This window comes from Tabrizicola sp., from assembly GCF_016792905.1.
Classification (GTDB): domain Bacteria; phylum Pseudomonadota; class Alphaproteobacteria; order Rhodobacterales; family Rhodobacteraceae; genus Tabrizicola.
Window position 1 is genome coordinate 1 of sequence record NZ_JAEULP010000088.1, and the last position, 110362, is coordinate 110362.

Annotated in this window: 116 protein-coding genes (1 of these 116 cut by a window edge); 37 read left to right on the plus strand and 79 right to left on the minus strand. The window is 66.6% G+C overall.

The genetic code is table 11. From position 1 onward, the window contains the following. The 22 genes from nuoN to JNL31_RS17915 all read right to left on the minus strand — a co-directional run. A partial coding sequence (nuoN, locus tag JNL31_RS17810) for an NADH-quinone oxidoreductase subunit NuoN (protein WP_294976253.1) occupies positions 1-1321 on the minus strand: 1321 nt, incomplete at its 3' end. Further along, the gene (locus JNL31_RS17815) at positions 1318-2865 is read right to left on the minus strand and encodes an NADH-quinone oxidoreductase subunit M (protein WP_294976254.1); all 1548 of its coding nucleotides are present in this window, start codon (positions 2863-2865) and stop codon (positions 1318-1320) included. The genes JNL31_RS17815 and nuoN, both read right to left, overlap by 4 nt. Positions 2866-2878: 13 nt before the next feature. Then, positions 2879-5251 carry an NADH-quinone oxidoreductase subunit L gene (nuoL, locus tag JNL31_RS17820; protein WP_294976257.1) on the minus strand — a complete coding sequence of 791 codons (2373 nt, stop codon included), beginning with the start codon at positions 5249-5251 and terminating at the stop codon, positions 2879-2881. Then, on the minus strand, positions 5251-5427 hold the full coding sequence (locus tag JNL31_RS17825) for a hypothetical protein (RefSeq protein ID WP_294976260.1): 177 nt from the start codon (positions 5425-5427) through the stop codon (positions 5251-5253). Before JNL31_RS17825 ends, nuoL begins: the two co-directional genes overlap by 1 nt. 3 nt (positions 5428-5430) lie before the next feature. Further along, complete coding sequence (nuoK, locus tag JNL31_RS17830; RefSeq protein ID WP_197642188.1) at positions 5431-5736, minus strand: NADH-quinone oxidoreductase subunit NuoK; 306 nt, start codon at positions 5734-5736, stop codon at positions 5431-5433. Between the two features lie 109 nt (positions 5737-5845). Continuing rightward, positions 5846-6454 carry an NADH-quinone oxidoreductase subunit J gene (locus tag JNL31_RS17835; RefSeq protein ID WP_294976263.1) on the minus strand — a complete coding sequence of 203 codons (609 nt, stop codon included), beginning with the start codon at positions 6452-6454 and terminating at the stop codon, positions 5846-5848. Further along, positions 6451-6864, minus strand: a complete 414-nt coding sequence (locus JNL31_RS17840) for a carboxymuconolactone decarboxylase family protein (protein ID WP_294976265.1) — start codon at positions 6862-6864, stop codon at positions 6451-6453. The genes JNL31_RS17835 and JNL31_RS17840 overlap by 4 nt, the downstream gene beginning before the upstream one ends. Before the next feature lie 4 nt (positions 6865-6868). Beyond that, entirely contained in the window at positions 6869-7363 is a 495-nt protein-coding gene (gene nuoI, locus JNL31_RS17845) for an NADH-quinone oxidoreductase subunit NuoI (RefSeq protein ID WP_294976268.1), read from the minus strand. A gap of 2 nt (positions 7364-7365) precedes the next feature. Further along, complete coding sequence (nuoH, locus tag JNL31_RS17850; RefSeq protein WP_294976271.1) at positions 7366-8403, minus strand: NADH-quinone oxidoreductase subunit NuoH; 1038 nt, start codon at positions 8401-8403, stop codon at positions 7366-7368. A gap of 26 nt (positions 8404-8429) precedes the next feature. Next, positions 8430-8837, minus strand: a complete 408-nt coding sequence (locus tag JNL31_RS17855) for a hypothetical protein (protein ID WP_294976274.1) — start codon at positions 8835-8837, stop codon at positions 8430-8432. Position 8838: 1 nt separating this feature from the next. Beyond that, positions 8839-10860, minus strand: coding sequence for an NADH-quinone oxidoreductase subunit NuoG (gene nuoG / locus JNL31_RS17860; protein ID WP_294976276.1), 2022 nt, complete (start codon positions 10858-10860; stop codon positions 8839-8841). A gap of 193 nt (positions 10861-11053) precedes the next feature. Then, the gene (locus tag JNL31_RS17865) at positions 11054-11461 is read right to left on the minus strand and encodes a DUF5333 domain-containing protein (RefSeq protein ID WP_294976279.1); all 408 of its coding nucleotides are present in this window, start codon (positions 11459-11461) and stop codon (positions 11054-11056) included. A gap of 107 nt (positions 11462-11568) precedes the next feature. Beyond that, a complete protein-coding gene (locus JNL31_RS17870) occupies positions 11569-11808 on the minus strand; it encodes a hypothetical protein (protein ID WP_294976282.1) in 240 nt (79 codons plus the stop codon). 5 nt (positions 11809-11813) lie between these two features. Then, a complete protein-coding gene (gene nuoF / locus JNL31_RS17875) occupies positions 11814-13109 on the minus strand; it encodes an NADH-quinone oxidoreductase subunit NuoF (protein WP_294976285.1) in 1296 nt (431 codons plus the stop codon). Positions 13110-13119: 10 nt separating this feature from the next. Beyond that, positions 13120-13347, minus strand: a complete 228-nt coding sequence (locus tag JNL31_RS17880) for a DUF5337 domain-containing protein (protein ID WP_294976289.1) — start codon at positions 13345-13347, stop codon at positions 13120-13122. A gap of 5 nt (positions 13348-13352) precedes the next feature. Next, positions 13353-14285: a hypothetical protein gene (locus JNL31_RS17885; protein ID WP_294976291.1), complete on the minus strand. Its 933-nt coding sequence runs from the start codon at positions 14283-14285 to the stop codon at positions 13353-13355. 52 nt (positions 14286-14337) lie between these two features. Beyond that, the gene (locus JNL31_RS17890; RefSeq protein ID WP_294976294.1) at positions 14338-15513 is read right to left on the minus strand and encodes an NADH-quinone oxidoreductase subunit E; all 1176 of its coding nucleotides are present in this window, start codon (positions 15511-15513) and stop codon (positions 14338-14340) included. Further along, on the minus strand, positions 15513-16028 hold the full coding sequence (locus JNL31_RS17895; RefSeq protein ID WP_294976296.1) for a hypothetical protein: 516 nt from the start codon (positions 16026-16028) through the stop codon (positions 15513-15515). Before JNL31_RS17895 ends, JNL31_RS17890 begins: the two co-directional genes overlap by 1 nt. Next, the gene (locus JNL31_RS17900) at positions 16025-17269 is read right to left on the minus strand and encodes an NADH-quinone oxidoreductase subunit D (RefSeq protein ID WP_294976299.1); all 1245 of its coding nucleotides are present in this window, start codon (positions 17267-17269) and stop codon (positions 16025-16027) included. The genes JNL31_RS17895 and JNL31_RS17900 overlap by 4 nt, the downstream gene beginning before the upstream one ends. After that, a complete protein-coding gene (locus tag JNL31_RS17905) occupies positions 17266-17871 on the minus strand; it encodes an NADH-quinone oxidoreductase subunit C (RefSeq protein ID WP_294976302.1) in 606 nt (201 codons plus the stop codon). Before JNL31_RS17905 ends, JNL31_RS17900 begins: the two co-directional genes overlap by 4 nt. Positions 17872-17875: 4 nt before the next feature. Then, on the minus strand, positions 17876-18427 hold the full coding sequence (locus JNL31_RS17910; RefSeq protein ID WP_294976740.1) for an NADH-quinone oxidoreductase subunit B family protein: 552 nt from the start codon (positions 18425-18427) through the stop codon (positions 17876-17878). A 53-nt stretch (positions 18428-18480) separates the two neighbouring features. Next, positions 18481-18846 carry an NADH-quinone oxidoreductase subunit A gene (locus JNL31_RS17915; RefSeq protein ID WP_294976305.1) on the minus strand — a complete coding sequence of 122 codons (366 nt, stop codon included), beginning with the start codon at positions 18844-18846 and terminating at the stop codon, positions 18481-18483. Positions 18847-19087: 241 nt separating this feature from the next. Here JNL31_RS17915 and JNL31_RS17920 point away from each other — a divergent pair, with 241 nt between their 5' ends. Further along, positions 19088-19495 (plus strand): hypothetical protein, encoded by a 408-nt coding sequence (locus JNL31_RS17920; protein WP_294976307.1) that lies wholly within the window; start codon positions 19088-19090, stop codon positions 19493-19495. An 8-nt stretch (positions 19496-19503) separates the two neighbouring features. On the opposite strand, the gene JNL31_RS17925 is transcribed toward JNL31_RS17920, so the two are convergent. From JNL31_RS17925 to JNL31_RS17940, 4 genes are all read right to left on the minus strand, one after another. Continuing rightward, positions 19504-20022: a thermonuclease family protein gene (locus tag JNL31_RS17925; RefSeq protein WP_294976310.1), complete on the minus strand. Its 519-nt coding sequence runs from the start codon at positions 20020-20022 to the stop codon at positions 19504-19506. Beyond that, positions 20022-21254, minus strand: a complete 1233-nt coding sequence (locus JNL31_RS17930; RefSeq protein WP_294976313.1) for an aminotransferase class I/II-fold pyridoxal phosphate-dependent enzyme — start codon at positions 21252-21254, stop codon at positions 20022-20024. Before JNL31_RS17930 ends, JNL31_RS17925 begins: the two co-directional genes overlap by 1 nt. After that, positions 21251-22501 (minus strand): TCR/Tet family MFS transporter, encoded by a 1251-nt coding sequence (locus JNL31_RS17935; protein ID WP_294976316.1) that lies wholly within the window; start codon positions 22499-22501, stop codon positions 21251-21253. Before JNL31_RS17935 ends, JNL31_RS17930 begins: the two co-directional genes overlap by 4 nt. Positions 22502-23062: 561 nt before the next feature. After that, entirely contained in the window at positions 23063-23713 is a 651-nt protein-coding gene (locus tag JNL31_RS17940) for an HAD-IA family hydrolase (RefSeq protein WP_294976318.1), read from the minus strand. Between the two features lie 94 nt (positions 23714-23807). On the opposite strand from JNL31_RS17940, the gene glmU reads away from it, so the two are divergent. Genes glmU through JNL31_RS17955 form a run of 3 tightly spaced genes read left to right on the plus strand, consistent with a single transcriptional unit; the run spans position 23808 to position 27660 of the window. Next, positions 23808-25160, plus strand: coding sequence for a bifunctional UDP-N-acetylglucosamine diphosphorylase/glucosamine-1-phosphate N-acetyltransferase GlmU (gene glmU / locus JNL31_RS17945; RefSeq protein WP_294976321.1), 1353 nt, complete (start codon positions 23808-23810; stop codon positions 25158-25160). A gap of 2 nt (positions 25161-25162) precedes the next feature. Next, entirely contained in the window at positions 25163-26980 is a 1818-nt protein-coding gene (gene glmS / locus JNL31_RS17950) for a glutamine--fructose-6-phosphate transaminase (isomerizing) (RefSeq protein ID WP_294976323.1), read from the plus strand. Then, a complete protein-coding gene (locus JNL31_RS17955) occupies positions 26980-27660 on the plus strand; it encodes a DNA alkylation repair protein (RefSeq protein WP_294976743.1) in 681 nt (226 codons plus the stop codon). The genes glmS and JNL31_RS17955 overlap by 1 nt, the downstream gene beginning before the upstream one ends. Before the next feature lie 56 nt (positions 27661-27716). Here the strand turns inward: JNL31_RS17955 and JNL31_RS17960 are convergent, their stop codons facing one another. Both JNL31_RS17960 and JNL31_RS17965 read right to left on the minus strand, forming a co-directional pair. Further along, entirely contained in the window at positions 27717-29552 is a 1836-nt protein-coding gene (locus JNL31_RS17960; protein ID WP_294976324.1) for a beta-N-acetylhexosaminidase, read from the minus strand. Next, on the minus strand, positions 29549-30310 hold the full coding sequence (locus JNL31_RS17965) for a GntR family transcriptional regulator (protein ID WP_294976326.1): 762 nt from the start codon (positions 30308-30310) through the stop codon (positions 29549-29551). The genes JNL31_RS17960 and JNL31_RS17965 overlap by 4 nt, the downstream gene beginning before the upstream one ends. A gap of 231 nt (positions 30311-30541) precedes the next feature. Here JNL31_RS17965 and JNL31_RS17970 point away from each other — a divergent pair, with 231 nt between their 5' ends. From JNL31_RS17970 to nagA, 10 genes are all read left to right on the plus strand, one after another. After that, a complete protein-coding gene (locus tag JNL31_RS17970; RefSeq protein WP_294976329.1) occupies positions 30542-31468 on the plus strand; it encodes a carbohydrate ABC transporter permease in 927 nt (308 codons plus the stop codon). Positions 31469-31483: 15 nt separating this feature from the next. Continuing rightward, on the plus strand, positions 31484-32329 hold the full coding sequence (locus JNL31_RS17975; RefSeq protein WP_294976331.1) for a carbohydrate ABC transporter permease: 846 nt from the start codon (positions 31484-31486) through the stop codon (positions 32327-32329). Positions 32330-32361: 32 nt separating this feature from the next. After that, positions 32362-33570: a sugar ABC transporter substrate-binding protein gene (locus JNL31_RS17980; RefSeq protein WP_294976334.1), complete on the plus strand. Its 1209-nt coding sequence runs from the start codon at positions 32362-32364 to the stop codon at positions 33568-33570. A 79-nt stretch (positions 33571-33649) separates the two neighbouring features. Next, a complete protein-coding gene (gene ugpC, locus JNL31_RS17985) occupies positions 33650-34747 on the plus strand; it encodes a sn-glycerol-3-phosphate ABC transporter ATP-binding protein UgpC (protein ID WP_294976337.1) in 1098 nt (365 codons plus the stop codon). 15 nt (positions 34748-34762) lie between these two features. Further along, complete coding sequence (locus JNL31_RS17990) at positions 34763-35905, plus strand: Gfo/Idh/MocA family oxidoreductase (RefSeq protein WP_294976339.1); 1143 nt, start codon at positions 34763-34765, stop codon at positions 35903-35905. Positions 35906-36125: 220 nt separating this feature from the next. Beyond that, on the plus strand, positions 36126-37133 hold the full coding sequence (locus JNL31_RS17995) for an SIS domain-containing protein (protein WP_294976342.1): 1008 nt from the start codon (positions 36126-36128) through the stop codon (positions 37131-37133). Positions 37134-37332: 199 nt separating this feature from the next. Further along, positions 37333-38406 (plus strand): SIS domain-containing protein, encoded by a 1074-nt coding sequence (locus tag JNL31_RS18000; RefSeq protein ID WP_294976344.1) that lies wholly within the window; start codon positions 37333-37335, stop codon positions 38404-38406. Continuing rightward, entirely contained in the window at positions 38403-39311 is a 909-nt protein-coding gene (locus JNL31_RS18005; RefSeq protein ID WP_294976347.1) for an ROK family protein, read from the plus strand. The genes JNL31_RS18000 and JNL31_RS18005 overlap by 4 nt, the downstream gene beginning before the upstream one ends. Beyond that, a complete protein-coding gene (locus JNL31_RS18010; RefSeq protein ID WP_294976350.1) occupies positions 39304-40572 on the plus strand; it encodes a class II D-tagatose-bisphosphate aldolase, non-catalytic subunit in 1269 nt (422 codons plus the stop codon). The genes JNL31_RS18005 and JNL31_RS18010 overlap by 8 nt, the downstream gene beginning before the upstream one ends. Next, positions 40569-41729, plus strand: a complete 1161-nt coding sequence (gene nagA, locus JNL31_RS18015; RefSeq protein WP_294976352.1) for an N-acetylglucosamine-6-phosphate deacetylase — start codon at positions 40569-40571, stop codon at positions 41727-41729. The genes JNL31_RS18010 and nagA overlap by 4 nt, the downstream gene beginning before the upstream one ends. A 191-nt stretch (positions 41730-41920) precedes the next feature. Here nagA and JNL31_RS18020 read toward each other — a convergent pair whose 3' ends face one another. Further along, positions 41921-42394 (minus strand): hypothetical protein, encoded by a 474-nt coding sequence (locus tag JNL31_RS18020; RefSeq protein WP_294976354.1) that lies wholly within the window; start codon positions 42392-42394, stop codon positions 41921-41923. An 86-nt stretch (positions 42395-42480) separates the two neighbouring features. Here JNL31_RS18020 and moaA point away from each other — a divergent pair, with 86 nt between their 5' ends. Further along, the gene (gene moaA / locus JNL31_RS18025; RefSeq protein ID WP_294976357.1) at positions 42481-43482 is read left to right on the plus strand and encodes a GTP 3',8-cyclase MoaA; all 1002 of its coding nucleotides are present in this window, start codon (positions 42481-42483) and stop codon (positions 43480-43482) included. A gap of 67 nt (positions 43483-43549) precedes the next feature. On the opposite strand, the gene JNL31_RS18030 is transcribed toward moaA, so the two are convergent. Then, entirely contained in the window at positions 43550-43708 is a 159-nt protein-coding gene (locus JNL31_RS18030) for a hemin uptake protein HemP (protein WP_294976360.1), read from the minus strand. Next, the gene (locus JNL31_RS18035; RefSeq protein WP_294976363.1) at positions 43705-43827 is read right to left on the minus strand and encodes a hypothetical protein; all 123 of its coding nucleotides are present in this window, start codon (positions 43825-43827) and stop codon (positions 43705-43707) included. Before JNL31_RS18035 ends, JNL31_RS18030 begins: the two co-directional genes overlap by 4 nt. Before the next feature lie 157 nt (positions 43828-43984). Between JNL31_RS18035 and JNL31_RS18040 the strand changes: the two genes are divergently transcribed. Further along, the gene (locus tag JNL31_RS18040) at positions 43985-45010 is read left to right on the plus strand and encodes a phosphotransferase (RefSeq protein WP_294976366.1); all 1026 of its coding nucleotides are present in this window, start codon (positions 43985-43987) and stop codon (positions 45008-45010) included. Then, the gene (locus JNL31_RS18045) at positions 45007-46320 is read left to right on the plus strand and encodes an aminotransferase class III-fold pyridoxal phosphate-dependent enzyme (protein WP_294976368.1); all 1314 of its coding nucleotides are present in this window, start codon (positions 45007-45009) and stop codon (positions 46318-46320) included. Before JNL31_RS18040 ends, JNL31_RS18045 begins: the two co-directional genes overlap by 4 nt. Before the next feature lie 317 nt (positions 46321-46637). On the opposite strand, the gene phoB is transcribed toward JNL31_RS18045, so the two are convergent. The 5 genes from phoB to JNL31_RS18070 all read right to left on the minus strand — a co-directional run bounded on the left by phoB (position 46638) and on the right by JNL31_RS18070 (position 50302). Beyond that, positions 46638-47330: a phosphate regulon transcriptional regulator PhoB gene (gene phoB / locus JNL31_RS18050; protein ID WP_294976370.1), complete on the minus strand. Its 693-nt coding sequence runs from the start codon at positions 47328-47330 to the stop codon at positions 46638-46640. A 2-nt stretch (positions 47331-47332) separates the two neighbouring features. After that, positions 47333-48034, minus strand: coding sequence for a phosphate signaling complex protein PhoU (phoU, locus tag JNL31_RS18055; RefSeq protein ID WP_294976373.1), 702 nt, complete (start codon positions 48032-48034; stop codon positions 47333-47335). Positions 48035-48044: 10 nt separating this feature from the next. Further along, complete coding sequence (gene pstB, locus JNL31_RS18060; protein ID WP_294976376.1) at positions 48045-48842, minus strand: phosphate ABC transporter ATP-binding protein PstB; 798 nt, start codon at positions 48840-48842, stop codon at positions 48045-48047. An 84-nt stretch (positions 48843-48926) separates the two neighbouring features. Then, entirely contained in the window at positions 48927-49847 is a 921-nt protein-coding gene (rbsK, locus tag JNL31_RS18065; protein WP_294976378.1) for a ribokinase, read from the minus strand. 2 nt (positions 49848-49849) lie between these two features. After that, on the minus strand, positions 49850-50302 hold the full coding sequence (locus JNL31_RS18070; RefSeq protein ID WP_294976381.1) for an RbsD/FucU family protein: 453 nt from the start codon (positions 50300-50302) through the stop codon (positions 49850-49852). A 132-nt stretch (positions 50303-50434) separates the two neighbouring features. Between JNL31_RS18070 and JNL31_RS18075 the strand changes: the two genes are divergently transcribed. Continuing rightward, the gene (locus JNL31_RS18075) at positions 50435-51241 is read left to right on the plus strand and encodes an alpha/beta hydrolase (protein WP_294976383.1); all 807 of its coding nucleotides are present in this window, start codon (positions 50435-50437) and stop codon (positions 51239-51241) included. Between the two features lie 145 nt (positions 51242-51386). On the opposite strand, the gene JNL31_RS18080 is transcribed toward JNL31_RS18075, so the two are convergent. The 4 genes from JNL31_RS18080 to JNL31_RS18095 all read right to left on the minus strand — a co-directional run bounded on the left by JNL31_RS18080 (position 51387) and on the right by JNL31_RS18095 (position 55592). After that, a complete protein-coding gene (locus tag JNL31_RS18080) occupies positions 51387-52253 on the minus strand; it encodes an ABC transporter permease (protein WP_294976385.1) in 867 nt (288 codons plus the stop codon). Further along, positions 52250-53185, minus strand: a complete 936-nt coding sequence (locus tag JNL31_RS18085; protein ID WP_294976388.1) for an ABC transporter permease — start codon at positions 53183-53185, stop codon at positions 52250-52252. The genes JNL31_RS18080 and JNL31_RS18085 overlap by 4 nt, the downstream gene beginning before the upstream one ends. Before the next feature lie 4 nt (positions 53186-53189). Beyond that, positions 53190-54272: an ABC transporter ATP-binding protein gene (locus tag JNL31_RS18090; RefSeq protein ID WP_294976392.1), complete on the minus strand. Its 1083-nt coding sequence runs from the start codon at positions 54270-54272 to the stop codon at positions 53190-53192. 192 nt (positions 54273-54464) lie between these two features. Further along, positions 54465-55592 (minus strand): extracellular solute-binding protein, encoded by a 1128-nt coding sequence (locus tag JNL31_RS18095; protein ID WP_294976395.1) that lies wholly within the window; start codon positions 55590-55592, stop codon positions 54465-54467. 399 nt (positions 55593-55991) lie between these two features. Between JNL31_RS18095 and JNL31_RS18100 the strand changes: the two genes are divergently transcribed. The 7 genes from JNL31_RS18100 to JNL31_RS18130 all read left to right on the plus strand — a co-directional run bounded on the left by JNL31_RS18100 (position 55992) and on the right by JNL31_RS18130 (position 63240). Then, entirely contained in the window at positions 55992-57014 is a 1023-nt protein-coding gene (locus tag JNL31_RS18100) for a substrate-binding domain-containing protein (RefSeq protein ID WP_294976397.1), read from the plus strand. Between the two features lie 206 nt (positions 57015-57220). Continuing rightward, on the plus strand, positions 57221-58423 hold the full coding sequence (locus JNL31_RS18105) for an ABC transporter substrate-binding protein (RefSeq protein WP_294976400.1): 1203 nt from the start codon (positions 57221-57223) through the stop codon (positions 58421-58423). 109 nt (positions 58424-58532) lie between these two features. Further along, complete coding sequence (locus tag JNL31_RS18110; protein ID WP_294976402.1) at positions 58533-59498, plus strand: carbohydrate ABC transporter permease; 966 nt, start codon at positions 58533-58535, stop codon at positions 59496-59498. Then, positions 59495-60328, plus strand: coding sequence for a carbohydrate ABC transporter permease (locus JNL31_RS18115; RefSeq protein ID WP_294976405.1), 834 nt, complete (start codon positions 59495-59497; stop codon positions 60326-60328). The genes JNL31_RS18110 and JNL31_RS18115 overlap by 4 nt, the downstream gene beginning before the upstream one ends. A gap of 6 nt (positions 60329-60334) precedes the next feature. Continuing rightward, positions 60335-61336: an ABC transporter ATP-binding protein gene (locus tag JNL31_RS18120; protein WP_294976408.1), complete on the plus strand. Its 1002-nt coding sequence runs from the start codon at positions 60335-60337 to the stop codon at positions 61334-61336. A 63-nt stretch (positions 61337-61399) separates the two neighbouring features. Beyond that, positions 61400-62185, plus strand: coding sequence for a ThuA domain-containing protein (locus JNL31_RS18125; protein WP_294976411.1), 786 nt, complete (start codon positions 61400-61402; stop codon positions 62183-62185). Beyond that, positions 62185-63240 carry a Gfo/Idh/MocA family oxidoreductase gene (locus tag JNL31_RS18130; protein ID WP_294976414.1) on the plus strand — a complete coding sequence of 352 codons (1056 nt, stop codon included), beginning with the start codon at positions 62185-62187 and terminating at the stop codon, positions 63238-63240. Before JNL31_RS18125 ends, JNL31_RS18130 begins: the two co-directional genes overlap by 1 nt. Before the next feature lie 76 nt (positions 63241-63316). On the opposite strand, the gene JNL31_RS18135 is transcribed toward JNL31_RS18130, so the two are convergent. From JNL31_RS18135 to JNL31_RS18210, 16 genes are all read right to left on the minus strand, one after another. Further along, positions 63317-63937, minus strand: a complete 621-nt coding sequence (locus tag JNL31_RS18135; protein WP_294976416.1) for a hypothetical protein — start codon at positions 63935-63937, stop codon at positions 63317-63319. A gap of 12 nt (positions 63938-63949) precedes the next feature. Continuing rightward, the gene (murD, locus tag JNL31_RS18140) at positions 63950-65353 is read right to left on the minus strand and encodes a UDP-N-acetylmuramoyl-L-alanine--D-glutamate ligase (protein WP_294976419.1); all 1404 of its coding nucleotides are present in this window, start codon (positions 65351-65353) and stop codon (positions 63950-63952) included. A 127-nt stretch (positions 65354-65480) separates the two neighbouring features. Then, the gene (locus JNL31_RS18145) at positions 65481-65759 is read right to left on the minus strand and encodes an HdeA/HdeB family chaperone (protein ID WP_294976422.1); all 279 of its coding nucleotides are present in this window, start codon (positions 65757-65759) and stop codon (positions 65481-65483) included. Positions 65760-65911: 152 nt separating this feature from the next. Further along, on the minus strand, positions 65912-66994 hold the full coding sequence (gene mraY, locus JNL31_RS18150; protein WP_294976423.1) for a phospho-N-acetylmuramoyl-pentapeptide-transferase: 1083 nt from the start codon (positions 66992-66994) through the stop codon (positions 65912-65914). Next, a complete protein-coding gene (gene murF / locus JNL31_RS18155) occupies positions 66995-68437 on the minus strand; it encodes a UDP-N-acetylmuramoyl-tripeptide--D-alanyl-D-alanine ligase (RefSeq protein ID WP_294976427.1) in 1443 nt (480 codons plus the stop codon). Between the two features lie 169 nt (positions 68438-68606). Continuing rightward, the gene (locus JNL31_RS18160) at positions 68607-70088 is read right to left on the minus strand and encodes a UDP-N-acetylmuramoyl-L-alanyl-D-glutamate--2,6-diaminopimelate ligase (protein ID WP_294976430.1); all 1482 of its coding nucleotides are present in this window, start codon (positions 70086-70088) and stop codon (positions 68607-68609) included. A gap of 25 nt (positions 70089-70113) precedes the next feature. Further along, positions 70114-71904, minus strand: coding sequence for a penicillin-binding protein 2 (locus tag JNL31_RS18165; RefSeq protein WP_294976432.1), 1791 nt, complete (start codon positions 71902-71904; stop codon positions 70114-70116). Position 71905: 1 nt separating this feature from the next. Further along, positions 71906-72268 carry a cell division protein FtsL gene (locus JNL31_RS18170; protein WP_294976435.1) on the minus strand — a complete coding sequence of 121 codons (363 nt, stop codon included), beginning with the start codon at positions 72266-72268 and terminating at the stop codon, positions 71906-71908. Then, the gene (gene rsmH / locus JNL31_RS18175; protein WP_294976438.1) at positions 72269-73276 is read right to left on the minus strand and encodes a 16S rRNA (cytosine(1402)-N(4))-methyltransferase RsmH; all 1008 of its coding nucleotides are present in this window, start codon (positions 73274-73276) and stop codon (positions 72269-72271) included. A 4-nt stretch (positions 73277-73280) separates the two neighbouring features. Next, the gene (locus JNL31_RS18180; protein WP_294976441.1) at positions 73281-73784 is read right to left on the minus strand and encodes a division/cell wall cluster transcriptional repressor MraZ; all 504 of its coding nucleotides are present in this window, start codon (positions 73782-73784) and stop codon (positions 73281-73283) included. Between the two features lie 635 nt (positions 73785-74419). Continuing rightward, positions 74420-75034 carry a TetR/AcrR family transcriptional regulator gene (locus tag JNL31_RS18185; protein ID WP_294976444.1) on the minus strand — a complete coding sequence of 205 codons (615 nt, stop codon included), beginning with the start codon at positions 75032-75034 and terminating at the stop codon, positions 74420-74422. 34 nt (positions 75035-75068) lie between these two features. After that, positions 75069-75932: an alpha/beta hydrolase gene (locus tag JNL31_RS18190; protein ID WP_294976447.1), complete on the minus strand. Its 864-nt coding sequence runs from the start codon at positions 75930-75932 to the stop codon at positions 75069-75071. A gap of 91 nt (positions 75933-76023) precedes the next feature. Next, positions 76024-76476 (minus strand): VOC family protein, encoded by a 453-nt coding sequence (locus JNL31_RS18195; protein WP_294976450.1) that lies wholly within the window; start codon positions 76474-76476, stop codon positions 76024-76026. A 15-nt stretch (positions 76477-76491) separates the two neighbouring features. Then, positions 76492-77091 carry a dihydrofolate reductase family protein gene (locus JNL31_RS18200; RefSeq protein ID WP_294976453.1) on the minus strand — a complete coding sequence of 200 codons (600 nt, stop codon included), beginning with the start codon at positions 77089-77091 and terminating at the stop codon, positions 76492-76494. 11 nt (positions 77092-77102) lie between these two features. Further along, entirely contained in the window at positions 77103-77576 is a 474-nt protein-coding gene (locus JNL31_RS18205) for a VOC family protein (protein WP_294976454.1), read from the minus strand. 159 nt (positions 77577-77735) lie between these two features. Then, positions 77736-78809, minus strand: a complete 1074-nt coding sequence (locus JNL31_RS18210) for an Mrp/NBP35 family ATP-binding protein (RefSeq protein WP_294976457.1) — start codon at positions 78807-78809, stop codon at positions 77736-77738. A gap of 248 nt (positions 78810-79057) precedes the next feature. Here JNL31_RS18210 and JNL31_RS18215 point away from each other — a divergent pair, with 248 nt between their 5' ends. The 3 genes from JNL31_RS18215 to JNL31_RS18225 all read left to right on the plus strand — a co-directional run bounded on the left by JNL31_RS18215 (position 79058) and on the right by JNL31_RS18225 (position 81888). Then, positions 79058-79273: a DUF1127 domain-containing protein gene (locus JNL31_RS18215; RefSeq protein WP_294976460.1), complete on the plus strand. Its 216-nt coding sequence runs from the start codon at positions 79058-79060 to the stop codon at positions 79271-79273. A 716-nt stretch (positions 79274-79989) separates the two neighbouring features. Beyond that, a complete protein-coding gene (locus tag JNL31_RS18220) occupies positions 79990-81138 on the plus strand; it encodes a benzoate/H(+) symporter BenE family transporter (protein WP_294976462.1) in 1149 nt (382 codons plus the stop codon). 84 nt (positions 81139-81222) lie between these two features. Further along, a complete protein-coding gene (locus JNL31_RS18225) occupies positions 81223-81888 on the plus strand; it encodes an SH3 domain-containing protein (protein ID WP_294976465.1) in 666 nt (221 codons plus the stop codon). A 124-nt stretch (positions 81889-82012) separates the two neighbouring features. On the opposite strand, the gene JNL31_RS18230 is transcribed toward JNL31_RS18225, so the two are convergent. Continuing rightward, on the minus strand, positions 82013-82651 hold the full coding sequence (locus tag JNL31_RS18230; RefSeq protein WP_294976468.1) for a TorF family putative porin: 639 nt from the start codon (positions 82649-82651) through the stop codon (positions 82013-82015). A gap of 34 nt (positions 82652-82685) precedes the next feature. Further along, complete coding sequence (locus JNL31_RS18235) at positions 82686-83252, minus strand: hypothetical protein (protein ID WP_294976471.1); 567 nt, start codon at positions 83250-83252, stop codon at positions 82686-82688. 159 nt (positions 83253-83411) lie between these two features. Here JNL31_RS18235 and JNL31_RS18240 point away from each other — a divergent pair, with 159 nt between their 5' ends. The 5 genes from JNL31_RS18240 (at position 83412) to JNL31_RS18260 (ending at position 87562) form a co-directional block, all read left to right on the plus strand. Next, a complete protein-coding gene (locus JNL31_RS18240) occupies positions 83412-84137 on the plus strand; it encodes a hypothetical protein (RefSeq protein ID WP_294976473.1) in 726 nt (241 codons plus the stop codon). Positions 84138-84431: 294 nt separating this feature from the next. After that, positions 84432-85304 carry an S-methyl-5'-thioadenosine phosphorylase gene (locus JNL31_RS18245; protein ID WP_294976477.1) on the plus strand — a complete coding sequence of 291 codons (873 nt, stop codon included), beginning with the start codon at positions 84432-84434 and terminating at the stop codon, positions 85302-85304. Beyond that, a complete protein-coding gene (locus JNL31_RS18250; RefSeq protein WP_294976480.1) occupies positions 85301-86554 on the plus strand; it encodes an SDR family oxidoreductase in 1254 nt (417 codons plus the stop codon). The genes JNL31_RS18245 and JNL31_RS18250 overlap by 4 nt, the downstream gene beginning before the upstream one ends. Next, positions 86554-87021, plus strand: coding sequence for a DUF2269 domain-containing protein (locus JNL31_RS18255; RefSeq protein ID WP_294976482.1), 468 nt, complete (start codon positions 86554-86556; stop codon positions 87019-87021). The genes JNL31_RS18250 and JNL31_RS18255 overlap by 1 nt, the downstream gene beginning before the upstream one ends. A gap of 7 nt (positions 87022-87028) precedes the next feature. Next, positions 87029-87562 (plus strand): adenine phosphoribosyltransferase, encoded by a 534-nt coding sequence (locus tag JNL31_RS18260; protein WP_294976486.1) that lies wholly within the window; start codon positions 87029-87031, stop codon positions 87560-87562. 257 nt (positions 87563-87819) lie between these two features. On the opposite strand, the gene JNL31_RS18265 is transcribed toward JNL31_RS18260, so the two are convergent. The 12 genes from JNL31_RS18265 to coxB all read right to left on the minus strand — a co-directional run bounded on the left by JNL31_RS18265 (position 87820) and on the right by coxB (position 98321). Further along, positions 87820-89229, minus strand: a complete 1410-nt coding sequence (locus JNL31_RS18265) for an FAD-binding oxidoreductase (protein ID WP_294976489.1) — start codon at positions 89227-89229, stop codon at positions 87820-87822. A gap of 45 nt (positions 89230-89274) precedes the next feature. Beyond that, entirely contained in the window at positions 89275-90075 is an 801-nt protein-coding gene (locus JNL31_RS18270) for an MBL fold metallo-hydrolase (protein WP_294976492.1), read from the minus strand. 78 nt (positions 90076-90153) lie between these two features. Next, positions 90154-90675 carry a DUF1697 domain-containing protein gene (locus JNL31_RS18275; protein WP_294976494.1) on the minus strand — a complete coding sequence of 174 codons (522 nt, stop codon included), beginning with the start codon at positions 90673-90675 and terminating at the stop codon, positions 90154-90156. Between the two features lie 172 nt (positions 90676-90847). After that, entirely contained in the window at positions 90848-91432 is a 585-nt protein-coding gene (locus tag JNL31_RS18280) for a GNAT family protein (RefSeq protein WP_294976497.1), read from the minus strand. Beyond that, entirely contained in the window at positions 91432-92688 is a 1257-nt protein-coding gene (locus JNL31_RS18285; RefSeq protein WP_294976500.1) for a pitrilysin family protein, read from the minus strand. Before JNL31_RS18285 ends, JNL31_RS18280 begins: the two co-directional genes overlap by 1 nt. Beyond that, on the minus strand, positions 92688-94073 hold the full coding sequence (gene thrC / locus JNL31_RS18290) for a threonine synthase (protein WP_294976502.1): 1386 nt from the start codon (positions 94071-94073) through the stop codon (positions 92688-92690). Before thrC ends, JNL31_RS18285 begins: the two co-directional genes overlap by 1 nt. 11 nt (positions 94074-94084) lie before the next feature. Then, positions 94085-94753: an SURF1 family protein gene (locus JNL31_RS18295; protein WP_366928955.1), complete on the minus strand. Its 669-nt coding sequence runs from the start codon at positions 94751-94753 to the stop codon at positions 94085-94087. A 67-nt stretch (positions 94754-94820) separates the two neighbouring features. Then, positions 94821-95624 (minus strand): cytochrome c oxidase subunit 3, encoded by an 804-nt coding sequence (locus tag JNL31_RS18300; protein ID WP_294976504.1) that lies wholly within the window; start codon positions 95622-95624, stop codon positions 94821-94823. 27 nt (positions 95625-95651) lie between these two features. Beyond that, the gene (locus JNL31_RS18305) at positions 95652-96245 is read right to left on the minus strand and encodes a cytochrome c oxidase assembly protein (RefSeq protein ID WP_294976506.1); all 594 of its coding nucleotides are present in this window, start codon (positions 96243-96245) and stop codon (positions 95652-95654) included. Continuing rightward, positions 96242-96433 carry a hypothetical protein gene (locus tag JNL31_RS18310; RefSeq protein ID WP_294976509.1) on the minus strand — a complete coding sequence of 64 codons (192 nt, stop codon included), beginning with the start codon at positions 96431-96433 and terminating at the stop codon, positions 96242-96244. Before JNL31_RS18310 ends, JNL31_RS18305 begins: the two co-directional genes overlap by 4 nt. A gap of 1 nt (position 96434) precedes the next feature. After that, a complete protein-coding gene (cyoE, locus tag JNL31_RS18315; protein WP_294976512.1) occupies positions 96435-97379 on the minus strand; it encodes a heme o synthase in 945 nt (314 codons plus the stop codon). Positions 97380-97451: 72 nt separating this feature from the next. Next, complete coding sequence (gene coxB / locus JNL31_RS18320; RefSeq protein WP_294976748.1) at positions 97452-98321, minus strand: cytochrome c oxidase subunit II; 870 nt, start codon at positions 98319-98321, stop codon at positions 97452-97454. A 216-nt stretch (positions 98322-98537) separates the two neighbouring features. Here coxB and JNL31_RS18325 point away from each other — a divergent pair, with 216 nt between their 5' ends. Both JNL31_RS18325 and tldD read left to right on the plus strand, forming a co-directional pair. Further along, positions 98538-99347 (plus strand): alpha/beta hydrolase, encoded by an 810-nt coding sequence (locus tag JNL31_RS18325; protein ID WP_294976514.1) that lies wholly within the window; start codon positions 98538-98540, stop codon positions 99345-99347. Between the two features lie 55 nt (positions 99348-99402). Next, entirely contained in the window at positions 99403-100824 is a 1422-nt protein-coding gene (tldD, locus tag JNL31_RS18330) for a metalloprotease TldD (RefSeq protein WP_294976517.1), read from the plus strand. Positions 100825-100892: 68 nt separating this feature from the next. Here tldD and JNL31_RS18335 read toward each other — a convergent pair whose 3' ends face one another. After that, positions 100893-101354 carry an MmcB family DNA repair protein gene (locus JNL31_RS18335; RefSeq protein ID WP_294976520.1) on the minus strand — a complete coding sequence of 154 codons (462 nt, stop codon included), beginning with the start codon at positions 101352-101354 and terminating at the stop codon, positions 100893-100895. 366 nt (positions 101355-101720) lie between these two features. After that, positions 101721-102029 carry a hypothetical protein gene (locus JNL31_RS18340; protein WP_294976523.1) on the minus strand — a complete coding sequence of 103 codons (309 nt, stop codon included), beginning with the start codon at positions 102027-102029 and terminating at the stop codon, positions 101721-101723. 189 nt (positions 102030-102218) lie between these two features. Between JNL31_RS18340 and JNL31_RS18345 the strand changes: the two genes are divergently transcribed. Together JNL31_RS18345 and JNL31_RS18350 are read left to right on the plus strand one after the other, a co-directional pair. Further along, positions 102219-102653, plus strand: coding sequence for a host attachment protein (locus JNL31_RS18345; protein WP_294976526.1), 435 nt, complete (start codon positions 102219-102221; stop codon positions 102651-102653). 30 nt (positions 102654-102683) lie between these two features. Then, positions 102684-102968, plus strand: coding sequence for a DUF4389 domain-containing protein (locus JNL31_RS18350; protein ID WP_294976528.1), 285 nt, complete (start codon positions 102684-102686; stop codon positions 102966-102968). Here the strand turns inward: JNL31_RS18350 and JNL31_RS18355 are convergent. The 7 genes from JNL31_RS18355 to JNL31_RS18385 all read right to left on the minus strand — a co-directional run. After that, a complete protein-coding gene (locus JNL31_RS18355; protein WP_294976530.1) occupies positions 102965-104791 on the minus strand; it encodes a M3 family oligoendopeptidase in 1827 nt (608 codons plus the stop codon). The genes JNL31_RS18350 and JNL31_RS18355 overlap by 4 nt on opposite strands. Before the next feature lie 142 nt (positions 104792-104933). After that, entirely contained in the window at positions 104934-105932 is a 999-nt protein-coding gene (locus tag JNL31_RS18360) for a Gfo/Idh/MocA family oxidoreductase (RefSeq protein WP_294976533.1), read from the minus strand. A 46-nt stretch (positions 105933-105978) separates the two neighbouring features. Beyond that, on the minus strand, positions 105979-106599 hold the full coding sequence (locus tag JNL31_RS18365) for a class I SAM-dependent methyltransferase (RefSeq protein ID WP_294976535.1): 621 nt from the start codon (positions 106597-106599) through the stop codon (positions 105979-105981). Between the two features lie 87 nt (positions 106600-106686). Further along, positions 106687-107439, minus strand: a complete 753-nt coding sequence (gene pssA / locus JNL31_RS18370) for a CDP-diacylglycerol--serine O-phosphatidyltransferase (RefSeq protein WP_294976536.1) — start codon at positions 107437-107439, stop codon at positions 106687-106689. Positions 107440-107442: 3 nt separating this feature from the next. Beyond that, positions 107443-108135: a phosphatidylserine decarboxylase gene (locus JNL31_RS18375; RefSeq protein ID WP_294976538.1), complete on the minus strand. Its 693-nt coding sequence runs from the start codon at positions 108133-108135 to the stop codon at positions 107443-107445. Between the two features lie 85 nt (positions 108136-108220). After that, positions 108221-109117: an RNA polymerase sigma factor RpoH gene (rpoH, locus tag JNL31_RS18380; protein ID WP_294976541.1), complete on the minus strand. Its 897-nt coding sequence runs from the start codon at positions 109115-109117 to the stop codon at positions 108221-108223. A 183-nt stretch (positions 109118-109300) separates the two neighbouring features. Continuing rightward, on the minus strand, positions 109301-110362 hold the 3' portion of the coding sequence (locus JNL31_RS18385; RefSeq protein ID WP_294976543.1) for a potassium transporter Kup. 915 nt of this gene lie beyond the right edge of the window; 1062 of the gene's 1977 nt are visible here — the last part of the coding sequence; the start codon falls outside the window, past its right edge — the gene reads right to left on this strand; it ends in the stop codon at positions 109301-109303.

Sequence of the window (110362 nt, forward strand, 5' to 3'; positions counted from 1 at the left end):
CCATGCGGCTGTCGACCGGCTCCTGCTCGGCGCCGAAGTACATGAAATAGACGATGCGCAGGTAATAGAAGGCGCCGATGACCGAAGCCACCGCCCCGGCGACGGCAAGCCAGACCCAGCCCGCATCGACGGCAGCTTTCAGGACATAGAACTTCCCGAAGAAGCCGACCATCGGCGGCACGCCCGCCAGCGAGAACAGGAGGACCAGCATCGCCAGCGCCTTCAGCGGTTCCTTCTTCGCGAACTGGTTCAGCCCCGCAATGTCCGAAACCGGACGCCCGTCGCGTTCCATCGACAGGATGAAGGCGAAGGTGCCGACGTTCATGGTCACATAGATCGCCATGTAGATCAGCGTCGCCTGCACCCCATAGGCGGTGCCGACGCAAAGTCCAATCAGCGCATAGCCCATGTGGGCGATGGAGGAGTAAGCCATCAGCCGCTTGATGTCGCGCTGGCCGATTGCAGCAACCGCGCCAAGGAACATCGAGGCGACCGCCAACCCCGCGAGCACCTGGCCCCATTGGCCCGGGATGCCACCGAACGCATCCTGCACCAGCCGCGCGATCAGCCCCATCGCGGCAACCTTCGGGGCCGTGGCGAAGAAGGCGGTGACGGGGGTGGGCGAGCCTTCGTAGACGTCGGGCGTCCACATGTGGAACGGCACGGCCGAGACCTTGAACGCCAGCCCCGCCAGCATGAACACCAGCCCGAACAGCAGCCCCAGCGGCACGCCATCGTTGAGCGTGGTCAGGATGCCCGCGAACTGCGTCGTCCCGGCATAGCCGTAGACCAGCGAGGCACCGTAGAGCAGCAGGCCCGAGGACAGCGCACCGAGGACAAAATACTTCAGGCCCGCTTCCGAGGATTTGGCGCTGTCGCGCCGCATCGAGGCGACCACGTAGAGCGACAGCGATTGCAGCTCCAGCCCCATGTAGAGCGTGATCAGGTCGGCGGCCGAGACCATGACCATCATGCCGACCACCGCCAGCGTGATCAGGATCGGGTATTCGAAGCGCAGAAGCTCGCGCCGCGTCATGTAGTCCTGGCTCATCACCAGCACGGCAGCGGCGGACAGAAGGATCGTCACCTTGGCGAAGCGCGCGAACGGGTCGTCGGTGAAAAGGCCCGAGAACACCGTCCGCTCCCCCGCGCCCCCAAGGCCGATGTACAGCGCCAGCGCCACGAACAGCCCCGCCGTCGCCCAGACGAGCGTCGCTGCCAGCTTGTCCTTGCCGGTGTAGACTGCGCCGATCAGCGCCAGCATCGCATAGACCGCCAGCACGATCTCGGGGAGGAGGGTCTGGAAATCGGCGGAGGTCATTCCGTGGTTCCTTCGTTCAGGGCCAGGCCGTCCGCCGGTTGGGCGGCATGGTAGTCGGTGACAAGGGCCGAGACGGAGGGCCCGACGATGTCGGTGACAAGGCTCGGGTAGATGCCCAGGATCAGCGTCATGGCGATGAGCGGCGCGAAGATTGCCTTCTCGCGGCGGTCCATGTCGGTGATCGACTTCAGCGCTTCCTTGATCAGGTCGCCGAACACGACCCGGCGGTACAGCCACAAAGCATAGGCCGCCGAGAGGATCACGCCCGAGGTCGCCACGGCGGCAACCCAGGTGTTGACCTGGAAGATGCCCATCAGCGTCAGGAATTCGCCGACGAATCCGCTGGTGCCGGGCAGGCCGACGTTGGCCATGGTGAAGAACATGAACACCAGCGCATAGGCAGGCATCCGGTTCACCAGGCCGCCATAGGCGTCGATGTCCCGCGTGTGCATCCGGTCGTAGATCACGCCGACGGCAAGGAAGAGCGCGCCGGAGATGAAGCCGTGGCTCAGCATCTGGAAGATCGCGCCGTCAACGCCCTGCTGGTTCGCCGCGAAGATCCCCATGGTCACGTAACCCATGTGCGCGACCGACGAATAGGCGATCAGCTTCTTCATGTCGGTCTGCGCCAGCGCCACAAGCGAGGTGTAGACGATGGCGATGGCCGACATCCACAGGACCAAGGGCCCCATGACCTCGGACCCGACCGGGAACATTGGCAGCGAAAAGCGCAGGAAGCCGTAGCCGCCCATCTTCAGAAGCACCGCCGCCAGGATCACCGACCCCGCCGTCGGCGCCTGGACGTGGGCGTCCGGCAGCCAGGTGTGCACCGGCCACATCGGCATCTTCACCGCGAAGCTGGCGAAGAAGGCCAGGAACAGCATGGTCTGCAAGCCGCCGACGACCTGGAAGCCCAGAAGGCTGAACGTCTCATGCCCGAAGTCATGCGCGAGGAGCTTGACCATGTCGGTGGTGCCCGCATCCAGATACATCGCGATCATCGCGACCAGCATCAGGACCGAGCCGAGGAAGGTATAAAGGAAGAACTTGAACGCCGCGTAGATCCGGTCCTTGCCGCCCCAGATGCCGATGATCAGGAACATCGGGATCAGGCCCGCCTCGAAGAACAGGTAGAAGAGCACGAGGTCCAGCGCGCAGAACACGCCCAGCATCAGGCTTTCCAGCACCAGGAAGGCGATCATGTATTCCTTGACACGGCTTTCCACCGCCCAGCAGGACCAGATGGTCAGGGGCATGAGGAACGTCGTCAGCATCACGAACAGGATCGAGATTCCGTCGACGCCCATCTTGTAGCTGAGGCCGAGGATCCAGCTGCGTTCCTCGACGAACTGGAAACCGGTGTTCGACGGATCGAAGCGGAACAGCACGAAGAGCGAGATGACGAAGGTCGCCGAGGTGGTGAAAAGGGCAAGCCATTTCGCCCCCTTGCGCGCCGCCGCGTCGTCGCCCCGCATGAACAAGGCAAGGATCGCCGCCGCAACCAGCGGCAGGAAGGTGATGATCGAGAGAAGCTGGTTTTCCATGTCTACGCGCCCCTTACTTCGCGCCGCCGAACAGCGTCATCCAGGTGACCAGGGCCACGATCCCCAGCACCATCGCGAAGGCGTAGTGGAACAGGTAGCCGGACTGCGCGCGGCCTGCGAGGCGGGTGAAGAAGGGGATGATCCCCATCGCCACCCCGTTCAAGGTGCCGTCGATGACGTCGCCGTCGCCCTTCTTCCACAGGAAGTTGCCCAGCCACTTCGCGGGGCGGACGAAGATCACGTCATACAGCTCATCGAAGTACCACTTGTTCAAAAGGAACAGGTAGAGCGGACGCTGCTGCGTGGCCAGGCGGCGCGGCAGGCTCGGGTCCTTGATGTAGAAGAGCCAGGCGAGGCCAAGCCCGATCAGCATGGCGACGAAGGGCGAGACCTTGACCCAGTCCGGCACCTCATGCGCCGCGTTGATCGCGGTCGTCGGCGGGTGTTCGGCGTGGGCCGCCTTCTCGGCGTCAAGGCGGGTGTCGACCAGGGCCTGCTCTTCCGGGCTGAACGGCAGCATCAGAAGGGCGCCTTTCGGCGCGGCGGCGACTTCGGCCTCGAAGTCCTTGGACAGCTCGACATCGGCTTCCGCCTCGGTCGCGACAGCCTCGGTCCCAGTTGCCGCCGGGGCCGCGTCGGTTCCTTCGGTCGCAACCGCCGTGCCTTCCGCCGGGGCCGCTTCGGTCGCGGCAGGTTCGGTGGGTGCGGCTTCCGTGGCCACCGTCGTGCCCTCGGCAGGGGCGGCCTCGGTCCCGTGCTCGGCAGCGGCGGTTTCGCCGTGCGCCTCGGCGTGGGCGGCGGCTTCCATGCCGAACCAGTCGCGGACGGCGGCTTCCTCGCCGAAGAACACCTTGTACCAGAGCATCCCCGAGAAGACCGCCCCCAGCGCCAGAACTCCCAGCGGGATCAGCATGGTCAGCGGGCTTTCGTGCGGCTCATGGGCGTGGTCGTCATGGCCGTGGGTGTCATGCACCGCACCGTGGTGGTCGTCGTGGCCATGACCATGCCCGTTCCCGTTTGCCCGGCTGGTCCCGAAGAAGGTCAGGAACATCAGGCGCCAGGAGTAGAAGCTGGTCATGCAGGCCGCCGCGACCAGGAGCCAGAAGGCATAGGACGACCCGACCCAGGCGGATTCGATGACCGCGTCCTTCGACAGGAAGCCTGCAAAGCCCCAATGCGTCAGCGGGATGCCGACCCCGGTGATCGCCAGCGTACCGATCATCATCGCCCAGAACGTGTAGGGGATCTTCTTCCGCAGGCCGCCGTAGTTGCGCATGTCCTGTTCATGGTGCGTCGCGGTGATGACCGACCCAGCCCCAAGGAACAGCATCGCCTTGAAGAAGGCATGGGTGAAGAGGTGGAACATGGCGACGGAATAGACCCCCACCCCGGCGGCGACGAACATGTAGCCCAGTTGCGAGCAGGTGGAATAGGCGATCACGCGCTTGATGTCGTTCTGCACCAGGCCGACCGTGGCCGCGAAGAACGCGGTCGTCGCACCAAGGACAGTGATGAACGCCGTCGCCTGCGGGGCATATTCATAGAGCGGCGACATCCGGCAGACCAGGAACACCCCCGCCGTCACCATCGTCGCGGCGTGGATCAGCGCCGAGACCGGCGTCGGGCCCTCCATCGCGTCGGGCAGCCAGGTGTGCAGGATCAGCTGCGCCGATTTCCCCATCGCGCCGATGAAGAGAAGCACGCCCACCAGGTTGGCGGCGTTCCAGTCGGCCCAGAGGAAGGACAGGTTGGTCTCGGCAAGCGTCGGGGCAGCGGCGAAGACGTCGTCGAATTTGATCGAATCCGTCAGGTAGTAAAGCGCGAAGATGCCAAGCGCGAAACCGAAGTCGCCGACCCGGTTGACCACGAAAGCCTTGATCGCGGCGGCGTTGGCCGAGGGCTTGCGGTAGTAGAAGCCGATCAAGAGGTATGAGGCGACACCCACCCCCTCCCAGCCGAAGAACATCTGCGCCAGGTTGTCGGACGTCACCAGCGCCAGCATGGCGAAGGTGAAGAACGACAGGTAGGCGAAGAAGCGCGCCTTGTAGTGCTCGCCCTCGTGCCAGTTCTCGTCATGCGCCATGTAGCCGAAGCTGTAGAGGTGGACGAGCGCCGAGACCGTGTTCACCACCACCAGCATGATCGCCGTCAGCCGGTCCAGCCGGATCGCCCATTCCGTATGCAGCGTCCCGGACACGATCCAGTCGAGGATCGGAACATGCTGCGTCTCGCCGTCGAAGGTCAGGAAGATGTACCAGCTCAGCGCCGCGCCAAGGAACACGAGCGAGGTGGTGATCACCTGCCCGGCCTTCTCGCCGATCAGCCGCCAGCCGAAGCCGCAGATCAGGGCCCCGATCAGCGGAGCGAAGAGGATGATCGTTGCCATTACTCGGTCCTGCCTTGCGTAGCGCCGCAGCGGGTGCTGCCGCAGCGGGTCGATTGGAATTCTTCTGCCATCGCCACGCCGGAGGTCCGGCAGGCCTGGCATTCAAGGTCGAGCGTCCGGCCCTTCACGGCCACGACGCGCATCCCGAACAGGTTCACGTCCCCGACGGCGGCCATGGATCAGCCCTTCATCACGTTCACGTCTTCCACCTCGATGGTGCCGCGGTTGCGGAAGAAGACGACGAGGATGGCAAGGCCGATGGCGGCCTCGGCGGCGGCGACGGTCAGGACGAACATGGTGAAGACCTGGCCCACCAGATCGCCCGAGTATGAGGAGAAGGCGACGAGGTTGATGTTGACCGCCAGCAGCATCAGTTCGATCGACATCAGGATGACGATCACATTCTTCCGGTTGAGGAAGATCCCGAAGATCCCGATGACGAACAGCGCCGCAGCCACCGTCAGGTAATGTTCAAGTCCGATCATCGTTCAGTCCCTCGTGGCCGGTTCGGCCGTTTCGTTCCGTCGCGCCCCGGACTTGATCCGGGGCCTCTATTCCCACCCGAGGCCCCGGATCAAGTCCGGGGCGGGGTCATCACAGCCCCTGCCCCGGCTTGACGTCCTTCAGCTCCATCGCCTTCGCCGGGTCGCGCCACATCTGGGCCAGCACGTTCTGCCGCTTGATGTCCTTCCGATGCCGCAGGGTCAGCAGGATCGCCCCGATCATCGCGACCAGCAGGATCAGGCCCGCCAGCTGGAACAGCAGGAAATAGCGGTCGTAAAGCAGCATCCCCAGCGCGCGGGTATTCTCGATCTCGGTCGGGGCCACCGCCTGCCGCAGCCCTTCCGCCCCGTCGGCCACCTGCCAGACCCCCACACCGATGGCGACCTGCATCAACAGAACCACGCCGATCAGCAGGCCCAGCGGCATCGCGCGGGCCATCTCGCCCTTCAGCGCGGCGAAGTCGATGTCGAGCATCATCACCACGAACAGGAACAGCACCGCCACCGCGCCGACGTAGACGATGACCAGCAGCATCGCCACGAACTCCGCGCCCAGAAGCACGAAGAGGCCGGAGGTGGAGAGGAAGGCGAGGATCAGCCACAGCACCGAATGCACCGGGTTGCGCGAGAGCGTGACCATCAGGCCCGCCGCCACCGTGATCACCGCGAACATGTAGAAGGCAAAGCTGAAGACGGTCATGCGTCTTTCTCCTCAGGCGTTTCGGCGAAGACGGACTGGGCCACTTCCAGCGCCTTCTGCATGGCGGGCACCCCGCCGAACATCGACATCTGCCAGATCACTTCCGCGACCTCGCGCTTGGTGGCCCCGGCGGCCAGCCCGTTCTTGATCGTCATCCGCAGCTGCGGCTCGCCCACCGGCCCCAGCACCGTCAAGGCCGCGATGGTGACGAGGAACCTCGTCCGCGCGTCCAGCCCTTCCGGATTGAAGGTCTTGCCGAACCACATCTCCAAGAGTTCCTTCGGCATCGCCGGGAAGAACTTTTCCAGGGACTTCGGATCGAAATTTTCCATGCCCGGCATGAAGGCAGAGGCCATCTTCTGGCCCTGCTCCATCCAGGCGGAAAACATCTTGGCGAAGTCTTCGGTCATGGGTTCACCGATAGGGTGCGTCGATTTCAAGGTTGCGGGCGATCTCGGCCTCCCAGCGGGCGCCGTTCTCCAGGAGTTTCTCCTTGGTGTAGAACAGCTCTTCCCGGGTCTCGGTCGAGAATTCGAAGTTCGGGCCTTCGACGATGGCATCGACCGGGCAGGCCTCCTGGCAGAAGCCGCAGTAGATGCACTTGGTCATGTCGATGTCATAGCGCGTGGTGCGCCTTGACCCGTCTTCCCGAGGCTCCGCGTCGATGGTGATCGCCTGCGCCGGGCAGACCGCCTCGCAAAGCTTGCAGGCGATGCAGCGTTCCTCGCCGTTCGGATAGCGGCGCAGGGCATGCTCGCCGCGGAAGCGGGGGGAAAGCGGCCCCTTCTCATGCGGGTAGTTCAGCGTCGATTTCGGCGCGAAGAAGTATTTCATCCCCAGGCCGAAGCCCTTGATGAAGTCCATCAGCAGGAAATACTTCGTGGCGCGGGTCCAGTCGATGTTGGACATCATCAGCCTCCAATCGCCCAGCGGGCCCAGAAGCCGCCCAGCACTTCGAATTTCGCGAGGAACGCCACGATCACCACCCAGCCCAGCGACAGGGGCAGGAAGACCTTCCAGCCAATCCGCATCAGCTGGTCGTAGCGGTAGCGGGGGACGATGGCCTTCACCATGGCGAACATGAAGAAGAAGAGCCACATCTTGGCGACCATCCACCACCAGCCATCCGGCAGGAACGGCAGGGGCGAGAGCCAGCCGCCGAAGAACAGGAGCGAAATCAGCGCGCACATCAGGAAGATGGCGATGTATTCGCCGGCCATGAAGAGGAGGTAGGGCGTCGAGGAATATTCCACCATGAACCCGGCCACGAGTTCGGATTCGGCTTCCGGAAGGTCGAAGGGCGGACGGTTGGTTTCGGCCAGTGCCGAGACGAAGAACAAGACCACCATCGGCAGGTGCGGCAGCCAGTACCAGTTGAAAAGGCCCCAGTCGCCCTCCTGCGCCTGCACGATGGAGGAAAAGCTCATGCCGCCGGTGGAGATGATCACCCCGATGATGATCAGGCCCAGCGACACCTCGTAAGAGATCATCTGCGCGGCGGACCGCAAGGACCCGAGGAAGGCGTATTTCGAGTTCGAGGCCCAGCCGCCCATGATCACGCCGTAGACCTCAAGCGAGGACACGGCGAAGACGAAGAGGATCGCCACGTTGATGTTGGCCAGCACCCAGCCGTTGTCGAACGGAATCACCGCCCAGGCGAGGATCGCCAGGACAAAGGACAGCATGGGGGCAAGGAAGAACACCGGGCGGTCCACTCCCGCCGGGACGACGATTTCCTTGACCACATATTTCAGCGCATCCGCCACTGACTGCAGGAGCCCAAACGGCCCCACCACGTTCGGCCCGCGCCGCATCTGCACGGCGGCCCAGATCTTCCGGTCGCCGTAGACGAGGAACAAGAGGCTGATCATCACGAAGGCCACGATCAGAAGCGACTGCGCCGCGATCAGCACCGCCGTTCCGAACCCCGTGGAAAAGAACCCGTCCATGTCAGCCCCTCTTCAAACCGCCCGTTTCAGGACGTTGGTATTCCAAGCTCTTCGCACTCGGTCGCCACCACTTCGGCGTCGATGGTGCGAAGACCTTCCGGCAGGCTGGCCGAGATGAGGTAGACCGCATCCCCGTACCAAGTCCGCCCTTCCTTCCTCACGATGGTCCGCACTTGCCGCGCGAAGCCAAACCCTTGATCCAGCGCATATTGCGCGGCAGCGCAGCGGCCATAGGCCTCGACATCCGTCCGGTCCTTCGCCCCCGTCATCGCGACGCTGAAGCTGACCATCCCGGTGTCGAGCAGGATGGTCGAGACCCCCTGATAGACCGCCGTCTCACCGCGCTCCTCTGGCACCTCTCCGGCGGGCGCGCAAGCCCCCAGCGCCGCTGTCGCGGTGCCAAGGGTGGCGAGCAGGGAGAGGCGTTGTGTCATCTTACTCCGCCGCAATCGGGGCCGCCGCACGAGCCTTTGCCATGGCGGAAAGCTCGGCCATGACAGTCGAGGCGCGCGCAATCGGGTTGGTCAGGTAGAAGTCCTTGATCGCGTTGCGGAAGGTGGCCTTGGCCGGAAGCTTCGCCTCCAGCGGAGCCCAGGCATTCTCCGGCACCTCGTCGATGCGGCCCAGATGCGGGTGCGCCTTGACGATGGCCGACCGCAGCGCTGCCAGCGAATCCCACGGCAGTTGCGCCCCGACTTCCGCCGACAGCGCCCGCAGGATCGCCCAGTTTTCCTTCGCCTCACCCGGGGCAAACCCGGCGCGGAAGGCAAGCTGCGGCCGCCCCTCGGTGTTGACGAACAGCCCGTTCTCTTCGGTATAGGCCGCGCCCGGCAGGATGATGTCGGCCCGGTTCGCGCCCCGGTCGCCGTGGCTGCCCTGGTAGATCACGAACGGCGCATCCGCCCCGTCGCGGCTGATCTCGACCTCGTCCGCGCCCAGGTTGTAGATCACCTGCGCGCCGTCGGTGGCCTTCGGCAGCCCGCCCTCGGTCACGGCGCCCACATCCATCGCGCCGACCCGGCCGGCCGCGGTGTGCAGCACCATGAACTTCGCGCCTGCGCCTTGCGCATAGGCCATCGCCTGGCTCAGCACCGCCTCGCCATCGGCTTCGTTGATCGCACCCTGGCCGATGATGACCAGCGTGTTTTCCTTGGCCGTCACCCGGCCCACCAGTTCCACCAGCGCGGCGCGGTCGGTGCCCATGTGCTTGTAGTCATAGGTCAGGTCGACCTTTTCGCCGAAGAGCCCGATCATCGCGCCATTGGTCCAGGCCTTGCGGATGCGGGCGTTCAGGACCGGAGCCTCAACCCGCGGGTTGGTCCCGATCAGCAGGATCACCTTCGCCGTGTCGATGTCCTCGATCCGCGCCGTGCCGACATAGGCCGAGCGGTTGCCGACGGGAAGCTTCGCCCCGTCGGTGCGGCACTCGACATGGCCGCCCAGCGATTCAACCAGCGTTTTCAAACTGTAAGCGGCCTCGACCGGGGCCAGATCGCCGACCAGACCGGCAACCTTCTTGCCCTTCATCGCGGCGGCGGCCTTCTCCAGCGCCTCGCCCCACGAGGCTTTCCGCAGCTTGCCATTTTCGCGGACATAGGGCGTGTCGAGCCGCTGACGCCGCAACCCGTCCCAGACGAAGCGGGTCTTGTCCGAAATCCACTCCTCGTTCACGCCGTCATGGTTGCGCGGCAGGAAGCGCATGACTTCGCGGCCCTTGGTGTCGATGCGAATGTTCGACCCCAAGGCATCCATCACGTCGATCGACTCGGTCTTGGTCAGTTCCCAGGGCCGCGCCGTAAAGGCATAGGGCTTCGAGGTCAGCGCCCCCACCGGACACAGGTCGATGATGTTGCCTTGCAGGTTGGAATCCAGCGTCATGTTGAGATAGCTGGTGATCTCGCTGTCTTCCCCGCGCCCCGTCTGCCCCATCTGGGTGATCCCGGCGACCTCGGTCGTGAAGCGCACACAGCGGGTGCAGGAGATGCAGCGCGTCATCTTCGTCTCGACCAAGGGGCCGAGGTTCAGGTCTTCCGACGCCCGCTTCGGTTCCCGATACCGCGAGAAGTCCACGCCATAGGCCATCGCCTGATCCTGAAGATCACACTCGCCGCCCTGGTCGCAGATCGGGCAGTCGAGCGGGTGGTTGATCAGGAGGAACTCCATCACCCCTTCCCGCGCCTTCTTCACCATCGGCGAGGTGGTCTTGACCACCGGCGCCTCGCCGTTCGGGCCGGGCCGCAGGTCGCGCACCTGCATCGCGCAGCTTGCCGCGGGTTTCGGCGGGCCACCGACCACCTCGACCAGACACATCCGGCAGTTGCCGGCGATCGACAGCCGTTCATGGTAGCAGAAACGCGGGATCTCCACGCCGGCCGCTTCCGCCGCCTGGATGATGGTCATCGCGCCATCGACCTCGACCTCGATCCCGTCGATGCTGATTTTCTTGAGGTTGGTCATGGCCTTGCTCCGCCGTCCCTTGCGCGCCGCCGTGGGTCCGCCACGCCTGCGCTTCCGTTGTGTGTTTCCAGCCGATCCGATACCCCGTCCGGGGTGGGACCGTGACCCGCCCGCCCTGCCCCGCGCCGGTCGTCGGTGGGGACCGACAGGCGCCCCACGTTCAACTCGGCGAGATGCATGCCGGGCGGGTGGATCATTTCGTCGACCTCAAGAGCGAGCCGATCAGGCTGTCCTTGGCGATCTCTTCCTCGCCGATCGTGCAATAGGCCGCCTCGTTGCCCGGTTCGGCGCCCTTGGCCTTCAGCCATTCGGCAGCCTCGGCCTTGAACTTCTTCTTCTCTTCCTTCGAGGTGACGAATTCCCGCACGACGCCCGCCTCGTAGCCCTGCTTCAGGGCATAGTCCCGCAGGTTGTTCAACTCGCCCAGGGCGCGCAGCTTGCGGGCCTCCATCGTCGGGCAATTGTCGGCGATGGCGTCGCCGATGAAGCCCTGCAACAGCTTGTCGCGGATCACCGGCTCTTCGTTGATCGGCACCAGCGCCAGCGCGGGCGTGGCGGTGACGGCAAGGGTCAGGGCAATGGTCTTGATGGTGCGAAGCATGTTGGCCTCCTTGGCTGCTCGTGCCGTGGAGATGGGGCCAAACCCCCTTGCTATGCCATGACAAAGCCGCGTTATCAGCGGTTTGTGACCGGGGATGACGGCATTCGTCATGCGCAACCCTCCGGGTAGACCCATGCGCCGGTCGCCCGGTCGAAACGGTCATAGATCGAGACGTTGACCTTGCCCCCGCAAGCCGCATCCGCCGCCTTGCGAGCCAGAGCGCCTTCCCACATCTGGAACGGCTGGCCGTTGTTGGTGACGCGCACAGGCTCACGCACGGCAGGAGCGGACGGAGCCGTTCCCACGCAGGCCGCCTGAGCGAGCGTCACAGAAAGGGCCAGCGCCATCCGCATCACTCCGCCGCCATGGCGCCCATGCGCCCGGTGCGCTTGGCCTTGATCCGGTCCTCGATCTCGTCGCGGAAGGCGCGGATCAGGCCCTGGATCGGCCAGGCCGCCGCATCGCCGAGCGCGCAGATCGTGTGGCCCTCGACCTGCTTCGTCACAGACAGCAGCATGTCGATCTCCTCGACCTCCGCCTCGCCCCGGACCAGCCGGTCCATGACCCGCATCATCCAGCCGGTGCCCTCGCGGCAGGGGGTGCACTGGCCGCAGGACTCGTGCTTGTAGAACTTCGACAGCCGCCAGATCGCCTTGATCACGTCGGTCGACTTGTCCATCACGATCACCGCCGCCGTGCCAAGGCCCGAGCGCTGCTCGCGCAGCCAGTCGAAGTCCATGATCGCGTCGTCGCATTGCGCCTGGGTGAGGAGCGGTACGGACGACCCGCCGGGGATCACCGCCTTGATGTTCTTCCAGCCGCCCCGCACCCCGCCGCAATGGCGGTCCAAGAGCTCTTTCAGCGGGATCGACATCGCCTCTTCCACGACGCAGGGCTGCATGACATGGCCCGAGATGCCGAAAAGCTTGGTCCCGGTGTTGTTCGGGCGTCCGAACGAGGCGAACCAGTCCGCCCCCCGGCGCAGGATCGTCGGCACCACCGCAATCGATTCCACGTTGTTCACCGTGGTCGGGCAACCATACAAGCCGGAGCCCGCCGGGAACGGCGGCTTCATACGGGGCATCCCCTTCTTGCCCTCAAGGCTTTCCAGGAGTGCTGTCTCCTCGCCGCAGATATAGGCCCCTGCCCCGTGGTGCAGGTAGAGGTCGAAGTCCCAGCCCGACTTGGCGGCGTTCTTGCCCAGAAGCCCGGCGTCGTAGCATTCGTCGATCGCGGCCTGCAGCGCCTCGCGCTCGCGGATGTATTCGCCCCGGATGTAGATGTAGCAGGTGTTCGCCCCCATCGCGAAGCTGGCGATCAGCGCCCCCTCGATCAGCGTGTGGGGGTCGTGCCGCATGATCTCGCGGTCCTTGCAGGTGCCCGGCTCCGACTCGTCGGCGTTGATCACCAGATAGGACGGGCGGCCATCCGACTGTTTCGGCATGAACGACCACTTGAGACCGGTCGGAAAGCCCGCGCCGCCCCGCCCGCGCAAACCGCTCGCCTTGACCTGCTCGATGATCGTGTCGCGCCCGCGCTTGATGATGTCGGCGGTGCCGTTCCATTGCCCACGCTTCATCGCGCCCTTCAGGCTGCGGTCATGCATCCCGTAGAGGTTGGTGAAAATGCGGTCCTGATCCTTGAGCATCTCGGTCTTCCTAACCCCGGCGTCCGCGCCAGATCTGATACGTCACCAGCATGGCCCAGACGAAGGCCGCGATGGCAGCAAGGTCGAAGAGGAACACGAAGCGCGTCTCCAACCCCAATTGTCCGCCCAGCCACTGGGCCCCCATCCACAGGACCATCGTCGCCGCCAGCACGACAGCCACCCGCCGCACTTGCCGGGCGCGTTCAAGGTCGTTCTGGTCGGGACGGCTCTGCACCATGGGCCTCAGTAGTCGTTGGTCTTGGCACGTTCGCGGAACGCCTCAAGCCCGTCGGTCACGATGATCCTTGCCTGCTCCACCCATTTGTCGCGGGTGATGCGGCCCTTGAAGGTCTTCAACTCGGCGTCGACCAGCGCGACATCGGCCTCGCTCCAGGCGGCGATCTGGTCGAAATGGAAGAAGCCCAGCCCGTTGACCGTCTTCTCCAGTGCCGGGCCGATGCCCTCGATCTCCTTCAGGTCGTCCGCGCGGCCCTTGCGCGGCGCCTTCAGCCGGACGAGGCCCGCAGGCTTCGCCGCCTTTTCAGCCTTGGGCTTCGCGGCCTTCGGCTTCGGCTCCGCCTTGGGCTTCGGCTCCGCCTTCGCCGCCACCGCGGCCTTCTCGGCCTTCGGCTTGGCTCCGGCCTTCGGCTTGGCCTCTGCCTTCGGCTTTGCTGCCGCCCTGGCCTGGGGTTTCGCCGCCTTCATCTCGACGACCGGCGCCATCACCGCGGCAGCTGGAACGGACTCCGCCACCGCGGGCGCGGGTTTCGGCTCCGGCACCGGCTGCGGCGGCAGGATCGGTGCAGGCTCGACCCGTGCCAGCGGCGTCACGACCGAGGACGGGCGTTGCGGCTTCACCGGCTCGGGGCGCACCGGAACCGCAACCGCGCCCGAGGCGCCTTCCGTCCCGCCGACCCGCATCCCGGTATCGGCCGAGGCCGGCACGATCCGGCGCACCCGGCTCGCCTCGGACTCGTCCTCATAGCGGGTCACGGCGGCGGCAACCCGATGCAGCAGCAACAGCACGATCAGCGCGACGGCCAGGGCAAAGACCAGGGAGGGGAACAGATGATAGTGCATCAGCCAACGCAGGACGGCAAACATCACAACACCGGCGAGGCCCACCAGAACCCAGCCGCCCGTACCGATTGTCGTGTCATATTCGTCTCTGCGCATACCGCGTTACTCCCCGTTTACCACCAGCCTATGCCGTTCCGCCCTCTGTTCCCTAAGCCTTCGCTGCCGCTTCCGCCTCGGCGACCGTGCCGCCTGCCGCCAGGATCTTCGCCTGCACCACCCATTTGTCGCGGGTCACGCGGCCCTTGAAACCCTCCAGGTTCTCGTCGACCCAGGCGATTTCCGCCGGGGTCCAGTCCGCGATCTGGTCGAAATGGAAGAAGCCCAGGCTGTTGCACAGGATTTCCAGCTTCGGCCCGATGCCGAGGATCAGCTTCAGATCGTCCGCCTTGCCTTTCCGGGCCGCCTTCAGCGCCTTGGGCTTCTTGCCCGCACCCGCCGGGGCCTTCGCCTCCGGCGTGGCCAGCGGCGTCGCGTTCGGCGCATTGCCATCCGTCTTCGGCTTGCCCTTCGAGGACGCCTTCGCCTCCTGCACCGTGGCGCCCGTCGCATCCGCCGGCACCCCGGCGCCGGGCTTCGGCTCGACCGGCTTGCCCCGCGCGGGCCTGACCGGCGCCGCCACACCCAGCCAGGGGGTCGTCAGCGGCACTTCCGTCCCGTCGATCCGCTTGACCGTGTCCTTGATGTCCACCGCCAGCTGCGCGGACGCATTGTACTGCTTCCGGCCCGATTCAAATTCCTTCAGGCTGGTCAGCCCCCCGATCGGCTCCGCCGCATAGCGCCCGTTCTGCGGCCCCGGCACCGGCACCTCGCCCTTGGCAAAGCGCCCGATCAGCTCGCGCAGCTTGGCACCCGTCAGGTCCTCGTAATAGTCCTTGCCGATCTGCGCCATGGGAGCGTTCGCGCAGGCCCCCATGCACTCGACCTCTTCCCAGCTGAACTTGCCGTCCGCGCTGAGGGTATGCGGGGCGGAGGCGATCAGCTCCTTGGCCACCGCCACCAGATCCTCGGCCCCGCAGATCATGCAGCTGGTCGTGCCGCAGATCTGGATATGCGCGACCGACCCCACCGGCTGCAACTGGAACATGAAGTAGAAGGTCGCCACTTCCAGCGCCCGGATATAGGCCATCCCCAGCATGTCCGCGACATGCTCGATGGCGGGCCGCGAAAGCCAGCCCTCCTGCTCCTGCGCGCGCCACAGAAGCGGGATGATGGCACTGGCCTGACGACCCGCCGGATACTTGGAAATCTGGCCCTTGGCCCAGGCTTCATTCGCCGGGGTGAAGGCGAAAGAGGCGGGCTGGTCTTTGTAGAGGCGGCGAAGCATTACTTGCAGTTCCCGGATTTGAGCGTCATCTCGATCTGTCCAAGTTCAAGCTGGCCATCGGCGGCCATGGCTTCCATCATCGGATTGGCGTTCTCGGGCGTGAAGCCCGCGGCTTCCAGCACCGGTCCGGCTTCGTCATAGGACAGCTTGCAGTCGTGCGCTTCCATCAAGGCCACGAACGCCGCCTGATCCGGACCACCCGACGGGACTGGCTCTGGCGCTGCGTCGGGTGCCTCGGCGGCGCTGTCGGCCACGCAATTTGGCGTCTTCAGTTGCATCCCGTCTTCGACGAAACTGATCTCGCCACTCTCGACCATCTTCGCGATGATGGCATTTGCCACATCGGAATCCAGCTTGCTTTCCTCAAGGATCGCCGGGTCGTTGTAGTCGACAACCAGACAGCCCCGGCTTTCAAGAGCCGCGACAAGCGCTGCGACATCGGCATCGCTCGGAACGACTTCCGCCATCGCCGCCGGGGCCCAGACACCAGCCGCAAGTGCCAGCGCCATCCTCATCTGTCGATCTCCCCGAACACCACGTCCATCGTGCCGATGATGGCGGACACGTCCGCCAGTTGGTGGCCCTTGCAGATGTAGTCCATCGACTGCAAATGCAGGTAGCCCGGCGCCCGGATCTTCGCCCGGTAGGGCTTGTTGGTGCCGTCGGCCACCAGATAGACCCCGAACTCGCCCTTCGGCGCCTCGACGGCGGCATAGACCTCACCGGCGGGAACGTGGAAGCCCTCGGTGTAAAGCTTGAAGTGGTGGATCAGCGCCTCCATCGAGGTCTTCATCTCCGCCCGCTTTGGCGGCGACAGCTTGCCGCGCGCCAGCACGTCGCCCTGCCCCTCCGGCGCCTTCAGCTTGGCCACGGCCTGCCGGATGATGCTGGTCGATTCCCGCATCTCGGCCATCCGGCAGAGATAGCGGTCATAGCAGTCGCCGTTCTTGCCGACCGGGATCTTGAACTCGAACTCGTCGTAGCATTCATAGGGCTGCGCGCGGCGCAGGTCCCAGGCCAGGCCCGACCCGCGCACCATCACGCCGGAATAGCCCCAGTCCTGGATGTCCTTCTCGCTGACGACGCCGATGTCGGCATTGCGCTGCTTGAAGATGCGGTTTTCCGTCAGAAGCCCGTCGATATCGTCCAGCACCTTCGGGAAGGCCGCAGCCCAGGCATCGATGTCGTCGATCAGGCTTGGCGTCAGGTCCTGATGCACGCCACCGGGGCGGAAATAGGCCGCGTGCAGCCGCGCCCCGCTGGCGCGCTCATAGAAGACCATCAGCTTCTCGCGTTCCTCGAAGCCCCAGAGCGGAGGCGTCAGCGCACCCACGTCCATGGCTTGAGTGGTCACGTTCAGAAGATGGTTCAGCACCCGCCCGATCTCGCTGAACAGCACGCGGATCAGGCTGGCACGACGCGGCACCACCGTCCCGGTCAGCCGTTCGATCGCCAGGCACCAGGCATGTTCCTGGTTCATCGGCGCGACATAGTCGAGGCGGTCGAAATAGGGCAGGTTCTGGAGGTAGGTCCGGCTCTCCATCAGCTTCTCGGTGCCGCGATGCAGCAGGCCGATATGCGGATCGCAGCGTTCGACGATCTCGCCGTCCAGCTCCAGCACCAGCCGCAAGACGCCATGCGCCGCCGGGTGCTGCGGCCCGAAGTTGATGTTGAAGTTGCGGATGCGCTGTTCGCCGGTCTCGAAATCCTTCGAGCCGTCGTCATAGGTGTTCACGCGGATGTCGCCGTCCATCATTTTGCACCCGCCTTCTGATCACCCGGAAGGATGTATTCCGCACCCTCCCAGGGAGACATGAAATCGAACTGCCGGTATTCCTGCACCAGCTTGACCGGCTCGTAGACCACGCGCTTCAGCGCCTCGTCATAGCGGACCTCGGTATAGCCCGTGGTCGGAAAGTCCTTGCGCAGCGGATAACCGCGGAAACCGTAGTCGGTCAGGATGCGCCGCAGGTCGGGGTGGCCGCTGAACAGGATGCCGAACATGTCGAACACTTCGCGTTCAAACCAGTTGGCGCTGGGATGGATGGCGATCAGCGACGGCACCATCTCGTCCTCGCGCACCGCAACCTTCACGCGGATGCGCTGGTTCCGGTACATCGACAGGAAGTGGTAGACCAGGTCGAACCGCTGGGCGCGCTCGGGGTGGTCCACGGCGGTAATGTCGACCAGGGTCGAGAACCGGCACGAGGCATCGTCGCGCAAGGATTCGATCAGGGCCTCCAGATGGGCAAGGTTCGCGACCAGCGTCAGCTCGCCAAATGCGACGGTCGACGAAACGACTGCGTCCGCCTGCTTCAGCGCGATGATCCCGGCCAGTTCCTGCAAAGCTTCGGACATGGGATTACCTCACCAAAGTGCCGGTGCGGCGGATTTTCCGCTGCAACTGGAGAATGCCGTAGAGCAGCGCCTCGGCCGTGGGCGGGCAGCCGGGAACGTAGATGTCGACCGGAACGATCCGGTCACAGCCCCGCACCACCGAATAGCTGTAGTGATAGTAGCCGCCGCCATTGGCGCAGGAGCCCATGGAGATCACATAGCGCGGCTCGGGCATCTGGTCGTAGACCTTGCGCAGCGCCGGGGCCATCTTGTTGGTCAGCGTGCCCGCGACGATCATCAGGTCCGACTGCCGGGGCGAGGCGCGCGGCGCCGTCCCGAAGCGTTCCAGGTCATAGCGCGGCATGCTGGTGTGCATCATCTCGACCGCGCAGCAGGCCAGCCCGAAGGTCATCCAGTGCAAGGACCCGATGCGGGCCCAGTTGATGATGTCTTCCGTGGAGGTGAGGATGAACCCCTTGTCTGACAGTTCGCGGTTCAGCGCCTGGACCGCAACCTCATGGTCCGCGCCTGCCGTGTTCAGCCCGGTCTGAAACCCCGGCGGCTGGCCACCCGGCATCCCGATGGTCTCGATCCCGCCAGACGTGCCGTCGATCGGCGTCTTTCCCGAGGTCACTCCCATTCCAGAGCCCCCTTCTTCCATTCATAGGCAAAGCCGACCGTCAGGACGGCCAGGAACAGCATCATCGACCAGAAGGCCGGCATCGAGATGTCGCCGAAGGCCACCGCCCAGGGGAACAGGAACGCCACTTCCAGGTCGAAGATGATGAAAAGGATCGACACCAGGTAGAAGCGAACGTCGAACTTCATCCGCGCGTCGTCGAAGGCGTTGAAGCCGCATTCATAGGCCGACACCTTTTCTGGGTCGGGGTTCCTGACGGCCAGCACCGCGGCGGCCAGGATCAGGACCAGGCCAAGACCCACGGCAATGGCCAGAAGGATGAGGATGGGAAGATATTCTCTGAGAAGCAGGTCCACGAAGGGCTCCCTGGTGCTGGCGGCGCGCGTGCAGGCGGGCGTCACCGCCCGGTTGCCTTCCGGCTTTACTCTGCGGCCTTTCCGGGGTCAACCGAAGGCGGGGCAAAATCAGGGCTTTGCGCGCGCTGAAATTCCTGAAAACAAAGTGTTTCACTCAGGAAATCGCAGGGCCGGTTCCCCTTACCTTGACCCTCCGCCACAACCGGCCTTTCCTGCCCGCAAGCCACGAAAGGATCGCCCCATGCGCCTCGCCCTGCCGCTCACCCTCGCCCTCGCCACCGCGGCCACCGCCCAAACCTGCGAGATCGACATCGCTGCCGTCGAGGCCCGCATCGCCGAGCTGGAACCCTCCTACGGCCTTGTCCTTTCCGACATCGGCTGCGACGCGCCCACCAACCCGGCCCATATCCTGATGTGCAACGCCACCGGCACCCGGCATGAGGACCTCTGGCGGATGGGCCGCCTCGACGACCTCGCCTGGGTCTACGCCCTAGAAAACGCCACCGGCCAGGAGGTCGACCAGACCAACCCGCCCCGCGACGACGACTTCCTCGCCAGCCGAGACGCCTGTACCGACGCCGCCTGTCTCTGCGATGCGCTGATCCGTCACACCAACGCCAGCCTCGGCGGCACCTCGCCCTATCCGTAAGTGACGGCTCAGCTGCACCACGTTCCCCGCAGCCCCCCGCCATAGGCCCGCCCGTATCCGCCCCGGATCATCAGTCGGGCCACGTCCACCCCGTCGATCTCCAGCTGCACCAGGGCCCGGCCATACTGGTCCGTCCCCTGATGGGTCAGCTGCATCAGGTCCGCCCCCTGGATCAGCGCCCGCAGGTGCCAGGACGCCCGCTCCGCCGCCAGGAACTCCGACAGGCACTTCGGCGCGTATTTCTCCGGCGTGTCGAAGCCCAGCAGCCGCGCGCTCTGCATCCCGTCCTCCGGGCAGATCAGCGAGACGGTGTCCCCGTCCACCACCCGGATGACCCGGCACTCGCCCTGGTCGCTGGCCACCGTCTTCATCGCCGCGTTCACCAGGTCGGCAATCGTCGGCACCAGCACCAGCCCGGCCACGGCCAGCCCGATCACAGCCTTCAGATAGAAGCGCGGATCGACCAGCCGCCGCACCAGCCGGGTGACAAGGCCCGCCGGTCGCGCCGGGCGGAACAGCCAGCCCATCAGTCCGCCGAGACAGCGGCAACCGGCTCCAGCGCCGTGGCCGCCGCCGCGATGCGAACCTCCTCGCCGATGATCCGGGCGATCTGCGCCACATCCTCGGGGACAAAGGTCAGCGGCAGCCGCATGTCGATCAGCCCCGCCAGCACCCGGTCGGTCTGGGGCAACACTTCGGGCGCGGCATACTGCCAATGCGCATAGCGGCTGGTGAACCCCTGCGGGTCCGCCGCGCCAAACCACTTCAACTCCACCCCCCGCGCCGCCGCCCCTGCGATGAAACGGGCCACCCGCGCAGGCTCCCACCCCGGCAGCAGGAACTGGAAGGACGAGCCGACATAATCCTCATGCTGCGGCCGCGGGATGAGCCTCACCCCCGGCACACCAGCCAACCCCCGCTCCATCCCCTGGTAGAGCCGCCGCCACCGCGCCCGGCGGTCATCCAGCATCGCGATCTGCGGCCGCAGGATCGCCGCCCGCAGGTTGTCCATCCGGCTGGACACGTTCGGCACCTCCAGCTTCAAGGCCTCGAACACCTCCGGCCCCGGAGCCGCCCGGTGGCGCGCGTACAGCATGTAGGACCCCGACAGAAGCACCGCCCGCGCCGCCAGCTCGGCGTCATCCGTCACCAGAAGCCCGCCCTCGCCCGAGTTCATGTGCTTGTAGGTCTGCGTCGAATAGCAGCCGATCGCCCCGTGCCGCCCCGAGGCAACACCCTTCCACCGCCCCCCCATCGTATGTGCGCAATCCTCGATCACCCGCAGCCCCAGACGGTCACAGAGGGCCATCAGCGCCTCCATGTCCCCGACATGGCCCCGCATGTGCGACAGAAGCAGCACTCTTGCCCCCGACGCCAGCGCCTGCGCCTCCAGATGGGCCAGGTCGATGGTCAGGTCCTCCGTCACCTCGACGAAGACCGGCCGTGCCCCGAGGGACGCAATCGCCCCCGGCACTGGCGCCAGCGTGAAGGCATTCGACAGCACCGGATCGCCCGGCTTCACCTGAAGCGCGCGCAAGGCGCAGGCCATCGCCGCCCCGCCCGAGGCCAGCGCGAGGCAGTATCTCGCCCCGACATAACCCGCGAATTCCTCTTCCAGAAGCGCCGTCTCGGCCACTTCCCCGGCAACCGTGTTGTAGCGGTGCAACCGCCCGTGCCGCAGCACCGCAAGCGCCGCGTCGATCCCCGCCTCCGGGATCGGCTCCTGCTGCGTGAAACTGCCCGAAAATCGCTCGCTCATGCCTTCTCGTGCCTCTTCAGCGCCAGGAACAGGCCGATCGTCACCAGAAGGAATCCCGCGGCAACCCAGAACGCCACGTCGGTCGACCGCCAGGCGCGGTCCTCGGCCCAGAAATGCCCGAAGATGAAGGCGAAGAACACCGTCCCGAACAGCATCGCCACGTTCGTTACCGCCGAAATCCCGCCCTGCAATTCGCCCTGCGCATCCTCGGGCACCCGCTTGGTCAGGATCGCCGTCAGCAAGGGATGCACGAACCCCTCCGGCCCGTGCAGCAGCATCAGCGCGAAAACACCCACCACCGACCAGACGAAGCCATAGCCCAGCACCACCAGCATCGAGCAGACCAGCCCGATCAGCGCCAGCCGCCATTCGCCGAACCGTTCCGTCGCCGGCCCGGTCAGGAAGCCCTGGAAGGCCCCCGCCACCAGCCCGAAGACCGCCAGCGTCACACCCACCATCGCCTCGGACCAGCCGAACTTGGCAATGCCCCAGAAGGTCCAGATCGCCGGATAGACCGAGGTCGCGAAGAAATAGAGCCCCAGCACCAGCACCATCGGCAACACACCGCGATAGGTAGCAAAGACCCGGAAGGCCCCGAAGGGATTGGCGCGTGCCAGCTCGAACCGCCGCCGGTTGCCGGGGGCCAGCGACTCGGGCAGCACGAACCAGCCGTAGGCGAAGTTGACCAGCGAAATCCCCGCCGCCACCCAGAACGGGACGCGCGGCCCCAGCTCGCCCAGCAGGCCGCCGATGGCCGGGCCGATGACGAAGCCGACGCCAAAGGCCGCCCCCATGTAGCCGAAGGCGCGGGCCCGGTCGTCCGGCGCGGTCACGTCGGCGATATAGGCCGATGCGATGATCCAGCTCGCCCCGCAGACCCCGGCGATGATCCGCCCGGCGAACAGCCATCCCAGTGTCGGCGCCAGCGCCATCAGGATGAAATCCATCCCCAACCCAAAGATTGCCAGCAGCAGAAGCGGCCTGCGGCCATAGCGGTCGGACAGGTTGCCCATCAGCGGTGCAAAGAAGAACTGCGCCAGGCTGAAGGCCGCGAACATCCAGCCGCCGATGATCGCCGCCCGGTCGATGGTCACATGGCCCACGCCCTCGATCAGCTTCGGCAGCACCGGCATGATCAGCCCGAAGCCCACCATGTCCAGGAACACGGTGATCAGCACGAACGTCACCGCATGGCGGCTGACCGGCGGCGAGGGGGCGTCGGCTGTGGTATCGGCGATCTGGCTCATGGCGGCGACCCTATGGGCGGGGTCGGCAAGTGTCAAACCTGTGGCGACCCCGCCGATACCCTCGCAGGGCCGATGACCCTGACGTACTTCGCACCAGTCGCACCGCACCAGGTATCTCCGCCCGGATCGTCGCGCACCCCGAAACTCCTGACCGCCGGGGTCGAGGCGACCCGCGCTCGCCGCCTTCGTCTGGCTCACCCTAGCGCTCCACACCCTCTGGCGGAAAGGACCCGCGCCTTTCATCTTTGCCCAAATATCCCAGCGGGAGGCATCTCCCTCGGGTGTCATGCACCCCAGCGCCATTGCTTTCATACTGGTCCAAATATCCCCGCCGGAGGCGCACAACAGCGGCACCAGGCGCAAGATCGGCCACACCTGCACGACATCAGCGCCAAACGCCTCCCCTCCCCCTCGTGGGGAGGGGCCGGGGGTGAGGGGCCACCGTCGGAAAAGATCGAAACGGCCGACCTCCGCGCAGCCCGCCAATTCCTAAAAAGCGGTAAATGTCCGCGACCAAGGCCTTGATTTCATTGCCTCGAAAATTCTGTCCACCGTGGACAGCTACCGCAGCAACCGCTCCGCCAGCCCCGGCAGGTCCTCGAACCGATCCAGAAGTGCAGCCGGATTGAACCGGCTCACCCCCGCCCCCTCCGGCCCGAACGTGACCAGCACGACCGGCACCCCCGCCGCCACCCCCGTCTTCGCGTCGGTCTCGGTGTCCCCCACCAGCATCGACCGCCCGACCGCCCCCCCCGCCCGCTCCACCGCCGCCCGGTAGGGGGTCGGGTCCGGCTTCCTGACCGGAAACGTGTCCGCCCCCACCAGCGCCCCGAAGACCCCCCGCACCCCCAGCGCCGTCAGCAGCAGCTCCGCCAGCCCCTCCGGCTTGTTCGTGCAGACCGAGACCGCGAAACCCTGCCCCCGCAGCGCCTCCACCGCCTCCATCGCCCCGGGATAGAGCCGCGTGTGGGTGGCGATGCCCCCCCGGTAGGCCTCCAGCAGCACTGGATAGCTTGCATCGACATCCGCCTCCGACCAGTCCATCCGCAGGCGCGAGAAGCCCAGCCGCAGCATCGCCCGCCCGCCATGGAACGCCGTCAGCGCATCGCCCGGCCCCAGCACCGCGCGGGGGAGCGAGGCATTCGCCGCCGCCAGAAGGTCCGCCGAGGTGTCCGCCAAAGTTCCGTCCAGATCGAAGACTACACAGCGCATTCTTGGCATTCCTGTAACGTGGCGTGAGGCCCCGCCCCCTTGCCACCCGGTCCAAGGGGGGTAAAACGGGCGCAACGATAAAGGAAGGGGCAGAATGCAGGTTTCAGTCATCGTTCTGGCAGCCGGTCAGGGCACGCGGATGAATTCCGACCTGCCCAAGGTCCTGCACCAGGTCGCCGCCGCGCCGCTTCTCCACCACGCGCTCACCACGGCCCACAGCCTCGAACCCTCGCGCATCGTCACTGTCACCGGCCATGGCGGCGAGGCTGTCGCGGCTGCGGCGACTGCCTTCAGCGAGGCCGTGCAAACCGTCGTCCAGGACCCGCAGCTTGGCACCGCCCACGCCGTCGCCCAGGCCGCACCCCTCCTTGCCGAAGAACCCGGCGAGGCCATCGTCCTCTACGCCGACACTCCCCTCATCCGCGAGGAGACGCTCCGCGCGATGCTCGACGCCCGCGCCAGACACGCCGTCGTCATCCTCGGCTTCCACGCCAGGGACCCCGGCCGCTATGGCCGCCTGCTGACCCAGGGCGACGAGCTTCTGGCGATCCGCGAGTACAAGGACGCGACGCCCCAGGAACGCAGCCTGACCCTCTGCAACTCCGGCGTCGTCTGCGCCGAGGCGAGGACGCTCTTCTCCCTCATCGCCGAGGTCAGGAACGACAACGCCGCAGGCGAGTACTACCTGACCGACATCGTGGAACTGGCCCGCAAACGGGGACTCTCCGCCGGGGTCGTCCTCTGCGACGAGGCCGAGACGCTGGGCGTCAACACGAGGGCGCAACTGGCCGAGGCCGAGGCCGCCTTCCAGTCCCGCGCCCGCCTGGACGCGCTGGAGAACGGCGTCACCCTGACCGCCCCCGAAACCGTGTTCTTCGCGCTGGACACCTGCGTTGGCCGCGACGCGATCATCGGCCCGAACGTGCTCTTCGGCCCCGGCGTCACCGTGGAATCCGGCGCCGAGATCAAGGGCTTCTGCCACCTCGAAGGCTGCCACGTCAGTCGCGGCGCGACCGTCGGCCCCTTCGCCCGCCTGCGCCCCGGCGCCGAGCTGGCCGAGGATGTGCATGTCGGCAACTTCGTCGAGATCAAGAACGCCATCCTCGACGAAGGCGTGAAGGTGGGCCACCTAACCTATCTCGGCGATGCCCATGTCGGCGAGCATACCAACATCGGCGCTGGCACCGTGACCTGCAACTACGACGGCGTGATGAAGCACCGCACCGTGATCGGGAAGCGCGCCTTCATCGGCTCGGACACAATGCTGGTCGCGCCGGTCACGGTTGGCGACGGGGCGATGACGGCCTCCGGGTCGGTCATCACCGAAGATGTGCCGGCGGAAGCCGTCGCCATTGGCCGCGCACGGCAGGTAACGAAGCCGGGCCTTGCGACCAGAATGTTCGATAAGTTGAAAGCAATTAAGGCTTCCAAGGCGAAAGGGCTTTAAGAATGTGCGGTATTGTAGGGGTCTTGGGCAATCACGAGGCTGCACCGCTGTTGGTCGAGGCGCTCAAGCGGCTGGAGTACCGCGGCTATGACAGCGCCGGGATTGCGACGGTCAACGGCGGCAAGCTGGATCGGCGCCGGGCGGTCGGCAAGCTCGTCAATCTTTCGGACCTTCTGGTGCACAACCCGTTGGCCGGAAAGGCCGGAATCGGTCACACCCGCTGGGCGACGCATGGGGCGGCGACGGTCAAGAACGCGCATCCCCATCGTGCGGGCGGGGTCGCGGTCGTCCACAACGGCATCATCGAGAATTTCCGCGAGCTGCGCGCCGACCTAGCCGCCGACGGCTACACGCAGGAATCCGAGACCGATACCGAAACCGTCGTCCTCCTTGTGAACCGCGCGATGGATCGCGGTGCCTCGCCAGTCGACGCGGCAAAAGACACGCTTTCCCGCCTGCACGGCGCCTTCGCGCTGTGTTTCCTGTTCGACGGCCAGGACGACCTGATGATCGCCGCCCGCAAGGGCAGCCCTCTGGCCATCGGCTGGGGCGAGGGAGAGATGTTCGTGGGCTCGGACGCCATCGCTTTGGCCCCGATGACCGACCGGATCACTTACCTGGAAGAGGGCGACTGGGTCGTCGTGACCCGCGCCGGGGCCGAGATCTACGACGCGCAGAACCGACGCGCCAACCGGGCCGAGACGCGCATCCAGCTGGACGCCACCCGGATCGAGAAGGCCGGCTACAAGCATTTCATGGCCAAGGAGATTGCCGAACAGCCGGTGGTCATCGCCGATGCGCTGAAGCACTACGCCACGCCCGAAGGCGGGTTGCAGCTGCCGAAAGGCATTGATTTCAAGGGCATCGCGCGCGTAACCCTCGTCGCCTGCGGTACCGCCTCCTATGCCTGCCACGTCGCGAAATACTGGTTCGAGCAGATCGCCGGCCTGCCCGCCGACATCGATATCGCGTCCGAGTTCCGCTATCGCGACCCGGTCCTCTCGCCCGCTTCGATGGCGATCTTCGTCAGCCAGTCGGGCGAGACGGCGGATACACTGGCAGCGCTGCGCCATGCCTCGGGCAAGGTGGCCAGGGTCGTCTCGGTGGTCAACGTGCCGACCTCCTCCATCGCGCGGGAAAGCGACCTTGCCCTGCCGATCCTCGCGGGGGTGGAGGTGGGCGTCGCCTCGACCAAGGCCTTCACCTGCCAGCTGACCGTGCTGGCGCTGATGGCGCTGAAGGCGGCGCAGGACCGCGGCAAGATCGACGCCGCGACGCTGGCCAAGCGGCTCGACGGCTTGCGCGCCGTGCCGGGGCTGATGAACGCTGCCCTGTCGCTGTCCGACCCGATCGCGCGGGTTGCCGAGGATCTGGGCAGGGCGCAGGACATCCTGTTCCTGGGGCGGGGCCCGATGTTTCCGCTGGCGCTGGAAGGGGCGCTGAAGCTGAAGGAAATCAGTTACATCCACGCCGAAGGTTATGCATCGGGTGAACTGAAGCACGGCCCCATCGCCCTCATCGACGCCGACGTGCCGGTGATCGTGCTGGCGCCGAAGGACCCATTGTTCGACAAGACCGTGTCGAACATGCAGGAGGTGATGGCGCGGCATGGCAAGGTGCTGCTTCTCTCCGATGCCGCCGGGATCGCGGCCGCTGGACAGGGCACCTGGAAGACGCTGACCCTGCCATCGGTCGATCCGCTCTGGGCACCGATCCTCTATGCGGTCCCGGCGCAGCTTCTTGCCTATCACACCGCCATCGCCAAGGGCACCGACGTCGACCAGCCGCGCAACCTGGCGAAGTCGGTGACGGTGGAATGATCACCCCCGAAGCCGCGCTGGCCGCATTGCGGGCCGAGGCCGATCCGGTCCGCGCCGTGCAAGAGGCCGCCTATCTGAAATCCCCGCGCGAGGTGCTGGGCCTCCGGGTGCCGCGGATCACCGAGCTGGCGACCGGCTGGCGCGAGGGCCTGGCGGTGGAGGAGCGTGTCGCCCTGGCCGATGCCCTATGGCGCATGGACATCCACGAAACCCGAGTCGCGGCGGCGAAGCTGCTGGTGCAGGCGCGCATCCGGCCGGACGAGGGCGTGTGGACCCTGATCGCATCGTGGGTGCCAGAGTTCGACGGCTGGGCCATCGCCGACCAAGCCTCGGACGCCGGGGCGCGGCGGCTGGTGGCCGATCCGTCGCGGCTGGACGAGGTGGAGGGCTGGACCGTCTCGCCGCATATGTGGTCACGCCGCGCCGCGCTGGTCATGACCCTGCCCTGGGCTCGGCTGAACAACCTGCGCCCCGAGGACGCCGCCCGGCGCGCGCGCATCCTCGGCTGGGCGGCCGGGTACGTCCCCGACCGCGACTGGTTCATCCAGAAGGCCGTGGCCTGGTGGCTGCGCGACCTGTCGAAGCACGACCCGCAGGCGACGCGGGACTTTCTTGCCGCCCATGGCGAAAGGATGAAACCCTTCGCCCGGAAAGAGGCGGCGCGGCACCTGCCTGCCTGACCGCGTGCGGCTTCGCCGTCTCGTCGCGGGCCCGGAGTTGCCGACGAGCAACCGCCTCAAGCCCCGCGATACCGCCGCCACCCGATCCGGTCGAACAGGGGCCCGTAAGCCCCCGCCAGCGCCCGGATCGCCGCGCCGTCGGTCCGCCCCGCCGGTTCCCAGCCCTTCGTCGCAATCCCGAGGATGCGCGGGGCGATCATGCCTTCGGCCTGCCAGTCCTCGGTGGTGAACTCGCCCCAGAAACAGGCCTGCACCCCGGCGATGCGCGGCGCAATGTCCTCGGCCCCTTTCGGCACCGGGTCCCACTCCACCGTCTTTTCCAGCGGCACGAACCCGGCCCAGGCCGCGCCCCAGTCGTCGGGATGATCGGTGTGGGCGAGGTCGAAATAGGCACTCTGCGCCGGGCACATCACCACGTCATGCCCGCGCCGCGCCGCCTCCACCCCCGGACCCTGCCCGGTCCAGGAGAACAGAAGCGCCCCGTTGCCGATGCCGCCCTGCACCCCCTTCGCCGCCTCTTCCCAGGCCGCCACGCGCCAGCCCTTGGCCACCAGCCCCGAGGCCAGTTTCGCCAGCATCCAGCCCTGCATGTCGTCCGATGTCACGAGCCCCTCGTGCGCCTTCAGTGCCGCCACGGCGGGAGAGCCGTCCCAGGCCCCGTGCGGTGCCTCGTCGGCACCAAGGTGGATCATGCCGAAGGGGAACAGCGCCGCCACTTCTTCGGTCAAGGGCTGCAACACTTCCCATGTCGCTGGCATCGCCGGGTTGACGATATTGTCGATATAGCCCTGGACCGAGGCCTCCTCGCCGTTGTCGCCGGGGTCGCGCAGGCCGGGCAGCGCCTTGACCGTGCCGTGGCTGTGGGCGGGCACTTCGATCTCCGGCAGCACCTCGATCTTCAGCGCCTTCGCCCGCGCCAGCACCCGCGCCACCTCGGCCTTCGAGTAGCTGCCCCCGGCCCGGATACCGCCACCGAAGACGCCCGGCACCAGTTCCCCTTCGCCCCGGAAGGCGGTGCGCTGCCAGAGGCGCGGCTGGCTTTCCACCTCCAGCCGGAACGCCTCGTCATCGCTGAGATGCCAGTGGAAGCGGTTCAGCTTCAACAGCGCCATCAGGTCCAGAAGCCGCAGGATGAAGTCGACCCCGAAGAAATGCCGCGCGCAGTCAAGATGCTGCCCGCGCCAGCCGAAGCGCGGGGTGTCGGTGATCTTGCCGCAGGGCAATTGCCCGCCACAGGTTTCCCGCAGGGTGAGGAGCGTAACCCCCGCGTAGTGCAGCCCCGTCGCCCCCCCCACCACCACGGAAAGCCCGGAGGGCGCGATCGTCAGCCGGTATCCCTCCCCACCCAGCGCCGCATCCTGCGTGACCGCAAGCGTCAGGCCGCCCGGCGCGATGATCGGATCGAATCCCGACCGCTCCGCCAGATCGGCCAGGCCCTCCAGCCCGGCCAGCGGGGCCAGCGCCGCAAAGCCCAGAGTTCCCCCGGACGCCCGCCAGTCCGACGGCTGCGGCACCAGCGGAAGCCTATCCGCGTCAAGCTTCGGCGCATCCGGCCCCGCGCCCTCCCGCAGCCCCAGATCGCTCCCCGGCGGCAGCGGCAGACAGTCCCGTCCCAGCCGCAGATAGGCCCCAAGCGGCAGCCAGGCCCGGTTGCGCGGCAGGTAGCGCGGATCGGCATGTTCCAGCATCAGTTCATGCACCGCACCCGCCGCGAGGTCCGGCAGCGCCACCTCGGCATAGCCCGCCACCCGCCGGACCAGCACTCCGCCAGAGACGACCGCAGGCGCAGCCATCAGCGAAAAGCAGAAGACCGGCGCGGGCAAAGGGCGGTCCGTGCCGATTTCGCAGCGGATCCGGTGCCCGTCGATGCGGGCGGCAAAGGTCAGGCTCATGGGGAATCCAGCCTCAATTCGGCGATGAAATCGTAGATGTCGCTGCGGTAGAGCCCGCGGGTGAACTCGATCGGGCGGCCCGAGGGCAGATAGGCCGTCCGGTCGATCCGAAGGACCGCCGCGCCTTCCGGCAACAAGAGAAGCTTCGCATCCGCCGCCGTCAGGTTCACCGCCGTGATCCGCTGCACCGCCCGCGTCGGAGCCTTACCAGAAGCCCGCAGCACGTCGTAAAGCGAGGTTTCGACCACCTCGGGGTCGGGCAGCACGTCGGTCGGCAAGGACGACCATTCCAGCGCCAGCGCCGTCTCGTCGGCAAAGCGCAGCCGTTCCACCCGCGCCACCCTGTCGCCGGCCGAGAGGCCCAGTGCGATGGTCTCGTCCGGTGTCGGCAGGAACAACCCCCGGCGCAAGATGCGGCTGGACGAGGTCTTGCCGCGCTGGCGCATGTAGTCGGTGAAGGACAGAAGCGCCGAGAGCGACTGTTCGATCCTCGACCGCGCCGGGCGCACGAAGGTGCCCGCGCCGCGCCGCTGTTCCAGCACGCCATCCTCGACCAGCTGGCTGACCGCCTTGCGCACGGTTACGCGCGAGACATCGGCGATCAGCGCCAGTTCGCGCTCCGGCGGCAGCTGGGTATCGGGCGGCAGTTCCCCTGCGGCGATCGCCGCCGAAAGATGGCGGTAAAGCTGTTCGTACCGTGGTCCGCGCGCTGCGCGAAACCACGCTTCGGGGCGGTAGAGCGCCTGATCGTCTTCCATCGGAAGCCCCCGAATTGGTATTGTTTAAATGGAACCAATTCCATCGCCTTGCGCCAGAAGGGCCGATTTTCGGGGCAAAAACAAGCGAAATTCGCGTCAGGTTCGACTTTTTCGCTAACTTGGTATTATGATGGTAGCAAAGACGCAGTTTTTTGGTATCGTTGCCCCAACAAGATGATTCGACCCGCGCCGCCCCTGCCAGGGTGGCCCAGGCTGGACAGGGGGAACTGCATGACGCTTGTCGCCGAGAGTGCCGCGCCGGAACGGATGCAGCGTCGCGAGCTGTCCGATCGTGCCTTCGCCTGGCTTCTCATCGCCCCTGCCCTGATGTTCATCGCCGTCATCGTGGTCTGGCCGCTGCTGGAAACCATCCGCCTCTCCTTCACCGATGCCACGCTTGGCGGCGAGAACTGGGTCGGCACCCAGAACTACGCCGCGCTCTTCGCTGACCCGAAATTCTGGCAGATCGTCGGCCGCACCTTCTACTGGATGGTGCTGGCCGTCAGCCTGAAGCTGGTCGTCGGCCTGATCGGCGCCACGCTCCTGAATGCCGCCATCCCCGGCAAGGCGCTGTTCCGCGTCCTCGTCATGCCGCCCTGGGTGATCCCGATCGCCATCGGCTGCATCGGCTGGAAATGGATGTACAACGGCTATTTCGGGCTGATCTCGGGCCTCTTGCAGGAATTCGGGCTGGTGCAGGACCGCGTGGCGCTTCTGGCCACCAAGACCTCGGCCTTCTATTCCGCCATCGTCACCGATGTCTGGGTCGGCACCCCGATGGTCACGCTGTTCTTCCTGGCCGCCATGCAGGGCGTCAGCAAAGACCTGTATGAGGCCGCCTGGGTCGATGGCGCAAGCCGCTGGTATCGTTTCCGCCGGATCACCATTCCCCAGATCATGCCAGTGATCGTTTCCATGGCGCTGCTGTCCGCGATCTGGACCTTCAACAGCTTCGAGATCATCTGGATACTCACCGAGGGAGGCCCGCGCGGGGCGACGACAACGCTGATCATCGACACCTACAAGGTCGCCATCTCGGCCCAGCGCTTCGGCGAGGGCGCGGCGCGGGCGGTGGTGATCGTGGTGCTGCTGGCCACCTTCTCGCTCTTCTACCTGTGGTTCCTGAACCGCGTGAACCGCCACTACGGCGCCAAGTAAGACAAGGGCGAAATCATGCAGATCGACAGGCTTTCGTTCCTCCAGAAGATCGGCGTCTATGCCGCCACCTTTCTGTTTCTTCTCTTCATCCTGATGCCTTTCATCGAGATGATCCGCGTTTCGCTCCGGCCCATGAGCCACCTGATGACCGCCGAATTCTCCTGGTGGTCCGAGGATTTCAGCCTGCAGGCCTACCGCGACATGTGGAAGACCGTGCCGCTTCTCGGGCGCTACATCTTCAACTCGATCTTCGTGGCCTCGGCTGTGACGGTGATCACCATGATCGTCGTGATCCCTGCCGCCTACGCCTATGCCCGGCTCGACTTCCCGTTCAAGGCGCTCTCGCTTGGCGGGTTCCTCGCGGTGAACATGTTCACCGGGGCGGTCCTCCTCATCCCGCTCTACCGCGTCCTGCGCACGCTTTCGATGCTGAACACCTACTGGGCGATGATCATCCCCGGCGTCGCCTTCCTGATCCCGACCGGCATCTGGCTCCTGCGGTCATACCTGGAAAAGATCCCGCGCGAGCTGGAAGAAGCGGCCTTCGTCGACGGCGCCTCGCGGCTTTATACGCTCCGCCGCGTGGTGATCCCGCTGGCCGTGCCCGGGCTGATCGTCGTCGGCACCGCCGTCTACATCGGCGCCTATGCCCAGCAGTTCCTGTTCGCCATCACCTTCAACAACGTCCGCGAAATCCAGCCGCTGCCGGCGGGCCTGTTCGAATTCGTCGGCTACCAGGACACCACCTGGAACGAGTTGATGGCCGCCGCCCTGACCGGGATCACCCCGGTCATGATCGTGTTCCTGTTCCTGCAGAAATTCCTCGTCGCCGGTCTGACCGCCGGTGCCGTGAAAGAATGACCAACCAAGACCACCAACAAGGGAGACTAAGAATGACCAGACTTCAGACCCTGACCGTCGCTGCGGGCCTTCTGGCCGGAACGGCGCTGTCGGCCCAGGCCCAGGAATTGCAGTTCATCATGTGCGGCGGCGAGGTGCGTCCCGCCGACCAGAAGGTGATCGACAAGTTCCAGGCCGACAATCCCGGCGTCACCGTGAAGATGGAAGCGGTGGAATGGGGCACCTGCCAGGACAAGTCGATGCAGCTTGCCGCTGCCGGTGATCCGCCGGACGTGGCCTACATGGGCTCGCGCACGCTGCGTCAGCTGGCGAAGAACGACCTGATCGTTCCCGTGACCTTCACCCCGGAAGAAGAAGCCATGTTCCAGCCGGGCGTCCTGAAGACCGTGAGCAGCGGTGGCAAGTACTGGGCCATCCCGCATGCCTTCTCGACCAAGGCCTTGTACATCAACTGCACCGTGGTCGAGGCCGCCGGGGCCGAATGCAAGGCCCCCGCCACCTGGGAAGAGATGATCGCCCTGGCGAAGACCGTGACCGACAACACCGACGCCGCGGGCATCGGCATCGCCGGCAAGGACTTCGACAACACGATGCACATGTTCCTCGACTTCCTCTATTCGGACGGCGGCAAGGTCTTCAACGACGACGGAACCTCGGCACTCGACAGCAAGGAAACCCGCGAGACGCTGCAGCTTTACGCAGACCTCCTGCCCTACATGGAATCGGGCCCGACGGAATGGGAACGCGACCAGATGAAGGACCTGTTCAACGACGGCCAGATCGCCATGTATGTGAACGGTCCCTGGGGCGAAGGCCAGCACAAGGAAAAGGTGCCGAACCAGCTGATCGCGCCGGTTCCGCACGGGCCCTCGGGCACCAACGGCACGATCCTGATCACCGACTCGCTCGCCGTCTTCAAGGGCACCGGGAACGAGGAACTGGCGACCAAGCTTGCCAAGGCCCTGACCTCGGGCGAGGCGCAGTATGACCTCGACATGACCTGGGGCCTGACGCCGATCCTCGACTACGAAAAGCTCGGCATGACCGATGTCTTCTACAAGAAGGGCAACTGGCCGGTCTTCGTCGCGGGCATCTCGACCGGCGGGCCGGAACCGATGGTCGAGGACTTCAAGGCGCTGCAAGCCGTCTTCACCAACATGATCCAGGGCATCATGCTCGGCGAAGGCACCGTCGACGAGCTGGTGACGCAGGCGGGTGTCGAACTCGCCGCCGTCCGCTGATCCGATACCCGGGGGCGCGGCCTGCCTGCGCCCCCGACGTCCCACCCTCCCTTCGCCCTTCCTCCTCAAGGACGCATCCATGGCCACGCTCGACCTCCAGTCCATCACGAAAAGCTTCGGCGCGGCCCAGGTGCTGACCGGCATCGACCTTGCGATCCGCGACAAGGAATTCGTGGTCTTCGTCGGCCCGTCCGGTTGCGGCAAGTCCACCCTCCTGCGCATCATCGCGGGGCTTGAAGCCGCCACGTCCGGCAACATCCTGATCGACGGCACCGACGTCTCCGCTGCCGCCCCGGTCGACCGCGGGATCTCGATGGTCTTCCAAAGCTACGCGCTCTACCCCCATCTCTCGGTTTACGAAAACATCGCCTTCCCGCTGCGCGTCGCCCGCCTGCCCGAAACGGAAGTGAAGCAGAAGGTCGGCCGCGCCGCCGGGATCCTGCAACTGACCGAGAAGCTTTCGCTCAAACCCGGCCAGCTTTCCGGCGGCCAGCGCCAGCGCGTCGCCATCGGGCGCTCCATCGTGCGCAACCCCAAGGTCTTCCTCTTCGACGAACCGCTGTCGAACCTCGACGCCGCCCTGCGCGGCGAGATGCGGGTGGAACTTTCCGCCCTGCAGCGCGACCTTGACGCCACCATGGTCTACGTCACCCACGACCAGGTCGAGGCGATGACCATGGCCCACCGCATCGTCGTCCTGAACAAGGGCCGTATCGAACAGTTCGGCACCCCGATGGAGTTGTACCACCACCCCGCGACCAAGTTCGTCGCCACGTTCATCGGCCAGCCCAACATGAACCTCCTGCCCGCAACCGTCACCGGCACCGGGGCCGAGGGCGTCACCGTCGAATTTCACGGCGGTGCGCGGATGACCCTGCCGGTCGAAACCTCCAGCGCCCGCAAGGGCGACGTGGTCGAGGTCGGCGTCCGGCCGGAAAACCTGCAGATCGGCCAGGGCATCGCCATGCGTCTCCGGGTCCTGGAACGCCTCGGCGGCACCGCCATCGCCTATGGCCAGATGGCCGACGGGCTGAAGCTCTGCGCCGCGCTTCCGGGCGACACCACCGTCCATGAGGGCGAGGAGGTCGGCCTGACCTTCGCCCCCGCCGACGCCCATGTCTTCGACACCCAAGGCCGCGTGATGCGGCGGCAGCAGGCCCCGGCGCTGGCCGCCTGACGAAAGGAAGAGAGAATGCGTATCGTCACCTCAGGCATCGGCCTGCGGGCCGGTCACGTCTTGACCACGCTGAAACAGGAAATGCCCGAAGCCGAGATCGTCGGCTTCTACGACCCCCAGCCCACGCATCTTGCGATGATCGGCGAGGACACCCCGCGATACCCTTCCGTCGAGGAAATGCTGTCGGACGCCAAACCCGACCTCTACTGCGTCTTCTCCCCGAACGTCTTCCACCTTGACCAGATCCGGCTGGGACTGGAGGCCGGGGTGCAGATCTTCACCGAAAAGCCCGTCGTCGTCTCGATCGACGAAACCCTGGAACTCGCCCGCCTCCTCGCGCAGCACGGCGGCACCAACCGCGCCATGGTCGGCCTTGTGCTCCGCTACTCGCAGCACATGACCGACCTCCGCGCCGCCCAGTCGCAGGGCTGGCTGGGAGACATCACCAGCCTTGAGGCCAACGAACACATCGGCCCCTATCACGGCGCCTTCTTCATGCGCGACTGGCGGCGGAAGACCGGCCTTGCCGGCGGCTTCATGCTGGAAAAATGCTGCCACGACCTCGACATCTACAACATGGTCACGGGGTCGCGGCCGCAGCGCGTCGCCAGCTTCGGCGGGCGCAAGTCCTTCGTCTTCGCCAATGCGCCGAAGTCGAACGCCGAGGCGGAGATCTTCCACGTCAAGAAATCGGTCTGGGAATCGACCGACGATCCCTTCCTGTCCGACGGCGACATCATCGACTACCAGACCGCAATCCTTCAGTACGAAACCGGCGCCAGCCTCGCCTTCCACACCAATCTCAACGTGCCGGACGAACACCGCCGCTTCTGCGTGATGGGCACGCATGGCATGGCCGAAGGCGACTTCGTCCGCGGCTTCCTGAAAGTCACCGCCCGCGACGGTCGTCGGCTCGCCGACCACGACTACACGCAAGGAACGGCGATGAAAGGCGCGCATTACGGGGCCGACCAGCTCATGTGCCGCGACATCACCGCCTACCTGCGCGGGCAAGCCGACAGCCTTCCCGTCTCGATCCTTGACGCCATGGAGGCCGGCATCGCCGCCATCGCCCTCGACCAGGCCCGCGTGACCGGCCAGGTCGTCGACCTCACCGACACCTGGGCGAAGCTTGACAGCCACGGGTTGCGGAAATGACCCGCTGGCCGCCCCAGATCAACACAGCCCCGGAAGGCCTCCTCCGGCGCAAGGTCTTTCATACTGGCCCAAATATCCCCGCCGGAGGCTCCGCCCCTGCAGGCCGCGGGACGCTTCCCAACCTGCACAGCCGAACCCTCCGGTGCCTCCCCTCCCTCCCGCGGGAAGGGGGTGGGCGGCTCCATTTCCAAACAGAACACCACCCGATCCGAGCCCCAAGATGATCGACCTCCCCCAAGACGCCGGACAGCACATGACACGCGAGATCGCCGAGGCCCCGGCGGTCTTCGCGGCCTCGGTCGCACAACCCGTCACGCTGCCGGACCTGGCCGGCCTCCGCGCGATCTACACCGTCGCCCGCGGCTCCTCCGATGCCGCCGCCAACGTGCTCTCCTATGAGATCATGCGCGAGACCGGCCTGCCCATGACCTCGCTGCCCCCCTCGATCTTCTCCGTTGGCCATGGCGTCCGGCTGGCCGACAGCGCCGTCCTCGTCGTCTCGCAATCCGGCGCCTCGGATGACCTTGTCCGCTCCGCCTGCGGCGCGAAGGCCGCAGGGGCAAAAGTCCTCGCCCTGACAAACGCCCCCGGCAGCCCGGTCGAGGCCACCGCCGACACCACCCTCCGCATCGGCGCAGGCCCCGAACTCGCCGTCCCGGCGACCAAGTCTGTGATCGGCGCCATTGCAGGCGGCATGGCGCTCCTCTCCGCCCTCGTCCCCGCCTACGCCTCCCGCGCCACCGCCTCGGCCAGGGCGCTCGCCACGCTGTCGGGCAAGACCCTGCCCCAGACCCGGGCCATTCTCGCCGCGCTCCTGCGCGCCTCGCATGTCTATGTCATCGGTCGCGACACCGGCTTCGGCGCGGCCCAGGAACTGGCGCTGAAACTCAAGGAATGCTGCGCCCTCCATGCCGAGGCCTATTCCTCAAGCGAAGTCCTGCACGGGCCGCTGCAACTCGTCACCAACCCGCTCCTGATCCTGATCCTCGACACCGAACAGCCTGAGGTGCAGGCGAGCCTCGACACGGCTGAACAGCGCTTCCGCACGGCAGGCGGCACCGTCATGCGCATCCGCCCGTCCGACGCGGGCGCGACCGGCCTCACCCCGGCCGCCGCCGCGGCAGCCCTCCTCTGCCTCAGCTACCCGCTCGTCCTGCAAACCGCGCTCGCCCTCGGCCACGACCCCGACCAGCCAACAACGCTCGCCAAGGTGACGCAAACCCGATGACCCGCTGCGCCGCGCCCATGCCTTTCACATTTGCCCAAATATCCCCGCCGGAGGCATATCCGAGCCGGTTGCGCGCCCTTCGCGCGCAGAGGCAAGACAAAGGGCTTGCGGCGCAGCCGCTCCATTTCAAAGGCACCCCGTCCCCCATCGGCACAACCGCGGCCAGCCTTGCCCGAACCGCCACCGCAGAAGCGACCCCATGACCGACCTCACCCGCCACGCCACGTTCCGCGAAATACTCTCCCAGCCCGCGATCTGGCGCGACTGGGGCACGAGGCTCCCCGTTGCCGACCTCCGCCACTGGATCACCGAAACCGGCGCCACCGAAGCCTGGTTCTGCGGCGCCGGGACCTCCGCCTATATCGGCGACATCCTCGCTGCAGGCCTCGAAGGCCAGCATCTTGACGGAAAGACGGGCCCCCGCCTCCGCTCCGTCCCGACGACCGACATCGTCGCGAGGCCCAAGGCCTACCTCACTGGCGCGCCGAAACTCGTCGTCAGCTTCGGCCGCTCCGGCAACTCGACCGAGAGCATCGGCCTCCTCGACGCGCTCGACACCCTCGCCCCCGACTGGCCCCGCCTCAACATCACCTGCAACGCCACCTCCGCGCTGGCCACCCGCCCCGGAGCCAAGGTCATCACCCTGCCCGAAGCCACACATGACCAGGGCTTCGCGATGACCTCCAGCTTCTCCACCATGCTCCTGACCGCCGCCGCCCTCTTCGACATCGGCCTCGCGCCGAACGACGCCCCCGCCCGCTTCGCCACCCTCGCCGATACCCTCGCCGCTCTCCTCCCGCGCTTTACCGCCGAGGCGGCAACCACCCGGCTTCCTGCCCGCGCCGTCTTCCTCGGCTCCGGCCCCCTCGCCTTCGCCGCGCGCGAGGCCGCGCTGAAGGTCATGGAACTCTCCGCCGGCCGCATCCCCGCCCTCTGGGATTCCACCCTCGGCTTCCGCCACGGCCCGAAAAGCTTCACGCAAGGAGCGACCGACCTCTGGCTCTTCCGGTCATCCGACCCGCTGACCCGCGCCTATGACGACGACCTCCTCGCCGAACTCCGCACCCAGTTTCCGCACTCCACCGTCGCCGCCCCCGACATCCCGCAACCCTTCGGAGACCTCTGGTCCGCCCCCCTCCACGTCGCCCTCGCCCAGGTCCTGGCGGTCCAGTGGTCCGACGCCCTCGGCCTCGATGTCGACGACCCCTTCGCCGGACAGGGCACCCTCACCCGCGTCGTCTCGGGCGTTCGCCTGCACAAGGTGACGCCATGATCGCAGCCGGCATCGACCTCGGCGGCACCAAGATCGAAGCGCAGGTCTTCGCTCCCGACTGGTCCCTTGCCGCCCGCCAGCGCTGGCCCACACCAAGGGCCTACCCGGACCTCGTCACCGCCATGGCCAAGGCGATCCGCTGGTGCGAAACCCACGCGGCAGACCTTCCCATCGGCATCTCCGCCGCAGGTCTCGTGAACCCCGCGACCGGCCTTGCCCTCACCTCCAACCTCCCCGCCACCGGCAAGCCCTTCCCCGCCGACATCGCCGCCGCCGCAGGCCGCAAGATCGCCTGGATCAACGACTGCCGCGCCCTCACCCTTTCCGAGGCCGCCCTCGGCGCCGCCAAGGGCGCCGACCCCGCCGTCGGCCTCATCCTCGGCACCGGGGTCGCCGGGGGCGTCGTCACCGGCGGCAAGCTCCTCCCCTCTCCCGCCGCCACCGGGGGCGAGTTCGGCCACTTCCCCCTCGCCGCCGCCCCCATCGTTGCCCACGGCCTTCCCATCCTGACCTGCGGCTGCGGCAGGCAGGGTTGCACGGAAACCTACCTCTCCGCCCCCGGCCTCGCCCGCATCGCCGCCCACCTGACCGGCCAGACCCACAGCCCCGAAGCCATCGTCGAAGGTCGCGCCACCACCCTCGCCTTCGCCAAGGCCTGGGACATCTGGCTCGACCTCGCGACCGAGTTCCTGATCACGCTGTCCTTCACCCTCGACCCGCAGGTCATCGTCATCGGCGGCGGCCTCTCCCGCACCCCCGGCCTGACCGAAGACCTGACCCGCCGCCTGACCGAAGCCACGCTCAAGGGCTTCCCGATCCCCGCGATCCGCCTCGCCGAAGGGGGTGACGCCAGCGGAGCCCGGGGTGCCGCCCTCCATGCCCACCGCGAGGCCGCCCATGACTGACCTCCGCCAGATCATCGCCCGGAACCGCGCCGGCGAAGCCATCGCCATCCCCTCGGTTTGCACCGCCCACCCCGACGTGCTGGAGGCCTCGCTCACCCTCGCCGAAACCCTCGACCAGCCCGTCGTCATCGAGGCCACCTCGAACCAGGTCAACCAGGACGGCGGCTACACCGGCCTGACCCCCGCCGCCTTCATCGCCTTCGTCGGGGACATCGCCACCTGCGCCAGGGTCGACCCCGCCCGCATCCTCTTCGGCGGCGACCACCTCGGGCCGCAGGCCTGGCGCAAACTCCCCGCGGATCAGGCGATGGACAAGGCGCACCGCATGGTCGCCGACTACGCCGCCGCAGGCTTCACCAAGATCCACCTCGACTGCTCCGAAGGCTGCCTGGGCGAACCCGCCCAGCTTCCCGACGCCATCACCGCCACCCGCTCCGCCGCCCTTGCCGCCACCGCCCTGCAACACGCCCCCGACCCCCGCACCCTCCTCTTCGTCATCGGCACCGAAGTCCCGCCCCCCGGCGGCGCCCGCACGGATGACCATGGCGATATCCCGCCCACGACCCCTGAAAGCGCGAAGGCTACCCTCGCCGCCCACCGCGAGGCCTTCACCGCCCTGAACCTGCCCCTCGACCAGATCGGCGGCCTCGTCGTGCAGCCCGGCGTCGAGTTTTCGCCGATGGAGGTCCACCACCTCCCCCTCGCCCGCGACCCCGGCCTGCTGGCGGCCCTGTCAGACTGGCCGACCGTCTGCCTTGAGGCCCATTCCACCGACTACCAGTGCCCCGGGGCCTACCCCCGTCTCGCGCAACTCGGCTTCGCCTTCCAGAAGGTCGGCCCCGCCCTCACCTTCGCCTGGCGCGAGGCGCTCTATGCCCTCGATACGCTCCGCGCGCAGAACGGCTGGGCCAGCGGCCGCTCGCTTTGCGACACGATGGAACAGGTGATGCTGGCACAGCCCGGCTATTGGCAGGGTCACTACCACGGCACCAGCGCGGACCTGCGCACCGAGCGGCACTTCGGCCTCGCCGACCGCATCCGCTACTCCTGGCCCGACCCGCAGGCGCAGGCCGCCGTCGCCCGGCTGTTGGCCGATCTCGACGGCAAGCTGTTGCCCGACCCTGCCCTCCTTGCGCATTTCGCTGCATCCGAGATTGCCATCGCCCGCAAAAGCCGCCATCCCCTGCCGCGCGCCCTGGCCCTCGTTCGGGTGCAGACTGCCCTTCGCCCCTATTTCTTCAACGCTGGACCCCGGTCATGAGCGCCTCCCCCGACCTCTGGCTCCTCCCCGACGCGATCTGGGACGGCACCCGGCTCAGGTCCGGCACGGCGCTCGGCATCGCGGGCGCTCGCAGCCTCACCCTCGCCGAAACCGCAAGCCTCCCCGCCTCCGCCCCGATCCGCCGCATCCCCGGCACGCTCACGCCGGGCTTTCTCGACCTGCAGGTGAACGGCGGCGGCGACGCGCTCCTGAACAACGACCAGACCCCCGAGGCCCTGCACCGCATGGCGGCCGCGCACCGCCGCTTCGGCACCATCGGCATCCTGCCCACCGTCATCACCGACGCGCCCGACGTCCTGGCCCGCGCTGTAGGCGCCGTGCTGGCCGCCCAGGCCGAGACACCCGCAGATCGCAGCCTCCTCGGTCTCCACATCGAAGGCCCGCACCTGTCGATCCCCCGTCGCGGCACCCATGCCCCGGAATGGATCCGCCCCTTCGAAGCGGCAACGCTCGCCCATATCCAGCGCCTCCGCGCTGCCGGCATCTTCGTCAAGATCACCGTCGCCCCCGAAAGCGTGACCCCCGAACAGGTCCGCCAGATCGCAGCCACCGGCGCCGTGGTCTCCATCGGCCACTCCGATGCTACGGCAGATGAAACCCGCGTGCTTCTCGACGCGGGCGCCACCTGCTTCACCCATCTCTTCAACGCCATGTCGCCGATGCTGAATCGTGCCCCCGGCGTGACCGGCGCCTGCATCAACTCCACCGCCTTTGCGGGCATCATCTGCGACGGCATCCACGTCGCCGACGAGATGGTCGGCCTCGCCATCCGCGCAAGGCCGATGCCGGGCCGGATGGTCCTCGTCTCCGACGCCATGTGTACCGTCGGCGGCTCCGACCATTTCCGCCTCTATGGGCAGGACATCTGGCTGAAGGACGGCCGCCTCGTCAACGCCGAGGGCTCGCTCGCGGGCGCGCATGTCACCATGGCCGAAGGCCTCCGCCGCCTGATCGCGCAGGTCGGCACCCCGCCCGAGACCGCCCTCGACATGGCCACCGCCGCTCCCGCCCGCCTCCTCGACCGCCCCGACCTCGCAACACCCGAACACCGCGACCTCGCCGACCTCCTCCTCCTCGCGTCCGACTGGACCGTCACCGGCACAGTCGCGGACCAGCTGCAAACCCAAGCCGCCTGAGCCCGCCCGCCTTTCATCTTTGCCAGAAATATCCCCGCCGGAGGCAGCCCACCCCCCCGCGCCCTGCACTTTCATACTGGAAAAATATCCCCGCCGGAGGCGTCAACCCGAGGAGGAGGCGCAGCCTGACGACGAGAAAAAAGGCTCGCGCCGCAAGGCGCTCCTTTCAGTACCCCGCCCTCACCCGGGGACTACGGCCCGTAGACCGTCACCTCCGGCAACTCGGTCAGTGAAATCCCCAGCGCCTGGAAGGCCGCCAGCGACAGAAGCGCCCCGCCCGTCCCCGGCCGCAACTCCACCGCCAGGCTCTTGCCCGCCGCCGTCACGATTCGCCCCTGCGCCTTGTCCTTGACCAGCGCGGACGACAGCCAGATCCCCTGCTCCGCCGGAGCCCCCAGCGCCACGACGACCTTGCCCAAGGCCCGTTCGCCCCCCGCCGCCGGGGCCGCCAGTGCCGCCGCCTTTTCCTCGGCCGTGGTCTTGTCCAGCACCTCCGCGCTCACCGCCCGCGCGCCCAGCGCCGTCGTCGCAACCGCCGGGGCGAACTCGGTGGCCGGCTGCGGCTCGGCAGGGCCGGTCACGCCGCTCGGCCCCCCGTCCTTCTGGAACAGGGCACAGCCCGACAGGGCGAGGGCGAACAGGGAAATGGATACGATCTGTTTCATGGCCGGAAGCCTATCCTGCCGCCTCCGGCCCCGCAATCGTCGCTCGCGCACTTGTGCGGCCCCTCGCACAGGCCTACCTTCCCCCCATGACCCCGCTTGTCGATCCCTTCGCCCGCGCCATCAGCTACCTGCGCGTCTCGGTCACCGACCGCTGCGACTTCCGCTGCACCTACTGCATGTCGGAACACATGACCTTCCTGCCCAAGGCCGACCTCCTCAGCCTCGAAGAACTCGACCGTCTCTGCACCGCCTTCATCCGCATGGGCGTCCAGAAACTCCGCATCACCGGCGGCGAACCCCTTGTCCGCAAGGGCATCCTCACCTTCTTCGAAGCCATGTCCCGCCACCTCGCCACCGGCGCGCTGCAGGAACTGACGCTTACCACCAACGGCAGCCAGCTTGCGAAATTCGCCCAACCCCTTGCCGACCTCGGCGTCCGCCGGGTCAATGTCAGCCTCGACACCCTGAACCCCGCCAAATTCGCCCAGATCACCCGCTGGGGCCGCCTCCCCCAGGTCCTCGACGGGATCGAGGCCGCCAAATCCGCAGGCCTCCGTGTCAAGATCAACGCCGTCGCCCTGAAAGGCGTCAACGAGGACGAGCTTTTTCCCCTCCTCGACTGGTGCGCGACCGAAGGCCACGACCTCACCTTCATCGAGGTCATGCCCATGGGCGAGGACATGACCGCCACCCGGCTTGACCAGTACTGGCCGCTGAAGGACCTCCGCGCCCGTCTGGCCGAACGGCTGACCCTCACCGACCTCGCCGAGCGCACCGGCGGACCCGCCCGCTATGTCCGGGTCAACGAAACCGGGCAGAAGCTCGGCTTCATCACGCCCCTCACCCACAATTTCTGCGAAAGCTGCAACCGCGTGCGGCTGACCTGCACCGGCGAGCTTTACATGTGCCTCGGCCAGGAAGACATGGCCGACCTCCGCGCGCCCCTGCGCGCCAGCCCCGACGACACGATCGTCGAACAGGCGATCCGCGCCGCCATCGCGCGGAAACCCAAGGGCCATGACTTCGACTACAGCCGCCAGAAGGTCGCGGGCCAGATCACCCGCCACATGAGCCACACCGGCGGCTGAAGGCCCAGGCAAATCCTTTCGAAAAGATTTGCAATATCCCTCGAAGGATCTTGGTCCGCCCCGACCCCTACTTCGTCAGGATCAGCTTGCCCGCCCGCGTGATCCGCAAGGCATAGACCTGCCCGTCCAGCATGATCCGCGCCAGGCTACCGCCTTCGGTCAGCGCGCGGGCATCGTGGACCGGCGTCGCATCCGCCGTCAGCCAGGGTTCGACATGGGCGTTCATTTGCTGACCTCCAGCCGGGCGATCAGGGCTTCCAGCACCTGCCCCGGGAACACCCCGGACATGGCGCTCAGCAACAGGTCCAAAAAATCGGCACGCGGGGCCGCATCACGGTCGGGCATGGTGAACTCCACCTGTTTGAAGGACACCGGGCGTGCCCGAACGGGGCTGGCTGGGTTTCTGGGATATATCCCTACTAAAATAGTCAACCATGTCAAGCCCACATTCCACTGGCCCTGCCCGCGCCAGACGCTATCCTCCGCACCGGACGCCCATGACATGACCCAAGACCCCGCCGGATCGCTGCTGTCCCTGCCCCCGCCAATGCTCGCGGCCGCGGCCCTCGCCACCCTTGCCGATGCGCATTGGGGCGTCTCGGGGACGCTCCACCCCCTCACCTCCGAGCGTGACCAGAATCACCGGCTCGACACCGCAACCGGCCAGTTCACCCTGAAACTCGCCAACCCGGCCGAGCCCGCCGCCCTCACCGAATTCCAGACCCTCGCCCTGCTCCACGCCGCGGCCCGGGCCCCGGATCTGCCCATTCCCCGCGTCATACCCGCCCAGGACGGGCGCCCGGTCATCCCCACTCCGGATGGCGCCCTGCGCCTCCTCACCTGGCTTCCCGGCACACCGCTGGCCCACCTGCCCCGCTCTAAGCCGCTCGCCGCCGCGATCGGCACCGCGCTCGGCCGCCTCGACGCGACCCTCGCCAGCTTCCACCACCCCGCCGCCGATCACCACCTGCTCTGGGACATCCGCAACTCTCTCGACCTCGCCCCCCTCCTTCCCGCGCTGCCCGACGACCTGCGCCCCCGCATCGACACGGTCCTCGCCCGGTTTGCCGCCCATACTGCCCCCGCCCTCGCAGCCCTGCCGCGTCAGGTGATCCACGGCGATTTCAACCCCCACAACCTCCTCGCCGACCCTGCCGACCCCACCCGACTGACCGGACTCCTCGACTTCGGCGACATGACGCTGTCGCACCGCATCTGCGACCTCGCCGTCGCGGCCTCCTACCTGATCGAGCCCGCCGATCCGATGTCCCTCCTGATCCCCCTCACCCGCGCCTACCATCGGGCCAACCCCCTGACCGCGCCGGAAATCGCGCTCCTCCCCGACCTGATCACCGCCCGCCTCGCAACCACCCTCACGATCACCGCCTGGCGCGCCGCCCGCTACCCGCAGAACGCGGCCTACATCCTGCGCAACGCCCCCACCTCCCGCGCGGGCCTCGACGCGCTGACCGACCCGGCCGCCCTGACCGATGCTCTCCTCCAAGCCTGCGAAAGGCCAAGCCCATGACCCGCCAGACCGCCATGCTGAACGCCTACACCCCCGGCGCCGGGCAGCTCTCGCCCGGGGACCGCAGCCTCGCCGACCGCCGCGCCGCGGCCCTCGGCCCGGCCTATCGTCTCTTCTACGATACCCCCGTGCACCTGGTCAGGGGCGAAGGCGTCCATCTCTACGACGCCCAGGGCAGCGCCTATCTCGACTGCTACAACAACGTGGCGTCCGTCGGCCATTGCCATCCCCGCGTCGTCCAGGCCATGGCCACACAGGCCGCGACGCTCGCCACCCACACCCGCTACCTGCACGAGACGATCCTGACCTATGCCGAGCGTCTCCTCGCCCTCTTCCCGGCCGAGCTTCCCCATGTGATGTTCACCTGCACCGGCTCCGAGGCGAACGACCTCGCCCTCCGCATCGCCCGCGCCGCCACTGGCGGCACCGGGATCATCGTCACCGACAACGCCTATCACGGCGTCACGCTGGCCACTGCCGAGATGACGATGTCGTTCGGCCCCGCCGTCGCCCCCGGTCCCACGGTCTTCCCGATTCCCGCCCCCTCCGCCGCAAACTACCCGCAGGGCATCGCCGCCGGTTTCGCCCAGGCTGTCACCAAGGCTTGCGACCGCATGGCCGCACAGGGGATCAAGCCCGCGCTCCTGATCGTCGACACGATCTTCTCCTCCGACGGCGTCTTCCCCGACCCCGAGGGCTTCCTTGCCCCCGCCGCCGCCGCGATCCGCAAGGCCGGAGGCCTCTTCCTCGCCGACGAGGTCCAGCCCGGCTTCGGCCGCACCGGCAGCCGGTTCTGGGGCTTCGAGCGGCACGGCCTGATCCCAGACATGGTCTCGATGGGCAAGCCGATGGGCAACGGCTACCCCCTCGCGGGCCTTGCCCTGCAACCCCGGGTCATCGCCGATTTCGGCGCCAAGGCGCGCTATTTCAACACCTTCGGCGGCAATGCCGTCGCCGCCGCCGTGGGGCTGGCCGTACTTGACGTGATCCGCGACGAAGCCTTGCAGGAAAATGCCGCCATCGTCGGCGCAGCCTTCGCCCGTGGCCTGCGCAGCCTCGCCCAGCGCCACGAGGCTCTCGGCGACACCCGCGCGGCGGGCCTTTTCATCGGCCAGACCATCCTGACCGACGGCAAGCCCGACCCCGTCCGCGCCGCGCGCCTCGTCAACGCGCTCCGCGACAACCGCATCCTGATCAGCTCCACCGGCGCCAACGGCGACAGCCTGAAGATCCGCCCGCCCCTGCCCTTCAGCCTGGCGAACGTGGATCAGGTCCTCACCACCCTCGACCGCCTGCTCCCGACCCTCTGACCCGCCAGTCGTTCGTCTTTGCCCCGATACCCCCGCTGGAGGCAGCGATCTCCCGCCAGCTCCTCCCGGTCATTCATACTGGTGCAAATATCCCGGCCGGAGGCTCCGACGGTCGTCCGAGGGCCAAGGCTCACCGACAGCAAACCAGCCCGAGGAGGAGGCGAAGCCCGACGACGAGACAAAAGGTCTTCGCGCGTCAGCGCTCAATTCGAAAACCGCCCCGACCCGCGCGGCCGTCAGCCGGTTAGGAAACCGTTACCGGCCAAAGGCAAGCAGCTGATTTCGCATGGAAAACAGAAAATGTCCACCGTGGACACTCAGCCCAGCGCGTAGCCCGCACCGCGCACGGTCCGCACCGGATCGGCCCCGCCATGCAGCATCAGGCTCTTCCGCAGGCGCCCGACATGCACGTCCACCGTCCGGGTGTCGACATAGATATCCCGCCCCCAGACCAGGTCCAACAGCTGTTCGCGGGAAAACACCCGCCCCGGCCGCTCCATCAGCGTGACCAGAAGCTTGAACTCGGTCGGCCCCAGCTTCAAGACCTTCTCCGCCCGGTAGACCCGGTGGCTCTCCGGGTCGAGCCGGATATCGTCATGCTCCAGCACCACTCCGGCGGTCGAAGGCCGGACCCGCCGCAGCTGCGCCCGCGCCCGCGCCATGAGTTCCAGCACCGAATAGGGTTTCACGACGTAGTCGTCCGCCCCGGTTTCCAGACCCCGGATGCGGTCCACCTCCTCGGCCCGGGCCGAGAGCATGATGATCGGGATCCCCCGCGTCTCGGGTCGCATCTTCAGCCGACGGCAGACCTCGATGCCGGAAACCTTCGGCATCATCCAGTCCAGGATGATGATGTCGGGCTCCTCCTCGTCGACCAGCACCAAGGCATCCTCGCCATTGTCGGCCTGGGTCACGGCAAAGCCCTCGGCCTCCAGGTTGTAGGCCAGCACCGTCCGCTGCGCCGGTTCGTCCTCGACCAGCAGAACCCTTGGTTGTCCGCCCTTGCCCATGCTCAGGTTCCCGTCCCGGTGCTGTCAACCTTGGGTCGCTCGTCACCCGGCAACGCCCCCGTCACCAGATAGATCACCTGCTCGGCGACCGAGGTCGCATGGTCCCCGACCCGCTCGATGTTCTTGGCAATGAAATGCAGATGCATGCAGGGCCCGATATTGCGCGGGTCCTCCATCATGTGGGTCAGGAACTCGCGGAAGATCGAGTTGTACATCTGATCGATTTCACGATCGCGGGCGCGCACGTCCTCCGCCAGCTTCACGTCGCGGCGGATATAGGCGTCCAGCGCGTCGGTCAGCATCTGCACCACGGCTTTGGCCAGCCTGCGGATCGAGCCAGAGGCCCCGGCAACCGGCGTCATCCGCGACAGGATCGCCGTGCGTTTCGCCAGGTTCTTCGCGTAGTCTCCGGCCCGCTCCAGCGCGGCAGCAATTTTCATCACCGTCAGCACCGTCCGCAGGTCGCCCGCCGTCGGGCCGCGCAGCGCCAGAAGAAGCGCGCATTGGGTGTTGATCTGGTCCTCCAGCGCGTCGATAGCTGCGTCCCCGGCCCGCACCCGCGCGGCAAGATCTTCGTCGCGGGTGTCCAGCGCCTCGGCTGCGTCCAGCAAGGCAACTTCCACCAGCCCCCCCATCCGCATGACCAAAGCCTGGGCGGTTTCGAGGTCGCGGTCGAAGGAGGAAACGATATGCGCGGTATTCATGATCCCCTCCTTACCCGATCCGACCGGTGATATAGGCTTCCGTCCGGGGGTCCACCGGGTTGGTGAAGACATTCGCGGTGTCGCCGTATTCGACCAGGCTGCCAAGGTGGAAGAACGCCGTCTTCTGGCTAACCCGCGCGGCCTGCTGCATCGAATGGGTCACGATCACAACAGAGAACCCGGCGCGCAATTCGTCGATCAGTTCCTCGACCTGCGCCGTTGCGATGGGATCGAGCGCGGAACAGGGTTCATCCATCAACAGGACTTCGGGTCCGGTGGCGATGGCCCGGGCGATGCAAAGCCGCTGCTGCTGGCCGCCCGACAGCCCGGTGCCGGGCGCATCCAGCCGGTCCTTGACCTCGGTCCAGAGCGCGGCCTTGCGCAGGCTCGCCTCGACGATCGCGTCCAGATCGGCCCGGCCGCGGGCAAGCCCGTGAATTTTCGGCCCATAGGCCACGTTGTCGTAGATCGACTTCGGGAACGGGTTGGGCTTCTGGAACACCATGCCGACGCGTGCGCGCAGTTGCACCGGGTCGACACGGGGGTCGTAGATATCTTCCCCGTCGAGGAGGATCTGGCCCGAGACCCGGGCCGAGGCGACAGTATCGTTCATCCGGTTCAGACAGCGCAGGAATGTCGACTTGCCGCAGCCCGAGGGACCGATGAACGCCGTCACTGCCCGGTCCAGGATGTCGACGTTCACGTCCTTCAGCGCATGGGTCGCGCCGTAATGCACCTGGACCCCGCGCGCCGCAATCTTGAGGGTCGCGGCCTGAAGCCCCGGTGCTGTCGTCCGCATGTCGTCCATCGCCCGCTCCACGTCAGTCCTGACGCCCGTCTAGGACGGGATGGTGACGCATATGCAAAGGATTTGTAACAGGGGCATGACAGCCTAGCCGCGCGCCAGCAGGGCGTCGATCTCCGCACGCGCGGGCATCGCCGCCGCCGCCCCGGCCCGCGTCACAGAAATCCCCGCCGTGGCCGCGCCGAAACGCACCGCGTCGATCACGTCGCGGCCCTCGGACAGCGCCACCGCAAGGCCACCGTTGAAGGCGTCGCCCGCACCCGTGGTTTCCACCACGGGCCCTACGCTGATCACCGGCACATGCACCGACCGCTTGCGGTCGCGGTAGAGCGCGCCATTGCTGCCAAGGGTGACGATCACCGCCCCCACCCCCCGCGCCATCAGCGCGTCCGCGGCCTTCTCCGCCTCGGCAAGTGTCGTCACCGGCAGGCCGGTCAGCGTTTCGGCCTCGGTCTCGTTCGGGGTGATGAAGTCGCACAAATCCAGCATCGCGTCATCCAGCGCCGCCGCCGGGGCGGGGTTCAGGATCGTCGTGACACCGGCGGCCCTGGCGATCTCAAGCCCCCGGCGGGCGGCGGGGATCGGCTGTTCCAGCTGGGTCACGAAGACCGCCGCGCTGCGGATCAGGTCCGCCTTCGCATCCAGGTCGGAGGGCGAAATCCGCGCCCCGGCTCCGGGGGCCACGATGATCGCATTGTTGCCGGTGGCCGCTTCCAGGAAGATGAAGGCCGCCCCGGTATGGCTGCCAGCGTCCTCGGTCACTTCGGGGATGACTTCGGCCGTCTTCCAGGTTGCCCGCGCGACCTTGGCAAAATCGTCAGCGCCAAGCCGGGTGATGAAATGCGTCCGCCCGCCGGCCCTGGCTGCCGCCACGGCCTGGTTCGAGCCCTTTCCACCCGGCCCCAGCGCGAAATGCTGGCCCAGGATCGTCTCGCCGATCTTCGGCAGCCGGTCGGCGCGGTAGGTGGTATCGGCGTTGAAGATGCCGAGGATCACGATGGGTTTCATCCTCAGGCCTCCGGCGGGATCACGCCCTTGCGCAGCATGAAGCAGCCGTAGAACCGCCGTTCCCCGGTCTGGATCACCGCGAAGGCCTGCCGCGCCAAGTCGTAGAAGGCGAAGCGCTCGATGCCGGGCAGCGGGCGGAAGCGGCCCTCGGCCCGGTCGATCTCGGCCTGGACCTCGACCTGGACCGGCGGCACTTCCTCGGGCTTGCCCACCACTTCCATCCGGCCCGCGAAATCATCGACAAAGGTGTCGAGCGGCAAGACCGACAGGATCGCGTTCATCGCCTCGGCGGCCGTCAGGTTTTCCATCCGCAGAAGCTTGCCCGTCACGGTCGCCCGCGCCACCGAGTCCGCCGGAAAGTTGGTGTCCACCACCACAACGCAGTCGCCATGCCCCATGGCGCGCAAGGTGCCCAGCACCTCGGCATTCAGCCGGTTGTCGATCCCCTTGAGCATCTGCCCCTCCTGCCCTGCGCCCTGCCCCCAAGGATATGCCCGGCTTCCGTGGCCCGCGCAAGAAAGCTAAGGCCCCCTTGCGGACAGCGGGGGTGGCGTCGCAGTCTGCCACGATCCGACAGGAGACCCGACGTGCCCCAATCCCGCCCTCCCTATCGCTGGCCCGACCCAGACCGCGACTATGCCAACGGGGACTTCATCCCGGGAGCCGCCGACTATCCGGCGCGCTGGACGGCCAAGGCCGCCGCCTTCCGCCGGGCGCTGGGGAAGCGGGCGGACCTCGATCTTGCCTACGGTCCCTCGCCGCGCGAGAAGCTGGACCTGTTCCTGCCCGAGGGCCCGGCGAAGGGGGTGGTGATCTTCGTCCACGGCGGCTACTGGCATCTCTTCTCCAAGGCGCACTGGTCGCATCTCGCCGCAGGATCGCTGGGGCGGGGGTTCGCGGTGGCGATGCCGAGCTACACGCTGGCCCCCGCCGCACGGATCGCCGAGATGACGGCGGAGATCGCGCGGGCCTGCTGGTTCGTCGGCACCCGGGTCCCGGGACCCATGGTCGTGACCGGGCATTCCGCCGGGGGGCATCTGGCGGCGCGGATGGGGAATGCCGACATCGCGGTGCCGGTGGCGCGGGTGGTGCCGATTTCGCCGCTGGCGGAACTTGGGCCGCTCATGGCGACCGAAATGAATCAGACGCTGAAGATCGATCCCGGGGAGGCCGATGCGGAAAGCCCGGCCCGGCATCCGCTCCGCGACGGGGTGACGGCGCATGTCTGGGTCGGGGCCGAGGAACGCCCGGCGTTCCTTTGGCAGGCGCGGGCTTTGTCCGAGGAATGGTCCTGCCCCTGGACGGCCGATCCGGGCCACAACCATTTCAGCGTGATCGAGGGGCTGGCAGACCCGGGCTCACCCCTGTGCGAGGTGCTGTCAAAGGGGCTTTGACGTCCGGGTGTCTACGGTGTGCATTTCCGGACTACGCATGAAAATTAATAATTTGCGCGTGTTCGCTCAGGGTTTCTTAACACCTTGTCGGGGCGTGATGGTGGGCAGATTGCCCACCCTCCGCGTGCCGAGGAGCGACGCGCCGTCACAGGAGCATCGCCTCTTCCGCCCGCCGCGCCTCGGCCTCGCGCGCCGCTTCGATCCGGGCCCGCCGCCGCCGGTTGGTTTCGTAGATCAGCGCCAGCACCAGGGTGAGCAGGATCAGGAGGAAGGCCAGCGCATTGATCTTCGGGGTGATCCCGGACCTTACCTGGCTGAAGACATAGACCGTCAACGTCGTCGCATTCGCCTTGGTGAAAAGAGTGACGTTGAAGTTCTCCATCGACTGGAAGAAGGCGATGGCCGAAGAAGCCGCCATGGCGGGGTAGAGATGCGGCAAAAGGATGCGCCGAAGCACCTGTCCGTGGTTCGCGCCCAGATCCAGTGCCGCCTCCTCCAGCCCCGGATCGAAACTTTGCAGCCGCGCCAGAACCAGCAGCATCACATAGGCCGAGATGTAGCTGACCTGCCCGAGCGTCGACAGGTGCAACCCGCGCCCGAAGAGGAAGAAGTCGTCCGCCCCCATCGACCGGCCCAGCTGGTTCCAGAACAGCACCGTCGAGATGCCGATGACGAGCCCCGGCGCCAGTACCGGCGCGACCATGACCCCGTAGAGCGTGGCGCGGTACTTGCCCGAGATCGAGTTCAGAAGGATGGCCGCCGCCGTCCCGATGGGAACCGCCAGCGCCACCACCGCCAGCGCGACAAGGATCGAGTTGAGGAAGGCCCCCCACATCGTCTGATCGGCCCAAAGTTCGCCGAACCAGGCCCAGGTGAGGCCCTTCCATGGCGCGATGGTCGGCAGCTTGCTGTCGTTGAAGGCAGCCCCCGCCATCACGGCCAGCGGGACCAGCATGTAGAGGATGAACAGCCCGAAATAAAGCTGCCCGAGGATGGCGCGATTCCGGCTCATTTGGCGATGTCCGACAGTTTGACCTTGAAGAGCCGCATCGTCAGGATGACGAAGAAGATGCAGACCAGCAGGAAGATCATCGAATAGGCCGCGCCCGTGTTCCAGTCGAGCGCGTCGTTGAACCAGGTGTAGATGGTCTGCGGGAACCAGTTCGCCTTGGTCGAGCCCACCACCGTCGGCACCAGAAGCGAGCCGGCCGACAGCATGAACACCATCACGCAGCCCGATGCGATGCCGGGCTTGGCATGCGGGATCACCACCCGCCAGTGCGTCCGCCACCAGGGGCTGCCGAGGTCTTCCGCCGCCTCGATCTGGTTGGTGTCCAGCGAGGTGATCGCCGTGTAGATCGGGAACAGCATGAAGAGGACGTAGCAATAGGTCAGAACGATCACGATGGCGTCGTAGGAGGTGAAGACCCCGTTCTGCCAGCGGATGCCCTGGTCGATGACCCCCAGCGCCTTCAGAAGCGCGTTCAGCGGCCCGTTGAAGGTCAGGATGATGTACCAGGCAAAGGCCCGCAGCGCCTCGGACACCCACATCGGGATGAACAGGAGGAGGAGAAGCGTCGGGATCGACCGGGGGCTGGCGATCTTGGCCAGGAAATAGGCCAGGGGATAGGCGAAGATCAGCGTCATCAGCGTGACAAGGGCCGAATAGAACACGGTCAGCAGGAAGGTGTTGATGTGGATCGGGATCGTGACCGGAATGCCGAACCAAGTCGTCTCGACCGGGTTGGCGAATATCTTGCCGTAGTTCGCGAAGCCGTAGACGTCCTTCGGGCCGCCGATCTCGACCACCGGCAGGTAGGGCCGGAAGCTCTGCTCGAACATCGCGAAGTTCGGCAGGATCACCAGGACAAGGATCCAGAAGGCGACCAGGAGGCAGAAGACCGCGGTCAGCCCGGTTCCGTAGCGGCGGATAAGGTCCTCCATCGGCCTACCCCCGGACGTTCGCGTCGGGCAGCAGGAGCGCGCGGGCCGCATCGAAGGTCGCGAAGACCTTCTCGCCCACACCCGGGGCCTGCGTGACCCCGTCGTTCTTCACCTCGGCCTGGAGGCGCTTGCCGCCCGCCGCGAGGCCATGGACCGAGATGAAGGCGCCCTCGAAGGCCACTTCGGTCACTTCCATCTCGACCGAGTTCTCGGGGGCGGCGGTCTTCGACAGCCTGGTATGCTCGGGCCGGACATAAAGCTTCAGCGCCTTGCCCTGCGCCTCCGGGGTGATCCGCGCCCGGAAGGCGCCATGGGGACCGGTGAGCGAGGCCATGCCGTCTGCGACAGGGCCGACATCACCCTCGAAGATGTTGTTTTCGCCAACGAAACTGGCGACGAAGCCATTGACCGGGTTGTCGTAGATGTCGCGCGGGGCGGCGATCTGCTGGATGCGGCCCTGGGACATGACGCCCACCCGGTCGGACATGGCCAGCGCCTCGCCCTGGTCATGGGTGATGTAGATGAAGGTCACGCCCGTCCGCTTCTGGATCGCGCGCAGTTCCGCCCGCATGTGCTGGCGAAGCTTCAGGTCGAGCGCCGAAAGCGGTTCGTCCAGCAGCATCACCGAGGGTTCCACCGCCAGCGCGCGGGCAATCGCCACCCGCTGCTTCTGTCCGCCGGACAGCTGGCTGACCATCTTGTCGGCGGCGCCGGGGAGGTCGACGAGCTTCAGCAGGTCCTCCGCCTTCTTGCGCCGGGTCGCCTTGTCGACGCCCCGCACCTCCAGCCCGAAGCTGATGTTCTCCCAGATCGGCATGAGCGGGAACAGCGCGAGGTTCTGGAAGATCAACGCCGTCGGCCGCTGGTTCGGTCGCGTTCCCTTCACGTCCTTGCCACCGATCTTGATGGCGCCCGCCGTCGGCTCGATGAAGCCCGAGACCATCCGCAGGATCGTGGTCTTCCCACAGCCCGACGGTCCGAGGAACGAGAAGAACTCCCCCGGCTTTATCGAGACATTGGCATTGTCCACGGCCCGGAAGGTGCCGAAGTCGCAGCAGACGTTTTCCAGATCAATTCCCGCGCTCATGGTCGGCGTGGTCCCCCTGATAGTCGTTCTCTTTTTTGTTGCAGGCTAGCAGGCAGCCCGGCCCGTTCAATGGGTATCGCCAGATCGGGCCGGACTTTCGGTCCAGCCGTCCACGACCCTGCCCGAAATAGGGACGCCGAGCCCAGCAGGGCCCGGCGTCCTTCATTCAGTTGCGCACTGGGGCGCCCCCGGTCACGCCGCCTTGTACTTGTCGGCGTACTCGGCGCGCTTGGCCAGGAAGTCGGCCGACTGGTCCGGCCACCACCACAGCTTCGCAAGCGCATCCGCGTTGAACGTGCCGTTGTAATAGGCCGCCACGTCCGGGTTCATCAGGTCGGACGCGCCCTTGCCCACCGGGTTCGACGAGAAGGCCGAAGCCCAGGCCGCGGCACCTTCGGCGGTCGAGACCCACTTGGCGAACTCATGCGCCTGGTCGACGTTGGCGGCGTTCTTCATCAGCACGAAGCCCTGGTGCCAGGCGAAGGCGCCTTCGGCCGGGGCGACATAGGCATAGCCGTCGTTGCGCAGGTTGTAGCCGGTCGAATCCCAGCAGAGACCCACGGTCGCGCCGTTCGCGGTGAAGCCGGCATTGGCTTCGTTCTCGCCCGACCACCACTGCACGACGTTGCCCTTGGCCTTGATCGCCTCGGCCAGCGCGATGTCCCACAGTTCGGTCATCGCGGCCATGTCGCTGTAGCCGTCCATCCACGGACGCGGCAGTTTGCCGGTGGCATCAAGCCAGCGGCCCATCGCGGCCAGCGCCGAATGCGGGCGCACGACAGCCTGGTTTTCCGGGTTGAACAGGTCGCCCAGCGACACCGGCGACGACAGTTTCGCGTTGGCGGTGTTCACCACCAGCGATTCCGTGCCCCAGTTCGACGGCACATACTTCAAAGCGCCGCCCGGACGCGACCGCTCGCCGGCGGCACCGTCGGCGAGGCCCGGCAGGTAGTTGTCCATCGCAAGCTTCGATTCGTCCCAGGCGCCGAGGAGGCCGTTCGAATCCCAGGCGCCGACGCGGTCGATGGTCGGCTCGATCACGTCGATGCCACCGGCATCCAGCGCGACCTTGCCTTCGGCGAACATGGTGTCCTGGTCAGGCAGTTCCTTGAAGTTGACGGTGATCCCGGTCGCGGCGGTAAAGGCCGGGAACACCTTTTCGGACAGCGCAGGATAGCCCGCCCAGCCCGTGAAGTTGACTTCGCCCGACGAGGCCAAGGCCTTCGACGAGATGATCGCCGGAGCGGCGAGGATGCCCGCACCCGCGGCGGACCCTTGCAGGAACCGGCGGCGGCTGAAGGCGGAGGTGGTGTTTTTCACGTTAGGTCTCCCTGGTTTCAGTAGATCGTAAGGCGCGGGCTGTCCCCGGCTTTTCTGGTTCGTTCGGGCGCACTGCCGTTTGGCCAACAGGCTGCGTTCAGCCATGCCGCGTCAACCGGCGGGGACGCCCCCCGTGGCGGAACCTTACTCCTGTAGACCATGGCCCTGTCAACGATGCTGTGCCTGCATACAACCGAAGGCATCTGCCCGAGCACAATACAGCCAGGTTTTTCTCCGTGCCGCCCCTTCGGCGCGGGAATTCATCTTTTCCTGCCGCCGAATCGGCCCTTGTCCCAGGCCCGGCTCCAACGTGCCGCGACGCAGAAGCCACCAACGCCAAGTTTTCCGTTGCTTTTTCAATCCGAAATGTTTCGGATACGTTCCAAAGGGGTTTGAGACATGGCGACATTGAAGGATATCGCGCGGACTCTCGACCTGTCGATCACGCAGGTCAGCCGGGCGCTGAATGATCATTCGGATGTAAGCGAGGAAACCCGCCTTCGCGTCAAGGAGGCGGCGCGGGCGATGAACTATCATCCGAACGCGTCGGCGCGGAAACTGGTGTCGGGGCGGTCGGGGATGGTCGGACTGGTCGTGCCGCAGCATCGGAATATCGGCCAGGATGGCATCTTCCTTGAAGTCGTCGCCGGTCTGTCCGCCCAGTTTTCGGGCCGCGGCATGCAGTTCGTGCTGCATATCATGGCCGAACACGAACCTGCCCTGCCCGTCTACCAGAAGCTGATCGGCAAGGCGATGCTGGATGGCTTCGTGCTGATCGACCCGCAGGACCATGATCCGAGAATCGACTTCCTGAAGAAATCCGGCATCGCCTTCGTCGTGCATGGCCGCGTCGGGAAGGCTATCGACTATCCCTATTTTGACATTGAAAATGAACATCTTGCCTATGATCTCACCCGGCATCTTGCCGACCGCGGCCACAGCCGGATCGCGTTCCTGAACGGGCTCGTCGGGCGGAGCTACGTCACGGTGCGCGAGCAGGGCTATCGCCGCGCACTTGCAGAGGCGGGCGGCGACGACCTGGCGCACCTCCACCTCAACAGCGAAATGGACGAGGCGAACGGGCTGACCGCCACCATCCGTCTTTTCTCGGGCGATGCACCCCGCCCGACCGCCATCATCTGCGGCAACGTGCGCCTTGCGCGCGGGGTCTACCAGGGGCTGGCCGCACTCGGGTTGAATGTGCCCGGCGACGTGTCGGTCGTGGCGCATGACGATGAGCTGCCCAGTCTGCGCGCTTCGGCCTTCTTCCCGGCGCTCACCGTGACCAAGGCCCCCTTGCGCGACAGCTGGGAGCCCCTGGCCGACTGCCTGACCGGGGCAATCGAGGGCAAGCCGCTGGCCGGGCTGCAACGGATCGGCAACTACACTTTCCTCGAACGCAACTCCGTCTCCGCTGTTTGACCGCGGGAACCGCATCGAATCGTTGACCGAAAGCGCTTTGGAGACTATCTTTTCCGAAACGTTTCGGAATCTTTCGGGCGTTTTTCGCGAAAGAAGGCACGCCAGATCGGCGGCTCTAGGGAGGAAAACCAATGAATATCATGAAAGGCCGCGCATTCCGCGCGACCGCAACTGCAGCCATGCTCGCCGTGTTCGGCGCTCCCGTCATGGCTGAAGAAATTTTCTATGTGTCTGGCGCCGTCGGTGCGGCTGTCGAGAACTTCAAGACCCTGGTCAAGCCCTGGGAAGATGCGACCGGGAACACCGTCACCATGGTTCCGATGCCCGCCTCGACCACCGACCAGTTCGGTCAGTACCGCCTGTGGCTCGCCGCCGGAGCGACCGACATCGACCTCTACCAGACCGACGTGATCTGGGCGCCGCAGCTGGCCGACCATTTCGTCGACCTGACCGATGTCGCCAAGGACCTCGTGCCGACGCATTTCCCCTCGATCATCGAATCGCAGACCGTGAACGGCAAGCTGGTCGCCCTGCCGATCTTCACCGACGCGCCCGCGCTCTACTACCGCAAGGACCTCCTGGAGAAATACGGCAAGACCCCGCCGAAGACCTGGGCCGAACTGGCGGAAACCGCCAAGATCATCCAGGACGGCGAACGCGCCGAGGGCAAGGCCGATCTCTGGGGCTTCGTCTGGCAGGGCAACGCCTATGAAGGCCTGACCTGCGACGCGCTGGAATGGATCAAGTCCTATGGCGGCGGCCAGATCGTCGAGCCCGATGGCACGATCTCGGTCAACAACGAGAATGCCGTGGCCGCGCTTGAGATGGCGAAGTCCTGGGTTGGCACGATCAGCCCCGATGGGGTGCTCGCCTACCAGGAAGAGGAAGCCCGTGGCGTCTGGCAGACCGGCAACGCGGTCTTCATGCGCAACTGGCCCTATGCCTACACCTTGGGCAACGGCGACGATTCCGCGGTCAAGGGCCTGTTCGGCGTGACCACCCTGCCGGTCGGCAAGGAAGGCGACGCCTCGGCAGCCACGCTGGGCGGCTGGAACGTTGCCGTGTCGAAATACTCGACCCATCAGGAAGCGGCGATCAGCCTGGCGCTCTATCTCGCCGGACCGGAAGCCCAGAAACAGCGCGCGATCGCCGAATCGAACCTGCCGACGATCATCGCGCTGTATGATGACCCGGACATCGCCGCCGCGCAGCCGATCATCCCGCAGTGGAAGGATGTCTTCCTGAATGCGGTTCCGCGCCCGTCGGCTCCCACGCTGGGCAAGTACAACGAGGTTTCGGCCAAGTTCTGGTCGGCCGTGCACCAGACGCTTTCGGGCGAAGGCACCGCCGCCGAGAACCTGGAGCTTCTGGAAGTGGAACTGACGGACCTCAAGGGGTCGGGCTGGTAAGTCCTCCCGGACCTGACTGACCCCACTGGCGGGCGGTGCTGTCCCCAGCAGTCGCCGCCCGTCTCAACATAACGGGCCTCGGAGGGGGGGCCCGACAGGGGAGGGTATCATGGCAACGAATGATGTTGGAGGCGCGGGGGGCGGGCTCAGCCTCTCGCAGCAGCGGCAACGTGCGGCGTTCTGGTTCATTGCGCCGATGCTTGCAGCTCTGTTCTGCGTCGCGGCCTGGCCGCTCATGCGCACCATCTGGTTCTCGCTGACCAATACCGCGCTGTCCGACCTCTACGGCGGCGAATGGATCGGCTTCGACAACTACCTGTCGTTGCGCGTGCTGGACAGCGGGCGCTGGATCTGGCGCGGCACTCTGGTCGATCCGGCCTGGTGGAACGCGGTCTGGAACACGGTGCGCTTCGCCTTCGTCTCGGTCTTCTTCGAGACCATTCTCGGCCTGATCGTGGCCCTGGTGCTGAATGCCGAATTCAAGGGCCGCGGCCTTGTCCGCGCGGCAATCCTGATCCCCTGGGCCATCCCGACCATCGTGTCCGCGAAGATGTGGGCCTGGATGCTGAACGACCAGTTCGGGATCCTGAACGACATCATGCTTCGGCTGGGCCTGATCGACCAGAAGATCGCCTGGACCGCCTCGGTCGACACCGCGATGTATGCCGTCCTGACGGTCGACATCTGGAAGACCACGCCGTTCATGGCGCTTCTCATCCTGGCCGGCTTGCAGATGGTCCCGCGCGACATCTACGAGGCGGCGAAGCTTGACGGCATCAACCCGGTCAAGGTGTTCTTCAAGATCACCCTGCCGCTCATCCGCCCGGCGCTGGCCGTCGCGATCATCTTCCGGATGCTCGACGCCCTGCGCATCTTCGACCTCGTCTATGTGCTGACGCCGAACAGCGCTGCCACCAAGACCATGTCGGTGATCAGCCGCGAGAACATGATCGACTTCGACAAGTTCGCCTATGGCGCGGCACAGTCGACCCTGCTTTTCGCGATCATCGCGCTGTTCGTCAGCCTCTACATCTGGCTGGGCAAGGTCGACCTATCCGGGGAGGGACAGAAATGACCGGACAGAAATTGCTCTCGACCGTCGGTTTCTACGCCCTTGTCGTGGTGATCGTCGTCTTCTCGGTCTTCCCGTTCTACTACGCCATCGTCACCTCGTTCACGACGGGAACCGACCTGTTCAAGATCAACTACCTGCCCAGGTCCTTCGACTGGGGCAACTACGCGACCGTACTTGGTGGGCGCAACTTCGTCCGCTCCATCCTGAACTCGATCTTCATCGCGACAACGACCGTCGCCTTCGCCCTGTTCCTGGCCGTCACCGCCTCCTACGCCCTGGCACGGGTGCGGTTTCGCGGGCGTGGCATCCTGCTTATGACCATCCTCGCGGTGTCGATGTTCCCGCAGATCGCCGTCCTGGCGGGCCTGTTCGAACTTGTCCGCTTCCTGGGCATCTTCAACACCCCCTGGGCGATGATCCTGTCCTACACCATCTTCACCCTGCCCTTCACCGTCTGGGTGCTGACCACCTTCATGCGCGACCTGCCAGTCGAGATCGAGGAGGCCGCCATCGTCGACGGCGCCACCCCCTGGATCATCATCACCAAGGTCTTCCTGCCGCTCCTGTGGCCGGCGCTTGTCACCACGGGACTCCTGGCCTTCATCGGCGCCTGGAACGAATTCCTCTTCGCGCTCACCTTCACCTCGTCCGAAACCACCCGGACCGTGCCGGTGGCGATCGGGCTTCTCTCCGGGGCAACACAGCAGGAAATCCCCTGGGGTCCGATCATGGCGGCCTCCGTCATCGTGACGGTCCCGCTGATCTTCCTCGTCCTCATTTTCCAACGCAAGATCGTCGCGGGTCTGACCGCGGGCGGCGTGAAGGGCTGACACATCATGGCAAAGATCGAACTGAAGAACGTCACCAAGTCCTATGGCGCCGTCCAGGTGATCAAGGGCATCGACCTCACCATCGAGAAGGGCGAATTCATGGTCTTCGTCGGGCCTTCCGGCTGCGGCAAGTCCACGCTCCTGCGCCTGATCTCGGGGCTGGAGGAGATCAGCACCGGCGACATGCTGTTCGACGGGGAACGGGTGAACAACACCGTCCCGTCCAAGCGTGGCATCGCCATGGTCTTCCAAAGCTATGCGCTGTATCCGCACATGAAGGTCTATGACAACATGGCCTTCGGGATGAAGCTGGACAAAACCAGCCCCGAAGAGATCAGGAAGCGCGTCGAATCCGCCGCGAAACTCCTCCAGATCGACCACCTGCTCGACCGCCTGCCGAAACAGCTCTCGGGCGGCCAGCGCCAGCGCGTCGCCATCGGCCGCGCCATCGTCCGCGACCCGCGGGTGTTCCTGTTCGACGAACCGCTGTCGAACCTGGATGCCGCCCTTCGGGTCCAGACCCGTCTGGAAATCGCGAAGCTGCACCATTCGATGTCCAACGTCACCATGATCTATGTGACCCATGACCAGGTGGAGGCGATGACGCTGGCCGACCGGATCGCGGTGCTGCGAGACGGGCGGCTGGAACAGGCGGGGTCTCCGGCGGAACTTTACGAGCATCCGAACTCGCTGTTCGTGGCGGGGTTCATCGGCAGCCCGAAGATGAACTTCCTGACCGGCAAATTCGCCGCCGACCACGGCTGCACGACACTGGGGGTCCGGTCCGAACATCTTGAAGTGGCGCAGAACGGCCCCTGGTCCGGCGAAGTCCTCCACGTCGAGGACCTCGGCTCCGACCACTTCCTCTTTGTCGAAATCGGCAGCGATGAACCCGTCATCGTCCGCCGCCCCGGCAAGGCCACCATCGACGTCGGCAGCAAGGTGTCCATCGCGCCAATGGCCGGCCACCTGTACCGCTTCGACGCGGACGGCAAACCCGTTCGCTGACCCTACGCCGCGCGCGCCGGTCGCCACGACCGGAGCGCGCATCCATTTTCAAGGAGACTACCCATGACCATCCGCGTCACCGTGTGGGGCGAAAACGTCCACGAACAGAAGAACAAGGTCGTGGCCGAGGTCTACCCCAAGACCATGCACGGCACGATTGCCGAGTTCCTGAACAAGGAAGACGGGATCAAGGCGTCGACCGTCACCCTGCAGGACCCCGAGCACGGGATGACCGCGAAAAGGCTGGCCGAAACCGATGTGCTGATCTGGTGGGGCCACGCCGCGCATGGCGAGGTCAAGGACGAGATCGTCGAGCGTGTCGCCGAGGCCGTCTGGTCCGGCATGGGCGTGATCTTCCTGCATTCCGCGCATTTCTCGAAGCCGTTCAAGCGCCTGATGGGCGCGCCCTGCAACCTGTCCTGGCGCGAGGCCGGCGAGCGAGAGCGGATCTGGGTCACGTCGCGCCAGCACCCGATCGCCCGCGGCATCCCTGATCACTTCGAGATCGAATACGAAGAGATGTATGGCGAGCCCTTCGGCGTGCCGGAGCCGCTGGAAACCGTCTTCGTCAGCTGGTTCCAGGGCGGCGAGGTCTTCCGCTCGGGCCTCACCTACCGGCGGGGCGCGGGCAACATCTTCTACTTCCGCCCCGGGCATGAGACCTATCCGACCTATCACCAGCCGCTGGTGCAGAAGGTCATCACCAACGGCGTCCGCTGGGCCTTCAACCCCGAAACGCGGCTCGCGAATCCGACCGATGCCCCGAACACGCCCGTAGGCAAGACGCTGGAACCCATCGTCGAACGCGGACCGCGCCTCCACCATGACGGCGAGGCTGGGTATCGCTGATGCAACCCGTCCGTCTTCTGATCCTCGGCACCGGCGGCATGGCGAAGAACCATGCCGAAAACTTCGCCGCGATCCCCGGCGTCACCGTCGTCGCCGGGATCGACACAAGGGCCGAGCAGCTCGCCGCCTTTAAGGCCGCCCACAGCATCCCGCACGGCTTTCCTTCCGTGCAGGAGGCCGTGGCCTGGGGTGAATTCGACGCCGTGACCAACGTCACCCCGGACGCCGCGCATTACGCGACGACCCTGCCCTTCCTCGCGGCGGGCAAGCATGTGCTCTGCGAAAAGCCGCTCGCGACCAATGCCGCGCATGCCGAAGAGATGGCCGCCGCCGCCGCGAAGGCCGGCGTCGTGAACATGGTCAACCTGACCTACCGCAACGTCCCCGCGCTGCAAAAGGCGGCGCAGATGGTCCGTGAAGGCGCCATCGGCCAGATCCGCCATTTCGAGGCCTCCTACCTGCAAAGCTGGCTGACCCAGCCCGCCTGGGGCCATTGGGACAAGGAATCGCAATGGCTCTGGCGGCTGTCGACCAAGCATGGCTCCAAGGGCGTTCTGGGCGATGTGGGCATCCACATCCTCGACTTCGCGACCTTCATCGCCGGGATGGATGCGACGCAGATCTCCTGCCTTCTGCAAACCTTCGACAAGGCACCCGGCGGGCAGATCGGCGAATATGTGCTGGATGCGAATGACAGCGCGACCATGCAAGTCCGCCTGTCGAACGGCGCGCTTGGCACGGTCGCGGCCACCCGCTTCGCCACCGGCCACCTGAACGACCTGCGGCTCCGGCTTTACGGCCTGACCGGGGGGCTTGAGGTGCGCTACGAAAAGGGCATCAGCGCGCTGCGGGCCTGCCTGGGCGACGACATCAAGGACGGCACCTGGCACGACGTCGATTGCCCCGACGTGCCCACGGTCTACCAGCGCTTCATCGCCGCGATCCGCAAGGAAGGCCCCGCCGAGCCCGATTTCGCCCGTGGTGCGGCGCTACAGGTGCTGCTGGACAAGGCCGAGGCATCGGCGGGCGAGGGTGGGAAGCTGCTGACGGTGTGACAGGGCGCTCGTCAAGCACTTGCATCGCAATCCTCGCAAAAGCTGCGGGTGCGATGCAAGTGATCGGGGAGGCGCTTCAATCCAGCGGCGCCGCCTCCTGCCCCTGCTCCAGCCCGGCCAGCCGGATCGAGCTGTCGCGCAGATCGCCCCGGATCAGGAAACCCGGCGTCGCGACCTCGGGGTGCTTTTCCACCCAGTCGCGGAAACGGTCATTGGTCACGATCCGCGCCCCGAATTCGCGCGCGGTCTCCAACAGGTAGGGATCGGCCTGCGTCCCCTTCGGGACGACCAGAACCTGCCGCGCCTCAAGCCCCAACATGCGGGCGAAATCCCCGTCGTGCAGATAGCGCCCAGCAAGCTTCCACCCGGCATTTGCATCGAACACCACGCCCGGCACATAGCCGAGACGCCGCAGCTGGCCGATAACCAGCTTCACCGGCTCCAGCTTCGGGGTGTTGTCCTGCCAGTGCATGACGTTCGACCCGTCGACCAGAATCCAGTTCTCCGGCACAGGCTTGGAGCGGGGTTTAATGCTGCGCCACAGGCGCGGCAGCAGAAGCACGATCAGAAGGAGCACCAGAAGCGCAAGCGCCCAGGCGATCTCCCCGGTCGTTACAGTCTGCACGGTCGGCCCGCTCTGGCTGTCGACCGTGATCGTCTTGAAATCCGCCAGCGGCAGCAGGACCGTCGCGATCATCCTTGGCCCCCCTCAGCCGCCGATCAGCGCCCTGACCCGCGCCGTGAAATCATCGCCGCGCTTCTCGAAGTTCGGATACTGGTCGAAACTCGCCGCAGCCGGGGCCAGCAGCACAACCTCGCCCGCCTGTGCCTCTTCGGCGGCCCGCGCCACCGCCCGCTCCATCGTCTCGCAGATCTCGTGCGGGGTTTCGCCGATCTGCAAGGCGAAGTCGCGCGCCGAATGGCCGATCAGATAGGCTTTGACGACCGAGCCGAGATAGGGCTGCAAGGACGCGATCCCGCCGTCCTTGCCCAATCCCCCGGCAATCCAGCGGATTTTCGGAAAGGCTTGCAACGCCTTGGCCGCCGAGTCCACATTCGTCGCCTTCGAGTCATTCACGAACCGCACCCCGGCGCGCTCGCCCACGAGCTGGCTCCGGTGCGGGAGACCTGCAAAGCTGTGCAAGGCGCCCTCGATCAGCTTCGGCGCCAGGCCCAGCGAGCGGCAGGCCGCATAGGCCGCGCAGGCGTTCTGGTGGTTGTGCGCGCCGGGCAAGCCCTTGATGTCCCGAAGATCAATCGAGGCGACCTGCCGCCCCTTGCGCCATTCCGCCAGAAACCCTTTCCGCGCGAAGACCGACCAGCCGAAGCCTTCCAGCTTCGTCCCCGAGGACACCCGGATCACCCGGTCATCCTCCGGCCCCTGCCCCAGCTGGTCCGCGAGGAACCGCCCCTCGACCTCGTCCACGCCGATGACCGCGCGGTCCGGCCCGCCCAGGGTGAAGAGCCGCGCCTTGGCGGCGAAATACCCGCCCATCCCGCCATGCCGGTCCAGATGATCCGGCGACAGGTTGGTGAATACCGCCACATCCGGCGTCAGAGCGCGGGCAAGGTCCGTCTGGTAGGAGGACAGCTCCAGCACCACCACCTCGCCATCGACGGGCGGGTCGATCGAGAGCACCCCCTTGCCGATGTTCCCCGCCATTTGCGTCGGCTTCCCGGCCACTTGCAGGATGTGATGGATCAGTGCCGTCGTCGTCGACTTGCCGTTCGACCCCGTCACCGCCACCACCTTGGGCGGGGTTTCCATCTCTTCCCACTCCGGCCCCGCGGCGCTCTGGAAAAACAGGCCGATGTCGTTGTCGACCGGAATCCCGCCTTCGAGCGCCCGGGCGATGATCGGATTGGGGGCCGGATACAGATGCGGGATGCCGGGCGACGTCACCAGACAGGCCACCCCCTCCAGCGCCGCGTTGCGGGTCAGGTCCGTCAGGGCGAAGCCCTCGGCCTCGGCCTTGGCCCGCGCCTCGGGGCTGTCGTCCCAGAGCAAGGGTTCTGCGCCCCCGGCCCGCAGCGCCGCCGCCGTCGCCAGCCCGGACCGGCCCAGCCCCAGCACCGCCACTTTCTGCCCCTTCATGCCCTTCACCGGGATCATCGCCTGCCTCCCAATCGTCCCCGACAGGGATAGGTCAGGACAGCGCAAAGGGGAAGGGGAGGCGCCAGTCCATCTGCATCAGCCGATAAACCGGGCGACCCGTCCAGGGTCGGGCCGCCCGATTACGTCACTTCTGCATCATGGCATCCATCGCCATCATGTCGGGCTTGTCCTTGCAATGATCCATGGTCATGGTCATCGCTTCCTCGGTCTTGGCCTCGTCCATCTTCATCGACGCATCCGGCCCCGCCATGTGCATGGCTTCGACAGCCTTCATCATCGCGTCCTTGTCCAGCGCCGAATACTCGGCACAGGTCATCTTGGCTGGGTCCATGTCATCGGCCAAAGCCAGCGACGGCAGAGCGGCGACCGCAACAAGCGCAAGCGTCGTGATCGAATGTTTCATCGTACCTCTCCTCGGGCAAAGCCCCTATTGCACGCCCCTTTCGGGCGCGAGGCAGAGGCTAGACGCCAGTCCCGATCACCGGAAAATCACCGAACCGTGCAGCACACAGTGGTGATCGAACGGCGAGCCTGCCGTGATCGGTGCAGGCGACGTCACCGCACTTTCAGCGTCGCCAGGCCGATCATCGCCAGGATCAGGCTGATGATCCAGAAGCGGATCACGATCTGCGGCTCGGCCCAGCCCTTCTTCTCGAAATGGTGGTGGATCGGCGCCATCAGGAAGATGCGCTTCTTGGTGCGCTTGTAGTAGAGGACCTGGATGATCACGCTCAGCGCTTCCACCACGAACAGGCCGCCGACGATGGCCAGCACGATCTCGTGCTTGGTGCAGACCGCGATTGCCCCGAGCGCCCCGCCAAGCGCCAGTGACCCGGTGTCGCCCATGAACACCGCCGCCGGGGGGGCGTTGTACCAAAGGAACCCCAGCCCCGCCCCGAACAGTGCCGAGCAGAAGACCAGAAGGTCGCCGGTACCGGGAACGAAGTGGATATCGAGGTATTCGGCGAAATTCGCGTTCCCGACGACATAGGCGATGATCCCGAGCGTGCCTGCCGCGATCATCACCGGCATGATCGCCAGGCCGTCCAGCCCGTCCGTCAGGTTCACCGCGTTGGCGGCGCCCACGATCACCACCATCCCGAAGGGGACGAAGAACCAGCCCAGGTTCAAAAGCGCATCCTTGAAGAACGGGAACGCCAGTTGGTTGGTCAGCTCCGCCGGATGGAACATCGCGGCCGCATAGGCCGCCAGCGCCGCGATCAAGAGGCCCAGCCCCATCCGCACCCGGCCCGAGACGCCCTTGGTGTTCTGCTTCGTGACCTTGGCATAGTCGTCGGCAAAGCCGATCAGCCCGAAGGCCAGCGTCACCAGGATCACGATCCAGACGAAGGGATTGTCCAGCCGCGCCCAGAGAAGGGTCGAGACCATCAGCGCCGACAGGATCAGGAGGCCCCCCATGGTGGGTGTCCCGGCCTTCGACAGATGCGATTGCGGCCCGTCGTCGCGGATCGGCTGGCCCTTGCCCTGCTTGCGGCGCAAGAGGTCGATCAGCGGGCGCCCGAAGAGGAAGCCGAAGATCAGCGCGGTGACGAAGGCGCCGCCCGCGCGCACGGTGATGTAGCGGAAGAGGTTGAAGACCCCGCCCCCATCGGAAAACTCGGCAAGCCAGTAAAACATCTACAGGGTCCCTTCCTTCGGGCTCGCGCCCTGCCCCATTTTTCGCAGGACGTCAACGATCAGGCTGACCTTGATGCCCTTGGATCCCTTGACCAGCAGGATGTCCCCGGCGTCCACCAGGCTGCGGGCGCGCGGGGCCAGTTCCTGCGCGGTCTCGACCCATTCGCCACGCTGACCCCTTGGCAGGGCGGCGTGGAGTACCTTCATCCGCGGTCCAACACAGTGGATGACGTGAATGGCGGACAGCCCCGGGTGTCGGGCGATGGCGGCGTGCAGATCGATCTCGGTCGGCCCCAGTTCCAGCATGTCGCCCAGGATGGCGATCCGGCGCCCCCCGCCGACACGGCCGATCCCGTCCACGGGTTTCGCCGCGATCAGCACATCAAGGCTTGCTGCCAGCGAGGCCGGGTTGGCGTTGAAGGCGTCGTCGATCAGGTCGAAGTAGGTCTCTTCGACGATGTCGAGCGTGATCCGTTCCCGCTGTCCGCGCCCCGCCGGCGGCAGCCAGCGGCCAAGGTCATGCGCGGCGATCATCGGATCGGCCCCCAGCGCCTCGGCCACCGCCAGCGCGCCAAGCGCATTCAGCGCGAAATGGCGGCCGGGCGAGGAAACCTTGTAGAGGATCGGCTTGCCTTGGTGCGTCGCCCGGCAAACCGTCGCCTCGTCGCCAATCCGCGCTTCCAGAAGCCGCCAGTCGGCACCTTCGCTCTCGCCGAAACCAATCGCCTTCGCGCCCATCGCCCCGGCCTTCGCCCGCAGGATCGGCGTCGTCGGCATGTCGGCGTTGAACACCGCCGTCCCGCCCGGCACCAGCCCCTCGAAGATCGCGGCCTTCTCCTCGGCAATGCCCTCGATGCTGGCGAAAGCCTCCAGATGCGCGGGCGCGACGATGGTGATCATCGCCACGTCCAGCTTTGCCAGTCGCGCAAGCGGCGCAATCTCGCCCGGATGGTTCATCCCGATCTCGATCACCGCGAAGTCGGTCTCCACCGGCATCCGCGCCAGCGTCAGCGGCACGCCCCAGTGGTTGTTGTAGCTGGCTTCCGCGGCATGGGTCCGGCCCTGCCCCGACAGGATCGCCCGCAGCATCTCCTTGGTCGAGGTCTTGCCGACCGAGCCGGTGACGCCGACGACCTTGGCCTTGGTCCGCGCCCGGGCAAAGGCCCCAAGGGCGGCCAGCGCCTTGAGCACATCCGGCACGATCAGCAGCGGGGCGTCAGGCGACACGCCCTCGGGCACACGGCTGACCAAGGCCGCCGCGGCCCCCTTCTCCAGCGCCTGCGCGACGAAATCATGCCCGTCCCGCACATCCTTCAGGGCGACGAAAAGGTCTCCGGGCCTAAGCGTCCGGGTGTCGATGGACACGCCTTGGGCCTGCCACTCCCGCGTCACACGCCCGCCGGTGGCCCCTGCCGCATCGGAGGAAGTCCAGAGCGCCATCATTTCCCACCCCGCGCAAAGCCTGCGCAGAAGCGCTTCTCTCCCCCCGCGTGGGGGAGGGAGAGGGTGGGGGGGCTTCCGGCAGAGGTCGCGCGCCACCTCTGGCCGCTTGCCCCCCACCCCCAGCCCCTCCCCACGGGGGGGAGGGTAGGCGCGATATACCCCCGCCGGTTCATATCACCCCATCCAGCGCAGCCACGGCAACGCTCGCCTGCTCCACATCGTCGAACGGATAGACATCGGTCCCGATCACCTGCCCGCTCTCATGGCCCTTGCCCGCGATCAGCAGCGCATCGCCCGGCAACAGCGCATCCACTGCCCGCAGGATTGCCTCGGCCCGGTCGCCCACTTCATGCGCCTCGGGGCAGGCTGCCAGAATGGCGCGCCGGATCGACGCGGGTTCCTCCGTCCGCGGGTTGTCGTCGGTCACATACAGCACATCGGCATGGGCCTTGGCCGCCGCGCCCATGAGGGGCCGCTTGGTTCGGTCCCGGTCGCCGCCCGCGCCGAAGACCACGACGATCCGCCCCATCACATGCGGACGCAGCGCCGTGAGCGCGGTCTCCAGCGCATCCGGCGTATGGGCATAGTCGACATAGACCGCCGCCCCGTTCCGCCGCGTCGCCGCCAGCTGCATCCGGCCCCGCACGCCCGTCAGGCGCGGCAAGACGCCAAGCACGGCTTCGGGCGCATCCCCGGCGGCAATCGCCAGCCCCGCCGCCACCGCCACGTTCTCGGCCTGGAACGCGCCGATCAGGCCAAGCCGGGTCTGGAACGCCCGGCCCTGCCACAGGTAGCGCACTTCCTGCCCGGTCGCATCGGGCCGCGTGGCCGCGATCTGCAGGTCGGCGCCCTGCCCCTTGCCCACCGTCAGCACCCGCAACCCCCGGGACAGCGCCAGTTCGGCCATCTCCGACCCCTTGGCGCCGTCGAGGTTGACCACCGCCACCCCGTCATCCGGGAGCAAACGGGTGAAAAGCTGCGCCTTGGCCTCGAAATAGGCCTCCATCGTCTTGTGATAGTCGAGGTGGTCCTGCGTCAGGTTGGTGAACCCCGCCGCCTTCAGCCGCACCCCGTCCAGCCGCCGCTGGTCGATCCCATGGGACGAGGCTTCCATCGCCGCATGGGTCACGCCGCCCTGCGCGGCTGCCGCGAGAAGCTTCTGCAACGTCACCGGGTCCGGCGTCGTGTGCCCTGACGGAGCCGTCCAGGCCCCCTCGATCCCCGTGGTGCCGATATTGATCGCCTCATGGCCCAAGGCCGCCCAGATCTGCCGGGTGAAGGTCGCGACCGAGGTCTTGCCGTTCGTCCCCGTCACGGCGACCATCACCTCGGGCTGCGCGCCGAACCACAGCGCCGCCGCACAGGCAAGTGCTGCGCGCGGATCCTCGGCCACAACCAGCGCCACGTCGGTCTCGGCCAAAGCCTCCGCCGCCAGCCGCGCGCCGGTCGCGTCGGTCAGCACCGCCGCCGCGCCCTGCTCCAGCGCCGCGCCGATGAACGTCGCGCCATGCACCGCCGTCCCCGGCAGGGCGGCGAACAGCATCCCGGCCCTGACCGCCCGGCTGTCCGCCGTTACCCCCGACAGTGCCGGATCGCGACCGGCCCGGGCGGTGAGCCCGAGGTCCGATAGCCGTGTCGCGCGCCCTGCCATGTCATGTCCCCGTGATTTGCCAGCTTCAATTGCTGGCGGCTGTTACCGCATCCGGGGCGACAGGTTCAAGCTTGGGGCGCAAACCCATCAGGGGCGCGACCCGCCGGATGATCTCGGCAGCAACGGGCACCGCCGTCCAGCCCGCCGTGCGCCGCGTCTCGGACAGCGTGTCGTCCTGCGGCTCGTCCAGCGTCACGATGAGCACATATTGCGGATTGCTGGCCGGGAACATCGAGGCGAAGGTGTTCACCACCTTGTCGTGGTAATAGCCCCCGGTCTTCTTCGGCTTGTCCGCAGTACCGGTCTTGCCCGCGACCTCATAGCCCGGCACATCGCCCAGCGTGGCCGTGCCTTCCAGCACCACCCGGCGCAGCATCTTGACCGATTCCTCCGCCGTCTTCTCGCTCATGACCCTGACGCCCGTGGTCGGCCCCTCGCGCTTCAGAAGCGTCGGCTTGATCATCACCCCGCCATTGGCAATCGCCGCATAGGCCGCCGCCAGGTGCATCGGGCTGGCCGACATGCCGTGGCCGTAGGAGGTGGTGATCGTCACGATCTCGGGCCATTTCTTCGGGATCAGTGGCTTCGCGCCCGGAGCCTCGACCAGTTCCACCGGCGTCGGGTCGAAGAACCCCATCGACTTCAGGAAGGCTTGCTGGCGCAGCGGCCCGATCATCAGCGCGATATGCGCGGTGCCGACGTTCGAAGACTTCGCGATCACGTCGCTGACCGACAGGAGCGGCCCATAGTTGTGGTTCTCGAATTCCTTGATCAGATGCTTGCCCCACCGCATCGGTGCGTTGGCGTCGACCAGCGTCTCCGGGTTCACCAGCCCCAGCTCCATCGCCTGCGCCACCGCGAAGATCTTGAAGGTGGAGCCAAGCTCATAGACCCCCTGCACCGCCCGGTTGAACAAGGGGCTGTCCCCCGGTTCGGCAGTCTTGTCGACGATCGGCGCGGGCCGGTCGTTCGGATCGAAGGTCGGCAAGGACGCCAGCGCCAGGATTTCCCCGGTCCGCGCGTCCATCAGGATCGCCGCCGCCCCCTTGGCGTGCAGCATGCCCATTCCGGCGGCCAGCACCTCCTCGATGGTGGATTGCAGCGTCAGGTCGATGGAGAGCGTCAGGGGCTTGCCGCCCTGCGCCGGGTCGCGGAGCCTCGCATCCATGGCCTTCTCGATCCCGGCCACCCCGATCACTTCCGCCGAATGCACGCCTTCCGCGCCGAAGGACGTCCCGCCCAGCACATGCGCGGCCAGCGTCCCGTTCGGGTAAAGCCGCATCTCGCGCGGGCCGAAGAGGAGCCCCGGATCGCCGATCTCATGCACCTTCTGCATCTGCTCCGGCGACAGGACCTTGCGAATCCACACGAAACTCCGCCCGTCGGTAAAGCGCCGTTCCAGCGCCTTGGCGTCCAGTTCCGGGAAGATCTCCGCCAGCTTCATCGCCGTGCCCTTCGGGTCGACCATGACCTTCGGGTGCGCGTAAAGCGCGTGCGTCGTCATGTTCGTGGCCAGCACCCGGCCATTGCGGTCGGTGATGTCGGCCCGCTGCGCGATGATCTCGGCCCCCGGTGCGCTCGACTTCGGCTCCATCGGTTCGGTCGCCGCCATCAGCCCCATCCGCGCGCCGATGGCCCCGAAGGCGAAGACAAAGCTGGCGCAGAGGATCAGAAGCCGGAACTGCGCCCGGCCCCGCGCCTTTTCGCGCATCGCCTCGTGCCGGACCTTCAGGTTTTCCTTCTCGATGCTGTCGGGGTTCAGCCCGTCTTGCCGGGCCTGCAGGATACGGGCGAGGGGACGAAGCGGGGTGCGCATGTTACAATCCCTCCGCGCCGGTGGGCTCGGTCGTCGTGCCCTGGACGTCCTGCGAGAAACTGATCTCCGGCAGTTTCGCCGCCGGATAGGCCACTTGCGCGGCCGTGCCGAACTGCGAGGGCTCCATCGGCATCAGGCCCAGCCGGTCGAAATTGGCCGTGGCCAGTTCGCGCAACCGGTCGGGGCGGTTGAGGTAAGCCCATTCCGCCCGCTGCACCGTCAGCGCCTCGCGCAACCCGACGATCTGGCGTTGCAGACCCTCGACCTCCTTCAGCGCGGCCTGCGTCGCGTAATTCTCGCGGTAGGCCCAGAAGCCAAGCGCGATCAGCGCGAGGAACGAGAGGACATACAAAACGGGGCGCATCTATCGGCGTCCTTTCTTCTGAATCTCCGGCAGGCCAAGCTCTGCCGGTGCAAGCATCTTTGCCGGGGCAGTCGTGCGGCGCCCCACCCGAAGCTTCGCCGACCGCGCGCGGGGGTTCCGCGCCACCTCGGCGTCATCCGGTGCCACCGCCTTGCGCGTCACCATCTCGAATCGCGCGGTGGTGTCGGCCTTGGCCGGGGCATATCGGTTGGCGTTGGCCTCGTGGCCCGAGGCAAGCTGGAAGAACCGCTTCACGATCCGGTCCTCAAGGCTGTGGAACGTCACCACGGCCAGAAGCCCCCCCGGCTTCAGCGCCCGTTCGGCGGCGTTCAGCCCCTCGGCCAGCTCCTGAAACTCGGTGTTCACCGCAATCCGGATGGCCTGAAATGACCGCGTTGCAGGGTGACTTTGCCCGGGCTTCGGGCGCGGCAGGCATTTCGCCACGATCTCGGCCAGCTTGGCGGTGGTCGCGATCGGTTCCACCGCCCGCGCCGCGACAATCGCATGGGCGATCCGGCGCGAGGCGCGCTCCTCGCCGTAGTGATACAGGATGTCGGCCAGCACGGCTTCATCCGCCGTGTTCACCAGATCGGCCGCCGAAGGCCCGTCCTGGCTCATCCGCATGTCGAGGGGGCCGTCCTTCATGAAGGAAAACCCGCGCTCGGGCTGGTCAAGCTGCATCGAGGACACCCCGAGATCCAGCACCACCCCGTCCAGCGCCTCGCCCGCAAGGTCATCCAGGTCCGAGAACGTTCCCGCGACCAGCCGCACGCGGTCGCCATAGGCACCGCTCCAGTCCGCCGCCATATGCAAGGCAAGGGGATCGCGGTCCACCCCGATCACCCGATCCGCCCCTGCGGCCAGCAAGGCCCGCGTGTAGCCCCCGGCCCCCAGCGTCCCGTCCAGCCATACACCCGCAATCGGGGCGCATTCCCGCAGGATCGCGTCGATCAATACCGGAACATGGGGATCAGTATCGGACGGGCGGCCTGGCAGCGGACCCTTCATCGGCCTACCCCGTCCGCTTGTGCCGCCCGACAAGGGTCAGCGGGTCGATGTCGTCGTCTTCATCCTCGGCGAGTTCGGCGTCGTACACCTCGCGCCGGTACAGCCGGAAGCGGTTGGTGAAGCCCGCGAAGGCCGCCTCGGCGTCACCGGCCAGATCGCCCGCAAAGCCCATCTTCTCGCGCACGCGGGGCGGCAGGACGATCCGGCCATCGGCGTCGACCTCGACCATCACCGACCGGCTGATCAGGTCACGCTCGGCCCGCACCCGCTCGGGCGAGCCCATCTCCATCGCCTCGATGTCGGCGGCCAGCTGGTCCGCGCCCTGTTTGGAATAGCATTCGACGAAATTGCGCGCCTTGCCGCCGTAGACCATGACCAGTCGCGCGCCGCCCTTTTCGCCTTTCTGGGGATCGTCCGCGTTCAGCACGGCCCGGAAGGCCGCCGGGATCGAGACCCGCGCCTTCCCGTCTACCTTCTGGTAGAACTCGCCTCTGAACGCCTCTGCCATTGCCTGGCCTTCTCAAAACTCACGTCCGGCCCGAAGCGATGGAAATAAAAAGGCGGACCGGGTTGCTGCCACTACCCGATCCGCCGCTGTCCCATCGCTGGGCGTCCAGCTACGCGCGCCACCTGGGGGAGATGTCTGCTCGCTCGCGCGCCGGATCCTTGTTTCGCCGATGAAAGGGGCTGCCTGTATGAAGCTGCCTTACGCCTTGTTCGGGGTCTTTGGTCCGCCCCTGACTTTCACTTGCCCATCGCATCGTCGTGAGAACAACTTGCGTGGGATTTCATGGGAAAGCAAGGGAAATGTTGGGCGCGAATGGGGCTCATCTTGTGTCAGAGGGGACTGGAAAGCCGTATCTTGTGGCGCAGCTCGCCCGCGACCTTCAAACTCTAGGAGAAGCCTTCAAAATGTCCCCCTACATCTTGTGGTCCGGTCACGCCCGATAACCGTCCCGTGATTTCCCAAGATTCAGCGCGATCCAAGCGTGATCGGGGGAAAGCTCGGCCCAACGCCAACGAATCTGCCCGAATCCCGCTGCCGGAAACAGCTGGAATCCGGCGTTTCCCACGATTTCCCGTGACCTGTGATTCGAAATCCGCACCCCGCATCACATCGCAGGGTGCGCTGTGATCCGCACCCTACGGGGTCGTATCGGGCCGCCCGAACAGAAGCCGCAAATAGCGCTCCAGATGATCAAACGCCTCGCGGGCGGGCGCGGGGTCGTTCAGCGCCTTGGCCAGGATGATCCCGCCCTGCACCGCCACCTGGAACTGCTGCGCCAGCCCTTCCGCCGTCACCCCCGGTGCCGGATGCGCCGCAAGCGCCTCGGCCAGATGCGGCCGCACATGCTCGAACCCCGAGGTCACGCTCCGCTCCGCCGCCTCGCGGATGGGGGCGGAAGTCTCGTAGGCCTCCTGCACCGTGGTTCCGGCGACGCAGGTGAACTCCGGGATCGGCTGGCCCAGGATCTGCCGCCTGAGGTCGATATACCCGAAGACCCGGTCCAGCGGGTCGGGCAGGGAATTGTAGGGATGCGCCGCGAACATCGCCCCGGTCGTCGCTGTCCAGTCGTCGATCAGCGCGACGCCCAGCGCCTCTTTCGACGGGAAATGATGGAAGAACGCCCCCTTCGTCACCCCCGCCGCCGCGCAAAGGTCATCGACCGAGGTCGCGGCAAAGCCGCGATGCCGCACCAGCGTCCGCGCGGCCTCCAGAAGCCGCGCGCGCGCCTCGCCACGGGGCAAGCGGCTCATGCGACGCCCCGGGCCTTCGCCCATTCCGCCTGCCTCACTCGAACATCCCCTTCGGAACCTCACCCTTCAGGAAGGGCTCTATGACACCGATCAGCAGGTCGACCTGCCCGATCACCGCAGTATGCGACGTCGCGGGCAGGACCGCCAGCCGCGAGGCGGGCAAGGGCGCGCCCATGTCGCCCATCCCGCCGCCGCCCAGAAGCCGGAACATCGCCACCGAATGCTCCAGCGTCACCACGTCGGCGTCGCCCGTGATGATCAGGACCGGCACCTTCAGCGCCTTGACCTCCGCCTCCCAAGCCATCGGCTCCTTCTCCAGCGCGATCAGCTTTTCGACCAGCGCCGGGAACCCGTCGGGGTCGGCGGCCAGCGTCTTGTAGTCCTCGGCAAAGGGCATGTCGGTGAACATCTCGACCGTCATCATCGGGATGAAGTCGCGGAAGGCGGGCTGCCAGCCCCCGGCATCATAGGCGACCGAGGCGGCGACCAGCTGATCCACCTTCTCGGGATGCCGGATCGCCAGTTGCAACCCCGCCGCCGCCCCCATGGAATAGCCGAAGACATCGGCCTTGGGCAGCTCGACAGCGTCCATGAAGGCCGCCACGTCATCGGCAAGACCCGGATAGGTGATCGGCCGGTCGATGTCGGTGGTGCGGCCATGGCCCTGGAACTCCAGCGCATAGACGGTGTGCGTTTCGGCCAGTTTCGGGATGATCGCGCCCATCGAGGGGATGTTCATGTAAGCCCCGTGCAACACGACCAGCGGCTCGCCCTGACCCGAAACCTCGTAATACATCTGCATGCCGTTGACCTCGACCCGGTTGCCGACCGGGGCGGAGTCCGAAAGGGCCGGACCTGCGGCGAAAAGCGCCAGTGCCAGAACAACGGTGCGAGACATGGTCTCCTCCTCTCCGTAAGTGTTTCGCGTCGCCCGGACGGCAGCGTTGCAGCTTTCCAACCCCGCCGTCCTGACGTTGGTCAAGCCCGGCTCAGGCGCCCTTGTCCCACAGCGCGGGATTGGGCGTCAGCACCGCCCAGAGAATCCCGAACGGATCGCGCACCATGCCCCAGTCGTCGCCCCAGGGTTGGCGTTCATAGGGCATCACCGAGACGCAACCCGCCGCGACCGCCCGGTCGAACCAGGCCCGCCCGTCGCCCACCACCAGTTGCAGGTGCCCGCGCGACAGGGGCGGCCCCTCGGGGGAGCCCTCGCCGACATGGTCGGTCAGCATCAGCGCGCCGCCGTTGATCTCGACCTGCAAGTGCATGTAGTGCCCCGGCTGGCCCGGCGTCTCCATCCGCCCGATGTCCTTGGCGGCAAAGGCCTTCATGTAGAAATCCGCCGCCGCCCCGGCTTGCCCGCCAAGGCTCAGATAGGGGATCACCCCCTGCATGATCCGGTCTTCCGGCCGATAGCGCCGGTCTTCGGTCGCGTCGTTCATCGCATCCTCCCGTTGTCAGAAACTGCCGGTCCGCATCGCCCCGGCGGGCTTGTAGGTGGAAATGACAACGCCCGAGGGCGTTGCCTTGTTGGACACCAGCTTCAACTCCGTCGGGTCCACGCCATCCGAGAAAATCCGCTTGCCCCGCCCGATCATCACCGGGAAGACCAGAAGCACCACCTCGTCCGCCAGCCCTTCGGCGATCAGGAGGGGCGTCAGCGTGGAACTGCCCCAGACGATCAGGTCCGGCCCGCCTGCCTGCTTCACCTTGGCGATTCCGGCAGCAATGTCGGACCCGAGGCTTTCCACCGGCCCCCAGCCCAGGCTTTCGGGCCGGTGGGTCGCCACGAACTTCTTCGCCCCGTTCAGGCTGTCGGCCATCGGCCCGGCCTGCTTCGGCCAGTAACTGCCGAAGATGTCATAGGTCTTCCGGCCCAAGAGGAGGTCGAACCCCTTCCCCTGTGCCGTGTCGATGGCCGCGCCGCCCTCTTCGTCATGGTGCGGAAAGGCCCAGCCACCGTGGTTGAAGCCGTTGGCCGGGTCTTCCTCCGGCCCGCCCGGCCCCTGGATGACCCCGTCCAGCGAGATATGCTCGATGATCCTGACCGTGCGCATGTCCCGTCTCCTCACCCTGCCGCGCGGACCGCCGCCTCGATCTCGGCGATGTCGATCTTCTTCTGCTTCATCATCGCCGCCATCGCCGCCGCCGAGACCTTCTTGTCCGAGCTTGTCGTCAGTTCGGTCAGCCGCTTCGGGAAGACCTGCCAGGACACGCCGTACTTGTCCTTGAGCCAGCCGCAGACGCTTTCCTCGCCGCCACCCGTCGTCAGCGCGAACCACAGCCGGTCGGATTCGGCCTGGTCATCCGTCTCGACCGAGATCGAAACCGCTTCCGTCAGCAGGAAATGCGGGCCTGCGTCAAGGATCTGGTAGGGCGTGCCGGCCAAGGTGAAGTCCGTCACCGAGAATGCGCCCATTCCGTTGTCGCCGGTGAAGCTGCGCTCCACACGGCTGCCCGGGATCAGATCGCAATAGAACTTCGCGGCCTCCGGGCCACGGCCATCACGGAACCAAAGGCAGGTACGAATGTTGTGGGTCATCTTCTGTCCTCCTCATGGGTTTCAGCCGTCGCCCTGGCGACTCGCTGGCTATGGGATAAAGATACCGACCAGTTGGTATGTAGGCAACCTGATTTTCCCCGGCAAGCAAAAACCCGCCACTCGGGCGGGTTTTCTGTCCGTATCGGATGTCGCAGGGCCTCAGCCCATCCCGCCCGCGATCAGCCGGTCGGCGAGCGACAGATAGGGCGCGGCGAGCGGGCTGTCGGTCGCCGCGACCGGCGTTCCCGCGTCGCCCGCCACCCGCACGTCCAGCGCCAGCGGCAGCTCGCCCAGGAACGGCAGGTCCAGCTTCCGTGCCTCGGCCGCGACGCCGCCATGGCCGAAGATGTGGCTCTCGTGCCCGCAGTTCGGACAGACATAGGTCGACATGTTCTCCACGAGGCCCAGCACGGGGGTCTTCAGCTTGTGGAACATGTCCAGGGCCTTCCGCGCATCCAGAAGCGCCACGTCTTGCGGGGTCGAGACCACGATCGCCCCCGTCAACTGCGTCCTCTGGCAGAGCGTCAGCTGCACATCCCCCGTCCCCGGCGGCAGGTCGATGATGAGGACGTCGAGCTTGCCCCATGCCACCTGCCCCAGAAGCTGCTGCAAGGCCCCCATCAGCATCGGCCCCCGCCAGACCACCGCCTCGTTCTCCTTCATCATGAGGCCGATCGACATCATCGTCACCCCATGCGCGACCAGCGGTTCGATGGTCTTGCCGTCCGGGCTGGAGGGCCGCTGCGACACCCCCATCATCTTCGGCTGGCTCGGCCCATAGATATCTGCGTCCAGAAGCCCAACCTTCCGGCCCCGCCGCGCCAGCGCCACCGCAAGGTTCGATGCCACCGTGGATTTCCCCACGCCCCCCTTGCCGGAGGCCACGGCGATGATCCGGTCGATCCCCGAAATCCGCTGCGGCCCGCCCGATTGCGGCGTCGGGTGCTGGCCGATTTTCAAGGACGGCGGGGCCGCCTTGGCCGCCGGGCCATGCGCCGTCATCACCAACTGCACCGACGTCACCCCGGGCAGGGCCTTCAGTTTTGCTTCCGCCGCCGCCTGCGCGGAACCCAACGTCCGGGCCTCGTCCGGCGTCGCCGCCTCGATCACGAAGCGCACCACGCCCCCCTCGACCGACAGGGCACGAATCAGGTCGCGGCTCACCAGATCGCCGCCGCCGGGCAGCGCGATCCCCGCCAGCACCCGCATCACAAGCTCCCGATCCACCGCCATCGTTTCAACTCCGCTGAAGATTTGCACTAAGGTCGTAGCGTTTCACCGCAAGGGCAAGGTCCGTTGACCATTTGCTCAAAAAATCGGCGAAGACCTTGATCAATCATGACATTTCCGTGACGTCAGCCATGCGCATGCTGCATGGCAGCATTGATCAGACCCGCTATTGTGCATCTGCAGCATGAGGCGCATGTTACCCCTAACAACGCAACAGACGTTGCCGATGAACCTGAAGAGGCTTGAGTAAGATGGCTTATGTGAACACCACCCCCGTTGCCCGCAAGGGTTTTGCTGACCGCCTGGCTTTCGTGAAGGACATCGTCCTGACCGCGTTCAACCAGCGCCGCGTCTACGCCCGCACCGTGGCCGAACTGAATTCGCTCACCGACCGTGAGCTCGTCGATCTCGGCATCTCGCGCCTCGGCATCACCGAGATCGCCCGCGAGGCCGCCTACGGCAAATAAGTTTCGCCCGGGGTCCCTCCTCCTCCCTGGACCCCGGCGACCTGCGGCGATGCCCCTCCCTCCTCCCTGGGCACCGCCGCCCCCATTCGGACCGCGAAGGTCCACCCTGATCGGACGCCTCTCCTCCTCCCTGGCGTCTGGTAACGCGGCGGTGCCAATCCTCCTCCCTGGCATTGCCGCCCCCATTCCGGGCCAAAAGGCCCAACCCCATCGGGTGCCCTCCCTCCTCCCCGGGCGCCTGGTACTCGCGGCGGGGCCTCTCCTCCTCCCTGGCCCCGCCGCGTGAAACCATCCCGAGCCCGCTCCTCCTCCCAGGGCTTGTGATCCGCGGCGATGCCTCTCCTCCTCCCTGGCATCGCCGCCCCCATTCCAGGCCGAAAAGGCCTGAACCTGATCGGGCGCCTCTCCTCCTCCCTGGCGCCTGGTAACGCGGCGGGGCCTCCCTCCTCCCTGGCCCCGCCGCGCCAACTCATCCCGAAGGCCCCCTCCTCCTCCCTGGGGCCGGACGGATCGCGGCGGGCCCCTCCTCCTGGGCACCGCCGCCCCCATTCCGGGCGCGAAAGCCCGAAGGCCATCGGTCGCCCACCCTCCTCCCGGGCGCGCCGACCCTGCGGCGGCCCTCTCTCCTCCTCCCTGAGGGTCGCCGCCTTTCCCCTCTTGCAGCCCGGCCCTGCCCACGGAATAGTCCCGCGACGCCATTCGCCTGGGACACCATCATGCGGGCCTCGGTCCTGTCTGCCGCCACCGTCGCCGCATTGGTGGGCTATGCCGCCTCGGTCGCGATCGTGCTCTCAGCCGCCACCGCGCTTGGGGCCACGCCGGGCCAGACCGCGAGCTGGCTCCTCGCCATCTGCCTCGGCAAGGCCGCGGGCTCCGCCTTCCTGTCCTGGCGGGCGAAGGTCCCCATGGTCCTCGCCTGGTCCACCCCCGGCGCCGCGCTCATCGCCGCCACCCAGGGCATCAGCTTTGCCGAAGGAGCGGGCGCCTTCGTCGTCACCGGCCTCCTGATCGCCGCGACCGGCCTGATCCGCCCCTTGGGAGCCCTCGTCGCCCGCATCCCCGACGGCATCGCCGCCGGGATGCTCGCGGGCGTCCTCCTGCCCTTCTGCCTGAAGGGCGCCACCGCCGCGCAGGGCCTGCCCGCCCTCGTCCTGCCGATGGTCGCCGTTTTCCTGGTGGTCCGCCTCTGGAACCCGGCTATGGCAACGCTCGCCGCCTTCGCCACCGGCATCGCGCTGGCGCTTCTCACCGGGTCCGACCTATCGACCCTCCACCTCTCCGCGCCTCTCCTCCAAGTCACGCTCCCGGAGTTTCGCCCCGGCGTGATCCTCGGCCTCGCGCTGCCGCTCTACCTTGTCACCATGGCCTCGCAGAACCTGCCCGGCTTTGCCACGCTCCGCGCCGCGGGCTACGAACCGCCGGTCAGCGCGGCCCTCACCACGACGGGCCTGATCTCCACCGTCACCGCCTTCTTCGGCGCCCATACCGTCAGCATGGCCGCGATCACCGCCGCCATCTGCCTTGGCCCGGATGTCCATCCCGACAAGGAGCGGCGCTGGATCGTCGGTCCCGCCTATGCCGGTGCCTGGGTGCTCCTCGGCCTCCTCTCGCCCACTGTCCTGCAGCTTCTCGCCGCCCTGCCCGCCCCCGTGGTCGCGGCGCTGGTGGCGCTGGCGCTTCTCGGGCCGCTGACGGGCGCCCTGACCGCAGCCTTCGCCCATCCCGACCAGCGCCTGCCCGCCACGCTGACCCTTGTCACCACCGCCTCGGGCATGGCCGCCTTCGGGATCGGCGCTGCCTTCTGGGGCCTGATGGTCGGCCTTGCCGTCTGGGGGCTGGAGCACCTGAAGCTCCGCCGCGCCTGACGCGCAAGGGCGCGACATCGGCTCGCTTGACCGACTCAAGGCTTGCGTCACAGTCTGCGGGTACAACCGGGAAAGGCCCGCACCATGCTGCTTCGCGCCCTCGTTCTGCTCTGCCTCTCCGCCCTGCCTGCGCTTGCCGAGCCGATCTGCGACCCCGACCGGGGCACCGCGCTTTCGGTCACGGGCGTCGCGGCGAACGACACGCTCAACATGCGCACCGGTCCGGCGGCCTCCTATGCGCTTGTCTCCCGCATACGCCCCGGCGAAAGCGGCGTGACCGCGACCGGCCGCGTCGCCTGGTCCAAGGGCCAGTGCTACACCACCTGTTCGGGCGCAGAAGGCGGCCTGAACGACATCGGCCGCTCCATCGCCTATGGCTGCAAGGCCAAGGGCGGGATCTGGTACGAAGTCCGGCGCAAGAACGGCGATACCGGCTGGGCCTCGGCCAAGTTCCTCGACCTTGCCGACGACGGCATGGTGATTGAACCGCCCCCGCCGCCCAAGCCCGAGGTCGAGGCCCGCCTCTCCTACTCCTGCGGCTCGGCAGGCAAGATGAAAGTGGTGATCTACAAGGGCGGCAAGACAGCGGATGTGACGATCGGCGGCAAGACCTACCTCGTGGTGCGGAAAGAGCATCTGGTCCTGCGCTTCTCCTATGCCGCCGGTGACGGCGCGCGCCTCCGCGGCGGGACCGAGCTGGTCGAGTGGCGCTGGCCCGGCGGCAACAAGGTGACCTGCACCGGCAACTGAGGCCTCCCCGTGCGACTTCCTCTCCTGGTCGGTTCCGGTCCGGCGTGGGGCATGGCTACGCGACGTCTGCACGAAGTGGATCGATGTGCGGGTTCGTGAGGTTCGGCCCGGCGCCGAAACCCGGTCAGCCGCCCAAGAGCTTGGTGTCAAAGGTCATCGACAGGCCGAAGAGACCGCTCTGCTGCTCCGAACTGTCGTAGTAGCGCAGATCGACCTCCGCCTCGTCGCTGATCGCGTAGCTTACGCCCAGATCCCAGGTCTTCTCGTCCGGGTCCCCGTCCTGCTGAAACAGCCCGACATTGGCCGACAGCGTCACCTGGTCGGTCAGCATCTGCTCTGCCCCAACCTCGATACTGCCAAGCGAGCTTTCCGGGTCATAAGTCAGGTCGGTCGACAGCCCCAACCGCTCGCCAACCGCGACACCAAGGGACAGCCCGATCTCGCCGCAGCAATCGCCCCCGTCATTGGGATAGAGATACCGCGTGTAGGAGAGGTCATAGCTGAACCCGCTGGCCAGTTCCTGGCGATAGCCCGCATAGAGACTGATCTCGGTCGCCGCATCATCATTGGCGACAAGCCCTTGAAACCCTGCGTAAAACCCCTGCACTTCTGCCTCCAGATAGGCGCTCGACTCTTGCGTGGCGTTGCCTTTCGGGAAGCGCAGGTCCAGCTTGCCCCCGCCAAGAACCATCAGCCCTTCGGCGCTGGCAGGTGCTGCGACCGACAGGGCAAGGGTAGCAATTCCGACGAAGCGGGTGTTCATGGTCGTGGTCCTCATAAAAGTCCCGAAGGGGGCGTCAGGTGGCCTTCTGGATCACGGTCAGGTTCGGCCCGTCGCGCGCCGAACTCTCCACCGTCTCGAACAGGCTTTCCAGGAAATAGGCCGAAAGCTCCGCCCGCCCCGACAGACCGGACTTGCGGTAGATCGACTGGGCCTGCTGGCGGATCGTTGCTTCCGACGTATCCCGCGCGATCGAGATTTCCTTTTGCGAGACACCCTTCAGCATCAGCCCCGCGATATCCGCTTCGGCCGCAGTCAGCCTCCAGACCTGGAACTGGGTGTCGATGGCCATGCTCAGCGCCTCGATCTCGCGGTGCTGCTGGGCGCGCCAGGCATCGCCCTGCGCCACCGACCGGATGATGTTGTTGGTGATCGCCTCCTGCTCGGCGCGCAGGTCGATCACGCCGTGCACCGTCCAGGCAACCGCCACCATGGCCGCGAGCAGCATCAGCTTTTCGGTCAGGTCGATGGCGACTTCTTGCCAGGGCGGAAACTCCGGCTCTCGGGCCAGATCAAGGGCCATCAGACCAAGCATGACAAAGGCGATGATCCCGATCAGCAGCTTCAGTCTTCTGTTGGCCATGATGGTCCCTCGCAATAGCTGCCCAAGGTTAGGGGACGAAGGGCGACCGCAGCAATCCGACATACATCATAGACCGTCGCATCCGGTGTTCAGCGGATTTTCACACCAGTCGGGCCGGCCCATCGTCGGCGCACTGGCTCAACCCGAAAGGAACGCACCATGCAACGCATGACCCTTATCTTCCTGGCCGCGCTTGTCAGCCCGCAAGCCGCCCTTGCCGCCGACCCGGTCCTGCCGGTTTTCGCGGTGGAACACTTCGCTATCCCCAAGCCCAACCCCTTTGTCTCGCTTGAGGTTGGTCACACCCGCACAATGCGCGGCACCCATACCAACGGCGACCCGATTGCCGAACTTGCAGTCCAAAGCGTCCAGGGCCCCGGCCCGGTCATCCTTGGGGTGCCCACTGTCCTGGTGCTGGACGAAGCGTTCGAGAATGGCGTCTTGGTCGAACGCACCTTCGATTACTATGCGACCGACGCGGACGGGAACCTGTGGTACTTTGGCGAGGATGTCACCAACTTCCGCTATGACGACGCTGGCAAACTGACCGGCACCGACAGCAAATCCGCATGGCGCGCAGGCGTCAATGGCGCCCTGCCCGGCATTTCGGTTCCGGGTGCCCCGACGGTCGGCATGAACCTGTTTCAGGAACATGCACCCCAGGAAGCAGCGATGGACTATGCCGAGGTTCTGGCGATCGATATGGAAATCACGGTGCCGGCCGGCACCTTTCACGACGTCATGAAAACCTTCGAGGCCAGCACAGCCGAACCGGACCTGCGCGAGTTCAAATATTATGCCCCGGGTGCGGGCATGATCCGGGCCGACGAAGACCTGTCCGAAGCCCTGGACAACCCGGCCGTGGTGGTCGAACAGCAACCCTGACCGGGCTCGGCCGGGCGGGGGCTTTCCCCGCCTGGCGCAGGTCATGCGGGATCAGTCGATGTTGCAGCCTGCATCGGCATGGGCGACCGTGATCTCCGCCCTCGCGCACTGCACGGGAAGTCCGGGCCAGCTTCACCCACCTGCCCGCCGCCGAAAACCCGGACGAACCCAGAGAGATCGCACCAATATCATGAAATCATTCAAGATTGCTCAGTATCATTCTGTGTGACGCGCCCTCTTCCCCCTCCCCTCCGACCCGTCTATCCTCTTCGCGGCACTCGGAAGGGAACCCTCATGCAGACCATGCTCGGCGTGATCGGAGGATCGGGGGTCTATCAGATCGACGGGCTGGAAGGCGCGGCTTGGGTCCAGGTCAAGACCCCCTGGGGCAAGCCATCGGACGAGGTGCTGGTCGGCCGCCTGAATGGCCTCCCCGTCGCCTTTCTGCCCCGCCACGGAAGGGGCCACGTCCATGATCCCGCGACCGTCCCCTACCGGGCCAACATCGACGCCCTGAAACGCATCGGCTGCACCGACATCCTCGCCGTCTCCGCCGTCGGTTCCCTCCGCGAGGATTTCGCCCCCGGAGATTTCGTCGTCGTCGACCAGTACATCGACCGCACCACCCGGCGCCCGCCCTCGTTCTTCGGCCCGGGCCTCGTTGCCCATGTCAGCCTCGCGGACCCGACCTGCCCCCGCCTTGGTTCCCTCGCGGCGGAAGCGGCCCGCGCCGAAGGCCTGACGGTCCATCAGGGGGCCACCTACCTGTCCATGGAAGGCCCCCAGTTTTCCACTCGCGCCGAAAGCCGGATGTACCGCGCCTGGGGCGCCGACGTGATCGGGATGACCGGAATGTCCGAAGCCCGCCTCGCCCGCGAGGCCGAGCTGTGCTACGCCTCCCTCGCGATGGTGACGGACTACGACTGCTGGCACGACAGCCACGGCGCGGTAGATGTCGCCCAGGTCATCGCCGTGGTCCACGCCAACGCCGCCGCGGCCCGCGGCCTTATCGCCCGCCTGCCCGCGCTCCTGTCCCCCAACCGCCAGCCCTGCCCGCACTGCTGCGACCGCGCCCTGACCCACGCCCTGATGACCGCCCCCGACAAGCGCGACCCGGAACTTCTCGCCAAACTCGACGCCGTGGCGGGACGGGTACTGTCGCCGTGACACCACCGCGCAAGGTCCTGATCCTGGGCGCCGACGGCTTCATAGGCAGGCACCTCGCCTTCGCCCTGCGGGACGCCGGATGGGAGGTGACTGCGCAGGCCCGCACTCCCGCCCGATTTGCAGCGATGGGCTTTGCCACCCTCAACGCCGACCTGACCGATCCCGCCACCCATTCTCCCGCCTTCTGGGCGCCGCACCTGCCGGACGGCACCGCGCTGGTGTATGCCGCGGGTCTTCTGACTGGCACCGAGGCCAGCTTCGCCGCCGTCCACCGCGACGCCCCCAACGCCGCCCTGCAGGCACTCAGCGGCCGCGCGGTGCTGATATCGGCCGTGGGTATCGAAGCCGACACCCCCTTCGCCCGCTGGCGGCGCGGGACCGAGGCCCTGTTCGCAGGCCATTGCATCCTGCGCCCGGGCCTCGTGCTGGGTGAAACCTCCTACGGCGGCTCGTCGCTGCTCCGCGCCCTTGCGGCGATGCCCTTTCGCCTGCCGGTCGTGGGCGATGGCCAACAGCCCTTCAACCCGATCCACGCCACCGACCTGGCCGAAGTTGTGGCCGAATGCCTGGACCACCCCGCCGCAGGAACATGGGAGATCGGCGGGCCGGACGTCGTCACTCAGGCCGACCTTCTGACGCGATACCGAAGCTGGCTTGGCCTGCCGCAGGTGCCGCCACTGCACATCCCGCCGCAGGCGACCCGGCTGCTGGGTCATATGGGCGACGCCCTGCGGCTTGGCCCGGTCTCGGCCACCTCGGTTGCCCAGCTTCAGGCCGGGGTTTGCGCTGATCCCGCGCCTCTCCTTTCCCGGCTGGAGACCCGCCCGCGCGCGGTGTCCACCTTCCTGAACGCCCGCCCCGCCGGGACGCAGGACCTCTGGCAGGCCCGGCTCTATCTCCTGAAACCGCTGATCCGCCTGATCCTCGCCGCCCTCTGGCTCGCCTCCGGCCTGCTCGGCCTGACCTCCCCGGCCGCGAGCTTCACTCCCGGCCTGCCCCTAACCGAACCCCTCGCCATCACCCTGGCCCGTGCCTTCGGGGCACTCGACCTGGCCCTCGGCCTCGCCCTGCTGCGGAACTGGCGGCCAGGGCCGGTCGCCCTGACCCAGATCGCCCTCGTCCTGGCCTATACCGCCGGACTCACCCTCCTCGCCCCGGCGCTCTGGCTCGACCCCTACGGCAGCCTCCTGAAGAACCTTCCCGTCCTGGCGCTGATGCTGGTCCATCTGGCGCTGGTGGAGGAGCGCTGATGGACGCCTATCTCCTTGCGAAAACCCTGCACATCCTGTCCGCCACCGTGCTTTTCGGCACCGGCATCGGCACCGCCTTCCAGATGGTCTGGGCCATGCGCGGCGACCGGGCCGAGGTGGTGGCAGGCGTGGGCTCCGGCGTGGTGATGGCTGACTGGCTCTTCACCCTGCCCGCAGGGATCGCGCAACCCGCCACCGGCCTCTGGCTCGCCCATCTCGCCGGGTGGAGCCTGGCCGAGCCCTGGCTGATCCTGACCTATGCCCTCTACCTCATCGCCTTCGCGGCCTGGGTGCCGGTCGTCGCCCTGCAATACCGTATCCGCGACCTCTGCCGGGCCGCCCCGCCCGGCCCGGTCCCGCCCGAAGCCCGCAGGCTCTACCGCCTCTGGGTCCTGCTCGGCTGGCCCGGCTTCGGCGCGCTTGTCGCGGTGATCTGGCTGATGGTATCGAAACCCGAACTGTTCTGAGGAACCCATGGCCAAGACCGTCAAGGACTACATCCGCACCATCGTCGACTTCCCGCACGAGGGGATCCTGTTCCGCGACGTGACCACCCTCTTCGCCGATCCGCGCGGGTTCCGGATGTGCGTGGACCAGCTCCTCGCCCCCTATGCCGGGATGAGAATCGACAAGGTCGCGGGGCTGGAGGCGCGGGGATTCATCCTGGGCGGCGCGGTCGCCCACCAGCTGTCGACCGGCTTCGTTCCGATCCGCAAGAAGGGGAAGCTGCCGGGCCAGACCATTTCCCAGGCTTACAAGCTGGAATACGGCGAGGCGGTGGTCGAGGTGCATGACGATGCGATGCAGCCGGGGGAAAAGGTGCTCCTCGTCGACGACCTTCTGGCTACCGGCGGCACGGCAGAAGCGGGCATCCGGCTGATCGAGCGCCTGGGTGCCGAGATCGTCGCCTGCGCCTTTGTCGTCGACCTGCCCGATCTGGGCGGCCGCCGGAAGCTCGAAGCGATGGGCATGGATGTGCACGCCCTATGTGCCTTCGAAGGGCTGTAGCAAAGCCCGAACCTGGCGCCGGAGCCTTCGAAGGCTCCGAGACGATTTCTTCAAAGAAATCGGGGAACCGGGCGCTGCGGCGGGGTTCCGTTAACCCTGTGTCAAGAGAATCGCTCTAGACCTGTGCTTGTCAGGGCTACCCACCCTGGCCGCGCTGCTACCCACAGCGTGACCCACACACCCCCAAAGCACCCCGTCGCAGGTTTCCTGCGGCGGGGATGTTTCGTTGCCGCGCCCAGCGCAAGGGGTGGATGCCGTCACCCCAGCACCGCCCCCGGATTCATGATCCCCACCGGGTCCAGCGCCTCCTTGATCGCCCGCATTGCGGCCAGCTTCCCCGGATCACAATAGCGCGCCAGGTCGCCAACCTTCAGCCGCCCCACCCCATGCTCCGCCGCGACCGACCCGCCAAGCGAATGCACCAGGTCATGCACCGCTGTCTTCACCCGGTCGCGCACCGCCTCGTGTTCGGCCTTGCCGTGCCCCTGCGCCGGGAAGACGTTCCAGTGCAGGTTGCCGTCCCCCAGATGCCCGAAACAGTTCACCCGGAAGTCGCCCAAAGGGGCAATCGCCGCCGGAGCCGCCGCGACAAAACCGGGGATCGCCGACAGCGGCAGCGAGATGTCGTGGCTCGACACCGCGCCCACCCTGCGGTTGGCCAGCGGAATGGTCTCGCGCAGCTCCCACAGGTGCAGCGCCTGGGTCTCGGAGGTTGCGATCACCCCGTCCGTCACCAGCCCCGCCGCGGCCCCGGCCTCGTAAAGCCCCGCCATCGTCGCCTCGGGATCAAGACCCGCGGGCAGTTCCAGTTCCACCAGCACGAGCCAGTCGGGCACCGGGTTGACGGGTGCCCGCAAATCGAACCCTGCCTCTGCCAGGAAGTCGAAACCCGTCCGGCTGATCAGTTCGAACCCCGAAACCAGCCCTGCGGCCCGCTCGCCACAGATCGCCAGCAGGTCAAGCGCGGCGGCAGGCGAGGGCACGGCAAGGAGCGCCACGACCCGGGCAGCGGGTCGGGGAAACAGCTTCAGGCTGGCGGCGGTGATCACGCCCAGCGTCCCCTCCGACCCGATAAGGAGATCGCGCAGGTCATAGCCCGCATTGTCCTTGCGCAGCCGGGTCAGGCCGCCATAGACCGTCCCGTCCGGCAAGACTGCCTCCAGCCCCAGGCAGAGGTCGCGCGCATTGCCATAGCGCAGGACCGCCGTTCCGCCTGCGTTGGTCGCCAGGTTGCCGCCGATCCGGCAACTCCCCTCGGAGGCGAGGCTCAACGGAAAGAGCCGTCCCACCTTCGCCGCCTCGGCCTGCACCTCGGCCAGGATCATCCCCGCCTCGACCACCATCGCATTCTCTTCCGGCCAGATGCCGCGCAAGCCCGCCATCCGCTCCACCGACAGCAACAGCGGCAGCGGCCCCCCGGTCATGATCTGCCCGCCGACCAGCCCGGTCCCGCCGCTGATCGGCACGACCCCGACGCGCGCAGCGGCACAGGCGCGGACGACCGCAGCCACCTCCCCCGTGGTCCGGGGCCGGGCCAGCACCCCCGCCTGACCGACCCAGCGCCCGCGGGGTTCTTCCAGATGCCGGGGCTCGGGCGCGGTGAGGGCGCCCTCGGGCAACAGCCCGGCAAGATGCGCGACAAAGGCGGGATCGCAAGGGTTCAGCATCGGCGTCTCCTTCAGCCCCTTGGTAGCCAAGGGCGGCGGGAGAGGCTAGTCCAGCCAGGCGGGTTCCAGCACCATGATGGTCGGTTGGGACGGCAGGTCGCGCAGCGACAGGGCGATCTGCGCCCCGCCGGTTTCGACCACGGTGAACTCCGGGGACATGTCCGACAGGAAGGCCTGCAACGACTGGGGGCTGAACCAGTGCATCGGGATCACCACCGAAGACCGCAGGCGCCTCACCACTCCCGTCATATCCTGAAGCCGCATCGTATAGCCGCCGTCGACCGGCACCATGACCACGTCCAGCCGCCCGATCGCCGCATATTGCTCATCGCTCGGGATTTGGTGCAGGTGGCCGAGATGGCCGATGCAAAGCCCCCCCGCCTCGAAGATGAAGATCGAGTTGCCGTCCTTCCGCGCGCCCTCGCCGAACGGCCCCCGGGTGTCCGTCGTCACGTTCCTGACCAGCATCGACCCCAGGTCCAGCCGGTGCTCCGCGGGCCGGCCACCCTCGGGCCATCCCTTCAGCACATGCGGAATGCGTGCGTCGGGCGCGGCGGTCCAGTGGGTGTGATGCGCGTTGTTCATCGTCACCACATCCGGCACCAGGTCCTGCGTTCCAAGGTATCCGGCGTAGTCCGTCACCGCCACCGTGCCATCCGCCGTGACGATGGCGAAGCTCGCGTGGTCGAGGTAGCGGATCAGGACCGAATCCTTCTCCAGCCCGTCCTGCAACGCCACCGGCAAGACCGTCGGTTCCGCCGCGGCAATCGCGATGCAGTGCGAAGGAATGCGCTCTTGCGCGAAGGCTGGCACCGCGAGCAGGCAAAGGGCAAGGGCAAGGCGCATGGATCACCTCCCGGCGAGAGGCAGAGCGTAACCCGGATTGCGCCACCGTCACCGGGAAACCGGATCACGGATGCGCGATCACCCCGCCATCGCATGCAAGGCTGCAATCGTGCGAAGGTTTCGCGCGGTCATCGGGGCGGGCAAGAGATGCGGAAGCTTCTCGGCCAGCTTCGACGTCCCGACGCCTCCCGGTGTGTGCAAGGTGAAGCGGCGCGGGCCGACGTGCCAGCCATCCCCCGGCAGGGCCAGTGCCTTGAGTTTCGCCTCCTCCAGCGCCGGCGTCTCGCGCAGGAAATAGACGTGAACCCGGCCTCCGTCTGCGCCGGCAAAGGGATGATCGCTCAGCGCTTCGGCAAGGTCCGCTGCCGTCAGGACAAAAATCTCGCGCGAGAAGCCGAAACGTGCCGCGACGCCGTCATGGATGATCCGTTCCAGCTCCGGCGCTTCCAGATCGCTTTCGAACACCGCATTGCCGGACTGGATATAGGTCCGCACCGCACCGAGCCCCAGCCCCGCCAGCATCTCACGGAACTCCGCCATCGGCAGCTTTCCGGCGCCACCGACATTCACCCCGCGCAAAAGGGCAATCCGAACGCCCATGCCCTCCCCCTTCGCCTTTCACATTTGCCAAAATATCCCGCCGGAGGTGCAACATGTCGCCGCCACTGGTTCGAGGCGACATGTTGCGGCGAGCGGCTTTGCGTCCCTCACGCAAAGCCGCGAGACAAAAGGCTTGCGCCGCAAGGCGCTCAATATGACAGGCGCCCCGACCTCAACCCACGTCGGTCCGTCCGCGCCGGTCGCCGCGCAGGTTGGCGTAAAGCACATGGTTGCGCCAGCGCCCATTGATCTGCAGGTAGCTCTGCGCCACCCCCTCGTACTTGAACCCGCATTTCTCCAGCACCCCGCGCGAGGGCAGGTTCTCCGGCAGGCAGGCCGCCTCCAGGCGGCTTAGGTCCATCCGGGTGAAGGCGTGGTGCGTCAGCGCCAGGATCGCCTCACGCATGTAGCCCTGCCGCGCGAAGGGTTCGCCGATCCAGTAGCCGAAGGTGCCGGTCTGCGACGGCCCCCGGCGGATGTTGTCCAGCGTCAGCGCCCCCAGAAGCTGATTGTCGGCGCGGCGGATCAACAGCATCGGCAGCGCCTGACCCTGGGCCTCGGCGCGCAGCGCCCAGTACACCCGATTGGTGAAGGCGCGGCGGCTCAGGTGGTCGGTCGACCAGACCGGCTCCCATCTCACCAGGAACTCGGCGCTGGCCTCGCGCACCTCCGACCATTGCCGCCAGTCGCCATGTTCCGGAAGCCGCAGCGTCATCCGCTCGGTCTCGACCCGGACTCGGCGCTTCAACCCGAGCATCAGGCCGAAAGTCCCCGCCGAACCTCGTCGATCCCCGGTGCCCCGGCCACCGGCCCGTAGATCGCCAGCGCCGCCCGCGCGCCCGTCAATTCACCCGCATAGCCGCGCACCGCCGCCGTATCGACCGCGTCGATCTTCGCCACCGCCTCGGTCACGTCGGGGATGCGGCCCCAGATCGACAACAGCCGCGCATTGCGCTCGGCCCGCGCGGAGGGGCTTTCCAGCCCCATCAGAAGGCCCGCCTTCAGCTGCGCCCGGGCGCGGGCCACCTCGGCCTCGGTCATGTCCTCCGCCGCGCGCTTCAGCTCGTCCACCGTGAGCTGCGTCAGCTCGCCGATCTCGGCTTCCGAGGTTCCGGCATAGATCGTCACCTGCCCGGTATCCTCATAAGCCGCCGACTGGGCGTAGATGGAATAGCACAGCCCCCGGTCCTCGCGGATGCGCTGGAACAGGCGGCTCGACATGCCGCCGCCCATCGCTGTCGAATAGACCTGCGCGGTATAGACCTTGTCGTCGCGGTAGCCCGGGCCCTCGAACTGGAGCGCGAAATGCACCTGCTCCAGGTCCTTCACCTCGCGCCGCTCGCCGCCGACGAACCGCGCGGGTTCGACCTTCGATGCCCCGACCGGCTTCAGCCCGCCGAATATCCGCTCTGCCGCCGCGACAATGGCGTCATGGTCCACACCCCCCGCCGCCGACAGGATCATCTGGTCCGGCCCGTAATGCGCCCCGGTGAACCCCTCGAAATCCGCCTTGCGGAACGAGGACACCCGCTCCTCCGGCCCCAGGATGGTGCGCCCGAAGCTCTGCTCGGGATAGCTTACCTCATGCAGCCAGTCGAAGATGATGTCATCCGGCGTATCCAGCGCCTGGCCGATTTCCTGCAGGATCACATGCCGCTCGGTCTCGATGTCGGCCTTGCGGAATACGGGGTTCAGCACGATGTCGGCGATCACGTCCAGCGCCATCAGCACATCGCCCGACAGCACCCGCGCGTAATAGGCGGTCATCTCGCGGCTGGTATAGGCGTTGATGTAGCCGCCCACATCCTCGATCTCTTCGGCGATCCGGAGGGCAGACCGCCGCCGGGTGCCCTTGAACGCCATATGCTCCAGGAAATGCGCGATGCCGTTCTGGTCGGGGCGTTCATGCCGCCCCCCGGCCTCGACCCAAAGGCCGACGGATGCGGATTGCAGCCCCGGCATGGCTTCGGTCACGATGCGGAAGCCGTTCGGCAGGGTGTGCAGCTTCTGCATCAGCGAAGGGTCCTTTCGCGCACCAGCGCCTGAAGCGCCTCAAGGTCGTTCGGCACCCGCGTCACCCGTTCCTTGCGCTCGAACAGGTCCGCCATGTGCGGCGGCAGGCCCGGGCGGATGCCCGTCGCACGGCTCACCGCGTCCGGAAACTTCGCCGGATGGGCGGTGGCAAGCGTGATCATCGGCGCCAGCCCGATATGCTCCTCGGCCACCTTCACGCCCACGGCGGAATGCGGGCACAGAAGCTCTCCGGTCGTCTTCCAGTGCCGCGCGATGGTTTCCAGCGTCTCCGCCTCGCTGCACCGGCCCGAGGCGAAGGTGCCGCGCAGGCTGTCGATCGCCCCCTGGCTGATCCTGAACCCGCCCGCCTTCAGCTCGCCCATCAGCGCCGCCACCGCCGCCCCGTCACGGCCATAGGCGTCGAACAGGGCGCGCTCGAAATTCGAGGAGACCTGGATGTCCATCGACGGGCTCATCGAGGGCTTGACGCCGTTCGTCCGGTAGTCCCCCGAGCGCAGGGCGCGGTCCAGAATGTCGTTCTGGTTGGTGGCGATCACCAGCTGGTCGATGGGCAGGCCCATCCGCTTGGCGATATAGCCCGCGAAGATGTCGCCGAAGTTCCCGGTCGGCACGGTGAAGCTGACCGCACGGTGCGGCGCGCCAAGGGCGGTCGCCGCGTAGAAGTAATACACCACCTGCGCCAGCACCCGCGCCCAGTTGATGCTGTTCACCCCGGCGAGCCGCACCCCGTCGCGAAAGGCGAAATCGTTGAACATGTCCTTCACGCGGGCCTGACAGTCGTCGAAATCGCCGTCCACCGCCAGCGCATGAACGTTCGCTTCCGACGGCGTCGTCATCTGCCGCCGCTGCACCTCGCTGACACGGCCATGCGGAAAAAGGATGAACACATCCACATTGGCGAGGCCCCTGAACGCCTCCATCGCCGCCGACCCGGTATCGCCGCTGGTCGCGCCGACGATGGTGATCCGTTCCCCGGTCTTGGCCAGCGCCGCCTGCATCATCTGCCCGATGAGCTGCATGGCGAAGTCCTTGAACGCCAGGGTCGGCCCGTGGAACAGCTCCAGCAGGAAATGGTTCGACCCCAGCTGCACCATCGGCGCGCGGGCGGCGTGGTGGAAGCCCTCATAGGCATTGGCGATCAGGCCGCGGAATTCGTCGTCCGCGAAGAACCCGCCCAGATAGGGCCGCATCACCCGGAAGGCGACCTCCTCATACGGCGCACCCGCGAGAGCCGCGATTTCCGCATGGCTCAGCACCGGCACCGTCTCGGGGACATAAAGCCCGCCGTCGCGGGCCAGGCCCGTCATCATCGCCTCGCCGAAGCCAAGAACGGGGGCAGCGCCGCGGGTCGAGATATATTGCATCGGTATCGCCTTCAAACCTTCCGCGTCCTGATACGCCAGAGGAGGAACACTGTCATCCCCGCCCATGTCGCCGCCAAGAGGAACCACTGGATCGCATAACCCCAGTGATCATTGGGTATACCCGATGTATCGACCGGGACCGGAGTGATCCCGTCACCGGTTGGCTTGCTCGCGACAATTAGTGTCGGTTCCGTCTTCAGCTTGGCCGCCATGGCCGGGACGTCCCGCGCAAACCAGAGGCCGGTCTTTTCATCCGGTGGTGGGGTGAAGCTGTTCGTATCCTGCGGCCAGTGCAGGTTGCCTTCCACTTTCGCCGCATGCGGGGGTCGAGGCACATCGCGCGATTCCTCCTCGATGAAGCCGCGCTGCACCATGATCCGGCGCCCATCGGCCAAAGCGAAGGCCTCGATCACCAGCACGCCCGGGCTCGCCCCGGTCTGGCCCGCGAGCACCTCCAGATACTCGCCGGTGAAGCGTCCCTCGGCCACCACCGCCTGGAACTTGTCCGGCCCCTCCTCCGGCACGGCGGGCAGCGGGATCGGCGCATTGACGATCCGCGACTCGATCTCGCCCAGGTAAACCCGCTTCTCCTCCATCCGGCGCAACTGCCAGAAGCCAAGGCTCATCAGGACCGCCACCCCGACGATGCCCATCAGGACCGGAAAGACATAACGGCGCATCAGAGAACCCCGGAAATGAAAGCGCAGGCCCGAGGGCCCGCGCTTGGATCGTGTCGAACCGGAAGGATCAGCCCTGACCCCAGACGTAGACGGCGGCGAAGAGGAACAGCCAGACCACGTCGACGAAGTGCCAGTACCAGGCGGCAGCTTCGAAGCCGACATGCTGTTCCGGCGTGAAATGCCCCTTCAGCGCGCGGATCAGGCAGACGGTCAGGAAGATCGTCCCGATGATGACGTGGAAGCCGTGGAACCCCGTCGCCATGAAGAACGAGGCGCCATAGATGTTGCCGGCAAAACCGAAGGCCGCGTGGCTGTATTCATAGGCCTGCAACAGCGTGAAGAAGAACCCCAGCACGATGGCGATGATCAGCCCGTTCACCAGGTCCTTGCGGTTGTTCTCGTGGACCAGCGCATGGTGCGCCCAGGTCGCGGCGCAGCCCGACAGAAGCAGGATCAGCGTGTTGATGAACGGGAGGTGCCAGGGATCGAAGGTCTCGATCCCGGCGGGCGGCCAGACGCCGTCGATCGCCGGGCTGTCCGGCCCCATCGGGTACAGGCGATGCTTGAAGAAGGTCCAGAACCAGGCCGAGAAGAACATCACTTCGGACATGATGAACAGGATGAAGCCGTAGCGCAGGCCCAGCCGCACCACCGGGGTATGGTCGCCCGTCTGGCCCTCATGCACCACTTCCGACCACCAGGCGAACATGGTGTACAACACGCCCACAAAGCCGACGAGGCCCATCCAGGGCCCCGAGCCATGCATCCAAAGAACCGCGCCGAACAGCATCACGAAGGCCGCGACGGCCCCGAACAGCGGCCAGATCGACGGCTGCAGAATGTGGTAGTCGTGGTTCTTTGCGTGGGCCATGGCCGGCGTTTCCCTCGTTGTCCGTACTCAGTTCACTGCGGCTGCTTTGGCCGCGGCGGGTTGTTCCAAAGCTGCCTGGTCTTCCGGCAGCGGCGTTTCGTGGAAGGTATAGCTGAGCACGATCTCATGCACAAACTTCCCGTCCGGGTCATCCACGATGGCAGGGTCGACGAAAAAGCTTACCGGCATCTGCACGGTCTCGCCCGGTTGCAGCACCTGCTCGGAAAAGCAGAAGCACTCGATCTTGGTGAAATAGCCGCCCGCCGTGTCGGGGAAGACGTTGAAGCTCGCCCTGCCGCCGATCACCCGGTCGGTCGGGTTGTGCGCCTCGTAGAAGGCCAGCCCCGTTTCGCCGATGCGCAATTCCATCGACCGCACCACCGGCTTGAAGGTCCAGGGCATTCCCTGCTCGACCGTGGCGTCGAAGCGGATCTTCACCGTCTGGTCCAGGATCGTGTCCGGCGCGGCCTCGGCCCGCTGCGGCGTGCCGCCATAGCCGGTGACGCGGCAGAACCAGTCGTAGAACGGCACCGCCGCAAAGGACAGCGACGCCATGGTCGCGACCACGGCCACCAGCTGCACCAGCGTGCGGTTCTTGCCCTGAAGCCGCGGGAAGATCATTCGGTCTTCTCCTGCGGCACCGCTTCGGGCTGGATCACATGGTCATAGCCCTGCATCGGATCGCCCCGCTTCACCTTGACCACCGTCAGCGCGAAGACCAGCAGAACGAAGGCCCCCAGCGTCAGACCGACACCCAGGTTCCGGCTGAACCGGCGCTTGTGCAACTCGTGCTCCGGGCGGAAGGTCATCTCACCAACCCCCGAGCCCTGCGGATTTCAGCGCCGCTTCCGCCAGGAAGGCCGCGAAATGCAGGAACAGATAGATCAGCGAGACCCGGAAGAACGCCTTCTCGACGGCATAGTTGTCGGCCCCGGCCTGCACTTCGTCCCGCCGCCAGATCCGCACGGCGCCGACGATGAACCACAGGTTCAGGACCACCGCCACCGCCAGCGTCAGCGGACCGCCGATCGAGGTCAGCGCCGCCGCCAGCGGCACCGGGGCCAGCAGAAGCGTGTAGGCCAGGATATGCGCCCGCGTCGCCTTGCGACCATGCGTGACCGTCAGCATCGGCACGCCCGCAGCGTGGTAGTCTTCCTTCATGAACAGGGCCAGCGCCCAGAAATGCGGCGGCGTCCACATGAAGATCAGCGCGAACATCAGGAAGGCCTCGACCGAGACAGAGCCCGTCGCCGCGACCCATCCGATCATCGGCGGGAAGGCCCCTGCCGCGCCACCGATCACGATGTTCTGCGGCGTCGAGCGCTTCAGCCACATCGAGTAGACCACGGCATAGAAGAAGATGGTAAAGGCCAAGAGCCCCGCCGCCACGAAGTTGGTGGCCAGCCCCAGCATCACGACGCTGATCCCGGAGAGGCCCAGCCCGACCGCCAGCGCCTCGCCCGCCTGCACGCGGCCCGAAGGCACCGGGCGGCGCTGGGTGCGCTTCATCACCGCGTCAATGTCGGCGTCCCACCACATGTTCAGGGCACCGCTGGCCCCCGCGCCGAGCGCGATGAACAGGATCGCCGAGAACGCCTCGACCGGGTGCAGCGAGACCGGCGCGACCAGCAGGCCCACCAGCGCGGTGAAGACCACCAACGACATCACGCGCGGCTTCAGAAGCTGCACATAATCGCCGAACCCCGGCTCGTGCGGGGTATCGGTCACGCCCTGATATGTAAGGGTATCGCTCATCCAGGTCCCGTTTCAGACGGATGGGGCCCGGCCGCCGACCAAGCCCCGCACCGCAAATCCAAACCCCAGGCCTCAGTCGTTCGAGGCCACCTTCACCGGCGCAGCCGCCGCCACCGAGGACAGCTGCACATCGCCCGCCTTCGCCTTGGCCAGCCATTCGGCATAGGCCGCTTCCGACACGACCTTGACCGTGATCGGCATGTAGGCATGCATCTGGCCACACAGCTCCGAGCACTGGCCGAAGTAGATGCCTTCCTTCTCGGCCTTGAACCACAGCGCGGCGGTCCGGCCCGGCACGGCATCCTGCATCACGCCGAACGCAGGCACTTTCCACGAGTGGATCACATCGGTTGCGGTAGTGTGCACCACGATGACCTTGCCAACCGGCACCACGACGGCCGTGTCGGTCGCCAGCAGGAACTGGTCCTTGGTATAGCCCGCAGCCGTCAGCTGCGCCTCGACCTCGGGGGTCATCATGTTGGTGCCGCCGGTCGCGGGCGAGCCGATCATGTAGCTGTCGAACGAAATCCCCTCGTCGACATATTCATAGGACCAGTACCACTGGTTGCCGGTCGCCTTGATCGTGACGTCGCCCACCGGAATCTCCTGCTGCTTGAACAGGATCGGAAGCGAGAAGGCGCCAATCGAGACCAGGATGACGATCGGGATCAGCGTCCATGCCACTTCCAGCGGGCTGTTGTGGGTAAAGCGCGCGGGCGTCGGATTGGCCTTCGAATTGAAGCGGACGATCACATAGATCAGAAGCGCGGTGACGAAGATCACGATCGCTGTGATGATGATCAGGATCATGTGATCCAGCCAGTGGATGTCTTCGGCCAGTTCCGTCACCGCGGGCTGAAAGCCCGTCGCACCCGAAATGGGTTGCCCAACGATTTCCAACGCTTGCTGCGCAAGGGCCTGACCGGCCACCAGCGTGGCCATCACCGCCGCGCCAACTCCGTTCATCACTGTCGAAAGACGCATGTGTCTCATCCCGTTCACGTCGCGGCTTGCCGCCGCTGTCCAGGGATGCCGCCCAAAGGTCAGAATCCCGCTGTTTCCCAAGGCCCTCAAACCATATTAGCTTGCCCGCGACAAGCAAAACCGTAGCGATGAATCCGTGCCCGCAACCGCCGGATCGGCACAGGGAAGTCGAACGTGGCCTTCATCAAGCTGACCCTCGTCACCTTCGGCCTTTTCTACGCCGTCGCGCTCTCGGGCATCTATGCCTTCCAGCGCGATCTCCAGTATTTCCCCACCCGCCGCGACCCGGCGCCAGAGACGCTCGGCCTGACCGGGGTCGAACCGGTTGCGCTTGCCGCACCCGATGGCGAAACCCTCGTGCTGTGGTTCTCCCCGCCCGAAACCGGCCGCCCGGTGATCCTGTTCCTCCACGGCAATGCCGGAGAGATCGCCGACCGCGCCGACCGCCTCGCTTTCTATCAGGCCCGCGGCTACGGCACGGCTTTCCTGTCCTGGCGCGGCTATGGCGGTTCGACCGGCTCACCGTCCGAAACCGGCCTCCTGACCGACGCCAAGGCCGCCTACGATTACCTGCGCGGCCTGGGCATCCCGCCCGACCGCATCGTCCTTGTCGGTGAATCGCTCGGCACCGGACCCGCCGTGATCATCGCCGCACAGAACCCCGTCGCCGCCGTCATCCTCGAAGCCCCCTATTCCGCCGCCGTCGACATCGCCCGCCGCGCCTATCCCTGGCTGCCTGTCGGCCTCCTGATGAAGGACCAGTACCGTTCCCGCGATCACATCGCCGGCATACGGGCGCCGCTTCTCATCCTGCACGGGGCGAAGGACCGGGTGATCCCGCAGGGTTTCGGCAAACGCCTGTTCGATCTTGCGAAGGAACCGAAGACCTTCCTCTCCCTCGGCCCGGTCGGGCACGACGCGCTCTTCTCTCCTGACACCTGGGAGAAGGAGGCCGTCTTCATCGACCGGACGCTCGGTCCTTGACCCTTCCCGCGCCGCAGCCCATCTCTGGCACGACACAGGACCGAAAGCCCTCCGTATGACCGACGCCCCCTTCCGCCCCTTCGACAGCCACCTCGACGAAGCCACAGCCCTCGCCACCCTGCGTGAGGCGACCGCCGGGGCCGATGACGGCGAGCTGTTCCTCGAACGCCGCCGGGCCGAGTCGATCGTCCTCGACGACGGCCGCATCCGCCAGGCGACCTACGACGCCTCGCAGGGCTTCGGCCTCCGCGCCGTGCGGGGCGAGGTCGCCGGTTACGCCCATTCCACCGAGATCACCGAAACCGCGCTGCGCCGCGCCTCCGAGACCGCCCGCCTCGCCGTGGGCGCCGGTGGCGGCACCCTCGCCCCCCCGCCGCGCGGCACCAACACAAGGCTCTACCGCGCCGACGACCCGATGGCCGACGCGACCTTCCCGGTGAAGATCGACACCTTGCGCGAGATCGACGCCTATGCCCGCGCACTTGACCCCCGCGTCGTCCAGGTCTCCGCCACCCTCTCCGCCGCGCTGCAAGAGGTGGAAATCCTCCGCCCCGAGGGCACCCGCCTCGCTGACATCCGCCCGATGGCCCGCCTCAATGTCTCCGTGATGATCGAGGAGAACGGCCGCCGCGAACAGGGTGGCATGGGCAAGGGCGGGCGGCACGGGCTCGCCGCCCTCATGTCCCCCGAGACATGGAAGCCGATGATCGCCGAGGCGCTGCGGATCGCCCAGGTCAACCTCGGCGCGGTCGAGGCCCCGGCGGGCGTGATGGACGTCGTCCTCGGCCCCGGCTGGCCCGGCATCCTGCTGCACGAAGCCATCGGGCACGGGCTGGAGGGCGACTTCAACCGAAAGGAAACCTCCGCCTTTGCCGGGCTGATGGGGAAACAGATCGCATCCAAGGGCGTCACTGTCCTTGATGACGGCACAATCCCCGACCGCCGCGGCAGCATCAGCATCGACGACGAGGGTACGCCTTCCGCGAAGAACGTCCTCATCGAGGACGGCGTCCTCGTCGGCTACATGCAGGACCGCCAGAATGCCCGGCTGATGGGCGTCGCCCCCACCGGCAACGGACGGCGCGAGAGTTTCGCCCATATCCCGATGCCGCGGATGACCAACACCTACATGCTCTCCGGCAAGGACGACCCTGCCGGGATCGTCGCCTCCCTGAAAGACGGCATCTACGCCGTTGGCTTCGGCGGCGGACAGGTCGACATCACCAGCGGAAAATTCGTCTTCTCCTGCACCGAGGCCTACCGGGTGCGGAACGGCGTGGTGGGCGAAGCGGTGAAGGGCGCAACCCTGATCGGCGACGGCGCCACCGCGCTGAAAGGCATCCGCGCCATCGGCAACGACCTTCAGCTAGACCCCGGCATCGGCAACTGCGGCAAGGCCGGGCAATGGGTGCCGGTGGGCGTGGGTCAGCCGACCCTGATGATCGGAGGGTTGACGGTCGGCGGCGCTGCCACCTGAGCCGGGCATCCCGACCCTGCGATAGCCGCAAGCGTAGCCCGCGCACAGCTCGACGCTCCCTTTACGGCTCAGACCCCCGCGCCCGGATCGCGCATCAGTTGCAGCCGCCCCGCCGCCGCGCGGGCGAAGGTTCGCAGCACGACCTTGCGCCGCGCGCCAGAGAGGGGCGTCTCCGGCGCCATCCGCACCACCTCGGCATCATAGGGATCGGCCAGGATCAGGCCGGTGTCGGGCGGCAGGAGGTCGACCGGAAAATCCGCGTCCACCGCCCAGAAGAACCGGTCGCACCAGTCGAGATAGCCCTGCCATTTCCGGTCGGCGCGATAGTCGGCCCGGCCCGACTTGCACTCCACCACCCAGACCTCACCCCTCGGCCCCAGCGCCATCACGTCGACGCGCAGGCCCGAAACCGGAATCAGTTCCTCGACACAGACGAAATCCAGCGCACGCAGGCCCCGGCAGACGCCGCGTTGCAGGCGCTGGCCGGGAAGCGCGGGCAGGATTTCGGGAAGGTCGACCGGCACGTCCATCGCGCAATCATGAACCAAAGGTGAACATCTGTCCAGACATGCCGACAGGACTGAACAACTGCCCAATATCCATCTGGAAAGTTCCTGGACAGTCCTCCCGCCTTGCAGGCCCGCCCGCCGCGCCCTATCTTGAGCCTTGGCGGGTTCTGCTCCTCGCGTGCGGGGCCAATTTTCCAGTGGCCGATAAGCAAGCGAACGGGGGCTGGCTCTGCCCGGATCCTGGTCCGGGTATCTGGCGCCCACCTGAGACCTCTGGCTCTCGGGAAAACCCCGGTCCTCACGGTTGCTGCGGGCCCGCCACCTGCCACCAGGCGCGACCCCGGAGTTTTCGAGAACGCCGGATCGATCTCTTCGAAGGAATCGACGCTAGCGCCGACGCTTTGCAGCCACCGGAACCACCGCGGGCACCAGCACCGGCTCGCGCACGCCGCGCCCGCCCTTCGGGCCGTCCTGCGGCTCCGCCATGCCCATGACGCGGAAGGCGAACTGCACCGCCGAGAAGACGATGCCGTTGAAGACCACCAGCATCGCCACCGCGATCCAGCCGATGTTGGAACTGCCAACCAGATGCCCAAGCCCCGCCACGTCCAGCCAAAGAAGCCCGCCGGTGAAGGCCGCCGAGATGGCAAAGCCCAAGGCCACGGACTGGATGTACAGGCGGACAAGCTTCGGCATCGGCACCTCCATGCTGCACTGCAAAAGGTAGGACGGGGAAACCGGGTTGCCAAGTGCCGCGTTGCAGGGTTGCGCGAATCCGCCGCAGGCACGCGCACCAGGGCGGAAAACGCGGCGCCGTCTGATCAGGATCATGGCGCCGCGCCCTGACCAGGAGCAGACTTGAACAGAAGGCAAGGAGGACTGCCCATGAAACCTGTCGTCACGCTTTACTGCATCGCCGACGAGGCCGGGTTCCGGCTGTTGCGCGGCAAGGGGGCCGAGATCGAGGAAGTGCTGCACGCCAGCGCCGAGGCTTTCGACGATGTCGAACACGAATTCGGGGCACGCGGACGGAACCGCGCGGGCACCGGCGCGACCGGCTTTGGCCATGACACCCGGTCGGCGGCGGAAATCGAGCGTCCGCGCCTGGCGAAGCATGTGGTCAGGGCGCTGGAGGCGGAGTGGCAGAAGGGCGCGGCCGACCGGATCGTCCTGGCCGCCGGGCCGAAGATGCTGGGCGCGTTGCGCGATGCGATGCCGGGGCAACTTGCCGGACATGTCGCGGCGGAACTGGCCAAGGATCTTTCCGATGTGCCCGTCCATGCGCTGTATCCGCACGTCGAAGGCGTGACCAAGGTCTAGGCGGCGATCCCCCGACGAAAGGAGCTACCCATGTCCGACCCCGACCCCCGTGTGCTGCCTGAACCCGGGAAGACACCCCAGGGTTCGATCTGGACGCGCGGCCTGATGATGCTGATCGTCGCGATCCTCATCGGCCTGGCGCAGACGGTGCTGCACGCGCTGACCCTTGTGCAGTTCGTGCTGATGCTGGCCGACAAGGGCAAGCCCAACGCCGAGATCGCCCGCTTCGGTACCCTGCTGGGTGGCTGGCTGGCCAAGGCCGCCGTCTTCCAGACCGCGCAGTCCGAGGTCAGGCCCTGGCCCTTCGAGCGTTAGGCCTCCATCGCCTCCAGTTCGTCGATGAAGCCCGCGATCATTGACAGGCCCTTGTCCCAGAAGGCCGGATCCGACAGGTCCAGCCCGAAGGGGGCCAGCAGGTCCTTGTGGTGTTTCGACCCGCCTGCTTCCAGCATGGCGAAATACTTGTCCTGAAAGTTCGGCAACCCGCCCGCATAGGCCGCATAGAGCGCGTTCACGAGGCCGTCGCCGAAGGCATAGGCATAGACGTAGAAGGGCGAGTGGACGAAGTGCGGGATATAGGCCCAGAAGGTCTCGTAGCCGTCAATGAACTCGAAGGCGTCGCCAAGGGATTGGGCCTGCACGCTCATCCACAGCGCGTTGATGTCTTCCGGCGTCAGTTCCCCTTCGGCCCGGGCGGCGTGCAGCTTGCATTCGAAGTCGTAGAAGGCGATCTGGCGGACGACCGTGTTGATCATGTCCTCGACCTTGCCGGCCAGCAGCGTCTTCTTCTCGGCGGGCGTCTTCGCGCCGTCCAGAAGCTTGCGGAAGGTCAGCATCTCGCCGAAGACGGACGCGGTTTCGGCCAAGGTCAGGGGGGTGGAGGAGAGAAGCTCGCCCTGCCCCGCCGCCAGCACCTGATGCACGCCATGGCCCAGCTCATGCGCCAAGGTCATCACGTCGCGCGGTTTGCCGAGGTAGTTGAGCATGACATAGGGGTGGACCGTGGTCACGGTCGGATGCGCAAAGGCCCCCGGCGCCTTGCCGGGTTTCACGCCCGCGTCGATCCAGCCCTTGTCGAAGAAGGGTTTCGCGAGGTCCGCCATCCGCGGGTCGAAGGCGGCATAGGCCTCGGTCACTGTCTTGCGCGCCTCAACCCAGTCCACCGTCTTCGGGGTTTCGATCGGCAGCGGGGCGTTGCGGTCCCAGACCTGCAGCTTGCCCAGCCCCATCCATTTGGCCTTCAGCCGATAGTAGCGGTGGCTAAGCTTCGGGTAGGCCGCGACGACGGCATTGCGCAGCGCCTCAACAACTTCCGGCTCGACATGGTTCGACAGGTGGCGGCCATACTGGGGTGAAGGCATCTTGCGCCAGCGGTCGTGGATTTCCTTTTCCTTGGCCAGCGTGTTGTGGACCCGGGCGAAGAGCTTGATGTTCTTCTCGAACACCCCGGCCAGCGCCTGCGCCGCCGCCTCGCGCCGCGACCGCACCGGGTCGGTGAGGAGGTTCAGCGTGGCCTCCAGGTTCAGCTCTTCCGGCTCGCCCTCGACGGCGAACATCAGCCCCGCCATCGTCTCGTCAAAGAGCTTGTTCCAGGCCGAAGCCCCGACCACGGACTCATCATGCAAGAACTTCTCCAGCTCGTCCGACAGCTGGTGCGGCCGCATCGCGCGCATCCGGTCGAAGACCGGCTTGTAGCGGGCGAGGTCGGCATTCGCAGCGATCAGCCGGGCCAGATGGTCGTCGTCCAGCCGGTTGAATTCGAGAGAGAAGAACACCAGCGGCGTGGTGGCATTCGTCACCTTGTCCTGCGCATTGCCCATGAACTGGGCGCGTTCGGGGTCGATGGTGTTCTGGTAGTAGCGCAGGCCCGCAAAGGACATCAGCCGCCCGGCGATCACCTCGATCCGTTCGTATTCCCGCACACAGGCCAGCAGCCCCGCTGCGTCCTGACGCCCGAGCCGCCCCTCATAGGTCTTGGCGAAGGCCGCGCAGGCGCGTTCCAGCTCGGCCATGTCCGCCGCAAACTCGGGGCCGTCGGCCGAGGGGTAAAGGTCGCTCAGGTCCCAGTCCGGCAGGTCGCCGAACCCGCCCCCGCTGGCATTGGCGTCGAACACGGGCTGGGGCAGGTCAAGGGTCATCGCGATCTCCGGAAAGCTCTCACATCATCTATGCTGCGACACGGCCCGAGAAAACCCCAAGGCACGCCTCCTCGTGCGACTTCGTCTTCTCGTCGGGTCACGACCCTGCGAGGATTGACGAAGTCATCGACTAGCGGTCCGGTCAGATCTCGACCGCCACGTCGTAGACCCGGTCCATCATGGCTTGCGTGCCGCGCACGAATTCCAGCGGGCAGGGATAGGGCACGCCTTCGCGCACGGTGCGCCCGAAAGCCTCGACCTGCAGCTTGTACTGGTTCGCGGTCGGGAAACGCTCCACCGTCACCCGGTTGCCGTTCTGGTGCAGTTCCACCTCGGCCAGGTCGTTGACGTTCGCGTTGAACGGCCCGCCCTCCAGCCGGATCATGCCCTTGGTCCCCTGGAAGGTCGCGACCTGCCGGTTGTACATCCGCATCGAGGTCATCGAGCCATAGGTGAAGCGGCCCACATGAGGTTTCTTCGGTGGCCCCTCCATCACCGCCGCGACCTGCGCGAAGGTATCCACGCCGTTGTCGCGATGGATGCGGGCCGAGACGTCCACCGGCTCCGCCCCGGTCACGAAGCGCATCGAACCGAATGTATAGACCCCGATGTCGCGCAAGCTGCCGCCGCCCGCATCCGGGCGGTTGCGGATATTGCCCAGGTCGGTGAGGTTGAACGAGAACGCCACGTCGGCATGCACCAGATCGCCGATCTCGCCCGCCTCCAGCCACTCCTTGGCCCGCTGCCATTGCGGGTGGTGGACGATCATGTAGGCCTCGGCGGCCAGAAGCTTCGTCCGGTCGCGGGCGGCGATGATCTGGTCGATCTCGCGCGCCTTCATGGCAATCGGCTTTTCGGTCAGCACATGCTTTCCCGCCGCCAGCGCCTTCAGCGTCCACTCGACATGCATGTGGTTGGGCAAGGGGATGTAGACCGCGTCGATGGACGGGTCCGCCAAAAGTGCCTCATAGGTCGGATGCACCACCAGCGAAGGGCAGAAGGCCTGGAACCCCTCGGCCTTGCCTGCGTCCGAGGTGGCGAGCGCCGCAAGCTCCGCCCCCTCGGCGGCATGGATCGCCGGGGCCATGTGCTCCCGCGCGAAGCGGGCCGCGCCCAGCACACCCCATCTGACTGGTTTCATGATGTCCTCCCCACAGGCTTTGTCGCCCAATAGGTCAGGTTTTGCGCTAACCTTCAACCCGGCGGAAGCGCAGGAAGGTCATCAACCCGAAGGGCCGGACCTGGGCATGCTCCTCCAGCCGCAGCTTCGGATGACCGAGCACCCGGTCGATGGCAAAATCTGCATGCCAGCCCAGAAGGTTGGCCAAGGGCGCGGCCAGCCGTTCGACATGGCCCCAGCCTTCGGCCCGGCCTGCAAAATGATTGGCGATCAGCACCGACCCGCCGGGACGGCAGAGCCGCGCCATCTCGTCCAGCACCCGCTCGGGCTCGGGGACCACGGACATCACATGCATGGCGGCGACATGGTCGAAGCTGGCATCGGGAAAGGCGATCTGCCGCGCGTCCATCTGGTGCAGGCCCGCCAGGTTGCGCAGGCGTTTCTTCCGGGCCTTGAGTTCCGCCTCGCGCAGCATCTCGGCCGACAGGTCGATTCCGGTGACGCGGACATGGGACCCGTAGAAATCCAGCGCGAGGCCGGTGCCGATGCCGACTTCCAGCACCGAGCCGCCCATTGCGTTGACATGCACGGCGGCAAGCTTGCGGCCGCCTTGCGTGATCCGGCCAAAGGTCAGGTCATAGACCGGCGCCCAGCGTTTATAGGACTTCTGGATGGCCTCTACTTGCATACATATGATTCCCTTGGAATTTCCGGAACGGCGACAGTGCCCTCGCGTCCCGGGATTGCAAGCGAAAGGCGAATGCGGCGCCGGAATTCAGCTGACGGGGGTCTTCCGCAGGCTGCGGATCGCCAGCCACAGCACCCCGGCCAGATAGCCCAGGCACAGGATCAGGAGAGTGGTCCAGGGATAGGTCAGCAGCGCCGCCACGACCACCACGGCGCCGACCAGCGCATAGCGCACCAGATCGGTCGCAATGGTGATCCGCTTGAGCGAGGGCGTGCGCACCCGGCTGATCATCAGCGCACCAATGGCCACCATCCAGGCCGCCACCAGCACCGGCGGCGGGTGAAGAACATGGTTCGTCGCGTTCGACAGGTAGAGCGGCGAAAGCACCAGCAGTGCCCCCGCAGGTGAAGGCACGCCGATGAAGCTCGTCTTCTCCGCCGCCTCGCCCGCGCTGGTCTTGGTGCCGACGTTGAACCGCGCGAGCCGCAGCATGCAGCACACCGCATAGACCAGTACAGCGATCCAACCGAGGCTGGTTTCGGGCCTGAGACCCCACAGATACAGCACCAGCGCAGGGGTCACGCCGAAGTTGACGAAATCGCACAGCGAATCCAGTTCGGCCCCGATGGCGCTTTCCGATTTCAGCATCCGTGCCAGACGCCCATCCAGTCCGTCCAGCGCCGCCGCCACGCCGATCAGCAGGACCGCGAGGGTGAAGTTCCCGGCGATGGCATAGCGGATCGCGGTCAGGCCCGAGCAAAGCGCCAGGATCGACACCAGGTTCGGCAGAAGCTTCAGGACCAGCAGCTCACGCGGGGCTTCGTCCGGCTTGCGGGCCATGAGCTATTCCACCCGTGCCACGCGGGCGGGGGCTTCCTGGCCGATCAGCGCGATCACGCTTTCGCCCGCCACCATGGTCTGGCCAAGGGCCACCTGCGGATGCACGCCCTCGGGCAGGTAGACGTCAAGGCGGCTGCCAAAGCGGATCAGGCCGAAGCGTTCGCCGGTGCGGACGCCGTCCCCCGGTTTCTTCCAGCAGACGATGCGGCGGGCGACCAGTCCCGCGATCTGCACCACGGCAATCTTGCGACCGTCCGGCAGCTCTATTGCAAGGGCGTTGCGCTCATTCTCCTCCGACGCCTTGTCGAGCGAGGCGTTGAAGAACTTGCCGGCCCGGTAAGCAACCGCCGTCACCCGCCCGGCGATGGGCGCGCGGTTCACATGGCAGTTGAAGACCGACATGAACACGCTGACCCGGACCAGCGCATCAGGCCCCATGCCCAGCTCCGCCGGGGGCACTGCGCGTTCGATCAGGCTGACCGCGCCGTCCGCCGGGCTGACCAAGAGGCCCGCATTCTCCGGCACCGACCGCTTCGGATCGCGGAAGAAATAGTAGCACCAGACAGTGAGGCCGAGGCCGAGCCAGCCCAGCGGGTCCCATATCCAGAACAACAGAGCCGTCACCACGGCGAAGGCCGCAACGAACTTGTAGCCCTCGGGGTGCATCGGCTTGATGACGGTGTCGATCATACGCATGGGCGTCCTCCTAGCGGTCCCCGGCGGCTGGGGCAAACGAAAAGGCCGTGACCCTGCGGCCACGGCCCCGGTTTTCGACCCCGGCTCAGGCCGGGATCAGCATCCCCTTGCCCTTGGCCAGCTCGCGCATCCTGGCCTGGAGCTTCTCGAAGGCCCGCACCTCGATCTGGCGGATGCGCTCGCGGCTGACGCCATAGCTCTCCGACAGCTCCTCCAGCGTGACCGGATCATCGGCCAGGCGGCGCTGCATCAGCACGTCCTTCTCGCGGTCGTTCAGCACCGCCATTGCCTGCACCAAGAGCGCGCGGCGGGCGTCAAGCTCGTCCTTTTCCTCATAGGCCTCGGCCTGGTCGCTGTCCTCATCCTCCAGCCAGTCCTGCCACTGGGTCGAACTGTCGCCGTCCGAGCCGACCGTCGCGTTCAGCGAGGCGTCCGAGCCCGAGAGGCGGCGGTTCATGTCGATGACCTCGGCTTCCGTGACCGACAGGTCCTTGGCGATCTGGGCCACGTTCTCGGGCCTGAGGTCGCCCTCTTCCAGCGCGCCGACCTTGGCCTTCGCCTTCCGCAGGTTGAAGAACAGCTTCTTCTGCGCGCTGGTCGTGCCAAGCTTCACCAGGCTCCACGACCGCAGGATGTATTCCTGGATCGAGGCGCGGATCCACCACATCGCGTAAGTGGCCAACCGGAAGCCCTTTTCCGGGTCGAAGCGCTTGACCGCCTGCATCAGGCCGACGTTCGCCTCGCTGATCACCTCCGCCTGCGGCAGCCCGTAGCCCCGGTAGCCCATCGCGATCTTGGCGGCCAGCCGCAGGTGGCTCGTCACCATCTGATGCGCCGCATTGGCGTCCTGATGGTCGACCCAGCGTTTCGCCAGCATGTATTCCTGTTCCGGTTCCAGAAGCGGGAACTTCCGGATTTCCTGCAAGTACCGGTTCAAGCCCTGTTCCGGGCTCGGCGCGGGAAGGTTCGTATAGGTGCTCATCATGCCCCCTGTTCTGCCCGGTGCGTCAGCGCCCCCGGGAAGGCGATAACTTATGGTAACTGCCACCTGTCTGCAAGGGCCACCTACCACCCAACGCTTAACGCCAAGTGTAGCTCCGCCCGTCGCGCAGAAAGCGATGTGTCAGGCATCTCACGCGAATGTCAGGAATCCCGACCGATTTCGTCAGATCGCCACCCTCTCGCCCAGTTCCACCACCCGGTCGCGCGGCAAATGGTAGAAATCCGTCGGATCCGCCGCCATCCGGCTCAGCGCGACATAGGCACGGTCCAGCGCCAGCTCCCACCCCCGCCCCGTCGCCACCGCCCGCCTGCGCCCCAGGAAGAAGGTCGAGGCCATCACGTCGAACTTCAGCCCCGCCGCCCGGGCATGGGCCATCGCCCGGCTGACATTCGGCGTCTCCATGAAGCCGAACCGCAGGATCAGCCGCACGAAACAGCCCCCCAGCATCTCGACCGAGGCCCGCTCCTCCGCCGTCGCATAGGGCACCCGCAACGTCTCCACCGTCAGGAGCACCGTCTGCTCATGCAGCACCCGGTTGTGCTTGATGTTGTGCAGGAGCGCCGAGGGCACGATGTCGGGATCGCCGGTCAGGAAGAAAGCCGTGCCGGGGATTACATTGACACTGGAATTCCGCATCATCCGCACGAAGCTTGGCACCGTGACCGCCAGCTTCAGCACCCGCGCCCGCACCGCCTGCGTGCCGCGCCACCAGGCCCACATCACCATCCCGACGACGAAGGCCGCAATGACCGGCACATAGCCGCCGTCATGGAACTTCACCAGGTTCGAGGCGAGGAACACCAGCTCCACCGCCAGGATCGGCGCGACCGCCAGCCCCGCCACCGGAACCGTCAGCCGGCTGCTCCGCACCAGCAGCAGCGTGCCAAGGATCGTCGTCAGCACCATCGTCCCCGTCACCGCGATTCCGTAGGCAGAGGCCAGCGCCGAGGACGATCCGAAGGCGATGACCAGCCAAAGCACGCCCGCCAAGAGCAGCCAGTTGACCGCCCCGATGTAGATCTGCCCGCTCTGCCCCTCCGCCGTATGCAGGATGCGCAGCCGCGGCAGGAAGCCAAGCTGGATCGCGCCGCGCGCCATGGAAAACGCCCCGGTGATCACCGCCTGGCTGGCGATGACCGTCGCCGCCGTGGCCAGCGCCACGAGGATCGGCAGCCCTAACCCGGAGGTCATGGCGAAGAAGGAATCCGCCGCCCGTTCCGGATG

Excerpts from the sequence above, each read along its gene's own strand:
- JNL31_RS17940 (WP_294976318.1), bottom strand. The coding sequence starts at position 23,713 with ATGCGCTGTGTAGTCTTCGATCTGGACGGAACTTTGGCGGACACCTCG.
- nuoK (WP_197642188.1), bottom strand. The coding sequence starts at position 5,736 with ATGATCGGACTTGAACATTACCTGACGGTGGCTGCGGCGCTGTTCGTC.
- nuoH (WP_294976271.1), bottom strand. The coding sequence starts at position 8,403 with ATGGACGGGTTCTTTTCCACGGGGTTCGGAACGGCGGTGCTGATCGCG.
- JNL31_RS18100 (WP_294976397.1), top strand. The coding sequence starts at position 55,992 with ATGGCGACATTGAAGGATATCGCGCGGACTCTCGACCTGTCGATCACG.
- pssA (WP_294976536.1), bottom strand. The coding sequence starts at position 107,439 with ATGGCCCGCAAGCCGGACGAAGCCCCGCGTGAGCTGCTGGTCCTGAAG.
- JNL31_RS17840 (WP_294976265.1), bottom strand. The coding sequence starts at position 6,864 with ATGACCGAAGACTTCGCCAAGATGTTTTCCGCCTGGATGGAGCAGGGC.
- JNL31_RS18265 (WP_294976489.1), bottom strand. The coding sequence starts at position 89,229 with ATGCTGAACCCTTGCGATCCCGCCTTTGTCGCGCATCTTGCCGGGCTG.
- nuoF (WP_294976285.1), bottom strand. The coding sequence starts at position 13,109 with ATGCTCAAGGATCAGGACCGCATTTTCACCAACCTCTACGGGATGCAT.
- JNL31_RS17865 (WP_294976279.1), bottom strand. The coding sequence starts at position 11,461 with ATGCTTCGCACCATCAAGACCATTGCCCTGACCCTTGCCGTCACCGCC.
- JNL31_RS18205 (WP_294976454.1), bottom strand. The coding sequence starts at position 77,576 with ATGACCCACAACATTCGTACCTGCCTTTGGTTCCGTGATGGCCGTGGC.
- JNL31_RS17980 (WP_294976334.1), top strand. The coding sequence starts at position 32,362 with ATGACCAGACTTCAGACCCTGACCGTCGCTGCGGGCCTTCTGGCCGGA.
- JNL31_RS18210 (WP_294976457.1), bottom strand. The coding sequence starts at position 78,809 with ATGGCGGTGGATCGGGAGCTTGTGATGCGGGTGCTGGCGGGGATCGCG.
- JNL31_RS18360 (WP_294976533.1), bottom strand. The coding sequence starts at position 105,932 with ATGAAACCAGTCAGATGGGGTGTGCTGGGCGCGGCCCGCTTCGCGCGG.
- JNL31_RS18030 (WP_294976360.1), bottom strand. The coding sequence starts at position 43,708 with ATGAACGCCCATGTCGAACCCTGGCTGACGGCGGATGCGACGCCGGTC.
- cyoE (WP_294976512.1), bottom strand. The coding sequence starts at position 97,379 with ATGAGCGATACCCTTACATATCAGGGCGTGACCGATACCCCGCACGAG.
- nagA (WP_294976352.1), top strand. The coding sequence starts at position 40,569 with ATGAGCGCCTCCCCCGACCTCTGGCTCCTCCCCGACGCGATCTGGGAC.
- JNL31_RS17930 (WP_294976313.1), bottom strand. The coding sequence starts at position 21,254 with ATGAGCGAGCGATTTTCGGGCAGTTTCACGCAGCAGGAGCCGATCCCG.
- JNL31_RS18365 (WP_294976535.1), bottom strand. The coding sequence starts at position 106,599 with ATGCAAGTAGAGGCCATCCAGAAGTCCTATAAACGCTGGGCGCCGGTC.
- JNL31_RS18110 (WP_294976402.1), top strand. The coding sequence starts at position 58,533 with ATGGCAACGAATGATGTTGGAGGCGCGGGGGGCGGGCTCAGCCTCTCG.
- JNL31_RS18200 (WP_294976453.1), bottom strand. The coding sequence starts at position 77,091 with ATGCGCACGGTCAGGATCATCGAGCATATCTCGCTGGACGGGGTCATC.
- JNL31_RS18080 (WP_294976385.1), bottom strand. The coding sequence starts at position 52,253 with ATGAGCCGGAATCGCGCCATCCTCGGGCAGCTTTATTTCGGGCTGTTC.
- JNL31_RS18255 (WP_294976482.1), top strand. The coding sequence starts at position 86,554 with ATGGACGCCTATCTCCTTGCGAAAACCCTGCACATCCTGTCCGCCACC.
- JNL31_RS17815 (WP_294976254.1), bottom strand. The coding sequence starts at position 2,865 with ATGGAAAACCAGCTTCTCTCGATCATCACCTTCCTGCCGCTGGTTGCG.
- JNL31_RS17885 (WP_294976291.1), bottom strand. The coding sequence starts at position 14,285 with ATGCGCAGAGACGAATATGACACGACAATCGGTACGGGCGGCTGGGTT.
- glmU (WP_294976321.1), top strand. The coding sequence starts at position 23,808 with ATGCAGGTTTCAGTCATCGTTCTGGCAGCCGGTCAGGGCACGCGGATG.
- JNL31_RS18375 (WP_294976538.1), bottom strand. The coding sequence starts at position 108,135 with ATGCGTATGATCGACACCGTCATCAAGCCGATGCACCCCGAGGGCTAC.
- JNL31_RS18295 (WP_366928955.1), bottom strand. The coding sequence starts at position 94,753 with ATGCGCCGTTATGTCTTTCCGGTCCTGATGGGCATCGTCGGGGTGGCG.
- JNL31_RS18340 (WP_294976523.1), bottom strand. The coding sequence starts at position 102,029 with ATGCCGAAGCTTGTCCGCCTGTACATCCAGTCCGTGGCCTTGGGCTTT.
- ugpC (WP_294976337.1), top strand. The coding sequence starts at position 33,650 with ATGGCCACGCTCGACCTCCAGTCCATCACGAAAAGCTTCGGCGCGGCC.
- JNL31_RS18070 (WP_294976381.1), bottom strand. The coding sequence starts at position 50,302 with ATGCTCAAGGGGATCGACAACCGGCTGAATGCCGAGGTGCTGGGCACC.
- rpoH (WP_294976541.1), bottom strand. The coding sequence starts at position 109,117 with ATGAGCACCTATACGAACCTTCCCGCGCCGAGCCCGGAACAGGGCTTG.
- JNL31_RS18345 (WP_294976526.1), top strand. The coding sequence starts at position 102,219 with ATGAAACCTGTCGTCACGCTTTACTGCATCGCCGACGAGGCCGGGTTC.
- JNL31_RS17835 (WP_294976263.1), bottom strand. The coding sequence starts at position 6,454 with ATGACCGTCTTCAGCTTTGCCTTCTACATGTTCGCGGTGATCACGGTG.
- mraY (WP_294976423.1), bottom strand. The coding sequence starts at position 66,994 with ATGTTTTACTGGCTTGCCGAGTTTTCCGATGGGGGCGGGGTCTTCAAC.
- JNL31_RS18120 (WP_294976408.1), top strand. The coding sequence starts at position 60,335 with ATGGCAAAGATCGAACTGAAGAACGTCACCAAGTCCTATGGCGCCGTC.
- JNL31_RS17995 (WP_294976342.1), top strand. The coding sequence starts at position 36,126 with ATGATCGACCTCCCCCAAGACGCCGGACAGCACATGACACGCGAGATC.
- JNL31_RS18195 (WP_294976450.1), bottom strand. The coding sequence starts at position 76,476 with ATGAACGACGCGACCGAAGACCGGCGCTATCGGCCGGAAGACCGGATC.
- JNL31_RS18185 (WP_294976444.1), bottom strand. The coding sequence starts at position 75,034 with ATGAGCCGCTTGCCCCGTGGCGAGGCGCGCGCGCGGCTTCTGGAGGCC.
- thrC (WP_294976502.1), bottom strand. The coding sequence starts at position 94,073 with ATGCAATATATCTCGACCCGCGGCGCTGCCCCCGTTCTTGGCTTCGGC.
- moaA (WP_294976357.1), top strand. The coding sequence starts at position 42,481 with ATGACCCCGCTTGTCGATCCCTTCGCCCGCGCCATCAGCTACCTGCGC.
- JNL31_RS18215 (WP_294976460.1), top strand. The coding sequence starts at position 79,058 with ATGGCTTATGTGAACACCACCCCCGTTGCCCGCAAGGGTTTTGCTGAC.
- JNL31_RS17965 (WP_294976326.1), bottom strand. The coding sequence starts at position 30,310 with ATGGAAGACGATCAGGCGCTCTACCGCCCCGAAGCGTGGTTTCGCGCA.
- phoU (WP_294976373.1), bottom strand. The coding sequence starts at position 48,034 with ATGAATACCGCGCATATCGTTTCCTCCTTCGACCGCGACCTCGAAACC.
- JNL31_RS18115 (WP_294976405.1), top strand. The coding sequence starts at position 59,495 with ATGACCGGACAGAAATTGCTCTCGACCGTCGGTTTCTACGCCCTTGTC.
- JNL31_RS18160 (WP_294976430.1), bottom strand. The coding sequence starts at position 70,088 with ATGGCAGGGCGCGCGACACGGCTATCGGACCTCGGGCTCACCGCCCGG.
- JNL31_RS18135 (WP_294976416.1), bottom strand. The coding sequence starts at position 63,937 with ATGATCGCGACGGTCCTGCTGCCGCTGGCGGATTTCAAGACGATCACG.
- JNL31_RS18220 (WP_294976462.1), top strand. The coding sequence starts at position 79,990 with ATGCGGGCCTCGGTCCTGTCTGCCGCCACCGTCGCCGCATTGGTGGGC.
- pstB (WP_294976376.1), bottom strand. The coding sequence starts at position 48,842 with ATGGACGACATGCGGACGACAGCACCGGGGCTTCAGGCCGCGACCCTC.
- JNL31_RS18085 (WP_294976388.1), bottom strand. The coding sequence starts at position 53,185 with ATGGAGGACCTTATCCGCCGCTACGGAACCGGGCTGACCGCGGTCTTC.
- JNL31_RS18090 (WP_294976392.1), bottom strand. The coding sequence starts at position 54,272 with ATGAGCGCGGGAATTGATCTGGAAAACGTCTGCTGCGACTTCGGCACC.
- JNL31_RS18225 (WP_294976465.1), top strand. The coding sequence starts at position 81,223 with ATGCTGCTTCGCGCCCTCGTTCTGCTCTGCCTCTCCGCCCTGCCTGCG.
- JNL31_RS18170 (WP_294976435.1), bottom strand. The coding sequence starts at position 72,268 with ATGCGCCCCGTTTTGTATGTCCTCTCGTTCCTCGCGCTGATCGCGCTT.
- nuoI (WP_294976268.1), bottom strand. The coding sequence starts at position 7,363 with ATGTCCAACATCGACTGGACCCGCGCCACGAAGTATTTCCTGCTGATG.
- JNL31_RS18045 (WP_294976368.1), top strand. The coding sequence starts at position 45,007 with ATGACCCGCCAGACCGCCATGCTGAACGCCTACACCCCCGGCGCCGGG.
- JNL31_RS17910 (WP_294976740.1), bottom strand. The coding sequence starts at position 18,427 with ATGCCGGGTGGCCAGCCGCCGGGGTTTCAGACCGGGCTGAACACGGCA.
- JNL31_RS18125 (WP_294976411.1), top strand. The coding sequence starts at position 61,400 with ATGACCATCCGCGTCACCGTGTGGGGCGAAAACGTCCACGAACAGAAG.
- murD (WP_294976419.1), bottom strand. The coding sequence starts at position 65,353 with ATGATCCCGGTGAAGGGCATGAAGGGGCAGAAAGTGGCGGTGCTGGGG.
- coxB (WP_294976748.1), bottom strand. The coding sequence starts at position 98,321 with ATGGCCACGCTGGTGGCCGGTCAGGCCCTTGCGCAGCAAGCGTTGGAA.
- JNL31_RS18230 (WP_294976468.1), bottom strand. The coding sequence starts at position 82,651 with ATGAACACCCGCTTCGTCGGAATTGCTACCCTTGCCCTGTCGGTCGCA.
- JNL31_RS18005 (WP_294976347.1), top strand. The coding sequence starts at position 38,403 with ATGATCGCAGCCGGCATCGACCTCGGCGGCACCAAGATCGAAGCGCAG.
- JNL31_RS18165 (WP_294976432.1), bottom strand. The coding sequence starts at position 71,904 with ATGCGCACCCCGCTTCGTCCCCTCGCCCGTATCCTGCAGGCCCGGCAA.
- JNL31_RS17895 (WP_294976296.1), bottom strand. The coding sequence starts at position 16,028 with ATGAGGATGGCGCTGGCACTTGCGGCTGGTGTCTGGGCCCCGGCGGCG.
- JNL31_RS17970 (WP_294976329.1), top strand. The coding sequence starts at position 30,542 with ATGACGCTTGTCGCCGAGAGTGCCGCGCCGGAACGGATGCAGCGTCGC.
- JNL31_RS18190 (WP_294976447.1), bottom strand. The coding sequence starts at position 75,932 with ATGTCTCGCACCGTTGTTCTGGCACTGGCGCTTTTCGCCGCAGGTCCG.
- JNL31_RS18035 (WP_294976363.1), bottom strand. The coding sequence starts at position 43,827 with ATGCCCGACCGTGATGCGGCCCCGCGTGCCGATTTTTTGGACCTGTTG.
- murF (WP_294976427.1), bottom strand. The coding sequence starts at position 68,437 with ATGATGGCGCTCTGGACTTCCTCCGATGCGGCAGGGGCCACCGGCGGG.
- JNL31_RS18355 (WP_294976530.1), bottom strand. The coding sequence starts at position 104,791 with ATGACCCTTGACCTGCCCCAGCCCGTGTTCGACGCCAATGCCAGCGGG.
- JNL31_RS17975 (WP_294976331.1), top strand. The coding sequence starts at position 31,484 with ATGCAGATCGACAGGCTTTCGTTCCTCCAGAAGATCGGCGTCTATGCC.
- JNL31_RS17960 (WP_294976324.1), bottom strand. The coding sequence starts at position 29,552 with ATGAGCCTGACCTTTGCCGCCCGCATCGACGGGCACCGGATCCGCTGC.
- JNL31_RS18300 (WP_294976504.1), bottom strand. The coding sequence starts at position 95,624 with ATGGCCCACGCAAAGAACCACGACTACCACATTCTGCAGCCGTCGATC.
- JNL31_RS18180 (WP_294976441.1), bottom strand. The coding sequence starts at position 73,784 with ATGGCAGAGGCGTTCAGAGGCGAGTTCTACCAGAAGGTAGACGGGAAG.
- JNL31_RS18335 (WP_294976520.1), bottom strand. The coding sequence starts at position 101,354 with ATGGACGTGCCGGTCGACCTTCCCGAAATCCTGCCCGCGCTTCCCGGC.
- JNL31_RS18105 (WP_294976400.1), top strand. The coding sequence starts at position 57,221 with ATGGCTGAAGAAATTTTCTATGTGTCTGGCGCCGTCGGTGCGGCTGTC.
- tldD (WP_294976517.1), top strand. The coding sequence starts at position 99,403 with ATGACCGACGCCCCCTTCCGCCCCTTCGACAGCCACCTCGACGAAGCC.
- rbsK (WP_294976378.1), bottom strand. The coding sequence starts at position 49,847 with ATGAAACCCATCGTGATCCTCGGCATCTTCAACGCCGATACCACCTAC.
- JNL31_RS18275 (WP_294976494.1), bottom strand. The coding sequence starts at position 90,675 with ATGGGCGTTCGGATTGCCCTTTTGCGCGGGGTGAATGTCGGTGGCGCC.
- JNL31_RS18305 (WP_294976506.1), bottom strand. The coding sequence starts at position 96,245 with ATGATCTTCCCGCGGCTTCAGGGCAAGAACCGCACGCTGGTGCAGCTG.
- JNL31_RS18245 (WP_294976477.1), top strand. The coding sequence starts at position 84,432 with ATGCAGACCATGCTCGGCGTGATCGGAGGATCGGGGGTCTATCAGATC.
- JNL31_RS18145 (WP_294976422.1), bottom strand. The coding sequence starts at position 65,759 with ATGAAACATTCGATCACGACGCTTGCGCTTGTTGCGGTCGCCGCTCTG.
- nuoG (WP_294976276.1), bottom strand. The coding sequence starts at position 10,860 with ATGACCAACCTCAAGAAAATCAGCATCGACGGGATCGAGGTCGAGGTC.
- JNL31_RS17855 (WP_294976274.1), bottom strand. The coding sequence starts at position 8,837 with ATGACACAACGCCTCTCCCTGCTCGCCACCCTTGGCACCGCGACAGCG.
- JNL31_RS17925 (WP_294976310.1), bottom strand. The coding sequence starts at position 20,022 with ATGGGCTGGCTGTTCCGCCCGGCGCGACCGGCGGGCCTTGTCACCCGG.
- JNL31_RS18240 (WP_294976473.1), top strand. The coding sequence starts at position 83,412 with ATGCAACGCATGACCCTTATCTTCCTGGCCGCGCTTGTCAGCCCGCAA.
- JNL31_RS17920 (WP_294976307.1), top strand. The coding sequence starts at position 19,088 with ATGCGCCTCGCCCTGCCGCTCACCCTCGCCCTCGCCACCGCGGCCACC.
- JNL31_RS18310 (WP_294976509.1), bottom strand. The coding sequence starts at position 96,433 with ATGACCTTCCGCCCGGAGCACGAGTTGCACAAGCGCCGGTTCAGCCGG.
- JNL31_RS18285 (WP_294976500.1), bottom strand. The coding sequence starts at position 92,688 with ATGCAGAAGCTGCACACCCTGCCGAACGGCTTCCGCATCGTGACCGAA.
- JNL31_RS17825 (WP_294976260.1), bottom strand. The coding sequence starts at position 5,427 with ATGGCCGCCGTCGGGGACGTGAACCTGTTCGGGATGCGCGTCGTGGCC.
- JNL31_RS17890 (WP_294976294.1), bottom strand. The coding sequence starts at position 15,513 with ATGCTTCGCCGCCTCTACAAAGACCAGCCCGCCTCTTTCGCCTTCACC.
- phoB (WP_294976370.1), bottom strand. The coding sequence starts at position 47,330 with ATGGGCAAGGGCGGACAACCAAGGGTTCTGCTGGTCGAGGACGAACCG.
- JNL31_RS17935 (WP_294976316.1), bottom strand. The coding sequence starts at position 22,501 with ATGAGCCAGATCGCCGATACCACAGCCGACGCCCCCTCGCCGCCGGTC.
- JNL31_RS18130 (WP_294976414.1), top strand. The coding sequence starts at position 62,185 with ATGCAACCCGTCCGTCTTCTGATCCTCGGCACCGGCGGCATGGCGAAG.
- JNL31_RS18260 (WP_294976486.1), top strand. The coding sequence starts at position 87,029 with ATGGCCAAGACCGTCAAGGACTACATCCGCACCATCGTCGACTTCCCG.
- nuoL (WP_294976257.1), bottom strand. The coding sequence starts at position 5,251 with ATGGCAACGATCATCCTCTTCGCTCCGCTGATCGGGGCCCTGATCTGC.
- JNL31_RS17880 (WP_294976289.1), bottom strand. The coding sequence starts at position 13,347 with ATGGTGCAGAGCCGTCCCGACCAGAACGACCTTGAACGCGCCCGGCAA.
- JNL31_RS17870 (WP_294976282.1), bottom strand. The coding sequence starts at position 11,808 with ATGGCGCTGGCCCTTTCTGTGACGCTCGCTCAGGCGGCCTGCGTGGGA.
- JNL31_RS17990 (WP_294976339.1), top strand. The coding sequence starts at position 34,763 with ATGCGTATCGTCACCTCAGGCATCGGCCTGCGGGCCGGTCACGTCTTG.
- JNL31_RS18010 (WP_294976350.1), top strand. The coding sequence starts at position 39,304 with ATGACTGACCTCCGCCAGATCATCGCCCGGAACCGCGCCGGCGAAGCC.
- JNL31_RS17905 (WP_294976302.1), bottom strand. The coding sequence starts at position 17,871 with ATGTCCGAAGCTTTGCAGGAACTGGCCGGGATCATCGCGCTGAAGCAG.
- JNL31_RS18280 (WP_294976497.1), bottom strand. The coding sequence starts at position 91,432 with ATGCTCGGGTTGAAGCGCCGAGTCCGGGTCGAGACCGAGCGGATGACG.
- JNL31_RS18235 (WP_294976471.1), bottom strand. The coding sequence starts at position 83,252 with ATGGCCAACAGAAGACTGAAGCTGCTGATCGGGATCATCGCCTTTGTC.
- JNL31_RS18270 (WP_294976492.1), bottom strand. The coding sequence starts at position 90,075 with ATGCGCCTTGCCCTTGCCCTTTGCCTGCTCGCGGTGCCAGCCTTCGCG.
- JNL31_RS18350 (WP_294976528.1), top strand. The coding sequence starts at position 102,684 with ATGTCCGACCCCGACCCCCGTGTGCTGCCTGAACCCGGGAAGACACCC.
- JNL31_RS18000 (WP_294976344.1), top strand. The coding sequence starts at position 37,333 with ATGACCGACCTCACCCGCCACGCCACGTTCCGCGAAATACTCTCCCAG.
- rsmH (WP_294976438.1), bottom strand. The coding sequence starts at position 73,276 with ATGAAGGGTCCGCTGCCAGGCCGCCCGTCCGATACTGATCCCCATGTT.
- JNL31_RS17900 (WP_294976299.1), bottom strand. The coding sequence starts at position 17,269 with ATGATGGACGGCGACATCCGCGTGAACACCTATGACGACGGCTCGAAG.
- glmS (WP_294976323.1), top strand. The coding sequence starts at position 25,163 with ATGTGCGGTATTGTAGGGGTCTTGGGCAATCACGAGGCTGCACCGCTG.
- JNL31_RS18020 (WP_294976354.1), bottom strand. The coding sequence starts at position 42,394 with ATGAAACAGATCGTATCCATTTCCCTGTTCGCCCTCGCCCTGTCGGGC.
- JNL31_RS18040 (WP_294976366.1), top strand. The coding sequence starts at position 43,985 with ATGACCCAAGACCCCGCCGGATCGCTGCTGTCCCTGCCCCCGCCAATG.